The sequence below is a fragment of the Pseudomonas viciae genome, from assembly GCF_004786035.1.
GTDB classification, from domain to species: Bacteria; Pseudomonadota; Gammaproteobacteria; order Pseudomonadales; family Pseudomonadaceae; genus Aquipseudomonas; species Aquipseudomonas viciae.
Genome location: NZ_CP035088.1, coordinates 4,823,248 through 4,934,089 on the forward strand (window position 1 = coordinate 4,823,248; position 110,842 = coordinate 4,934,089).

The window sequence follows — 110,842 nt, forward strand, 5'->3', positions numbered from 1 at the left end:
AACGTGTCGTCGTAGTTGATATCGGGGTTGGCCGCCAGGAAAGCCGCCGGATCGGCGTAGGCCTGAGCCGCTTCGTCAGCGATTTTCGCAATGTCCGCATCGCCCAGGCAGCCGGAGCTGATTTTGCTGATGAGTTCGATGAGGGCGGCTTTCATGGGGTGGATCCTGTGGCGAATGGTTTTTTGAGGGCGGGCAGGATAGCGCATGCGGATTAGGATTGGAGAAGAACCTGCGAACGAGCGTTTTGTGGGAGCAAGGCTTGCCCGCGATGAAAACAACGCGGTCTCTCTGGAACCGAGGTGCCTGTATCGCGAGCAAGCTTTGCTCCCACAGCCTTTCAGCCCAACAACTTTTCCAACTGCGCCGTGGTATCCACCGCGCCCATGGTCTTGGCCGCATCCAGGGCCGAGACGCCGTTGGCATCCTTGGCTTTGGGGTCGGCGCCTTTACTGATCAGGTAGTCGACGATTTCCACCCGGTTGAACATCGCGGCCATCATCAGCGCGGTACGACCATCGAAGGAGGAACCTTCCACCTGCGCACCGCCCTCCACCAGCGCCGTGACCACTGCCAGGTCGCCCTTGAACGCCGCGCCGGCAATCGGGCTCTGGCCGTTGTCGTTGCGCACTTCCGGATCAGCCTTGTGCTCCAGCAGCACCCTCACCGTCTCCACATGCCCGTGGTACGCGGCCAGCATCAGCAAGGTGTCGCCCTTGTGATTACGCAAGTTCGGCGGCAGGCCCTTGCTCAGCAGGGCGGCCATCATCGCGGCGTCACCCTGGCGTGCGACGTTGAACACCTGCTCGGCAAACTCCGCTGCTTCTTCCGGGGTCATCTGGCGGCTTGTATCGGACATGGGAAACTCCACTCAAGTCTTTGCAAAGCCGCTAGTTTCCTGAGGGACTCGATAGCTGTCATCCCTTTTTTCTCTGCAGTGCTCATAGCCAGAATCAATAGCGGTATTGCCCGTCGTGGATCTGCATCGCCAGTTGCCGGTCTACCCGCACGTAAGTCAGGCTGCCGGGCAGCCAGGCGTAGACCGGCTCATCATCGGTGACGCAAGGGTCGAAGGCTTCGGCCCTGAGGCGGGTCTTCTGGTATTTGAACGTGCCGGTAGTGTCCATTTTCACCTTGATGCGCAGGAACAACGGCACCGCATAGGCCGGCAGTTTGCACTGCAGAAACTGCAACAGTTCACTGAAATCCAGCACCGCCAGGGATTCCGACGGGGTGATCGCCGCCATGCCGGCGCGGCCATTGGTGCCATTGATTTCCACGCCATAGGCCACCGCCTCGGCCACCTGAGGGTGTTGCAGCAAAACGTTTTCGACTTCCGTGGTAGAGACGTTCTCGCCTTTCCAGCGGTAGGTATCGCCGAGGCGATCAACGAACTGCCCATGACCAAAGCCAATGTTGCGCAGCAGGTCACCGGTGTTGAAATAGCGGTCACCGGGGACGAAGACGTCTCGATAGATGGTTTTTTCGGTCAAAGCCTGATCGGTGTAGCCGTCCAGCGGCGCCTTGTCGTCGATCCGCGCCAAGAGCAGGCCAGGTTCGCCCCGGGGCACTTTCTGCATGCGCCCCTGCAGGTTGCGTAACGGTGCCGCGCTGTCATGGTCGTACTGCACCAATTCCCAACCCATCAGGGAAAACCCGACGGTGTTGTCGAAATTCAGCACGTTGGTAAAACCGATATTGCCGTCGCTGGCCGCGTACAGCTCGCAGATGTGGTCGATGCCAAAGCGCGTCTTGAAGGCAGACCAAGCCCCTGGGCGCAGGCCATTGCCGATCATCTTCTTCACGTCATGGCGGAGGTCTTCGGTACTGGCCGGCTGGTCGATCAGATAACGGCACAACTCACCGACATAACCCAGCGTGGTCGCCCGGTAGCGGCGCACATCGCTCCAGAACTGACTGGCGCTAAACTTGCGCCGGATCGCAAATCCCGATGCGCCACAGATCGCCGCCCCCCAACACACGCACAGGCCCGTGGCGTGGTACAGCGGCAAGGTGCAATACACGACGTCATCGGGCTGCATGTCCAGGGCGATCAAGCCGAAGCTGGTGGAAGTACGCATCCAGCGCCCATGGCGAAAGACCCCGGCCTTGGGCAGCCCGGTGGTGCCCGAGGTGTAGAGGTACAAACACGGATCGTTGAAAAAGACTTGTTGGCTGCTGGCCGGGTTGTCACCTGGGTAGTCGTCGCTGCTACTGAACAGGTCGACGAAACCGGACGGGACATCGGCGTACGCCTGATCCGCCACCCACCAGGTTCGAGCGCTCGGCAATGCGGTCCGGCTACGTACGTCATTGAAGACCGCGACACGTTCGTCCCCGACCACCACGGCAACCGGCGCCACCAGCGCCAGGCTGTGCACCAGTGCATCGCCCGTCTGTGAGGTGTTGATCATGGCGCTGACCGCACCGACCTTCGCCACCGCCAGTACCGCGATCAACAACTGTGGCCGGTTCTCGACGAAAATCGCCACGCAGTCGCCCTTAGCAATGCCCTGCGCCAGTAAGTAATGGGCGATGCGATTGGCCTGCTCGTTGACCTGTGCATAACTCCACACCGTGTCGCCGCACAGCAACGCCGGGCCCTCTGGATTACGTTGCGTCGCCTGCTCGAAACACCAGCCCAGGCCGCAGGGCTGGGTCGGGTCCTGGACGTTGGCGAGCTTCATGCCTCTGACGATCCGGGGAACAGCTCTGGCAATGGTGGGCAGCTTGCGCAACATCATGCCCCAGGTGATCGCGTCGCTGGGTGTACGACTCATGGTGATCTTCCCCGTTCGACCTCGTGGGTCTGATTATCGGGTGGGAGGTGATTTTGGATCGAAAGTACGCCAGGGATTCCGGCGCTGTACATGCGGTTTTTGCAATGTTTTGTATCCGCTGCCCCAGACAGCTGGAGCGATGAGCCTGGGGAGGCGAATTGGTTCCATAAATTAACGCCGGACCACGCAAAATGCAGGATGCACGATGGGCATTCATGCAAGATGCACGAAAGCAAAAATGCAACGAATCATTAACTAACTGTTTTTAAAGGATTTTTTAGAAGCGCCAAGGCTGGCACAGACACTGCAACTACCCCTCCACGGTTTGCCATCAAAACCATGGAGCAGTCAAATATGAACATGATTCAAGAAAAGTTTTCGTCCCTGTTTTCCAACTACGAAGTGACGACGCAGGCTCGCCCGGATGGCGGCATTCTGCTGACATTGCGCAATAGCGAAGGCAAACAGTTGAAGCGCTCGATTTCCTACGCGCAGTTGCACGCCGGAGACCAATTGTCCTGGGTGATCAGTGCAATCCGTCGCGACCTGGCTGAGCAGGCCAGCGAATTGCCACAGATTACCCTGCTGCAAAGCCAGCATCGCTTCGCTCTGCCGACTTATCACAGCGCTTGATCCTTCTGTGGGAGCGGGCTTGCTCGCTCCCACAATCCATCACCTGACTTCGTGTGGTAGCTTGCGGACTTCAAAAGTCTGCCGGCTCGATCCGCGCAAAACTGTCCACCGTGACATGCCCCGCCAGCTCACCGCCCTCCCGGGCCAACCCGCAGGTCGCCATACCCGCATCGCGAGCCGCATCCAGTTCCTGGACGATGTCAGACAGAAACAGAATCTCCCCCGGCGCAACGCCCACCGCCGCGCTGATGCGCTGGTAGGACTGCACGTCCCGCTTGGGTCCCGACGTGGTGTCAAAATACCCGCTGAACAACGGCGACAGATCACCGGCCTCGGAACAACCGAAAATCAGCTTCTGCGCCTGGATCGAGCCCGAGGAATAAACAAACAGCTGGAAACCTTGCTGGTGCCAGCGCTGAAGTGCCTGCACGGCGTCCGGGTACACGTGACCTTTCAATTGCCCGGCGTGATACCCCTGCTCCCAGACCATGCCCTGCAACGCCTTGAGCGGCGTGGCTTTGCGGTCTTCGGCGATCCAGCCCAACAGAATTGCGATGATTCGCTCGACGTCAGCCTCCGGCTCAGCGCTGTCCTGACGCACGGCAGCCAGTTGTTCGGCCACGTCAGCGCGGTCGGCGTTCTGCCGGACGAAATCCGGCAAATGCCTGGCGGCATAGGGAAACAGCACGTCGAACACGAAACTCACCGCGCTGGTGGTGCCTTCGATGTCGGTAAGGATGGCTTTGATTGGCACGGGCTCAGTCCTCCAGGCGCGGGAAGCGGCTGGCGATGTCATCACCGGTAAACTTCGCGACCCAGCCTTCCGGGTTATTGAACAGGCGAATGGCCACAAAATGCGGATGCTCGCCCATGTCGAACCAGTGCGGCGTACCGGCAGGTACCGAGATCAGATCGTTCTTTTCGCAGAGCACGGCGTAGACATAATCGTCGATGTGCAGGGTAAACAAGCCACGACCTGCGACGAAAAATCGTACTTCGTCTTCACCATGGCGGTGCTCATCAAGGAACTTGGCCCGCAGCTCGGCTTTTTGCGGGTGATCGCTGTTGAGGCTGATGACATCGACGGTGACGTAGCCCCGCTCAGTCATCAAGCGGTCGATCTGGGCCTGGTAGGCGGCGATGACTTCGTCCTGGCTGGCGCCGGGCTGGATTTTTGTCGCAGCTTCCCAGCGGTCGAAACGCACGCCCTTTTCGGCCAAGGTCGAGGCGATGTCTTCGAAATGGGTCAGCACCTTGTTCGGGATGTCAGGGCTTGAGACGTGGTAGACGGACAGGCTGCTCATGGCTATGGCTCCAGCAAATTAACGGTTCAGGAGTGCGCGGGTCTTGAGTTCGCACTCGAACAGGAACTCGAACGCTTCGATCTGGCGCAGTGCATCGTTCATGTACGGCCCCCAGGTATACAGGCCGTGGCCGCGAATAAGGTAGCCGACACAATCGGGATGCGCCTCCAGCCAGGGCTGCACTTGGGCGGCCAGGCGCGCGATGTCCTGGTCATTGTCGAAAATCGGCACACGGACCCGGGATTCGTGGGTCGAAACGCCGCTGAAGGCTTTTTGCAATTCATAGTCTTCAAAGTCGATGAAGGCTGCGTTTGTCAGGCGTGACAACACCGTGGCATTCACCGAGTGGGTGTGCAGCACCGCCCCGATCTCCGGCCGCCAGCGATACAGCTGGGTGTGCAGCAGGGTTTCGGCGGACGGTTGCTTGCCCCGCTCCAGACTGTTGCCGTCCAGGTCAGTGGCCAGCACATCGTCGAGCCCCAGTTGCCCCTTGTGCTTGCCGGACACGGTCAGCAAGGCCTGGTCAGGGGCAAGTCGGGTCGAATAGTTGCTGCTGGTGGCCGGGGACCAGCCGCGGCCATACAAAAAACGCCCGGCGTCGATGATTTCCCGGGCGAGCTGTTCACGGGTAAGGCTCATGGCCTGTCCTCTTGCATACGTGTGGCAATGATAACGGCTGCAGCGAAGGCTGCGACGCTGGCGATGCTGAAAGTCCAAGTGGCGCCCAGGGCATTCCAGCTGTAGCCGGAATACAACGCACCCAACGCCCCGCCCGTGCCAGCCAGCGCCGCGTACAGCGCCTGGCCCTGGCCTTGCTGGCGTGGTCCGAAGCTACGTTGCACGAAATGAATGGCAGCCGCGTGAAAGCTGCCAAAGGTCGCCGCGTGCAACACCTGGGCAAACAGCAGCACCCAGAGAAACTCAGCCAGTGAACCCAGCAGCAGCCAGCGCAGCGCCGCCAGCAGGAAACTCGCCAGCAGGACCCGGCGCACGGAAAACCGTGCCAGGATCCGGCTCATCAACAGGAATATCAGCACTTCCGCCACCACCCCGACGGCCCAGAGCAGGCCGATCAACCCGCGGCTGTAGCCCAGGTGCTCAAGGTGCAGCGTCAGAAACGTATAATACGGCCCATGGCTGACCTGCATCAGGCCCACGCACGCGTAGAACGCCAGCACACCGGGGTTGCGCAGTTGCCGCAAAAAGCCGTCCCCCGCCACTCGCGGTCCCTGCACCGGCTGGGCGTTGGGCACCCAGAAACTGGCGAACACGATGCCGGCCATGATCAGCACCAAGGCTTGCGGATAAATGTCCAGGCTCAGCCATTCGAACAATCGCCCCAGCAGCACCACAGTGATGATGAAGCCAATGGAACCCCACAGGCGCACCTGGCTGTAGCGCGAGGCCTGCCCACTCAAGTGGGCCAGGGTGATGACTTCGAATTGCGGCAGCACCGCGTGCCAGAAGAACGCGTGCAGCGCCATGACCATCGCCAGCCAGGCATAGCTTTTATCGATGAAGATCAGCGAGAAGGTCAACAGCGTGCAGATCGCGCCAAAGCGCACGATCGCCAGGCGTCGGCCGGTGTAATCCCCCAGCCAGCCCCAGACGTTCGGCGCCACGCAGCGCATCAGCATGGGAATCGCCACCAGCTCGCCGATGCGCGCCGCGCTAAACCCCAGATGATCGAAATACAGCGCCAGGAACGGCGCCGTCGAACCGAGCAGCGCGAAATAGAACAGATAAAAACTGGAGAGCCGCCAGTACGGCAGTGCCGCCATGGTCGTCAGGCCACGGCGGTCGGCAGGTCAGCCATCAAAGCTGACCCAGCACCGGAGTGCCGACCTGCACATCGGCGTTCTGGCCGCGATGACGCAACAGATGATCCATCAACACGATCGCCATCATCGCCTCGGCGATTGGCGTGGCGCGGATACCAACACACGGATCGTGACGCCCCTTGGTGATGACCTCCACCGGGTTGCCATGGATGTCGATGGAGCGGCCCGGCGTGGTGATGCTGGACGTCGGCTTCAAGGCCAGGTGCGCCACGATCGGCTGGCCCGAGGAAATGCCACCGAGGATGCCGCCAGCATTGTTGCTGAGGAAACCTTGCGGGGTCAGTTCGTCGCGGTGTTCAGTACCGCGTTGGGCGACACAGGCGAAGCCGGCACCGATTTCCACACCCTTCACCGCATTGATGCTCATCAGCGCGTGGGCCAGTTCGGCGTCGAGGCGATCGAAGATCGGCTCGCCAAGGCCGGGCATCACGCCTTCGGCCACCACGGTGATCTTCGCGCCGACCGAATCCTGGTCCCGGCGCAGTTGGTCCATATAGGCCTCAAGCTCCGGCACCTTGTCCGCGTCGGGGCAGAAGAAAGCGTTCTGTTCCACCGAGTCCCAGGTCTTGAAGGGAATTTCGATAGGGCCCAGCTGGCTCATGTAGCCACGAATCACGATGCCCTGGCTGGCCAGGTATTTCTTGGCTATCGCTCCGGCCGCCACGCGCATGGCGGTTTCCCGGGCCGAACTGCGCCCGCCGCCACGGTAGTCGCGCTCGCCGTATTTGTGGTGGTAGGTGTAGTCGGCGTGGGCCGGGCGAAACAGATCCTTGATAGCCGAGTAGTCCTTGGACTTCTGGTCGGTGTTGCGGATCAGCAGGCCGATGGCGCAGCCGGTGGTGCGCCCTTCGAACACGCCGGAGAGAATTTCGACTTCATCGGCTTCCTGGCGCTGGGTGGTGTGGCGGCTGGTACCGGGCTTGCGGCGGTCCAGGTCACGCTGCAGATCGTCCAGGGAAATCTCCAGGCCCGGCGGGCAGCCGTCGACAATGGCGACCAACGCCGGACCATGGCTTTCGCCCGCGGTGGTGACAGTGAACAGCTTGCCGTAGGTATTGCCGGACATGCAGGGTGCTCCGTGAAATCGCTGAGAGACTCAACCTTGGATTCGTAATGGCCGCCAGTATACGCAGGCTCCCCAAGTAGTTCATCCTCGAACCTTATCGGTGCCCGCCAGTCCAACCGGCACCTTCGTAACTAATGGCGTGATGATGTTAAAGCTGCTTGCCTTGTGCCTTACCCTCTTTACCGGCCTGGCCCAGGCCACGGTTTTGCAACGTCCCATCAGCCTCGATACCGGCAGCGGTGAGCTTTTCGGCTCGCTGTTGCTGCCCAAATCCGACACGCCGGTGCCGGTTGTCCTGATCATTTCCGGTTCCGGTCCTACGGATCGCGACGGAAACAACCCCGAAGGTGGGCGCAACGACAGCCTCAAGCGCCTGGCCTGGGTGCTGGCCAAACACAACATCGCCAGCGTGCGCTATGACAAACGCGGCGTGGCCGCCAGCCTCGCGGCGACACCGGACGAACGCAACCTGAGCGTCGACGCCTATGTGGCCGATGCCGTGGCCTGGAGCCGCAAACTCGCCGCCGACCCACGGCTGGGTCCATTGATTATCCTGGGTCACAGCGAAGGCGCACTGATCGCCAGCCTCGCCGCGCCCCAGGCCAACGCGGCGGCGGTGATTTCGCTGTCCGGCAGCGCCCGGCCGATCGACCAGGTGCTGCGTCAACAATTAAGCAACCGCCTGCCACCGCCGCTGATGTTGCGCAGCAACGAACTGCTCGACAGCCTAAAGACCGGTCGGCTCGACGACAACGTACCGGCACAGCTGCAGGTCATTTTCCGCCCCAGCGTACAGCCCTACCTGATCTCGTTGTTCCGCCAGGACCCGGCCCGCGCCTTTGCGGCATTGAAGATGCCGGCCTTGATCATCCAGGGCAGCAACGATATCCAGGTCAGCGTCGATGACGCCAGACAATTGAAAGCCGCCAAGCCCGACGCTGAATTGGCGCTGATCGAGGGTATGAATCACGTGATGCGTATCGTGCCCAACGACATGAAACGGCAACTGGCCTCCTACAAGGATCCCAACCTGCCCCTGGCGGCCGAGCTTGGTGCGCGAATTCTGCGTTTTATTGACTCGTTAGCCGCCCGTTGAGCGGTTTTAGTGGCAACTGGCCCTCCAGTCCTGGAAAAAACGGCCGATAGCCCGGTGTCGGGCAGCGCTATGGCTGCCGACCAGCCGGCCTGGACAGGATTTTTGCCGTTATGACTGAAACTGAAACTTCCCCCAACACCGCTGCCGAAGCCCCCGCCTCGTCTGCGGTGGAACTGCCTTGGGCCGACGTGCATACCGAACATCACAAGATGCTCCGGCTGGCGCCGCTCAAGACTGACCGCGCCACCGGTGCGCGGCCGTTGCGGTTTGTCGAGTTCAGCTATGCCGAGCGCCACAGCAAGGAACGCAGCCTGCTGCGCATGAGCATCCAGTTGCCGAACCAGCGCGTGCGCAAGGAACAGAATCACCTGGACGTCTGGGCCGACCACGTCGAGAAACGCCTGTTTTTTTCTCCGGACAATCTGCAAGTCGAGCCGTCCAACCGTGGCATCGGCCGTTTCCTGGCGGCCCAGGGCATTACCTGGGCCAAGAAACGCTGGTCGGCCTACCAGGTGCACGGCACCGACCTGGATAACAAGGACGCCCTGAACGAAGACACTCGCCTGCGCCGCGATCGCTTTCTCAAGGCCCAGGGTTTCGAGGTGGTCTACGCCGACGCCCAGCACCTCAAGGGCAGCGTCAAGCCAACCCACGTTGGCGATCTGCTCGGGGACTGGAATACCGAGAAGCTGCAGTTCGTGGAAATCCTTGAAGCGGCGCAGATGCTGCAACAGGCCGAGCAGAACCTGGCGGAACAGGAAGTCAAACTCAAGCAGCAGGAAGAGAAGGTCACCAAGTTCAAGCGCGAAGACGCCGGCCTGCGCTTCACCATCACCTGCCTGGTGGCCTTTGCCATGTTCCAGGCGGGGTTGCTGATCTGGATTGCGACGCGGCATTGATTGCTGCTGCAAGTTGCCTGACACACACTTGTGGCGAGGGGATTTATCCCCTCGCCACAAGGACAGTTCCGTCAGGTCACTCGGCTCAAACCCGCGAAGCAAACAACCCCTGATGCTGGCGGCACTGCTCGGCACTGAGCATGAACACCCCATGCCCGCCGCGTTCGAAGTCCAGCCAGGCGAAATCGACTTCCGGGTACAACGCCTCGACGTGAACCTGGCTGTTGCCCACCTCGACAATCAACAACCCCTTCTCGGTCAGATGATCGGCCGCTTCGGCGAGCATCCGGCGAACCAGGTTCAAGCCGTCATCGCCGCAAGCCAGGCCCAGCTCCGGCTCGTGTTGGTATTCCTGCGGCATGTCGGCGAAATCTTCCGCATCGACATAAGGCGGGTTCGACACGATCAGGTCGAAACGTTGTCCCGGCAACCCCTCGAAGCCGTCGCCCTGGACGGTGAATACGCGCTCATCGACGCCGTGGCGCTCGATGTTCTGGTTGGCCACTTCCAGCGCTTCGAACGACAGGTCGGCCAGCACCACTTCGGCCTCGGGAAACTCAAACGCACAGGCGATACCGATGCAGCCGGAACCGGTGCAGAGGTCGAGAATCCGCGCAGGTTCCTGGCCCAACCACGGCTCGAAACGCTTTTCGATCAACTCACCAATGGGCGAACGCGGAATGAGCACACGCTCGTCGACGATGAACGACATCCCGCAGAACCACGCCTCACCTAACAGATACGCCGCCGGGATACGTTCTGCGATACGCCGGCGCAGCAAACGCTGCACATGGACCAGCTCTTCGTCTTCAAGACGGCAGTCCAAATAGCTATCGGCAATTTCCCACGGCAGGTGCAACGCGCCCAACACCAGTTGCCGGGCTTCGTCCCAGGCATTGTCGGTGCCATGACCAAAAAACAGATCCTCCCCATGGAAACGGCTGACGGCCCAACGGATATGGTCGCGCAGGGTACGAAGGCGGGAAGTGATCACGGCGGCAAACTCCAGAAAAATCGACGGGAGAGTCTACCAGCCAAACACGCCCCCACCAAAACGCACCCCAAAGACGAAAGAAAAGCTCCGGAACAAACGTAGGATTTATCCGTTTTTTGCCCTACCCATTGAACAAGAGGAGCATCTTGACAAGGCTGTAGGCCAGCAACGGCGGCCCTTGCGATGGAAGCGATTCACAGAACCGCTCAGCCAGAGGACAATGTCGCAAAAGCCCCACTCGAAGGAGCCCCAGAATGTCCGTTCCAAAAACGATGTTTCAACTCAGTGGCCGTGGTTATGCGGCGGCCAATCTGAGTCAAGCGACCTTGATCATCATCGATGCCCAGAAAGAATACCTCGCCGGTCCCCTGGCCCTGAGTGGCATGGATGCAGCAGTCGCGAACATCAAGCAATTGCTCGGCGCGGCCCGTGCAGCCGGTCGGCCGATCGTGCATGTGCGCCACCTGGGCACCCATGGCGGGCTGTTCGATCCACAGGGCGAACGCGGGGAGTTCATTGCAGGCCTTGAGCCCTTGGGTGACGAAACCGTGATCGAAAAACTGCTGCCCAGCGCGTTCCACGGCACCGAGTTGAAAAAACGCCTGGAAGACCTCGGCCCCCTGGACCTGATCGTCTGTGGGTTCATGAGCCACTCCAGCGTCAGCACCACCGTGCGCGCCGCCAAGAACCTGGGCTTTCGCTGCACCCTGGTGGAAGACGCCTGCGCCACCCGGGATCTGCCGCACAAGGGCGGCGTACTCAGTGCCGAACATGTGCACCAGACCGAAATGGCAATCATGGCGGACAACTTCGCCACCCTGGCCCTGACCCGCGACTTCACCTGATCGCGTCTCGATGAGCGGCCCGTTCCGCCGCTCATCCGCAAAAGCCTCTCATTTGCCATACTGTCAGGAACAACCCGAACATCTTCCGGTCGAAGGGCCGATACCCATTGAGGAAGGTCGGAATGAAGTTATCCGATGGTTTTGACGCACGTCGCTTGCGGCCCAAAGGTCCAAGCAACTGGCGCTTGCGTTTCGGCGCGGCGCTCGCGGCGCTCCTGGCAACGTTCGGTGTTCTGCTGGCCATGGCCGGTGCCGCCAGCCTGCTGGGCCGCCCGCCGGCATTGGGCGAGTTGAACGCCACCCCACTCGGCTCGGCGATTATTCTGGCAGTAGGGCTTCTCGTATTGTGGCTGGGTGTCTGGCTCTGGCGCCGCTGCCGCCGTCGCGCCCGCCAATCCCTGGAGCTGGCCATGGCTCCACATCTGATGAAAAAGCACGACTGACCCCCTATCCGACGTTTTGTCGCGCCCGATCTCCCCGGAGTTGGGTAAACTGGCCGGCCTTCGCGGAGGCTGACATGCAAGACGACGACTTTTCCCTGTTCAAAAGTGCGATCCAGGGCGTAAAACCGATCAAGCACGATCGCGCCGAGACCGGCAAACCCAAGGCCGATCGCGCACAGATCGCCAAGCTGCGCCAGGCCGCCACCGTGCGCACCGACGCCACCACCGTGGATGGCCTGTCCGATCAGTTCGTGATCGACGTAGGCCCTGAAGACGAGTTGATGTGGGCGCGCGACGGCGTCCAGGAAAGCCAGATGCGCAAGCTGAAGGTTGGCCAGATCCCCTTCGAAGGCAGCCTCGACCTGCACGGCATGACCGTCGAAAAGGCCCGGGAAACCCTCTGGGCCTTCCTGGCCGAAGCCACCAAATTCGAAATCCGCTGCGTGCGCGTCACCCACGGCAAAGCCGTGCGCCTGGATGGCAAGCGGCCGATGATCAAGAGCCACGTCAACACCTGGCTGCGCCAGCACCCGCAAGTGCTGGGCTTCACCTCCTGCCAGGCGAAACACGGTGGAGCCGGCGCGGTGTACGTGATGCTCAAGCGCACCATGATGGAAGGTCGCGACGAGTAGCGCCCGATTGCCGAGCTTGCAGCGCCGTGTCCGCCACCGTACCCTTGCCCTTTGCGTAAAATCCCACAGGTAGTTTCATGTCTCTGGAACAGAATTACACCGCTATGTAGGGCGGGTTCAGCTTGGTGTTCAGAGGTAATGAAATCGGGGGGTTTGTGCTTAGCGCTACCTGATTTCTCTCGCCACAACGCAACCATTGGTACGGAAATTGGTACGAGAACTCATGCATCCCAGAGCCCCGCGTCGGTAGAAACGACACGGGGCTTTTCTTAGCTGGAGCCCCCCTTTTTGCTCGCTCAGTGTTGGCTTTCGGCCAGAAGCGGACATTCATAGATCGGAGCGCGTGTACACACCCGACCATAGACACGCTATCCACAGATTATGTAGCCTCAGGGAAGGTCTTGTCCCTTCTGCTCAATTGCTAGTTGGCTTTTTTCAAGCGTTTAGTTCAAGGGAATCAAGGGGTTACGAATATAGGGAAGGTTTTGCGACAGATGTGGCGCAACTACTCAATAAATGTCGCCTACCTGTAGCTATGTGCACCTAGCTAGATTAAGTCACTTCAATGTTATTATCGGCACTAATTAAAGGTAATGCTAATAGTGAAAGAAACCCTTGGCAGGTTATATTTATGGCAAATAGCCCTCAATAAAATCATTGATCTTCTGGCACTCAGGCAACGAGTTGATCGCTTCTGCAACACTGGAAGGCCTCTGCATATCACCGAATTATATGATGATGAGCGCAGAAGATTGAAAACTGGCCTGCACCTTGATGGGGAGGCACTGGACAGCTTCGAAAAAGAACATGGCTCTTTATTTCCTGATGTTCATGACATCCATCTTATTCACGAGCTAATAACTGAAGAAATAATAATTAAATTCTGCACTATATTTAACGATGCCTATGGGAAAGCAGGGGTTATTGCCACCAATAAGAAAGCGTTTCGGGAGCCGATTCTCGACGAGATAATTTCAGAGGCTTTTTCCGGTGATATTAAAATAAAAGTTAATAAATTTATAGAAACCGCCAAATCATACCGAAACAAGCACGGCGCTCACTTTGACCAAGAAAGCTTTACAATGACGCATGGCGATAAAAATCCCGATGAAGATGGGGTTATTTATAGCGTAGGCTGGAGTAGCGCTTTATTGACTTTTAATTGGGAGTTTGTAAGTGACATCATCCCCGCTTTAAATAAATCCTTAAATAATTATATTAAAAAACTACAAAAAGAAGCCGGCATAATTTAGAAAGTGGCTTTGGCACATAATAATTGGTTCAAATCGGTTGCTCCGCTCACTGGGACGGGCTAAATCCCGTCCCCTGCCCCTTACCTAATCGTTAGAGTGACCAAATCCATGGACACGGAAATAATTTTAGACTGTTCCGACCAAAACACAGCATGGTCAACTGTCTGTAAAATATTGAACACAGATAAATCGACTCTTGCCTTACTGCTCAAGCCACTCGATCCTTATCAGGATCACACATATAAACCGGAAGAATACATTTACAAGGAAGTTTACAATGCGCTTGGAAGCTCTAGATCAGAGATTAAGGCGATGTGGTTTCATGGTACTAGAACTAATGACATAGCCTCTTTCCACACAAGAGGAATTCTCCCTAAGAGCGCAATAAAGAAAGATATAGAACATGCTCTAATTTCTCTATCTTCTGGAATAGAAAGGAAAGGAAATAATCGATTCAGCATGTCAATCCAGGCAAAACAAACCCCTGCTGATGAAGGGCCCTTTGCTGTCCTTTTTAAAGAGGTAGCGATTCATGCTCCAGGAGCCAATCATAGCTACTTAGACACTCCAGAAATGATTGAAGATATCGCAGGAACCTTACTTGGTGAAAATTATGACAAGCTTGTCATGCGATACAGGTCAATAACAAAGCCATATGTGATAACTTTCGTAGGAGAGGCCGGCCAACATGAGTTGTCGCTGGCGCTTTGGTATCTTCATTCAATTGTCGATGGTGATCCACCCGTAGATGCTGCGGAAAGGGCTAATACTTGTTTCAATTCTAATGGCATAACGATAGACCCCATGAGGATTATTAGGTATGAACTAATAGATAATGTATAACAATTGGTGAAAATCGCTAACTTCGTTCGCTGGGACTGGCTAAAGCCCGCCCCTTAGCTTAATCGTTAGGTGCTTATGCACATTTTTCTCGGACTGGTTTCCGCTGCACTCCAATCCAGCCAAGGATGCGGGCATTAGAGTCTGCTATTGGCCGAAAGCAGCCTTTACCACCAATGATGGATTGGACGGGTTAACCGCCGGACCTGCTGCTCCGCTTGCTTATGAACGTTTTCCTTGTCCATCCCGTAGCAAATACTTAGCAATCGCGGCTTGGCCTCCTCCAATCGGTGCGGCGCTTCAAGTCAACCTGTCTCGCCGTACCTCCACCTCCCCGCTCCATGCTGGCAGCAACAATCACAATCGCAGCGAGTGCTATCCTTTAACCCTTGGGCAACCGAGTCGATCCCCTTAGCTAGCTGCTAGCGAGAGGGGGAAAATTGAGTGGATAAAATCAGCTAAAGCATGTCACGACCACTGCTCAACGATGTGCTCACCGTACCGAAAATAGCGCCTTTTTTGGGCATGCTCGTCCGTACGCCCTAATCCTTTCACTACATCGAGGTTTTTTGCTTTGATACCAATTCCTGAGGCGACGGATATTCCCGAGGCGACCATACACAAGGCTTTAACAAAGCTCTCCTGGAAACTACTTAAGAAAGAAATTGATAAGCTCTCCTTGCACAAACGTCCATTAGAATTGCTCCAAGTAGTCATGCGGTCCGACTCGCTAATAAACAAACGAAAAAATTTAGACAAATCAAAAAAACGTGACGTATTACTTAACGAACTAATTAATTACATAGAAATCAAAACCAAAGGTAAACACCTCGAAGCCTTCAAGAAAAAACTAGGTTTTTTTACCATCGCAGATGAATGCTTCAGCGAAATTTTAGAATTTGAAGGGAAGCTTTCGGCATTAAAGGATCTCACGCCTGCAACTAGAATCTGGGCCACACTAAATTGGTTCATCGGCGACGCAAACACCTTACAAAAAAAAATTGCAGATGAATTTCTTGGACCTGAGCCTGTTTTATTTAACACTCTCTCCGTACCTGGAGAGTCCGGCGAGCCAATCGATCCTTCTTCCTATCATGCTCAGCAAGTCGGAGCACTTGGCTCCGCGATTTTAATGGAGGCTTACCGTAACAACTGGTTCGATCCGGATGGGACTGTTGTAATCCCTGACAAAGTCGAAACTTCGGAAGAGGAGATTTTCAAGTCTGGCTCTATATTTTACAACGCAAATATTTGGGCGCTTATCGATGATTTACAAGAGCAAGTCCGCTTCCTTGGGCGTGATTTTTTTATTCATTCAAAAGACAAATACACTAACCCGCCGGGAGACTTTAAATTTGGAATTGAGTTTGGAGAGAACACTGACGCCGAAATTTTCGACCACGTCGCGGGAGTGAGAAACAACACAAGAGAATCATCAAATTTTTTTTCATTCAAAAGAGATAAACAACTAAACTCATTCCTCGATGCGACGGCAGCCATTACCGGCTCACACTCTGTCAAGGAACACTATCTCGCATCCTCGTCTCTTTCAGTACTCTTGAATTACAACATACTAGAAGATGAAACCATTTACGAAGGATTAACTCTCACTGAATGGATCGAAGGATTTTGCGGTTTACGAGAATACTGCTCGAAACTACATTCCTCCTCCGCAGCAGCAGATGAAAAACCTCTCGGCTCTGAGCTGATCAGTTTCACTCGGGAGTCAATCTTAGAACACCTCATGTCTCGTGGTGCATCACAAGAAAGCGCGGCGAATTTTATCGACAACATAACTTTTCACCGAAAAGCTAGAGACCTATTCGACAGCCCACTGATAAAAACCTCAAGCGGCTACGCTGTCGTTTCAGATATACTTTTAGACAGCGTAGCCAGTAGAGTTATAGCTTCAAATATATTAAGTCGAAAAGGCGAATTCAAATTAAAAGGCGGGGGACTAGAAAGCACACTTAAAGACATCTTCAACACAAATGGCATTGACGCGGTAAGTTACAAAAGAAAATTCCCTGAACCCGAAGGAGAATTTGAATATGACACGCTAGCACTATGGGATAACAAATTATTTGTCATGGAGTGTAAGAACAGGTGGCTTTGCGAAGGGCGGCCTGTTGCGATCTATAATTACCTTAAGCAAACTCGCAGTGATATAGCTCAAGTTAATAGGCTAATCACTGGCATAAAATCTCACCCAGAGATGGTAAGCGCCGCGTTTGGTCGCAACGTATCTTACGACGAAATAATTCCCTGCGTGGTTGGAGGCCTCCCTCACGCAATGCTAGACAGTATTTCCGGTATATACTTTACAGATATTTCTATTATATCTAGATTCTTTTCCAAACGTTATTTTGATGTCGAATTCGGAGATGAAAACGACGGCGACTCGATACTGCTCTATGATCAGTGGAACGCAGATAAGCCTTCGGTTTCAGAATTTCTAAAAGCTATCTCCCGCCCTGTCCAAATTATTCTTGCACTGGGGGGTACGGACTTCAAAATTGTAGAAACTGCCGTGGGGTCTTCTATTCACTTAAAATCCAAGCTGATATCAAGCAAACACCTCGATCTCTCAGCCTACAAAGAACTGGTAAGTCAATTGTAGTTTTTGGGGCGGGCATCAACGCCCATCTCCTTAGTAGCATCCGCTGTCCGCTGCGGGTCAAAATTGTGCTTTTGATCGGCGGCTTACGGCCACGTCAGTCCTTTCTGCTACCCTTGATGGTGCTTATGAATGGCACGCAAAACCGATATGCGCCGTAGTTGATACCTAGCTAGGGACAAGCGTTATGTCCATCTTAAATTCGAGCGGATTGTGGCTCATTCTGAATAGCTTGATTTTCTTTTCGATAGCTATCGCAGTTATTTCCTCTTCAATTTTCGGACAACATTTTGACCCGAGATAAAGTGCTTTAGGACTAGGCATTGAAAGGCTTTCTTCACCATTCCCAGGCACTATCAAACGCCATTCTTTTTCATATTTCCAATCAATCGCCTTGTGAAGAGCAGGCAAAAGCGGTATTAAACTGGAGCTGACCCGAGAAAAATATCTACTAAGATCGAACAACTTGTCACGATAGAAAACTGGCCAAAGCTGCAACGCAATCGAACTCTTCTCGTTCGGCCCATACTCTATGGCAAACCCTTTATGCTCATTGGCATAGTGAGTCCACATTAGCATTGACTCAATCGACTCGCTAAAGCAGCAGATTCTCATCGACTTCCTTATTGGAGCAAAGATCATATGATCAAGGATTTTTCTTTCCAGCTCATTTCCCCTTATTGCTACGCTGAAAAGCGAATCGTAAGGATCATTAAACGATTCGGGCAATGTCATCCGAACTTGATTGTTCCGAAGATTACTTACGTCCCAGCAATTGCCACTCTCGTCATACCTTCCCAGACGATATTTGAATATCGATTTAGGCATAACACTCTGCTTTAGAAGCTGTGCCGCCTTGATATCAGCCGCCATAAAATCATCTACTGTAGCAATTAGCTCCACAAGCTCGTCATAAATCTTTTCCGCATCCATGGCTTTATCCGTACGCAGGCTCAGAGGTGAATGCAAGTGTAGTTGACTTATTTGCATTAAAATTATTTACAGGCGACCACCCACAATTGATCTAGCTTCGTAGTGAAACTTCGACTCATCATGCCTCGTCGCATCCCCCAATCTGGACTGACTGGTACGCTCGCTGATCGAAGCGTCCCGCTGCCCCATCGCCCGTTGACCTGGTCCAACACCGCCATCAGTTTCGTGGCGTCGATAGGCTGAGAGGTGGCAAACAGGTCCTCGGTGTACTCCCCTTGCTGACAAAGGTTCATCAACAGCACCTCAGCCTTGCTGTATTTGAAGCCCGGCCGGAATACCCGGTCGAGCGCGTCAACCGCAGCCTTGGTGAGCAACCGGACATCGTCGGTGGGGTACGGCAGGTCAATCAACACGCCGTCGGCGTACTTCGCCTCCTCGGGGTTAAACATACCGGTGCGGATGCTGACGCGGACCTTCTTGCACAGCGACTTCTGAGCCCTGAGCTTTTCCGAGGCGCGCATCATGTAGGTGGCCACCGCTTCCTTGATTGGTGCCAGCTCCGTGAGGCGCTTACCGAACATCCGGCTACAGCAGATCTCCTGCTTCGGCGGGTTCGGCTCGTCCAGCTCCAGGCATGGCGTGCCGCCCAGCTCGCGGGCGGTCTTCTCGATCACCACGCTGAACTTCTTGCGCAGTGTCCATGGGTCAGCCTTCGCCAGGTCCATCGCTGTCTTGATGCCCATGGCGTCTAGGTGCAGTTTCATCTTGCGACCGACGCCCCAGACCTCGGCCACGTCCGTATTGCGCAGCACCCAGTCACGCTTGAACGGGTCGCAGATATCAACCACGCCGCCCGTTTGCACCTGGAGTCGCTTGGCCGTGTGATTCGCCAGCTTCGCCAGGGTTTTCGTGTGAGCGATCCCTACCCCAACCGGGATGCCGGTGCAGCGCAGCACCTGGCTGCGGATCTTCCGGCCGAGGGCATCCCGGCCGTCAATGCCGGTCAGATCCGCGAAGGCTTCATCGATGCTATAGACTTCGACGGCCGGCACCATCGATTCAATTAGAGTCATCACGCGCTCGCTCATGTCTCCATAGAGCGCGTAATTAGACGAGAACGGGACGATGCCGTGCTTCTGCAGCTTGTGCTTGATTTGGAAATACGGCTCGCCCATTTTCACGTAGGGCTTGGCGTCGTAGCTTCGAGCGATCACACAGCCATCGTTGTTGCTTAGCACCACAATGGGCACACGGGCAAGATCCGGGCGGAACACTCTTTCGCAACTGGCGTAGAAGCTATTGCAATCGACCAGGGCGAAAACCGACTGGACTTTAGACATGGCTGCGCACGCTGCAGGTGATGACGCCCCAGATGACCAGTTCGTCGCCCTCGAGCACGTACCTCGGTGGGTACTTGGGGTTCTCCGATAGGAGAATCACCTCCTTCCCACGAATGCAGAGGCGCTTGCACACGGGTTCGTTGTTCAGCAGCGCCACGACGATGTGACCGTGCGCAGGTTCCATCGCACGGTCGACGACGGCTAGGTCCCCTTCAAAGATCCCAGCGCCTTGCATGCTCTCACCGGCGATGGAAACCAGGTAGACATGCGGGGCGCGAATGTTCAGAACCTCATCCAATGAGATGTGCGCTTCGATGTGGTCCGCCGCCGGGGACGGAAACCCGGCGGGCACTCGAAACGAACACAGGGGCAGCTTCAAGCCACCCTCGGCAATAGGGCCTAGAATTGAATAGCTCATGACGCATGATCCAAAATACTGTACGAACATACAGTTAACTTTGTACAAGGTTCGCGGTCAATTTTGTATAGGAAAAATCTGACAGGCGGGACAGCTCATGTGCGGGAGATTCGTGCAGTACGAGGGGATGGCAGTGTTTATGGAGGAGCTAGGCCCTCAGCTGCCATTGTTCGGCGGATACGACGCAGAGCCGATCAGCCGGTACAACGTGGCTCCGACGACCCGCGTGCAGATCCTGCACAGCACAGAGGCAGGCGTTCATATCACGCCAGTGAGGTGGGGATGGGCGCCCTTTTGGGCGAAGGGGAAACGTCCGGTTCCGATTAATGCCAGAATAGAGACCGTTACGACGGGAAAGTTTTTCAAACAGCTTTGGCCGGCCGGGCGCGCACTGGTGCCCAGCGAGGGCTGGTATGAGTGGGTTAAAGACCCAAATGATCCAAAGAAAAAACAACCCTATTTCATCCGGCTGAAGGATCAGAAACCGATGTTTTTCGGGGCGCTCGCACAGGCCCGTCCAGGTCTGGACGAGCAAGACGGTGACGGTTTCGTAATCATTACCGCGTCATGCGACCAGGGCATGGTAGATATCCATGATCGCCGGCCGTTGGTGTTATCACCTGAGCAAGCGCGGGAGTGGCTTGACCCGGATCTCAGCCCAGGGCAAGCAGAGGAAATTGCCAGAGACCGTTCCCGACCGGAAGCCGATTTCGAATGGTATGCCGTGGGCAAAGAGGTGGGGAATGTCAGAAACCAGGGAGCACAGTTGTTGCTCCCCTGGTATCCGGAAGAAAACTAAGCCTGACTGCGTTGATCCAGAAGGCGGGCCGCCTCTGGGAATCCCACCCAGCGGCCATTCTGGTCCAACCCCCGCCCAGCCAGCACCACGCCGGCCCAGTGATTCAGATCCACCTCCCCGCGTGCCACCGCCGCCAGCAGCTCGGAGGGGAAGATGTTCAAGTATTTATCAGCGGTTTCGGTTTCCATGGTCTTGCTCCTTCGTTTGCGTGACCACAGTAACGCTCCAGCGTAATCACATAGCAAGCGGATCAGATCGAGCGCGACAACCATTAGAACAGCCCTCCCAACGCCGCCGGCTCCCAGTTCATGATCACCAGTTCACCGCTGACCTCTGCCTTGCCCTGACGCTGGTTCGTGTTGCTGTAGCGAATGTCCAACGTCTCGAAGTGAAAACCCTGGAAAACACGCCGGATGTCCGGGTGATCGTTGAGGCTGACCATAACCTTGCCCTTGCAGCGGCGCATGAAGTCAGCCATCCGCTCGTAATTCTCAAACGGGAAATCCACGCCATATCCAGCGGTCTGCCAGTACGGCGGGTCCATGTAGTGGAACGTATGAGCGCGGTCGTAGCGCTCAGCACAATCAAGCCAGGGGAGGTTTTCGACGTAGGTGCCGGACAGTCGCTGCCATGCGGCCGAGAGGTTTTCCTCGATCCGGAGCAGGTTGATGGCCGGGCCAGTGGTCGCGGTGCCGAACGTCTGCCCGGTGACCTTGCCGGCGAAGGCATGGTGCTGCAGGTAGAAGAACCGGGCGGCGCGCTGGATGTCTGTGAGGGTTTCAGGACGGGTCATTTTCTGCCACTCGAACACCTGGCGGGAGCTGAGCGCCCATTTGAACTGGCGCACGAATTCTTCCAGGTGGTTCTGCACGACGCGATAGAGCGTCACCAGATCGCCGTTGATATCGTTCAGGACTTCAACGGGAGCGGCCTGGGGTCGCATGAAGTAAAGCGCGGCACCGCCGGCAAAGACTTCGACATAGCATTCGTGAGGCGGAAAAAGCGGAATGAGGCGGTCGGCTAGGCGGCGCTTGCCGCCCATCCAAGGGATGATGGGTGAACTCATTGAAAGCAAGACCTTTACTGTATGGATAAACAGGTGCTAGGCTCGCCGCGCTTTGTGCACGGAGCAGGAGCCTTGGCTGGACTTGCAGGGACATCTGCAGGGACGGCGACCGGATCGGATGTTGGCGCATCCGGCCCGGTCGCTCCTTTTCACTTCGGTGTTGAAACTTCTTTGGCGTAGGCCTGGCAGGCCGCCAGGGCTATTAGCCCCCGGTCGCCGGCATCGGTGATGCCGATAATTCGTTGAGCATGCGCCGGGTCAAGTCGGGCGCGAGTGGCTCCATGAACCACGCCGCCGGCGCTGGTGGTGGCTGGCACTGCACCGCAGCAGGTGGTATCGGTGGCGTCGAGTAAGACTGACAGCCGGACGTCAGCAGTAGCGAGGCGATCACGCAGGCGATCTTGATCACGTTGGGCATCGGTTAGGGCTCGATAGTGGGTTTGGTCATTGGCGGCCAGCTGCTGTTCCAGGGCCAGGCGCTTGTCCCGCTCGGTACGCTGCAGCGCGGCCGAGGCCAGGGTCATTTGGTTGAGGGTTTCGGTGTGGAGCCGGGCTTGTTTTTCCAGCTGCTGACCGTATCGCCAGCCTTGGACCGTCCAGGCGATGGCCGCCGAAGCGGCGACCAAAGCGCCCAGTAGAAGCCCGGCGACCAGCACGCGGTATTGCAGCGGGATCAGGTCGACGAGACGCATAGCACCGCCCTCGCCCGCTCCCACAGCTGCAGGCGATCCTGCAGACCATTGAGCCCGCCGTTGATTTTCCGGGTGATCATTTCGAACTCATCACGATCAGCCAGCACGTTCAGCTCCCTGACCCACCAGAACCATGCAGCCGACTCGGCCGCCCATTGGGGCAGCTCCAGCAGTTCGGGCGTGCGCAACAGACGCTCGTCGCCGAACAGCGCCAAGCTGCAGCGCAGGTAGTTGTTGCGCCCCGTCACCTGGATCAAGCCGCGACCGCGATAGCGCTGGCCATCTCCGTCGGGCTCGGGGGTATTGCCGAGTTTCGAAGCCAGCGAACCGGTGTCGTATTTGCTGAGGTATTGATCGCCGCCCAGCTCCCGCACGTACTGCAGTTGGCCGGACTCATGCCCAACCTGGGCCAGGAATGCCGCCTGCCGCTTGGGCGTATTGATCTGTCGGTGTGCCATGGCGGCGTTCAGGGCCGATACAAAAACACCCGCTTGGCGGCGGGCGTTGGGCATGATGCGCTGTAGTTGCTGCTCAGTGAGTGGCATGGGGGCTCCAAAAAAAGCCCGCTCGATGGCGGGTTGCGGTGGTGTTTGAGGGTGGTGCTTGACGCGTCTAAAGCTGGACGACCTTGACCGGCTTGGCTTCCTTCTTCTTTTTCTTACCTTTGGCATTGGCCTTGCCCTTCTTGCCGCCGTTGCACTCGACGGTGGTGGTCCAGCCACTGGAGGTGAACAGTTGCTCCACCGCCTCAGCCAGGTATTCACCATCAAGCCCGGGCTTGATTCCCTGGACGATGATGGACCGTTCGGCAAATACATCGGTACGCCCGGCCATTTCCAGGCGAACCCCGGCACTGCTGCGATTGAACGCGGCCAGGCGCGCCTTGGCGGCCTGCTCGGCGGCTGACTTGTTGGGGTAGATATGCCGGTCGGTATGGACCGCTGGCAGGCCGTTCGGCAGGTCGTCGTTGTCCAGCTCGACCACCTTCAGGGCTCCGGATTTTTTGTCCTGGTGCTTGGTGCGTACCGCCTTTTGCGTATTGCGGTCGCCGAGACGGAACTGATAGCGGCTCAGATCCGCACGCCTCAACACCACAGGACTCAGGTTCTTGCCACTGGCGGTCTGGCCGCCTTGCCGTGGCATGACCAACAGCTTGCCGTCGGCCAGCTTGGCCGTGCAGTCATACTGTTTGGCAAGGCGCGTGATGAAGTTGTAATCCGACTCGTTGAGTTGGTCGACTCGAGGCACCTTGGTTTGCACCGGACACACCGGTTGCCAACCATTGCGGGCTGCCACGTCGCGGACAATTTGCTGCAGGGGCACGTTTTCCCAGGACCCGCTGCGCACGGTCTTGCCGCTGCCGCGCATGTCACTGGCTTTACCCCGAATGATCAGTGTATCCGGAGGCCCGGACACCTGGATTTCATCCACGGTGTACCGACCCAGGCGGGTAAGGGCCTTGTCGGTGTAGCCCAGGTAGACCTCAATACTTGCGCCCCGCGTGGGTAACGCGACCGCTTGATCTCGGTCATCAATGCGCAGCTCGAAGTCGTCCGACTCCATGCCGGGCTTGTCCGAGACACGCAGCTCTAACAGGCGATCATTGATCAGCGTGGTGATGTCCTTGCCGTCCGCAACGATGCGAAAGGTCGGCTTCATGGTGATACTCCAGAAACAAGAAACCCCGCACAGGGGCGGGGTTTATGAGGTGTAACGGTGTTGTTTAATCCCACAGCTGGATATCCTCCAGCGTCTGCGCCGGCAGATCCGGCAGCACGATGATCACCCCAGCGCGAAACGGTTGAGGCTCATCGGCCAGGCCTTGATTGGCGGCAAGCACGGCCTCCACCGTGCCATTCAAATGGCCGTAGTAGTGATGACAGACGGTGTCCAACAGATCCCCGTCAGACGTTCTGCAGGTCGTCGCCATAGCTCACAAACTCCAGTGAAAAGGATTGCTTACGCGGAATGCCCCCCGCGAGCAGGTTGCTTTGATCTTCCTCGATGTTGAGCAGGCACCAGGTGCCGAGCACTTCGCCGTAGCCGGTGGTCAGGTTCACCGGCTGCAGACGTCGCCCGATGGTGCGCAGGGTGTCCAGCTGTTTGAGCCCACCTTTGAAGCCCGGAAAAATCGCACCCTTTAGGCTGATCTTGTCCTCTCCTTGGCCGACCGCCTGCTGGGCGATGCTGCGTGTCAGCCGTTCCTGGCCTGCCCAACGAAACGACGTCTGCCGACGTAGTTCCTCGAAAGCCGCCGTATCCAGGTTGAAGTAGTACGGCTGCGCGTTCGGCTCCAGGGGCTGCATGATCAGCAGGTGCGGGAACGGCTTCACCGCCTCGGCCGCAGGTGTCAGCTGTGGCGCAAATGACCCCGTGGGCATGATGTTGCTCAGTGATGGGTTCACCTGGCCGGCAATGCGATTAATCGCGGCCCCCGCCTTGCCTGCCTGTTCCTTGAGCGAACCCAGCCGCTCTTGGACTTGGCCGGCGGCGGTGACGGCTTGGTTGTACTTCGCCGCCACCTGGCCCACGGTGGACTGCGCCGCGTTGATTGCCCGCATGGTCCGTTGCACCTTGGCGCCGATGGCAGGCCCAATGAAGGGCACCCCCTCCAGCTCCGAGGCGGCGCCCGTCATGTCGCTGATTGCACCATTGAGCGGGCCCAGCATGCCATCGAGACTGGTACGGCCAGCCTCCCCCGCTGCAAGCAGTGATTTGAACACCGATTGCAGTTGCTCCATGTAGGCCATGGCACCTCCTTATACGTGAGGGGAATCGAACAACTGACTCGACGCTTGGCGGGCGGCCACGTCCCGGGAGAAGGACTCCATTAACTGGCGCAGATGCGGCTCCAGATCCCGAGCCAACTGCGCCGGATCTTTTACATCGCCTTGCACGGTGATGGACACTTGCGGCGAAAAGCTGAAAGCCTGCTCAACCTTGGGTGGCACCGACGGAGTTGGCTCAGCTGGTTTGGCAACTTCGGGAGGCTTGGCCTCCTCGGTCTTACCATCACTGCCGAACCAGGACTTACCCAAGAAGCCGCCGATACTTTCGCCACCCAGGCCACCCAAAGCGGCACCAATTAAGCCCCCGATTGCAGTACCGATGACCGGCACCACCGAACCAATAGCGGCACCTGCTGCGCCGCCGGCCAGTGCGCCCGCCAAACCACCAGCGGCACCGCCATAACCCTCGGCTTTTTCGTCTTGGGTCGTGGCGTTGAGCGCGGTATCCAAGACCCCCACCCCTGCATCAAGTACGTTACCGCCGGGGATACGTTTGGTGGCTCGGGTGACGCCCCTGATCGACTGAACCGCACGGCCGAGCGAGCCACCGGACGCTGCCTCCGCCGCAGCAGCCATAGGCGCAGCAGCCAACAGCCCCACCTTTGGCATGACAGACATAGCGGCAGGGGGTGACACGGCCGGAGGACTGGGCACCCGGGCGGTTAATCGCCGACGCGGGGTGGTCCCAATACCGGTACGCCGACCTCGTCGGCCACGCTGACGCCTGCCGGAACCACCGCCAGGATCTGCACCTGGACCAGAACCAGCCCGGCCTATTGCATCAGCGTTGACGACAAACACACGTTGCGGCTCATTGCTGCTCCCTGCTGCAGGATCGTTGCCGGCCCCCATCAACTTACCGAGGACTCCCAGCCCCTTATCCACCGTCTTGATACCGGTTTTAGGAGCCTTGGCGACGGCGTCACCCAGGGCGCCCGCGCCTCGTTCCATCGCCCGGCCGCGACTGATGTTGTACAGACCCTTGCCGATCTTGACCGCGCTGGCGGCGGTCTTGAGTGCCAGCAGGCCGGCGGTGATGCCAGCGATCCCAAGCACCACCGGTTGCGAGCCATCCGAAAGCTTGGTCAGCCCACGCACAATTGAAGTCAGGCCCTGGGCGACCGCGTCGGTCGCCGGGCGGATGGCGTCCCCCACGCTGCGCATGCCATCGCTAACCGCCTGGCCCAGCTCGTCCCACATCTGTTTCGACGTTTCGCGCCGCTCGGCCAGGTTCTTATCGAGGATCCCGCCAGAGGACTGCGAATCCTTTTTCAACTGCTCGTACAGCGACTTGTTTTGCGAGTAGGCCGTGAGCGCCGCCTTGACCTGCATGTCTGCGAACAAGTCACCGGTACGCAGGGATTTCTCCAGCGCATCGAGCGCCGCCTTGGCCTTCTCCGGATCCGTCTCCTTGCTGATCTTGGCCTGGGCCTCGGCCATCTTCGCGGCTTTCGCCGGGTCGGTGGCCTGGATGTATTTCATCGCCAGGGCGAAGCTGGATTCCAGGGTCGACATGCCCTTCTGAATGCCAGTGTTCAGGGAGCCTTGATAGTCGATACCGGCGTCCTTGTACGCCTTGACCACGTCGCCCGAACCGATTTTCTCCATCCAGTTTTTCAGGTTGTTGGCCGCTTCGTCCGAGCCGCCGGCCGTTTTCATCTGGACTTGAAGCATCGCGCCCAGGGAGCTGACCGCTTCCATGCCGGTGCTACCGTTTTTCTCCATGCTCGCCAACAGTTGAGGGAACCACCGGGCCATGTCGCTGGCCTCGAAGCTCCCCGCCTGTCCCTGATAGGCGATGGCCTCCAGGGCCTGCTGCATCACCTTCGGGTCGTTGATCTTGGCGTTCTGCTGCAGCGCCATGATCATGCTGGCCGTGTCGACGCCGGATGCGCCCTGGCCGATGGCAAACTTCGCGGCCGTCGGTGCGTAGGCCATGGCCTGCTTAAGGTCCATACCTGCACCGACCAGCTGATTCACCAGGTCCGCTACGTCGTTACGGGCCATACCCGTATCACGGGAGGTCTGGATCACCGTCTGGCTAAGCTGTGTTTCTTGCGGCTTGTTGACCACATCCGCCTTGATCGCGATGTCACGGATGATCGCCTGATAATCCGCGCTGACCTTGGTCGGAATCGCCGCCAGGCCTGTGGCTACAACACCCTGACCAATGCTCGACGTGAGTCCTTTCTTGCCGGCATCAAGCTGCTGGTGTCCCTTGAGCTGCAGATCGGCGGCTTTGGCTGCGCGGCCGAGGCGCTGGTACTCCTGCCCGAGCCTGCCTACTTCCACGCCCTGCTTGCGCAGGGCATCAAGGTTGCCGTTGAGTTTGCGCAACAGGCCATCGGCCGAAGCAGCGCCGCTATCGTGCGCCCGCTTCCATTCATCGCGCAGGCGGATGGTTTCGCCAATGGTGCTCTTGAGCACCTTGGCCTTGTTGCCTTTGTCCTCCAGCTTTTTGATGTGGCCTTCGACCGTGCGGAAGGCAGACGCCATCGTCGAACTGACGGCGCCGCCAATCACCAGCGATAACGCCAGTTTGCTAGCCATCGTCTACCCCTTGTTTCAGTCTGAGAGCCACCAGACCATGTCGGAGAACGGCATGGCGAGAATTTCAGCGGCGGAAAAATTCAGCTCGGTGGCTAGACGCTTAGCCAGTTGCTTCTGCACCTTGGGGTTGAAGTTCATCTTCTCGCACCAGGCGAAAATAGCCGGCCTGTATGCGGTTGAAGTCCTTCAGCGTCAAGCCATCCAGATCCTTGGTACCGACTTCGGCCAGGGAGGCGAACAAGTTCAGATCTTGTTGTTCCTCATCATTGGGCGCTGTTTGGCGGGCAATGCGAAGGTCACGCACGGTCGGTGTCCGGAGGCTCAGCGTATCGACACGCACGCCGTTGGCTTCAGATGGCACAGTCAGTTTCACGGTGACGCGGTCAGCGGCCAGGGTCATCCAGCTTGGGATTGCAGTGCTGCTCATAGAAGTGTGTCCTTAAAAGAGGAACCGCCGCCCCGGGCGACTCGCCAGGCGGGGTATCAAGGGGGATTAGAGGCCCAATGCGGAACGCTGAGCGGCCAGTTGATCAACACCATTGATGACGCGGCGCATGCCGATGGGGTCGATCTCGTAGACGGTTCGGCCGTCCACTTCGAGCTTGTAGTACGTCAGCCCGATGGAGTGCTTGATCTCGGCCTTGTCGCCCGGTTTCCAGTCGCCCATGTCGACCTCTTTCAAGGTTCCGCGCAGGGTGACGATGACCGGCGTAACTTTGCCTTTGAGCCCTTTGTAGGCCCCCCGGAACGTACCGTTAAACGCCGTGCCGTCGGCCAAGCCGAAGAACTTCAACGACTCACGGCGCACCCCCGTGGTGGTGAAGTTCGCCTCCTGTTTTTCCATGCCCATGTCCAGCTCGACCGGTGCGTCCATGCCACCGCCGCGATGCTCTTCCATCTTGAGCGTGAGCTTGGGGAGCGTCAGGCTCGGCACATCGCCCTGGAAGCTGACGCCGTCAGCGAACAGGTTCAGGTTCGCCAGGGTTTCGGGAATCATTGACATAAAGGTCGCTCCTTAAGCGGCGGTGTCGAGGACTTCGGTCAGCCATTGGTTGGTGACCTCTACGCGGAAGTTGGGGTTTTCTGCCGGCGGAACGTCGGTGAAGCGGATGTTCCAATACACCTTGCCCTGCTCGAGCTGGCTGGCCGTGTTCAGCTCCGGATCGGCGAACACCTCGAAGTTGATGATCGCGCCTTGGGCTTTGAGGTCGCGCATGAACGCTTGCAGGCCTTCGGTCACGTCCTTGATGTACGTCGCGGTGATGGAGCGGTCGACAGCCCATTTGTGGCCGTAGAGGATCGCGTCCATGACGATGTCCATCGTCCGTACGCGAGTGACAAATGCCCACTTCGGATCGCTCGACAGCGTGCGGTTGCCCCACAGACGGAAGCCGTCATCACGGATGATCGTGGTGATGTTCGCGTTGTTGAGCAGGTTGGCCCGGCAGGTTTCGTCACCGTCCAGAAACTCGATAGGCCGCGTGGTACCAGTGATGCCGACAAACTCCTTGTTCGAAGGCGAAGCCCAGAAGCCATATTCGCTATCGGTCCAGGCGAACAAACCAGCCACCCAGGCCGAGCCCGGCGCGTCGACCGTGGCGTCCGCCGTGGTGTCCCAATACTGCACGCCTGGATCAACCAGAAACGCCCGCTTGGCGCCGAAGTTCTCGGCGTAGGCCATCACCGCTTCATCGGTGGTGTTCGGGCCATCGAGGATGGCGAGCCCTCGCAACTTGTCGGCCACTGCCACCAGGGCGGTACCGACAGCCTGTGTCGCGCTGTGCTTGGGAGTCACCAACAGCCGCGGCTGCGCGTTGAACCGGCTCTTGCCGTCCAGCAGCGCCTGCAGGCCGGTACGCTTGCCGTCAGCCAGAACGCCGCCGATGATTGCCGAGGTCTGTGCAGCCGGATCGGCCAACTGGGCCACACCACAGGCGACAATCACCGCCTTGGCCCGGGTGTAAATGGCCTTGCAGGCTTTGGTAATCGCCGAGTCGGCACCAAAGGCAGCCACCGCGTCACGCTCATTGGTGATCACCACCAGGTCATTCGGCTGCGCGCTGTAGGCCGGCGCCGGTACAAAGGTGTCAACCAGTCCAATGATCGAGGACGAAGGCAACGCAATGACACGAGCGCCGGTGTCGACGTTCGTGGTGGTAACGCCGTGAAAGAAGCTCATAGGTTCTCCAGATACGAAAAGGCCCCGCAATGCAGGGCCTAGCTTGTGATGAGGCGGAAAAGAAAACGCCCCGTCGATGCGGGGCGTTTATTCGGATTGATGAGGCAGCCAGGCGGGGATTGGAGGCCGATGATCAGCCAATGGAAATTCGCCGGCCTCCGGCCAGTTACGCAAGGCCCGTCGGTGGGTTTGAAGTTCCGCGTATTGCTCAGCAGTCAATGTTGTTACGACGCCCTCCTCCAGCTCGTCGCGATGGCGTGTAATAACCCCATCAGTAAGTGAAAGCTGGTTATCGCGCCAGGCCCGCTCGATGCCAGCTAGTTCCTCTACGGTCGGCGGCGGTGGATCCTGCAGCTCCGGTCGGCCATCAGCACCCTTTCCAATGATCTTGACCACCTGGCGCGGCTCAAATAGTGCTGCGTGCTCATCATCAGATATTTCAACGCCTCCGTTATCAGACAATTCGAAGGCAAATCGACCATCTTCTTCAATCCATTTAGCGAACATAGATACCCTCAATAGCCGATGGCTAGCCAGTTGTAACCACCAACGGTTACTGCTGGGGCGTTGTTAGTCACGTTAGTTATGAATCCCGTAAAACCTGTACGGGTCGGAATTCCAGACTGACAAACTGCTGGATTCGGTGCCGTACTGGCCCCAGCATATATAGCGCCCACATACATACAGGCATTAGGGAATGCGACGGGGAACGTTACCGGCACGGTTCCTGTTGCGGTGTCCGTTGATGCGTGTCCAATTTTGAATGTCCAACCGCTCGGTAATACCTGATTGGCGGTGCTTCCAAAGATTGCGGCGAATACATTTGAGAACTTCAACAGAGCAGTACCACCAACTAATCGCCACTCGCCGGTCAGTCTGGTCAATATCGCAAAATCACCCTGCCCCAGAACAATCGTTATCGCGCTGCTGCTCGCATTTGTAATCTGCTCGCCATTTGAAGCCTGAAGCGTGACAGCCCCAGCTCCACCACTTAGCACCATGATCATGGCACCGGGCCCCACTGGCCCGGTGGGTGGCAAGATAACGTTGATTGCCGTAGAAGATGACGCACTAACGATGCCGCCAACGCTCGAATTCCCCAGCACCGTACTTGCGCTGACCGAGGTGAAGCCCGACCACTCGACCCCCATTCGCTTCACAAACTCAGTAGTCGCGAACGACTTGTCACTTGCGAACTGAGCAGGGCTAGTCCAATTGGGGCCAGACAAAACAGCGGCATACTTGAGGGCCACAGACCCACCACGCAAACGCCAGGTGTTCGACACCTTAACGAACTCGGCACTATCTCCAACACTCAAGACGACAGTTATCACCCCTGCGACCGGGGACGCCAACACGTCAAGGCCTGCTGCCAGAACAGTGACAGCACCGACCCCAGAGGCGACCACCTCGACCGTCGCCCCATCCGGCACTCCGGCAGTGGGCGGCAACGTGATGTTGATCGGAGTAGTAGATGCGCCGACCACCATTCCTCCCACACTGGAGACTCCCAGTGCGGTACTGGCCGTAAGCGGGGCAAAGCCCGAATATTCGACGCCCATTCGCTTGGCAAATGCCGTGGTCTGCACTCGCGTACTGCTGTCGAACTGAGGTGGCGTGTTTGCTGTTGGGTTTATCAGTGCCGGCGAGTTGATGGGCGCAAACCCTTGGGTGATGTTCTGAAAGGTCAAGGCCGTAGTGCCCAGGACAATCGCCCCATCCGTCACCAACTGCCAGCGAGTGTCGGCCAGCGTAGCGCCTTGTTCGACGGACAGAATCATCGCCGAGGTGACTTCAGCATTGCTGTCAGCATCTGGTGCCCGCTGCCAAGCCGCTACGCCGACAATGTAGATGCCGTTATCCTTGGAGACCGTTTGATTCTTCACCAACACCCGGTCGCCTGCGAGCAGGCTGATGCCGTCAACTGTCTGGAGTCCAGTCAACGCGATGTTGGCCGTAGTCGCTACGCGCACTGACTGCTTGTTGTCGAGCTTGTACAGTTCTTCCTGGATTCGCCGCTCGACAAACTCCCGCGTTGCCAACACAACCGACGGATCGATTTTGAGTGTGATGTTGCCCGTGCTGCTGACGATGATGTTCATCCGCACGATCTGAGTCCGACCCGAGCCCTGCGACATGATCGGCTTAAAGCTCGGTGGGCAGTTCGCGACCGCCACCAGATCCCGGTCAGCGTCGTACAAGGCAATTTCACGTATCCAACGTCCGCCCTCATCGGCGGGAATTACTTGCTCCGCGACAATTACCGCCGGGTTGACAGGGTCAATAAAAAGTTGATTCAACGGCCGACGGCGCCATTCATTGATAAGAGACGTTTGCGCCGCGCTTGGAATCGGGTCGGTGTCGTTGGCGTCTCCCACTCCCATCTCAGTAAGTTTCCAGGGAACGCCAAGGGCATTGGCGTTTGCCAGTTTCGCCGCCCCCACGTTCGTGAGAATCGCGAAAAATTGCGAGGTCTGATCAATCATTAGTAAACGTCCAAGATGTCTATGGTGTGTTCGCGCCCTACCACGCCGAAGGAACCGGTGACTTCAATGTCACGCATGGTCGGCGGGTACACGTCGATTTCGTCGCCCTCATAAAGGGCGACACCAATGTTTAGGTTTCCTCGGGTTTCGAGGGTGATCGCTAGTCCGGTCATGTGGCGACTGACCGGCCGGGCGTCGTCGATCAACCACGTCAGCTCCTGATAGGTCTCTTCGCTGATGCCTTCATCGGAAACGCCGATCTTCAAGGCAAACGTTCCTGGCACACCCTTGGGCTCGGTCTGAAACCACTCAACTACCTCGATCAGATAGCCGAACGGCTCTACCACCCGGCGCAAGGCGCCGATGGTGCCCTTATGGGCATGGACGTAGAACGAAGAGCGGATCACCGAGCGCTTGACCTCTTCCGGCCACGCCTCGTCCCAGCGATCCACGGACCAGGCCCAAGCCAGTTGGTAAAGCAAGTGCGTCGGGCAGGTGTCCGGGTTGTATAGGGTTCTGAGCGGTATCTCCGTTGTTTCGTCGATAGCCGCCTCAATGGCCCGCTCAAGCTGGGTGCTGTTGAGGGGAAGCAGACTTTTCATTTGCCACCCCGCTTTATGGTGAACCCCGTGCACCACGCTGCCTGGGCCTTGGTTGGACGGATGTCCACCCATCCAGGGATCTCGACTCGGGCCACGCCGCTGACGTGGATCTGTGCATCAATCGCCGAACGGGCCACCTCAACGCCTAAGCGGCGCCGTGGGTTGATCCAGGCCTGCAATCGCGCATTACACTCGGCCAGCGCTGCCTCGTTTTCCGGGCCATTACCGGCCATGTACACCACGGCGTCGATTCGATAGGGCAGGATCTGGGCGCCCTGCACCGTCAGCCGATCAGCAACAGGACGCCGATCTTCATCGTTGAGGTAAGCGTCCACCTCGGCCAACAGCTCGGGGCTGGCCGTACCATCTCCTTCCAGGGAAAGCACCGTCACGACCACCTCGGCCGGCGCCGGGCTTTCGGCCGTGGCGTCTGCCACCAGGCCCGAGGCGTTACGGGCATGCAGGATGTAGCTGTTCCGTGGCCCAGCAGTGGTCAGCCCTTCGTACCTCAGCTGGATACGCTCGCGCAGTGCGTCGTAACTTTCCAGCACCGCCGCCACTGGCGGCACGGCGGTCAAGTCCTCGGCCTGAATGACCAGCCGTTCAAGGTTCACGTTGGCGGCCAACTGCACCAGGTCAGCACCAGTGGCATGAGCCAGAAACAGTGCCTTGGCCGCGTCGTTGACCCTCGCCAGATTCTGCATACGTCGATAGGCGCCCAGCTCCAGCAGCTTGGTCACCGGGTCGCTTTCAAGGAAAGCGGTCCAGTTGTCGCCCATGTACTCGCGGAACGTTGTCAGCTCGCCCTGATACAGCTCTTCAAAATCTAGACTCTCCAGCACCTGTGGCGCCGGCAACGCCGAAAGGTCGTTAGTGCTCATGCGTTCACCTCCAGCACCACGCCATCGCCAATATATGAGCCCGTCAGTTGCAAGGTGATTTGTCCCTCCACCACCGCAATGACCCGGACACGCTCAAGCTTCAAACGAGGCTCCCAGCGCCCGAGGGCACGAGCCACCTCGGCCTGTACTGCGCTTTTCCAGCCCTCGTTAACTGGCAGGTCGACATAGCGACGCAGTTGGCTGCCGTACTCTGGGCGCATGCGGCGGCTGCCGACAGGCGTGCTCAGAATGTCCTCGATGGACTGCCGCAAATGCGCCTGCCCGGACAGCGGCTGCCCCGTGCGACGGTCCACTCCGATCATGGAATTACTCCGTCAGCAGTTGCATATCCGGGTGTGCCTTGAGAAAGGCGTATTGATCATCGCCGCAGGCCGTGACCTGGCCGGCGATGACCGGCAAGGTGCTGCCGTCGGGCATGATCAGGGTGCGTGAGGTAAAGCGCGTGTCGCGAAACACGCGTGCCGGTCCGATGGGCGCTGGCGACTCGGTTTGGACGGGCTCAGGCAACGCCGCGTCGGCAGTTGTACGCCCGGTCTCTGTTCGCTTTTTGCTCATATAGGTTGCTCCAGAAATGCGAAAGCCCGCACGTGGCGGGCTGTGGATAAATGTCGGAGTCAGTGTTTGTGGTTCGGCGTGTTGCCACTCGTATCGATGATTTTTCCGCCGCCGTTGATATCACCCGTGACCTGTAATGGGCCGTTGATCAGCACATTGCCGGTCAGGGTGATATCGCCTGCCATGGCGTTGATCTCGCTGTCCGTTACGATCACTTCGGTTCCGCCGACTTTGATGGTCACGGTACCGCTTGGCACGGCAATGGTGTAAGTGCTGGCCTGCCAGTCGTAGACCAGCGAGCCACCATCATCGAAACGCCACACCTCGACGTGCTCACGATTGTCCGGCGGCGCTCCGGCACTGCCATACAGTCCGGGAATAAACGTGCCCTGCGCCACCTCGCCGCTGGCACTTACCAGCGTTCCCTGCTCGCCCATGCTGGGCGCTCGCCAATGGCGGGCTTTGCCGGCCGCGATACTGTGCCAACGCACCCAGGCACTGACCCAGTCCCCATCCGACACCCGGCATACAGGCGGCGAAGCGGTCAGGTCCAGCGCGACCACATAACAATCCTTGACCAGGCCGGCCAGCATGCGGTCATGCTGCGCACTGGGATAGCTCATGCCATATTCTCCGGTGGCTGGTAGTTACCTTCGCTACCAGGTCCGGTGTTAGGGCTGAAACCCCAGAGCAAGGTACCCGGGGGCTGACTCGGCCACGGCCACTCTTCTTTGCCTAAGTAAATGCCCTGGGTCCACTCGACGACCCACACCGCATAGCTGTCGAGCTCCGGCCGGGTCCAGTCCTGTGATGCCTGGATGAACTCTGCAGGCTCGACCGCCAATCCCCACGTCTGCATGCGCAGCAAAATAATCAGCTGAGCCGCGATGAATGCCGCTACCTGCTGACAGCGTTCGTGATCGCTGCCGACAATGATGCGTGCTTCGAATCGCGCCTCGACACCGACTTCGCCAGTGCCGGGGTCCCGACCGGGCTCCAGTTCGACCAGTTCGAGCACCACAGCGGGAATGGGTACGTGCTGCAACATGTCAGGCATGGTGCAGATGTATGCCAAGCCGGGGATAGCCTGGGCGATCTGTTCTTCGATGGCTGAGTAAAGATGGTCGAGAGGAATGATGGGATCAGACATGGGCTGATTTCCTCAAGTATTTTTGCAGCTCGAAATTCATCTCCTGCTCCAGGATCTCAAGCAGTCGCTGATGCGCACGACGCGACCATTCCTCAAAGTGAGGCCGCACGTCTTCGAGCGATATCTTGGCCTTGGCCAGTGGATAGCGGCTACCATTCTCGGCAATCCAGCCCGAACTTGGCCCACCGCCGCCTGACACATCACTGTCGGGATAGTCGCTTGCTCTGAAGTGTTTACTGGCGGTACGAATCCATATGTCAGGCGCGCCGCCATAAACGGTCTTATGGAACGCCCCCTGATACTTGCGACCCGCGACAGAGACGCCAGAGCGGCCCTGTCGTACCCGGCCTGCGCGACTGGCCTCAATGGGATTGACGCCAAACCACAACTTAGCTTGCTCGTTGGAGTTGACTGGGTAAGCCTTTAGTCGCTGACGCACAGCGGCGATGGCGATTCGAGCTTGCCGGCCTACCGCTCGTGCCATGTGAGTGCGCAACCAACGCAGCGTCTTATTCAGGGCTCGCCGTTGAGCTGCACGGGCGGCTTGTGGAACAAGAGCGGCAAAGTCGGAGAACGCATCCTTATCGGCTTGAGCCAGTTGCACCGTGAACAGACCGGAGCTGGCCGAGGATTTGACATGACTGCCGACGCTCATCGCACCTCCCGAAGAATCAAGTTGACCCAACCGGTGCCATCCGGCTCACGTTTGACGATGACATAACGCCCGCCGCCGTCTTCTGGCATCAGCTGGACAGTGATTAGCTGGCCATCCGAAATGAGGTGGGCATCAACAATACGGACGGCGAACACTGGCTCGCGTATACCGGTGTTGATCCTTCCCACCTTTGGTTGCAACCAGGGCGCCGAGAAGAATCCCGGCACCGGTAAGTCACGACCGTCGACCAGAGCCTCGTCGCCCAGGACATCCAGCAACTGCGTATCCATCGCTGCAACCTGGTCACGGAAAGCCATCAGCTGTCTCCGTCATCCGAGGTAGAGGATCCAGAATCCAGCTTGCCGCGCTTGGCAATGACGCCTTCTTCGAGCAACAGATCCCGTATCTCAGTGCTGGGCGGAACGTACACTTCGCCTTTTCGCACCAGCTTGGCACCGTCCTGCACACAGCCTTCGATCACTACGTACTCAACTTTGGCAGCCATATCACACCACCTTTGCAAAGACGAAAGCGTTAGGCTCCAGCATCCCGGCCAGGGCAGCGCTTTGCAGCTTCAACCACCGGGCGCTCGGATCCTGGGTGACCCAGCTTTTGGGGAAACGGGCCGCTTCGACCAGGCCACTTTCAATGGCTTCGATGTCCTTGATCGCGCCATACAGCATCGCGTTTCGAGTCGAGGTCGAACCCAGCATCAAGCCGCCGCTTGGCACCATCTGCTGTTCGTCACCGTCATCGTCCAGGTACCACTCGTCGTAGACGTACAGGTCGATGCCGGGGTCGTTCAGATAGCCAAGATAGGTCACGCCATCTGGCAGCTCTTCAGGCTTGATCACGCCCATGTCCACCCGGCGAGAGTTGAGCTGCTTCAACACTGTCTCGTTGCGCTGGAAAGCATCCTGGGCTTCGCCACTGAGCACAGCGACGTTGCCGGTACGCCCGGAGTCCTTGGCAATCTGGCGCTTCCACTGGCGCAAATTGGCAATGGGGTCCGAGTCCGCCGTGTTCCAACGCCCGGCCCCCAGCACGATTTTGTGGCTGTCCTCCATCAGAAAATCGATGGTGTCATCGACGCCATCGCCCAGCACCCGAACGCGCCCAGTGCTCAGCGCCTGAGCGCACATCCACTCTTCACGACGAGTGATCTCGTCGTCCAGGTCGATCAGGTCGCGCCCCAACTGCTCGCCCGCTCGCTCCAGGGGAGTCCGCGAGGAGAATGGGTTATCGCCGGCAGCACGCTTGAGGATTTGTTCTGCCCGCGTCTCCCGCTTGGGCTGGATGTAGGGCGGCTTGTACGTTTCGGAACTGAAGCCGTTACGCAGCGAGACACTGCCGGGCAACGACGGGTTTACGAAAGGCGCCATCTTGCGCTGGCCCTTGATGATGTCGATGGTCACAGTCTCGGTGCCGAAGGTAACGGGGTTACCGGCGTTGAAGAAAGTGTTCATTAAGAAGCGACGAGGCGTATTCATCTGCTCAACGGCTTCGAGCATAGTGAGGGTGTCAAAAATATCAGTCATCAGGTGCTCCGGTCAGCGGATGAAAATGCAGAAAGGTCGAAGGGCGGCTTTGGCCGCAGCCAAGGTCAGGCCCTCACCGAGGTGGAGCTGGGTGCCCAGCACTTGGCCTGTCAAACGAATGGGCGCGCTCTTGGCCCCGCCCGTGGTGTCTACGTCCTCGTCGAGGACGGCCGAAGGTACCTGAGAGCCGTCTTCAGCAGCGGTTTTGCACAGCACGAACTCTTTCGAACTGGTTACCTGCCCCAGGACAGATCCCCGCAGGAGCGTCTGGCCAGCGGCGATCAAACCGGTGTCCATTGCAATGGGAAAGTCACCGGCAGAAAGGTGGCTCGGCTGGTAGGTTTTACGTTCCGGGTTGCTCATGAATGTCTCCTGTCAGCGGCGCGAAGCGCCCGCAACGATTGCACTGACGGCTGCCTGGCGTTCGCCCTGCTTGCCATCACCGCTTGGGGTTGTAGCCGTCACGCCCTGCGCATCGCTCTTGATCGCAGACAGAGAGATCCCGCGATCCTGAGCCGCCTTGAACAATTGCAAGGCAGTAGCCTCGACCGTGGTGCCAGCATCGATAGCCGCTTCGATTTCCTTCTCGAAGCCTTTGCTGGCCAGGGCGTTAATGCCCTTGATGCGATCACGTTCTGCAGCGGCGCCTTCGGCTCGAATGGCGCCGAGGTCGGGCTGCTGGGCCTGGGCGATTTCGATGGAGTTCGGATCAGTGCCGGCGGCCAGCGCAGTACGCAGCTCCGCCGTGGTATGTACGGTGGTCATGGTGGTTTTCCTTGGGACAGTGATGGCCGGTTTGGCCAGTTCGGTGATGAGGGATTCAAGCGAGCCCAACCGATGGGCCAGACCCGACTCAACAGCGGCGGCTCCGACGCGTAATCCGCCGAAGTCACCCATTGCGGGGACCTTGGCGGCGTCGGTGCTCAGGTTTCGCGCCACCTTGCCGACGAAGACTTCACCGAGGGCATTCACGGTTTCACCGATCTTGGCGCGCCCTTCTTCGGTTGCGAGATCGGGCCGCTTGTTCGGGGCGTTGCTGCTAACGATCTGATAGCGTTTGCGACCGTTGGCAGCGTCACTTTCAACGACAGCCTCAACGACAACGCCGATGCTCCCGGCCAAACTGGCTTCGTCGATGACGATCTCGTGCGCTGCCGAGGCGATCCAGTACGCAGCGCTCGCCCCGATGCCACCGATGTACGCGACGATCCGCTTGCGCTCTCGACCAGCGAATATCATCTCGGCCAGTTCATTGATGCCGGAGGCGACACCGCCAGGGCTGTCGATGTTGAGCACAATCGAACGGACTTTGGGATCGTCCAGCGCTCGCTGGATGTCCGTGCCCAGGACCTGAGTGCTGGTAGCACCGCTGATTTCAGTGAACATATTTGCGTAGCGAAAGATCGGCCCAGTTACGGGGATCACTGCAACGCCGTTTCGCATTGTTACTTTTCGGGTATCTTCCAACCGCTCGCCGCGCCGGGTCGCCAGGGCCATCGGATCGCCCATACGGTCGGCGATGGTCAGCAAGTTGTCCAAGGCGTCAGGCAGCATTAGCCAAGGCTGCGACGCAGCCAGCTCAAGTGCTCGAGGCATATTTAGTCCTCTTCGGATTTGGGGTCGGGCGGGTTCTCCAGCCCACCCTTGGGCAGGGCCTGCAGGTTTTTAGCGCGGCGTTGCTCAACCTCCCGTACGCGCTGACGGAATACCTGCTGCCAGGGCTCGCCGGTCATTGCCGCTGTTTCGAGGGTCTCGTTGCTCACGCCGATTTCAATGCGCTTACCGGCCGCGTTGGCTTCCTTCAGCTCATCAATCGCCCCACGGGCCGGGCCGATCCAAATGGCCTGACAGTAGGCCTTGCGCTTGGCTGGGTCGCCGTAGCCCGGTAGGTCGATCAGGCCCCTAGCCACAGCCTCGTCGATGATCAGCTCACGACTTGGCTGGCAGAAATCACAGGCGAGCCACCAACGACGCAGACTGTAAAAACGCCAAGCCTGCAGCATGGCGGCGCGGGCAGCGCTGTAGCTGCTGCTGTAATGGAGTAAGAGCTCTTCAAGTGGCAGCTCCAGGGCAGCGCCGATCTCTTTCACCACGGCGGTGAAGAAGGGATCGAATTGGGCGTTAGGTCGGCCAGGGTTGGCCACGACTGGTTCTTCACCGACGCCGAGGTCAATCACGGCCCCCTCGCCAAGGGCCAGCTCGCCATCGGTGGTGTCATCGCCTTCAGGACGCTCGTCCGCCAGCGCCGTCATCGGCAAGTTGCCGGTTGGGAAATCAGAGCTCTTTTTGATGAACACCGTGAACATTGCGGAGATCACAGCGGCCATAAGCTCCGCGCTGCTGTAGCGCTCCAGCTTTTGCAGTGGCTCCAGCACAGGCGCCAGATAGGGAGCTCCGCGCTTCTGGCCTGGACGTTCCTTGTCCGCCAGAACGTGCAACACCCGCCGTCGGCCCGTCTCCGCACCGAACGCGGTAAGTCGCTCCCAGCTCAGTGGCTTGCCGGCCAGATGCTCGCCGGGGTAGCCGGTGCAGACGTGATAGGCCACGGGCGCGCCCAGCGAATCGAACTCAACGCCGTCAACCAGGTCGACCCGGTCCATACCGCCGTTCGGATTGCCGACCCGATCCGACTCGATCAACTGCAGTCGCGTGCTGAAGACACAGCCCGGGCGTTCCTGATCCGGGCTGGCAACCAACACATCGCCAGCGACCAGCGACGACACCAAGACCAGGGCTTGCAACTGGTAATGATTGAGGGTCGCTTCGGCATCACACTCCCTCGGATCATCGGCATACAACGACCAGAGCCGGTCCAACCGGCCGTTCAGTTCGTCTGCCTGCTCTTCGGTAAGGCCCAGGGCCTCATGGTCCACCTGGGCGCGGCATACCAGCCCAGTGCCCACGACGTTGGTGCGCAACCGGTTGATGGCTGCGCGGGCTATCAGGTGGTTACGCATGGCGTCCCTGGACCTGGCCACCAGCATTCGCCGCTCGCCCTGATTGAAATCTCGTCGCGGGCTACCGAGGCCAGGAATCCAGCTGGCCATGCTGCGCAGCATGCGCGAAGCGCCCCGCCAGCGAGTTTCGACACCGCCGCCACCGCCCTGAGCCACAATCTGCTGGCCGTCCACCGAAGCCCTGGCCACCCTGATGGCCTCGCGCATCAGTAGATCTGCCGGGCCTTCACGCTTACTGAATGGCCACATGATCAGATCCCCAGGTACGAGACGCGATTGCGGCCTCGCCCACGTAGCGCCGCCTGTTCGTTGGCGACTTCCTGGGCATACTGTTTCTCCAGCAGGCGCAAGCTGTTGAGCTCTGCCAGCTGTACCTCACGATCAGCCCGGCGCAGGCGCTGACCTTTTTTCAGGACGTCAGAAATTGCCGCTCTAACTTCAGCTAGGCGCTGTTGTGCGTCAGTCATGGTTGATTTCCTTAGTAGCCCGCTCGACTGCGGGTGCCCCGCCCACGAGCGACTACTCGGCGCGGTACCGGTGCGACCGGTTGTTCGGTGTTGAACAGCGTCGGCTGCATCAGTTGCTGTTCCAACTGGTCCCACTCGTGGTCACGTAGCAGATGCGTTTTCAGGCTACGTGCGGCGTGCAAGGCATACACCTCACAGTCCAGGGCTTCGTTGCAACGCCCGGCTTTTTTCTGCCAGACCATCTTGCTGGGGTTACGCGCATGCGGCGCTAACACTTCATTGGTGAGCTGTTCGTAGTAATCCGAACGGATCTCGCTGTACCAGTGCATGCGCCCCGGCCCGACACCCTTCAAGCGAAGACGGCCATCGATCAGCGTCTTGGCCTTGTGCGTGCCGACGATGTGCACCCGCAGGCCATATTTCGCCGCTTTGGTGTTGTCCTGCGAGGTGTCCACAGACTGCGGTGGCTTGGTGAAGATTTCCTTATCGCGGCTGTCAATCGACGCGCCCTTGATCGCCATGATATTGAAGCGCTGCCGATCACGGACATAGCTGTAAACGGCATCGCTGGTATTACCGTCCGAGCTGTCGATGCTGACCGCCGACACAGCGAGGTGCGCGCCGCCCTCGGTGGGGATTGGCTGAGCGATAACCCTATCCAGCTCCTGCCATACGCTGTCGTGGGGGTCAATTGGGTTGCCGTGTAACTCGCCCCAATAGAGCCGCCAGGACTCTTCGCCGCGACCCCATCCGGTGATGACCAACGCCAGACGATCACCTTGCACGTCCACACCCACGGTGACCAACAACACGCCCCTAGGCGCTGTTAGTTCGGCGTATGGCTCGGCCCGTTTCTCCAGCTCATCAGTTTTCGGGGCGTCGCTCTGATACTCGTAGCTTTCGCCCTTGGAGCTGTTCACAAAGGCAATCATCGGACCGATGTTGCCTTGAGCCGCAGCATGTTCGGCCTGGAGCTTTTTCTCCATCAGCGCTTGGAAGCGCGACCCCCAAAAGGTGGCATACAGCTCGTTGAGGATGTAACCGGCGATACCGCGAAATTCAGCCGTGGCCTGCCAGCGCCCGTGCTTAAGGTTCGCGTTCTTCTGGTTGTCGTCCCAAATCGCGCCGCAATGTGGGCACGAATAGAACGCCTTCTCAGGCCGCTTTTTGCCGTAGACCTCGTGGTGATACTCGGGGTCTTCATCGCAGTGAAGGTTGTCGAAGCTCAGCGCATGTTCCTGGCCACATTCGTGGCACGTCACCAAACCGATGCGCTTGTCTGAAAGTTCCAGCTCCGCATCAATGGCCGACAAGCCTTTGATCGTTGGGGTGCCGCCGATGATGATCTTGGAACGGCGAAAGGTTTTCAGACGCTCCTTGGCCAGCTTGATGCTATCGCCCTGCCCGCGCAGGTTGAGGTTGCAGTCGTCTGGCTCCTCGATGGCTACACGCGGTACCGGCGTAGATTTCACACTGGCCGGGCTGTTGGAACCCACCATCTTGAGAAAACCGCCGGGGAAACGCTTAAAGTCCTGACGCTGTTGCAGCTTGCGACTGCGTAGATCGACCTTCTTGCGAAGCCGTGGCGTCGCCTCGATCATCGGTTCGAGCTTCTCACCCACATACTGCTTGGCGGCTTCGGCCTTGGGAAACAGCACCAGAATCGGCGACGGATCGATGTCGATCCACTTGCCCAGGGCGTTACCGAGAACGCCCGACGTCCAGGCTACCTGAGCCGATTTGCGGCCGACGATCTCGGTGACCGTCGGATCGTCCAGCGCCTCCAGAGGGCCGCCGGGCCAGGTCAGGTGAGGCGTGACGTTGAAGCGATATTTGCCGGGGCGGGCTGACTCTTCTGGCGCCAGCCAACGGTATTTTTCCGCCCATTCGATAATGCTCATGCGCGGCGGCGGTGCCCACTTCCGGCAGGCGCCGCGCAGCGCGTTAATCGCCGTCTTTTTCAAGGCCCTCCGGATCGTCCGGTTCGTCAGAATCTCCATCTGACTGGGCATCATCCTTGTCATAGTTTGACAGCCTCCTCAGGATGGTTTCGATGGGGTCGGCGATCAGGCGCTCGTCAACTTCAACGCCGTAGCGCGCTGACAGTTGTTCCGCCAACTCATCCGGAAATGAATTGAGCAGCTCGACTTTGGCTGCCGTGATCATTGCCTCGAAGCGTCCGATCAGATCCGCCGCGATTACGACCTCGCCCAAATCCTTGGCCAGCGCCAGCTCTTCACGATTGGCTCTGACCCGGTCGAGCCGGTCACGGGAGGATTCTTTTTTGCCGTTGAGGGCGGCCTGTTGCATCAACCACTGGATCACCGCCTCGGTGTCGTATTGGTTTTCGTTACCCCGGCCCAGGCCGAACTCGATTACCGGCATGCCGTCGTTCTGCCAACGGGTCAGCGTGCGTTCATCACGGCCGACGATCTCGCTCAAATCGGCTTTGCTGACTGTTCTTCCCATCGCTAACCCCTTGAAAAGACGGACATCCCTGCAAAAAACTCAGCTGCAGGGAATCCGCGAGTTCGGTAACCCGTGTAGGGGGCGGGCCAAGGGGAGGACCCAGAAAATCCCCCTCCCCCTACCCCTGCCCCGCGTTGCTTGATGCCTCGGTGACACCCAATCGTTTCGCTACCCAGCGTTCGTACAGGCCAATCGCAACGTCGGCGCCGGCCATCGCCGTCAAACATCCCAAGGCGCCCGCCGTCCATATCGACATGCCGGCGGCGATCATCAACATCATCGCCGTCACCCCGCAGGCGATACAGGCACCGGATCGAAGGGCGAGGCGCCGCAGCAATGCCCAGCCCCGCGCCCCGTCCTTGTCGGCCCGCCACATCTCCCCCGATACGCCGCCAACCAAGGCCAGGAGAATCACTAACCAGATCGGCATCTCTGCCAGTGCTTGCTGTTCGTTCGTCATTGTCCCGCCCCTTAAACGCAAAAACCCGGCGCAAGGGCCGGGTTTGGTGTGTAGTGCCTGCCGCTTTATGCGGTCGCACCTATCGAAGATGAGTACTTTTTACAGGTCGATTCCGGTGGCAGCAAGCCGGTTTTAATGCCACCCCATCAATAAGGGGTCAACGCAAGGTCAATGTGTGGGTAATGCACGGGTAATGCGCGGCGGGGCATAGTTATGGCGGCTTCCAGCGCCTTTGGCGCTGTCCTTCCTGTCCCACTATCCATTGTCGAAGTAGGACAGCTACAGGCGCCTAGAATCGGGGCCTGCCCCACTGTCCTACCTTATTTCCTCTTCTCTCCCGTAAAGAGAAAAAGCTAAGAGCACGCGTGCGCGCCATGGGCGCGTATGCGCTCCCGCTACGCTCACACATGGGCGGGACATGCGGGAAGGTTGGACAGTAGGACAGCTCAACAACAGCGCGGCCCGCGCTCGTCCAACTGCATCAAACAACAGTGGGACAAGGCGAGCCGGTTGGACAGCCACAGACGCAGAAAGGATCAAGCAGCGATCCCCATCAACAGCCCATATATGCACAGGTGCGCGTCGTGCAGGCGCTGGTAGTAGGTGTCGCGCCCGCAGCCGCAGTGGGCATACTTCAAGCGCATGTCGGAGTCCTGGTTGCAGTAATGCTCCCGCACGATCTGTTCATGCACCGTATCGAGATGCTTGGTCACGATCAGCTCAATATCCAGCGAACCCTCCAAGGGTGCCCGGAACGCACGTCGACCTCGAATCAATTGCCCATTGCTCTCCATCATCATGGCAACCATGTTCCCTCCGGCAAGCCCGCCGGCACTTAGGTCGCTGTGCAACTCTTCGGCCCATTTGCGCAGCAGTGCATCGATCTCCTTAATCATCGAAACAAGGCTCCTCGACCGGCCGCACTTTCAGGTTCGATGCACTGCCCCAATCTTGTGGTTTCTTGTAACCCCAGGGCCGCACGCCACTCTTAGGCAATGCTGATAGCCGGACCTTGCGCCAACCCAACCGGTGCATGATCGCTCCAACGCGCATCTGTTCAGGTTTGCCCCAATGTCCGTAGTCCAGCTTCAAAGCGCCCAATAGAATGTCGGTGCCGGTCGCCGTCTCTCCAACCTGATAATCCTCGAGCCAAGTCAGGATGGGGCCTTCCCACTCGTCCACCACAAAGCGCTCTTCCTGGGCCTCAGCGAACAATGGCGCCTCCTCCCGGTTGACCCACCAGATATCGCCGGACTGATAGCAAAACATCGCCTCGGCCCACAGCTGGTCGCGGATCTCGCGCAGTTGCTCCAGGTCGACCTTGGTACATGCCACCGGCCAATAACGCCGGTTGCCCGTGGCATCCTTCAGGTACTCGTCCTGGTTCGTCGTACCCACGAAAACACACTGGCGTGGCACGTCCATCGTTCTGCGGCCATAGCTCTCGCGGTAGGTATCCGTCGAAGCCGAGAAGAACTGCTTCGCCTTGGTGGACTCGGCCTTGTTGAAACTGTCCAGCTCACCCAGCTCAACGATCCACTTGCCGCGAATCGCCTGGAACCCGTCCTTGTCGCCCAAGGCGAAGGGGGTATCCATAAACCAGGCACCTCCCAGCACCGACATGGCCGTGGACTTACCGGCACCCTGCGCGCCTTCGAGGATCATCACCGAGTCAGCCTTGCAGCCCGGCTGCATCACCCGGCCGACCGCCGAGACCATCCAGCGCTTACCCACCTTGGAACTGTAATCCGTCGGGGCCACGCCCATGATGTCTGTCAACCAGGTGTCGAGCCGGGGTACCCGATCCCACTCCAGGCCACTGAGGTAATCACGAACAGGGTGAAAGGCATGGTCATGTGCAACAACACTTACAGCCTCGATAACGCTGCTCGCCTTGACCCGCAGGTTGTACTGTTGCGCGAGCCACTTCATGACCAGCATGTCATCAATGTCAGCCCAATCGCCGACACCGCCGCCATACGGGGCAGCACGCAGCTTGACGATCTTTGAGCTGAACGCACTGAAGCCAATCACACCGGCCCAGCGTTCGTCGTTGCCCAGGATCAGCTCTACGTTTTGCATGTGCGCGATCAACATGCCGTTTTCCGTGCGAGCCAACTGGTCTTTCCAGCCACCCGCTGCAGGTGGCTTGACCACCGCCAGAACCTGGCGGCGCACCGCCTCCAATCCTTCAGCACAGTGCAGGTCGTTGAAGTCAGTCCACTTGTCCTCTCGCTCCCCAGAAAAGATAGGGCCGACTACCTGACCACCTACAACCGTTGCCGCGTTGTTGGCTTTCTCTTCACCTGGGTTCCAGGGCTCGCCATTTGGGCGCTTGGTTTTCCAGTCATCATCCCGGCAGATGATTAGTGGACGCCCCGGGAACCGCTCGCGCATTGCCTTGGAGACCGTCATGAGGTTGCCCGCATCAAAGGCAATGGCTACCGTCAACGAGGTCGCCATGTGCAGGCTTGCACCGGTGGCGTAGCCCTCACACACCAACACTGGCTCGCCCGGTTCAGGGTGCGGACCAATGAGGTGGAAGGCGCCCTCCTTCGCCATCCCATAGGGCCAGTAAGACTTGTCGCGGCCAGTGTCTTCTTGCTTCTCGGGGAATATCACTTGCAGTCCGACGATCTGGTCCCGAGCGTTTTGCATGGGCACCAAAACCGCGCCGGAGCGCGGGGCATAACGAACGCCGAGGCCTACGATCTGCTTTCGATCCAGATAGGCGCTACGGCCCTTCTCGGGCATCCGCTTGAATAAACCAGCAGCACGGTTAGCCGCTCGACTGGCAGCGTTGGCAGCCTTCTCGGCGGCCTTGCGCTTGGCCTCCTCCTGACGAGCGCGCATGACTTCACGCTCTTCAGGTGTCATCCGGCCGGGTTTCACCTTGATCTTGTGCGTTTCCCCTGTACGCCAGTCGCCGAACGCACCGAAGATCAAGGTTTCGCCCTTCTCGGTGTGGTGCTCGTGCAGAACGTACCAGCCGTTTTTCTCTTTGCCCTTATCCAGAGCGGTCTTGCATCGAGTCAGCTTGCCGTAAATCAGCGGCTGCGCGGGCTCCAGACCGAAGTCCGCAAATTGATTCAGCACGTCATCGAGCATGACGAGCCTCCCGCATCTCATCGATGGACTGACAGTTCACACACTGCGTGCAGCCCTGCTGTGCCAGTCGCCGTGCCTCGGGGATCGGATCGTCACAGCTTTCACAGAACAACAACGAATGCCCAGGCAACGCCGGCTTGAACGCACTGCGCGCAGCAAGCGCCTGATCGATGCGCTCCTGCACCAAGTCATTGGCAAAATCAGCAATATCAGCCACGGCCGTCACCCCGCGTTGTCTGGTTGACGTACGTGGCGCGGTTGAACAAGCCCAGCAGCCCCTGGATACCTCGAAACACCTGCAGGCGGATCGCGGCCAGCTCGTGATCGCTGACCACCCCATCGCCAATGCTCTTGGCCCAGGTGTCGGCCAGATCGGCCACCTGCCGAAAATACTCGGCAAGACCGATGGTCAGGGTTTCGGGCATGTCAGTGGTGTACACCTCAGACAGCTCATGCCAGATCGTATCGCCGACCAAGGCATGCACCGCATCCAGAATGCGCCTGTCCTTTGTCAGCTCGAGGATCTCGCCAAACTCTTGAATGTTTACCGAGTGGCTGGGATGCGTGGGGGACAGTTTGTGCTGCAGCGTGGTGGGGTTTCGGCCGGTGGTGGCGGCGATTGCAGCGGCGCCGCCTGGGTAGTCCCGTGCGGCATGGTAAAGCGCCAGATCGAGCGGCAGGACTTCCCGCTGTGCTCGTTCAACGCAACTCAGAGCGATTCGGCTCATGGCATTAATCCTTAAAAGTTGCCAGTGCCGCGCGACATGCAGTGGTGATACATTTGCCGCGTGGCTTGAAAGGGCCCAAACGCCGGCTAGATCTTAGGGATCGATACCGGCACCGTGCCGGGGCGAACAATCCGTTGTTCACCCCTGGCGCAACAGCTGCCCAATCTGTGGTGGAAAAGGCAGCAACACCAAGGCTTCCGAGCCTTGGGAAAGCGCGATAAAGAGAGGTGGTTTGCATGTGGTGTGCCCGCCTATCTTTATCGCGACCCGACAGCGCTGTGGTGGTGCGTGCCGGGAGGAACTGGGCGACCTTTGGGTCGCCTTTTTTCTAAGCTGCGCGGGCCAGGACAGGCTCCGGAGGAAACACATCATCGAGCGTGCAGGTAGCCCCGAGTCGATTCAGTGCAGCCGTTATGGCGCGACAATCACTCAACCCAGGCATCCGATTACCTGACTCGTAGTTACTCAATCGAGCCTGCGTCCAACCCAGCACCTGCCCCAGATCTCTTTGCTTTATTTGTGCCTCTTTCCTGAGGCGAGCGATGTTATTCATGGAATTGACTCCTCTAGTCAGCGCAGAGAATAAACACATTACGTGATTTATTCAACACGATAAGTGAGAAAATTATATTTCATTACGTGATAAAAAATCCCCATGGATACTTTAGGCTCACGCATCAAGCGACTTAGGAAACAGAAACGCATCAGCCAGAAGGCCTTAGCGGAGGTCTGCGGCTGGTCGTCTCAATCCCGAATAGGTAACTATGAGAGCGATCTCAGGGAGCCAAACCTGATGGACCTTGCCCTTTTAGCCCCTGCATTGGGGGTGACGGTGGCAGAACTCATTAGCGGCACGAACTCAACACAGTCGGCTTTAGCAGGACATGAAGATGCGTCGATAGCTGTATCGAACTCTTCAGATGGGGCGGCAAGGCTGATAGGCCCCGCCAAAACAGGAGTCGTGCCAGTGGTAGGCACAGCGAAACTAGGGATGGACGGCTATTTTGAAGCCTTGGACTTCCCGGTAGGCCACGGTGATGGCTACCTGCACATTTTCAGCGATGACCCAAATGCTTATGGCTTGAGGGTCATCGGCGACAGCATGCATCCGCGAATCAAAAGCGGAGAATACGTCCTGATAGAACCGAATAAGGCCTATGTTACCGGTGATGAAGTCATGGTTCAGACTTATGACGGCCGCTCGATGATCAAGGAGTTCATCTATCTACGAGAAGGCGTGTATCGGTTCGATAGCGTCAATCAGGACCATAGTCCATTGCACCTGGACCAGCACGAAGTGATGAAGGTCCATCTGGTTGGCGGCATCCTTAAATCATCACGGTTCACGCATGAGCCTCAAAAATAATCACAGTTCGTGTTGACTTAATCAACACAACGCGTGATATTTGCCTCACTCTTCCACCACAGAGCGAGGCAAAATCATGCACACCACAGCATCCCTGCACGTCCATCCGGCCGTTGCCGACCTATCCCGCATCTTCGAAGTAAGGCGCCTGGCCCGCATTTACGGCTGCACCTTCATCCCTTCTAAACCTAAGCAACACGCCCGTACCGAACCGACTTCCTTCGATCCAAACGACGGAGGCCGGGCGGCATGAGCAAATTCCTGATCGACAATCGCACACTGACATTGCTCAGCGCCCAGGTGAACCTGAGCGGAACTTTCAATCACACCCTTCGGCGACTGTATCGACGCGATGTGTTGGCGTTTCGGCTAAAAGTTGAACGCAACAAGACCGACAGCACCTTCACCGTTGAGCTGGGCTCAGAGCGCCACACGCTGACCGTGCCCAACACCAAAAAAACTCACCTGAAGCTCGCCGACTTCATTGAGGAGGTCATCAACGGCCCTTCTGATCTGACGGGCGAACCTCAGCCGAACCGACATGCTGAACGCGAGTACGGCGCTTTCAGTAGCCAGCAGCGGGAACAGGTTTACAGACTAGTTTCCACAGGTGGGTTTATCGACCTGGACCTGGGCTTTGAACTGCCGATCCGACTCGCCGTGCACAGGACTCGTACACGCTCGGGCATCACCGTAGTCATGAGCATCGGCGTCAAAAGCCCGCGTACCAAGTGCTTCACCGTGTACGGCACCGACGCCGAGATGTACGAGCAGGTTTGCGAATCCATCAACCACCTGGCTGCGCTGGCGACACCCGCCGCGCACGCAGCTTAGGAGGTTTGACATGGAGCGCAATCTCGAAAAGACCGCCAAACACTTCGGCCTGACCCGCCCCGCCCTAATCAAGCTCATGCGTGAGAAAGGCCTGCTCACCGACCGCAACCTGCCGGCGTTCCCCGTTCGTGACCGTGAATACCTGCGGGTCAAGGACAGTAATTGGTACCACGACACGCTGGGCATGCAGTACAGCCAATCGACCCGCGTCCGGCAGGCCGGCATCCCCTGGCTAGCAGAGCAACTGGGCCTCGACCTTCCTGCCATCCCGGCAGAAAGCCGTGACGTGGCCTAGGGAATACGCCCGCCAGATCATCGCCCTACGCACTCGAGAGGAGCGCAACGCCGCGCTTCTTGAGGTGCCGGAGCATCTGCGCGAGCTAACCAAACGCCACTGCCTGAATGCCTGGAACCACCCGGCCCGACACAAACACATGGAGAGCCAAAAACCTCATGAGTAACCAGCCTCAAAATCCGCTGCGCCTGATGCCGGCACCAGAGACGGCCACCATCGAGCTGCTGTATCGCACCTTCGGCGACGTGCTTATCCCCCTCGAAAAGCTGCGCGTGCAGTACTTCCGCAATATCAACGCTGAGCGATTTTCAGCGGAGATCAACAGCGGACGCATACAGCTTCCAGTTACGACCCTGGACGGTAGTCGTAAGGCCTTGAGGTACGCACACATCCGCCACGTCGCTGCACTCATCGACATCCAGGCGTACAAGGCCGACGAAGTCCACGCGAAGACCCACGCCGACGCAACTGAAGAAACCCAACCGTAAAGGCTGCCACCACCAGCCACCCAAAACCACCTGGAGCACACCACATGACTGCAATTCAAATCTGCGCATTGATCGGCCTGATCCTAGGCTACGGTCTCATCTACTGGACCGGCTATCGAGGCGGCCTTCTTGACGGCCGCGTTGAAGGTCACATGGCAGGTATCGTAGAGGGCACCAACGACGAACGCGCCGCCAACGCCAAAACCATCCGCGAACTGGAGGCATCCCTCCAGTTCATCCGCGCCGATCACAAGCACCTCGCTGCCCACGCGAAACAGCTGGGTGAAAACAAAGCCTTCGGCCCTCAAGAGCGCCAAACGCTTATACAGATCGCCGAAAAACTCAGGCTAGCCTCTGACACTTTCCGCGCCATGAGTTCGAAAGCACAGGCACAGCAGGCGCTCGACCTGCGCGAAAAAGCACTGGGCATGGCCGCTTTGCTGGATCAGGTCAAAGTGGAGGACGCAGCATGAGCCGTCATTGCCCGATGCTACGCCTCTCACCTCAAGATGCCGGCGTGCTGCACCAGCAACACGCCAAAGCCACCGCCGAACTGCGCGAAATGACTCGATTCCGCAAAGAGTTCGAACGGCAACTGTCGCTGCTGATCGGCTACGACGCCCTGCGCAAGTTGCACAAGGACACCCAGAACGCCCTGCTCCTCGTCGACCTGGTAAAGGAGGCAGCATGAACTGGATCCTTACCCGAACCGGCAAACGCTTTGACCTGTTCGAGCCGGACGCCGACATGATCGACCCACGAGACATTGCGCACTCGCTCGCTCATTTGTGCCGCTTCAACGGCCACACCCGCGAGTTCTACAGCGTGGCCCAGCATAGTTGCTTGGTTGCGGATCTGGTGCCGGCCGAGCACAAGCTCGCCGCCTTGCTCCACGACGCCACCGAAGCCTACATCGGCGACATGGTGCGGCCGCTCAAACAGTGGATGCACGCCTACCAGGACGTCGAGACTTGGATCTGGGACCGCATTTGCACCCGCTTCAGCCTCGATCAGGACCTGCCGGTATCCGTCACCCAAGCCGACCTGATCGCCCTGGCCACCGAACGCCGCGACCTGATGCCACCCGACCCGGGCACCTGGGATTGCCTTGTCGGCATCGAACCCGCGCCCGAACGCATCCGGCCGTGGTCACCCACCGAAGCCCGGCTCACCTACCACCAGCGTCTGATGGACCAACTCGCCATTGAGCACCGGAGGAAAGCGGCATGAAGCACGAACAGAACAACACCCAAACCCAGTCCGCTTTGCTCCGCAGCGCCAGTTGGGTCGACGCGCCTGTAAACAACAGTCTCTGCTGCGCAGCAGCAGGCATTACTGCTTCTTTCCAAGCCTCCGCCGAGGCACTTATACCCCACGAAAGGCTGCGCCGGGCAGCAGCATCTGAAGCCACGCTGATAGCTCAGAACCGCCCGCCCGCGCAGCCTGCCTTGGGGTATACGCACTTCGACACCGCAGCGGATCCGCCACCGCTGCAGTACCAAGTGGACAAGATTCCCGAGGACAAAATGGCCGAGTTGGTCGGTACGACCCGCCGAGCATTGCAGGGCAAACGCGCCAGAGGGGTCATCCCTAAAGGGGTCTGGAACACCATCGACAATCGCATCTATTACAGCATCAGGAGATATGAGGCATGGCTCGAAAGCCAATGGGATTGCCCACCGGAGTTGAATTTGTCGGCCAGTCCGTCAGGATTCGCTTCACCTGGAACGGGCAACGCCGTTGCGAAACCCTCCCCTATCCCCAGACACCGAAAGGCATTAAAGCGGCATCCGATCTACGCGCTAACGTAACCAGCCTGATCAAGCATGGCGTTCTCGACGACCAACGCTATGCCGAGCTGTTTCCCAACTCCACTTATGCCACCTACTCGGCTACTCCCCGCTTCGGGGAGTATGCCCAAGAGTGGTTAAACAGTCGGGAGGTCGTAGCAGGCACACGCAAGAACTACCGGGCATCCCTCAATCTGTACTGGATGCCTCACCTAGCCCTGCTACCCGTCGACGGCATTACCTCGGTGCTGCTGCGCAAAATCGTAGCCAGCACTGAATGGAAATCGCCGGGCGTTAAGCGCTCGGCAATCCAGCGACTGACTACGGTGTTCAGCACCGCCGTCAAAGATGGCCTGATCAATCGCAATCCAGTCGAGTCCATTGAGCTTCCCGTGAAAACGAAAAAGCCCATCGACCCCTTCACGATGGCAGAAGCCAACGCCATCATCGAGCACCTCTATAAAACGCTGACTCATTCGATGCGGGTCTACGCTGCTTACTTCGAGTTCGCCTTCTATACCGGAATGCGCCCTAGCGAAATAGCGGCCCTGCGCTGGGACGAGGTAGACAAGCAGAAACGCTTAGCCACCGTGTGTCGGATCGTCGCGGACTATAAGATCGAGGAGCGCACCAAAACCCGCAATGAACGGCAAGTGATGCTCAATAGCCGGGCCATGCACGCCATTGAGGTCGCCGAGCAAATCGCCGAACAACGTGCGAAACAGAGCCGTAGAAAGCACGCGAAGTCTCCCTATGTGTTCCCACCCACGAAGAATTTTGAGTTCATCCAGCAGTCCAGCGTCACCGACAAGCATTTTCAGGCGGCTCTGACCGAATTAGAGATTCGCGCCCGTCGGCAATACAACTGCCGACACACATACGCCACCATGTGCCTCATGGCGGGGATGAATCCCGCATTTATTGCCACTCAGTTGGGTCACAGTGTTCAGATGTTACTTACAACCTATGCACGATGGATAAACTCCAATACCGACTGGAGTGAGCTTAGTAAATTGGAGAACAATATTAATAGCTTTAATGCTCAGCAATAGAATCAGCTAATTTAACCCTTAAAGGCCTCAACCGCTTCACACCAAGGTCCGCTTGAAAGCGCTGGGACAGTAGCCGCTGGCTGCCTTGAATTTAGTTTGACTTTCTGGATCAAGAAGGCCGAGGCGGTTAAAACATCCCTTCGCACCTCAACATCACAATTATTATAAACATTCTCTAATATAACAGTGTAGGCATCTGATTCATCTGCTCTAAACGTATACGACGTGCTACAGCTACGGGGATGAAAGTTCGCTCCATCAAAGGTGCTACCGACGTATTTTATATAAATAGTCTGATACGGCTTTTTTTCCAATGACACCGTAATATTTCTTTGGGAAGAATTTACCACAATAGATTTAATGCCAAAGCAATCATAACTTTCTTCAAAATAGACAGCTGTAAGCTTATCCTGAGAGGAGCGATTTATTATGTCTAAGGTAATACTAGCTTGAGGTTTTTGTTCTGTTTTAACATTAACAGCACAACCACCCAAGCAAACAACAGTGCACAACGTAAGCGCAGCAATTTTTTTCAACATGGATTCCGTTCCTAAAGGGACTGGCATGGATGGCTATAGGCTATCAGCCTCCCCCCTCTCTGTCTCTATCGATACGAACAGACCGGATCGCGCAGACAGAGGAGCCTCATCACCCGATGAGATTGGATGAATAGCACCGGCCGGGAATACAACTGCCGACACACATACGCTACCATGTGCCTCATGGCGGGTATGAACCCTGCGTTTATTGCCACTCAGCTGGGTCTCAGCGTTCAGATGTTGCTCTCGACCTATGCCCGATGGATCAACTCCAGCACCGACTGGGGCGAACTCGGGAAGCTCGAAAACAGCTTGATTGGTACAAAATTGGTACAGACAGAACAAGTACCCTCCTGAAACCCTTATGGAATCAGCCTCTGTGACACTGGAACAGAACTACACCGCGATTCTCGGCCAACTCGGCGAGGACGTTTCCCGCGAGGGCCTGCTCGACACGCCCAAGCGCGCTGCCAAGGCCATGCAGTACCTCTGCCGCGGTTATGAACAGACCCTGGAAGAAGTCACCAACGGTGCCTTGTTCAGCTCCGACAACAGCGAAATGGTGCTGGTCAAGGACATCGAGTTGTACTCGCTGTGCGAACACCATCTGCTGCCATTCATCGGCAAGGCCCATGTGGCCTACATCCCGAGTGGCAAGGTGCTGGGGTTGTCGAAAGTCGCGCGCATCGTCGATATGTATGCACGTCGCCTGCAGATCCAGGAAAACCTCAGCCGCCAGATCGCCGACGCGGTCCAGCAGGTGACCGGCGCCCTGGGCGTGGCGGTGGTGATCGAGGCCAAGCACATGTGCATGATGATGCGCGGTGTGGAAAAGCAGAATTCCTCGATGATCACCTCGGTGATGCTCGGTGAGTTCCGGGAAAACGCCGCGACCCGCAGCGAATTCCTCAGCCTCATCAAGTAACCCGTCGCATGAAAAAACCGGCATTGATCGCCGGTTTTTTTTCGCCTGTGAAAAATCAGGTAAGCTGCGCGCCCTCTTCTTCCCTGCCGCGAGGCTTAATACCGTGATTGTCAAAGCGCTTCGAGTTGGCCTGGGCCAGCTGATTATCTTCATCGACTTCATCACCCGCCCCGGCAAGAAACAACGCCCGGCCGAGGCCCAGGCGCAGGTTGAACAAGACGCCCGCGGCCTGACGCTGTATCAGTTCCACGCCTGCCCGTTTTGCGTGAAAACCCGCCGCACCCTGCGCCGCCTCAACGTCCCAGTGGCCCTGCGCGATGCGAAAAACAATGAGCAGGATCGTCAGACGCTGCTGGAACACGGCGGCAAGATCAAAGTGCCGTGCCTGCGTATTGAAGAGGATGGCAAGACCACCTGGATGTATGAGTCCAAGGTGATCATTGATTATCTGGATAAGCGGTTTTCTGCGGTCTGATGGTTTTGTGGTGTGTTTTTTCGGCCCCATCGCGAGCAAGCTCGGCTCCCACAGTGGGCCTTGGTGAACGCTAGATTTGTATTCACCATCGTCCCCTGTGGGAGCCGAGCTTGCTCGCGATGGGGCCCGGACAGCCACCACAAAGCCCCTGATATCAAGCCGCTTTTACCGCCAACGCCTCCCGCACCACTCCCGCCAACCGCTTGAGCCCTTCATCCAGCCGCGCCGGATCAATGTGGCTGAAGTTCAGCCGCAAGTGCCCCGGATGCTTGTCCGGCTCCGGGAAGAACGGCTCCCCCGGCATGAACGCAACGTCAGCAGCCAACGCGGCGGCGAGCAAGGTGCGGGTGTCCAGCGGTTGCTTGAGGGTCAGCCAGAAAAACAGCCCGCCCTGGGGCACGTTCCAGTCGGCGATGTCGGAAAAATGCGTTTGCAGTGCGACCTGGAAGCGGTCACGACGATCCCGGTAGAAATCCCGCAACTCACTCAAGTGGTGGCGGTACTGCTCGGTGCCGATCCACTGCAGGGCCTGCCATTGGCCGATGCGATTGGTGTGCAGGTCCGCTGACTGCTTGAGCCGCAGCAGGTGCGGGAACAAATCCGGGCTGGCGATCAGGTAACCCACCCGTAGTCCCGGCAACAGAGTCTTCGACACAGTGCCGGTGTAGATCCAACTGGCCTTCTTCAGCCGACTGACAATTGGCGTGGCGCTGCCGCCGTCGAATGTCAGCTCGCGATAAGGTTCGTCCTCAACCAGGGTTACGCCGAACTCATCCAGCAGCGCCGCCACCGCATCGCGCTTGGCTTCGCTGTAACGCACCGCCGACGGGTTCTGGAAGGTGGGAATCAGGTAGATGAACGCCGGCCGATGCCGCTCCAGGCGGGCCCGCAACTGGTGCAGGTCCGGGCCGTCGGCCTCCAGCGGCACGGTGATGCAGTCGGCGCCAAACAGTTGAAAAATCTGCAACGCCGCCAGATAGGTGGGCGCTTCCAGCATCACTTCAGTGCCGACATCGATGTGCAGCTTGGCCGCCAGGTCGAGGGTTTGCTGGGAACCGCTGACCACCAGTACCTGACTAGCCTCGCAGGCCAGGCCCAACGAGCGCGCCTGCGCCGCCAAGGCTTCGCGCAGCGCAGGCTCACCTTCGCTCATGCCGTATTGGCCCATGGACACCGGCATGGCCTCCCACTCCACCTTCGGCAACATGGCTTCGGCCGGCAAGCCGCCGGCGAACGACATCACTTCCGGGCGCTGCGCCGCCGCGAGGATTTCTCGAATCAAAGAACTTTTGAGGCGCGAGACACGTTCGGAAAAAGCCATGGGATCACCTGTAGCGGGTCGCTGGAATAATGAGTCAAACTGGTTGACCGAAATTACTCCGACCCCTGTGGATACGTCAATATGCTTGACCTTAAAAACCCGACTTCCCAACAAATGGCCATGGAAGCGTTTTTCTTCGGTTACCAGGCGTTCACCGCCAAGGCCGATGAAATGCTCGAGCGTCGCGGCTTGAGCCGGGTGCACCAACGCATCGTTTTTTTCATCGCCCGCTACCCGTCTTTGAGCGTGAAGGAACTGCTGGCCCTGCTCGGCGTGAGCAAACAGGCGCTGAATATGCCGTTGCGCCAGTTGATGGAAATGCATCTGGTGAACAGCGTCGCGTCTGAGACAGACAAGCGTAAGCGGCTGTTGGAACTGACCGCCGAGGGCGAGCGGTTCGAGCAGGCGTTGCGGCGCGAGCAGGTGAAATTGCTGGAGCGGGTGTTTGCCGAGGCTGGGGAGGAGGCGGTGGATGGGTGGTTGGCGGTGAATCTGGCACTGGGCAAGGCCTAGGCTCAGATTGGCTTTGCCTGGACTGGCGCTATCGCGAGCTTGCTCGCGATAGCGCCCGCATGGGGGATATATCCCTATCGCCAGACATTTCGTCGACAGCTCATAAAACATTATTTGCTTTATTTGTATACAAAAGCATAATTCGCTTCGTGCGAGTTCCTGACCAACAGGTCAATAAACATCGCCAGCCTTACCTGCCTCAAAGCCTCGCACCCCGCTCAGGGCGTGCGGGGCTGGAAATAACAATAAAACTCTTGAGGAGTACTCGCTGTGGAAAGCCGCAAACCCGAAGCCCAGACGCTGGACCTTTCGCCGCCACTACGCAGTGGCTGGCTGGAACGCCTCTTCAAACTCAGCTTGCATGGCACCACGGTGAAGACCGAGCTGATCGCCGGCCTGACCACCTTCATCACCATGGCCTACATCATTTTCGTCAACCCCAACATCATGGCCGACGCCGGTATCGATCACGGCGCCGCGTTCGTCGCCACCTGCATCGCCGCCGCCCTGGGTTGCCTGTTGATGGGCTTGTACGCCAACTGGCCGGTCGGCCTGGCGCCGGGCATGGGCCTGAATGCCTTCTTCACCTACACCGTGGTTGGCACCATGGGCTACAACTGGGAAACCGCGTTGGGCGCGGTGTTTGTTTCCGGCGTGCTGTTCATGGTCCTGACCTTGTCGCGGGTACGTGAGTGGCTGCTCAACAGCATTCCGGTGAGCCTGCGGTTCGCCATGGGCGCGGGGGTCGGATTGTTCCTCGGGCTGATCGGCCTGAAAACCGCCGGGATCATCGTCGACAGCCCCGCGACCCTGATCAAGCTCGGCTCGTTGCGCGAACCCGGTCCGCTGTTGGCCGCGGTGTGCTTTTTGATGATCGCCGTACTCAGCTACCACCGCGTGTTCGGCGCGATCCTGATCAGCATCATCGCCGTGACCCTGGCTGGTTGGGGCCTGGGGTTGGTGCAGTACAACGGCGTCATGTCGACGCCACCCAGCCTGGCACCGACCTGGATGGCAATGGACGTCGCCGGCGTGTTCAACGTCAGCATGATCAGCGTGGTGCTGGCCTTCCTGTTCGTGCACATGTTCGACACCGCCGGCACACTGATGGGCGTCGCCCAGCGAGCCGGGCTGGTGAAAGCCGATGGCAAGATCGAGAACCTGTCCCGCGCCTTGAAAGCCGACAGCGCCTCCAGCGTATTCGGCGCGATGGTCGGTGTGCCGCCAGTGACCAGCTACGTGGAAAGCGCGGCCGGTGTCGCGGCAGGTGGCCGGACGGGGCTTACCGCCGTGACGGTCGGTGTGCTATTTATTGCCGCGATGTTCTTCGCGCCGCTGGCCGGGATGATCCCGGCCTACGCCACCGCGGGGGCTTTGATCTACGTCGCCATGTTGATGATGGGCGGTATGGCTCACATCGAATGGGACGACGCGACCGACAGCATCCCAGCCATCGTCACGGCCATCATGATGCCCCTGACCTTTTCAGTGGCCGATGGCATTGCGCTGGGTTTCATCACCTATGTCGTACTCAAGGCCGGCACGGGGAAACACAAGGAAATTTCTGTCAGCCTGTGGGTGCTCTGCGCGATCTTCATCGCCAAGTTCATCTTCTTGTAGGCGCCACATGTTTATCAGCCTCACCCCCGTCGGGTGAGGCTTTCGTGCATCAGGAGCAAAGCAATGAATCTGGAAACCTGGCTGTTGTTCAGCGGCGCCGCCTTGGTGGTGATCCTCATCCCCGGCCCGTTGTCGTTGCTGATGATCGGCAACAGCCTGAACTACGGCCTGCGCCGTTCGTACCCGGCGTTCCTGGGTGGGGTGATCGCTTCGATCTGCCTGTTGAGCGCCTCGGCGTTGGGACTTGGCGCGTTGTTGATGGCGTCGGAACAACTGTTCAGCGCCCTGAAGATTGTCGGTGCGCTGTACCTGTTTTACCTGGCCTGGCAGAGCTGGCAGCAATCGCGTCAACCTGCCCAAGGCGCCGAAGTGCCCCAGACTGCCACCGTCCCGCGTTTTCGCGCGCTGTTTGGGCGGGCGTTCGTGCTGGGCGCCAGCAACCCGAAAGACATCCTGTTCTTTGCCGCTTTCCTGCCGCAGTTCCTGAGCGCCGAGCAAGCGTTCCTGCCACAACTGTTAATCATGATCGCCACCTGGACCGTGCTCGACCTGCTCTGCAAGCTGGCCTACGGCCTCAGCGCCCATGGCGCTGCGCGGTATTTGCGCACGGGCAAGGGACAGAGCTGGTTCAATCGGGTCAGCGCCGGATTGTTCAGTGGGGCGGGCGCGGCTTCGTTGTTGAGCCGCTGAAGCAAGATCAAAAGCTTCGCGATCCGACTTGCTCGCGAAGGCGCCCTCCCGGGCGCCACCTATCCATGGGCGAAAAAAAGCCCGCAGTGTGAGCGGGCGAAAAACCAAAGAAGCTTTATGCGCAGTGGCTTCCAGGATCAGGCAGTTGCTTGGGGGCTCAACTGCCTCGATAGGTTGAATAGGCGTAAGGCGAAAGCAGTAGGGGCACGTGGTAATGCTCCTGCTCGGCTGAAATACCGAAGCGCAGCACCACCACATCCAGGAACGCCGGCTCGGACAACTGGACGCCACGGGCGCGGTAATAGTCGCCGGCGTGGAATTGAATCTGGTAGACCCCGCTACGGTAGTCATCCCCTTGCAACAGCGGTGCATCGCAACGGCCGTCACTGTTGGTCAGCGCGCTGGCGACCAGCTGCAGTTGCGAGCCTTCTACACGGTACAACTCGACCTTGATCGAGCTGCCCGGGCAGCCATGTGCGGCATCCAAAACGTGAGTAGTCAAACGTCCCATTGCTTGTGCGCGCCTCGCTGCAGAACAGTCCGGCCCGACGCCTCCTGAATCAGTTGAAAGACAGACCGCACCGTTTCGGAGCACGAAACGCCACGGCGACGAGCGAATTAAGACACTTTAAAAGAAAATTGTACACAATAAAAAACACATATTTAGGTCACGAGCATTTGAACAATGCTTCATGACCAATCTGAAGCCAAACCAACAGATACGCTACCCTTCCACGGATTAATTGACCAACTGGGCAGGTTTCTTGCAGTGTAGACGAACCCAGGGCAGCGATGAAAAATGCAAAAAATCAGGCTTACAAACCACACATAAAGTTGTATACAATCAGCCCATCGTCGTGACGCCAGCCTGTGATCCATCGCCAGGGCGCCACCTACATGGTTCGAACAAGAAGGAAGACTGCAGTGAGCGCTGACTACCCACGCGACCTGATCGGTTACGGCAGTAACCCTCCCCACCCCCAGTGGCCGGGCAATGCCCGCATCGCCCTGTCCTTCGTGCTCAACTACGAGGAAGGCGGCGAGCGCAACATCCTGCATGGCGACAAGGAGTCCGAAGCGTTCCTCTCGGAGATGGTCGCGGCGCAACCGCTGCAAGGCGAGCGCAACATGAGCATGGAATCGCTGTACGAGTATGGCAGCCGCGCCGGCGTGTGGCGGGTCCTCAAGCTGTTCAAGGAATTCGATATTCCCCTGACCATCTTCGCCGTGGCCATGGCCGCCCAGCGCCATCCTGACCTCATCCGCGCCATGGTCGCCGCCGGTCACGAAATCTGCAGCCACGGCTATCGCTGGATCGACTATCAATACATGGATGAGGCCCAGGAACGCGAGCACATGCTCGAGGCGATCCGCATCCTCACCGAGATCACCGGCGAACGTCCGCTGGGTTGGTACACCGGCCGCACCGGCCCCAACACCCGTCGGCTGGTGATGGAAGAAGGTGGTTTCCTCTACGACAGCGACACCTACGACGACGACCTGCCCTACTGGGAACCGAACACCCCCACCGGCAAGCCGCACCTGGTGATCCCCTACACCCTCGACACCAATGACATGCGTTTCACCCAGGTGCAGGGTTTCAACAAGGGCGACGATTTTTTCCAATACCTCAAGGACGCCTTCGACGTGTTGTATGCCGAAGGCAGCGACGCGCCGAAGATGCTTTCCATCGGCCTGCATTGCCGCCTGATCGGTCGGCCTGCGCGCCTTGCCGCCCTCAAGCGTTTCCTCGAATACGCCAAGGGTCATGAGCACGTCTGGTTCAGCCGCCGGGTCGACATCGCCCGCCACTGGCAGCAGACCCATCCCTGCCCACAGGCGTTGAAATCAGGGGCTTCGAAATGACCGCGTTCCAGACCCTCAAGCCTTCCACCTTGAGCCGCGAAGCGTTCGTCAAAGCCTTCGCCGACATCTACGAACATTCGCCATGGGTGGCCGAAAAGGCTTTCGACCTGGGCCAGGACTCGTCCATCGACCAGATCGAAACCCTGCACCAGCGCATGAGCGACATCCTGTTGAGTGCCGATCACGCCAGCCAACTGGCCCTGATCAACGCTCACCCGGACCTGGCCGGCAAAGCCGCCGTCCAGGGCCAACTGACCGAAGCCAGCACCAACGAACAGGCCGGCGCCGGTATTCACCAATGCTCGAGCGACGAGTTTGCGCGCTTTACCGAGCTGAACGACGCCTACAAGGCCAAGTTCAAGTTTCCCTTCATCATGGCGGTAAAAGGCAGCAACCGGCATCAGATCCTGGCGGCGTTCGAAACGCGCATCCATCACTCGGTAGACACCGAATTCAAATGCGCGCTGGCAGAGATCAACAAGATTGCGTTGTTCCGATTACTGACCCTTTAGCGAGCAGCCCTGAGCCCCAGGCCCCTGCAAGCATCCCCAGCCAACTTATTAAAGGCAGACAAGAAGAATGAAAGCTTACGCCGTACCTTTCGAGAAGTTCGTCAACCTGGCCGACGCCCGCCTCGGCACCAAAATCATCTCGGTCACCGATGACTGGTTCGCCGACGCCAACCGTTTGTTCCAACCGACCCCGGCCGTCTGGAAGGAGGGCGTGTTCGATGACAACGGCAAGTGGATGGACGGTTGGGAATCGCGGCGCAAGCGCTTCGAAGGCTACGACAGCGCGGTGATCCGCCTGGGCGTGGCAGGTTCGATCAAAGGCGTGGACATCGACACCTCGTTCTTCACCGGTAACTACCCACCGTCGGCCTCCCTGGAAGCCTGTTTCCTGACTGAAGGCGAGCCGGACGAAAACACCCAGTGGACTGAAGTGCTGTCGGCGGTAGAGCTGCAAGGCAACAGCCACCACTACCATGAAATCAGTAACGACCAGGCCTTCAGCCACCTGCGCTTCAACATCTACCCAGATGGTGGTGTGGCCCGGCTGCGGGTCTACGGCATTCCGTACCGCGACTGGTCGGCCGTGGGCGACAACGAACAGATCGACCTGGTTGCGGCCCTCAACGGTGGCCGTGCCCTGGCTTGTTCCGACGAACATTTCGGCCGCATGAGCAACATCCTCAACCCTGGCCGTGGCGTGAACATGGGCGACGGCTGGGAAACCGCTCGGCGTCGTACCCCGGGCAATGACTGGGTCATCGTCGCCCTCGGCCATGCCGGCGTCGTTGAAAAAGTCGTCGTCGACACCCTGCACTTCAAGGGCAACTACCCGGACAGCTGCTCGATCCAAGGCGCATTCGTCAAGGGCGGCACCGACAGCCAGATCGAAACCCAGTCGCTGTTCTGGCGCGAACTGCTGCCGAGCCAGAAACTGGAAATGCACGCCGAACACACCTTCGCCGAACAGATCAAAGCCCTGGGGCCGATCACCCACATCCGCTTGAATGTGTTTCCGGATGGCGGGGTGAGTCGCCTGCGGGTACTCGGCAAGGTCTCGAAATAAGGTTGAACCCAATCGCGAGCAAGCTCGCTCCCACATTTGAAATGCATTCCCCTGTGGGAGCGAGCTTGCTCGCAATGGCGACACAACAAACAACACAGAATTCAAGGTAAGAAGACCCGCATGCGCACACTCAAGATCGAACCGTTGACCAAAGAAGCCTTCGCCCCATTCGGTGACGTGATCGAAACCGATGGCAGCGATCACTTCATGATCAACAACGGTTCGACCATGCGTTTCCATCGCCTGGCAACGGTGGAAACCGCCACGCCGGACGACAAGGCGATCATCAGCATCTTCCGCGCCGACGCGTTGGAGATGCCGCTGACCGTACGCATGCTGGAGCGCCACCCGCTGGGCAGCCAAGCCTTCATCCCGCTGCTCGGCAACCCCTTTCTGATCGTGGTCGCGCCACTTGGCGATGCACCTGTATCAGGCTTGGTCCGCGCCTTCGTCACCAACGGCAGGCAGGGCATTAATTACCATCGCGGCGTCTGGCACCACCCGGTGCTGACGATCGAAAAGCGGGATGACTTCCTGGTGGTTGATCGCAGTGGCACAGGCAATAACTGCGATGAGCATTTTTTCCAAGAGGATGAGTGTTTGATCCTCGCCCCCCACCAATAAGAGAAGCGTCCGATCACGCGAAAACAAGCGGGACGGGCGAGAGGTAAAGACTGTGGAAGCACATATGCTGGAATGGCTGAACCTGAGCGTGCGCTGGGTTCATATGATCACTGGCGTGGCCTGGATCGGCGCGTCGTTCTACTTCGTCTGGCTGGAAAACAACCTCAATCGCGTCAATCCAAAAAGTGGTCTGGCTGGTGACTTGTGGGCCATCCACGGTGGTGGCATCTACCACCTGGAAAAATACAAACTCGCGCCACCGTCCATGCCGGACAACCTGCACTGGTTCAAGTGGGAAGCGTATTTCACCTGGATGTCGGGTGTCGCGCTGCTGTGCGTGGTGTTCTATTGGAACCCGACCCTATACCTGCTGGCCCCCGGCAGCAGCCTCAGCGGCCCCGAAGGCGTGGCACTGGGCATCGGCTCGTTGTTCGTCGGTTGGTTCGTCTATTCCTTTCTCTGCGACTCGGCCCTGGGCAAGCGCCCCGCCCTGCTCGGTTTGATCCTGTTTGTGCTGTTGATCGCCGCGGCCTACGGGTTCAGCAAGGTGTTCAGCGGCCGCGGTGCCTACCTGCACGTGGGTGCTGTCATCGGCACGATCATGGTCGGCAACGTGTTCCGCATCATCATGCCGGCCCAACGTGCGCTGGTGGCGGCCATCGCCGAGAACCGCACGCCCGATCCGGCGCTGCCGGCCAAGGGTTTGCTGCGTTCGCGCCACAACAACTACTTCACCCTGCCGGTGCTGTTCATCATGATCAGCAACCACTTCCCGAGTACCTACGGCAGCCAATACAACTGGTTGATCCTGGCCGGTATCGCCGTGGCGGCGGTGTTGGTGCGGCATTACTTCAACACGCGCCATGACAGCAACCGGTTTGCCTGGACGCTGCCGGTCGGTGCTCTGGCGATGATCTGCCTGGCTTATGTCACAGGGCCCAAGCCCATGCCCACCGCACCGGAAGTAGCCAAGGCACCTGGCGTGATCGAGTACCAACCGTTGCCGGAAACGGCAGTGGGCGGCGGTGCAAAACCGGCAACAGCCACGGCCGCACCGGCATCGACACCCACCCAGGCCGCCAACGCCCAGGGCCCATCGTTCGAGAAGGTCCATAGCGTGATCCAGGAGCGCTGCTCGGTCTGCCATTCGGCCAAACCCACCAGCCCGTTGTTCAGCGCCGCGCCGGGCGGGGTGATGTTCGATACGCCGCAGCAGATCCAGCAACAGGCCGCGCGCATCCAGGCTCAGGCCGTGACCACCCAGATCATGCCCTTGGGCAACATCACCCAGATGACCCAACAGGAACGCGACCTGATCGGTGCCTGGATCAACCAGGGCGCGCGGACCAACTGAGCCGCGCCCCAAATTCGCCATGAATGCGCCGTTGCAGGGCACTTGAACCCGTCAGGGCAAGCCCGTACCCTGCGCGGCCGTTCACATCCGGGCACCGTAAAAAAACCATCGAATCCTGACCGAGGCGCCAGCTTATCCCGGCATCACGGGGGATATCGGGCGTCCCTGGAAAACACCTTTTTTCGACTGTTCCAAATAGCTGGACGAGCTTTTTTTCAGGCTTGGCTCAGCTCTTGCTATCAGCATCTGCCACGAGCAAAAAGCTGACCGAACGGATGTTTTTCTCCGTAGAAAAAAGCGCCACACCAAGAGCGCTGATCTGAAAAAAATGGCGGTACCACTTACCTTTGGGAGCAAACCGAATGAAACGTACATGCACCAGCCTGATACTCGCAGGCTCCTTATTGGTCGCAGGCCAGGCGATGGCCGATGACCTGTTCCAATGGCAGAACAACAGCCTGACCTACCTGTACGGCAAGGATTTCCAGGTCAACCCGCGCATCCAGCAGACCGTGACCTTCGAGCACGCCGACGCCTGGAAATACGGCGACAATTTCTTCTTCCTCGATCGGATCTTCTACAACGGCCAGGACGACAGCCAGTCCGGCCCGAACACCTACTACGGTGAGTTCAGCCCGCGCCTGTCGTTTGGCAAGATCTTCGACCAGAAGCTGGAACTGGGCCCGATCAAGGATGTGCTTCTGGCCATGACCTATGAGTTCGGCGAAGGCGACAACGAGTCCTACCTGATCGGTCCGGGCTTCGACCTGGCGATCCCCGGCTTCGATTACTTCCAGTTGAACTTCTACAACCGTCAGACCGAAGGCCCGCGCGCTGGCGACAACGTCTGGCAGATCACCCCGACCTGGGCCTACACCCTCCCGGTGGGTTCATCCGACATTCTGATCGACGGCTTCATCGACTGGGTCGTGGACAACGACACCAGTTCCAAGGGCACCTACCACGCCAACCTGCACATCAACCCGCAGGTCAAATATGACCTGGGCAAAGCGCTGAAGCTGGGCGCCAAGCAGTTGTATGTGGGTGTGGAGTATGACTACTGGAAGAACAAGTACGGGATCGAAGACAGCGACGGTTTCAAGACCAACCAGAGCAACACCAGCTTCTTGCTCAAGTATCACTTCTGATCTGACTCAGTCTCAGGTTAATCCCAGACTTGAAGCCCTGCACACATCCCTTGTGGGAGCGGGCTTGCTCGCGAAGGCGACTGCACATTCAACATCAGTGCAAGCTGACTCACCGCTTTCGCGAGCAAGCCCGCTCCCACAAGGGGCTCGGCTCGGGTTGGGCTCAACCCTGAGACAACCCCAAAAACCGGGTCAGTTCCTCGCGCTGCGCCAACGCATCCTGACGCCCCAACTCGATCAGTTCGCTGCAATACCCCGCCTCGAACAACAAATAACTCAGCACCCCAGCGCCGCTGGTCTTGGTCGCGCCCGGCCCTCGCAGAAACAGCCGTAGCGCGCGGGGCAGCTCCTGGCGATGGCGAGCGGCGATTTCGTCGATGGGCTGGCTTGGCGAAATCACCAGCACCTCCACCGGCGCCGCGCCCAGGGCATGGGCCGGTACATCATCGGGCAGCAGGTGACTGAAGCCGTTCAGGCGCTGAAGCAACTCGATGTCGCTTTCCAGGCTGTCAATGAACGTGCTGTTGAGCATATGGCCGCCAATCTGCGCCAGAGTCGGTTGCAGACCGGTGTAGCTGCGTTCCAAAGGATCTTGCCCGCCGGCAGCACGCGGGTTGCCACTGACACCGATGACCAGTACGCGATTGGCTCCCAGGTGCAAGGCCGGGCTGATGGGCGCCGATTGCCGCACGGCGCCGTCACCGAAGTACTGCGGGCCGATCTTGACCGGCGCGAACAACAAAGGAATCGCCGAACTGGCCAGCAGGTGCTCCACCGACAACTGCGTCGGCACCCCAATGCGACGGTGGCGCAGCCAGGCATCGATGGTGCCGCGCCCCTGGTAAAAGGTTACAGCCTGGCCAGACTCATAACCGAACGCCGTCACCGCCACCGCCCGCAGTTGCTGCTTAATAATGGCCAGCTCGATACCCGAGGCATGGAACTGTGCCTGGAGCAGTTCGCGCAACGGCGAACTGTCAATCAGCGCCACCGGCAACTTGGCCCCCAGGCCCAATAGGCTATGGCTGATGAAGCGCATTGCCTGGCCCACCACGCCCCGCCAATCGCTGCGCATCACCTGATGACTGCGCACCGCTTGCCAGAATGCCGTCAGCCGTTCGACGGCGGTCTTGAAGTCCATCGCCCCGCTCGCCAGGCTGACCGCGTTGATCGCCCCAGCCGAAGTGCCGACGATCACCGGGAACGGATTGCGCGCCCCATCGGGCAACAACTCGGCAATCGCCGCCAACACCCCCACTTGATACGCTGCCCGAGCCCCGCCGCCGGAAAGAATCAAACCTGTAACCGGTTCAGCTGGGGTCATCGCAACACTCCGTGCTCAAGGTGATACTCAAAAAAGCTCAACCGCGCTTGTCGTACAGCTTCGGCTCGCCCGGCGGACGGGTCTTGAAACGCCGGTGGGCCCAGAGGTATTGCTCAGGGCAATCGCGCACCGACTGCTCCACCCATTGATTGATGCGGATGCAATCGGCTTCCTCGGTCTCGCCCGGAAACGCTTCCAGCGGCGCCTGGATCACCAGGCGATAGCCGCTGCCATCGGCCAGGCGCTCCTGAACGAAGGGCACCACCAGCGCCTTGCCCAGGCGGGCGAACTTGCTGGTAGCCGTGACTGTCGCCGCCTGGATACCGAACAATGGCACAAACACGCTTTGCTTGGCGCCGTAATCCTGATCCGGCGCATACCAGATCGCCCGACCGGCGCGCAGCAACTTGAGCATGCCACGCACGTCGTCACGCTCCACCGCCAGGGAGTCGAGGTTATGCCGCTCGCGGCCCCGACGCTGAATGTAGTCAAACAGCGGGTTCTTGTGTTCGCGGTACATGCCATCGATGGTGTGCTGCTGGCCCAGCAACGCCGCGCCGATTTCCAGCGTGGTGAAATGCAGCGCCATCAGGATCACGCCCTTGCCTTCGCGCTGGGCCTGCTTGAGATGCTCCAACCCTTCGACATGGGCCAGCTTCGCCAGGCGCGAACGCGACCACCACCAACTCATGGCCATTTCGAAAAAGGCGATACCGGTGGAAGCAAAGTTTTCCTTGTGCAAGCGCTTGCGCTCGGCAACGGACTTTTCCGGAAAACACAGTTCCAGGTTGCGCCAGGCGATGCGCCGTCGGTCGCCTGCCACCCGGTACATCAGCGCACCGAGCGCACGACCGATCCGCAGCAGCACCGGATAAGGCAACTGAACGATCAGCCACAACAGCCCAAGGCCGCACCACAGCAGCCAGAAACGCGGATGAAAAAAAGCAGCTCGAAAACGCGGGCGATCCATTACAGCTTCCACAAAGACATGGGTCGCGCATTCTACATTGTTCGACCCGGGTTGCGGCTGGCGAACGATCTCGTTATAAGTCTCGGCACTTTTAGTGACAAGCCGTTGTACGCCGACCATGAGCCAAACCGAACCGCTAGACCAAGATCCCGTGTTCCAGCTGAAGGGCAGCATGCTCGCCATTACGGTGCTGGAGCTGGCCCGCAATGACCTGGAAAGCCTTGACCGGCAGTTGGCGGCCAAAGTCGCCCAGGCGCCGAACTTTTTCAGCAACGCCCCGCTGGTGCTGGCCCTGGACAAGCTACCGGCCAGCGAAGGCGCGGTGGATCTGCCGGGCCTGATGCGTGTTTGCCGCCAGCACGGCCTGCGCACCCTGGCGATCCGCGCCAGCCGCATCGAAGACATCGCTGCCGCCATCGCCGTGGACATTCCGGTGCTGCCGCCATCCGGCGCCCGTGAGCGGGTGCTGGAACTGAGCCCGGTGGAAGCGAAGAAAACCCCGGAAAAACCAGCGGAACCCACCATCAAGCCGACCCGAGTCATCACCTCGCCAGTACGCGGTGGGCAGCAGATTTATGCCCAGGGTGGCGATCTGGTGGTGGTGTCCTCGGTCAGCCCGGGCGCGGAACTTCTGGCCGATGGCAACATCCATGTATACGGCCCGATGCGCGGTCGCGCGCTGGCCGGCGTCAAGGGCGACACGAAGGCCAGGATTTTCTGTCAGCAATTGAGCGCTGAACTGGTCTCCATCGCCGGGCAGTACAAGGTCTCCGAAGATTTACGCCGTGACCCACTGTGGGGGGCCAGCGTCCAGGTCAGCCTGTCGGGCGACGTGTTGAACATCATTCGGCTTTAACGGATACTGCCGCATTTTCCAAGCATCTCTAAAACGTAGCGAAAACGGCTTAAACGACGTAGGAAAAAGGATCAGGCAGTGTTTACCGGAGGTAGACCCCGCCCAGCATCCGATTCCAGCCAAGCCTGTCCAATTGCAGCAGTTTTCCAGAGATGTTTTTCAGGGGCTGACAAAGTCCTTTTTCCTTAGGGGTGAAACACCTTGGCCAAGATTCTCGTGGTTACATCCGGCAAGGGTGGTGTGGGTAAGACCACCACCAGCGCCGCTATCGGTACCGGCCTCGCTCTGCGCGGCCACAAAACAGTCATCGTCGATTTCGACGTCGGCCTGCGTAACCTGGACCTGATCATGGGTTGTGAGCGTCGCGTGGTCTACGACTTCGTCAACGTGGTCAACGGTGAAGCCAACCTGCAGCAGGCCCTGATCAAGGACAAGCGCCTTGAGAACCTCTACGTGCTGGCCGCCAGCCAGACCCGTGACAAAGACGCGCTGACCCAGGAAGGCGTGGAAAAAGTCCTGATGCAGCTCAAGGAAGACTTCGAGTTCGTGGTCTGCGACTCCCCGGCCGGTATCGAAAAGGGTGCCCACCTGGCCATGTACTTCGCTGACGAAGCGATTGTCGTGACCAACCCGGAAGTGTCCTCGGTACGTGACTCCGACCGCATGCTGGGCCTGCTGGCGAGCAAATCCCGTCGCGCCGAGAAGGGCGAAGAGCCGATCAAGGAACACCTGCTGTTGACCCGCTATAACCCACAACGGGTCAGCGACGGTGAAATGCTCGGCGTCGAAGACGTCAAGGAAATCCTCGCCGTCACCCTGCTGGGTGTGATTCCCGAATCCCAAGCGGTACTCAAGGCCTCTAACTCCGGCGTGCCGGTGATTCTCGACGACCAGAGCGACGCCGGCCAGGCGTACAGCGATGCCGTCGATCGCCTGCTGGGCAAAACCGTAGAGCATCGTTTCCTCGATGTAACGAAGAAAGGTTTCTTCGAGCGCCTGTTTGGAGGTAGGTAATGAACCTTTTTGACTTCTTTCGTGCCAACAAAAAGCCCAGTACCGCCTCGGTCGCGAAAGAGCGTCTACAGATCATCGTGGCGCACGAACGCGGCCAACGCAGTACCCCTGACTACCTGCCAGCCTTGCAGAAGGAACTGGTGGAAGTGATCCGCAAGTACGTCAACATCGGTAGCGATGACGTGCATGTGGCACTGGAAAGCCAGGGCAGTTGCTCGATTCTGGAACTCAATATCACCCTGCCGGATCGCTGATAGATCCTGCGGGAGCCACGGCGGCTCGGGTCCCCACAGCCCTTTTTTGTGGGAGCGGGCTTGCTCGCGAAGACGGTGACACATCCAATATCAATGTGTCTGAGACACCGCTTTCGTGAGCAAGCCCGCTCCCACAAGGGCCGGGCCCGCGCCGCCGTTGGCGTTTGTTACGAGACTGCTTTAATGCCCCTGTCCAACATCCGCATCATCTATCAGGACGCCGCCGTCCTGGTGGTCGACAAGCCGACCCTGCTGCTGTCGGTGCCCGGCCGGGCCGACGACAACAAAGACTGCCTGATCACCCGCCTGCAGGAAAACGGCTACCCGGAAGCGCGGATCGTGCACCGACTGGACTGGGAAACCTCCGGCATCATTCTGTTGGCCCGCGACCCGGACACTCATCGCGAACTGTCTCGGCAGTTTCATGATCGAGAAACCGAAAAAGCCTACACCGCGTTGTGCTGGGGCCAGCCGGCGCTGGACAGCGGCAGCATCGACTTGCCGTTGCGCTACGACCCGCCGACCAAACCTCGCCATGTGGTGGACCATGAACATGGCAAACACGCCCTGACTTTCTGGCGGGTGCTGGAACGTTGCGGCGATTGGTGCCGGGTCGAACTGACGCCGATCACCGGGCGTTCACACCAATTGCGCGTGCACATGCTGTCCATCGGCCACCCGCTGCTGGGCGACGGGCTCTACGCCCACCCGCAAGCGCTCGCCGCCTGGCCACGGCTGTGCCTGCACGCCAGCATGCTCAGCTTCACCCATCCGCAAAGCGGCGAACGCCTGCGCTTCGAGTGCCCTGCACCGTTCTAAGAGACACCACTGACACTGTGGCGAGGGAGCAAGCTCCCTCGCCACAGGTTCAACAACTCAAGTTCCCCATATACATACCCTCTCCCCTCCCCATCGACCACCAATACGGTAAACTCCCGCCCATTGCTGTCTGGAGCTATTTATGCGCGCAGAGTTGAACCAGGGCCTGATCGACTTTCTCAAGGCCTCTCCCACCCCGTTCCATGCCACCGCCACCCTTGCCCAGCGTCTGGAAGCGGCGGGTTATCAGCGTCTTGACGAGCGCGAAACCTGGGCCACCGAGGCCAACGGTCGTTATTACGTCACGCGCAACGACTCCTCGATCATCGCCTTCAAACTGGGCCGCAATTCCCCGCTGCACGACGGCATCCGCCTGGTCGGCGCCCACACCGACAGCCCGTGCCTGCGGGTCAAGCCGCAGCCGGAACTGCAACGCCACGGGTTCTGGCAACTGGGCGTGGAGGTCTACGGCGGTGCGCTGCTGGCGCCGTGGTTTGACCGCGACCTGTCCCTGGCCGGGCGGGTGACCTTCCGCCGCGACGGCAAGGTCGAAAGCCAGCTGATCGATTTCAAGGCGCCGATCGCCACGATTCCAAACCTGGCCATCCACCTCAATCGCGAGGCCAACCAGGGCTGGGCGATTAACCCGCAGAATGAGCTTCCACCGATCCTTGCCCAGTTCGCCGGCGACGAGCGCGTCGACTTCCGTGCCGTGCTCACCGATCAACTGGCCCGCGAACACGGCTTGAACGCTGACGTGGTGCTCGATTACGAGCTGAGCTTCTACGATACCCAAAGCGCCGCGGTCATTGGTTTGCACGGCGATTTCATTGCCGGCGCGCGCCTGGACAACCTGCTGTCGTGCTACGCCGGCCTGCAAGCTTTACTGAACACCGACACCGACGAAACCTGCGTACTGGTGTGCAACGATCACGAGGAAGTTGGTTCTTGCTCGGCCTGTGGCGCCGATGGCCCGATGCTGGAACAGACCCTGCGGCGCTTATTGCCCGAAGGTGAAGAGTTCGTACGGACCATTCAGAAATCCCTGCTGGTTTCGGCAGACAACGCCCACGGCGTGCACCCCAACTACGCCGACAAACACGACGCCAACCATGGCCCCAAGCTCAATGCCGGGCCGGTGATCAAGGTCAACAGCAACCAGCGCTACGCCACCAACAGCGAAACCGCCGGGTTCTTCCGCCACCTGTGCATGGCCGAAGAAGTGCCGGTGCAGAGCTTCGTGGTGCGCAGCGACATGGGCTGTGGTTCGACCATCGGCCCGATCACCGCCAGTCAGTTGGGCGTGCGCACCGTGGACATCGGTTTGCCGACCTTCGCCATGCATTCGATCCGCGAGCTGTGCGGCAGCCATGACCTGGCGCATTTGGTGAAGGTGTTGAGCGCGTTTTATGCCAGTCGCGAGTTGCCATAGCAGCTAAAAACCCTGTGGCGAGGGAGCTTGCTCCCGCTGGGCTGCGCAGCAGCCCCAAAATCTGCAACTGAATGCACATTTGCCAGTGCTGCGCACTGGAGCGGGAGCAAGCTCCCTCGCCACAATGAGGCCCACCTCAAGATTCGAGGTGGCGATGACATACATCATCACACCCCAGCCAAACCCCAACTAGACTGCCCTTATCCTCCCCCGACAAGGCTGTCTCACATGATTTCCATGTCTGCATTCAACGCCATGCTGGTGCCCATCATCGCCGGCATGATCCTGCTGGCCATCGGCTTCAACTTCCGGGACAAGAACGTCGGGGTCTTTGCCATGTGGATCGGCATGTTGCTGATCCTCGCCACGGTGTTGTTCCGCATCCTGGCCAAGCTCAACGAGTCGACCTGATCTCGCCTCAGGCGCCAGGCGGTTGCTCCGGCACATCCACCCCGACATGAATCGCATCGTGGCGCCAGAATTCCAGGTCACAGTCGATCAACCGCTGGTGCTGGTCATAGTTGACCCGGGCGATCCGCAGCCCGGGGCTGCCCACCGAGACCTTCAGCGCCGCCGCTGCTTCGGGCTGTAAAGAGGTGGGCACGATTTCGAACTTCACCCGACCGTAATGCAAGTCGTAATGGCGGGCATACAGCTCGGTGATGGACTGGTTAAGGTCGAACTCAAGGATGTCCGGAAAGTACTGCGGGTTCAGGTAGTGCTCGACGTACAGCACCAGGCGCTCGTCGATACGCCGCACGCGACAGATCTGGATCACGCTGGACAGCGCCGGCAGCTGCAACCAGGCACACACCGCCGCCGAGGCCGGTTGCAGGCGCGCCGAAATCACTTGGGTAGAAGGCACCCGCCCCTGAGCGGCGACCATGGCGTGGAAATGGCTGCGCTGCATCAGGTTGTAGGCCAGGCGTGGCGGCGAGACAAACCAGCCCCGGCGCTCCTCCCGATAAATCTGCCCCTGGGCTTCAAGCTGCAACAAGGCTTCACGCACGGTGATGCGCGTGGTGCCGAACAACTCACTGAGCTTGCGCTCGGCCGGCAACTTGCTGCCGGGTGCCAGTAACCCATGGTCGAGCTGCTCTTGCAGGACTTGGCCAATGGTTGTCACCGCTTTGGTTGTCTCGATGCGCATCAACGTTACCTATCTGGACTAGACCAGCACTGTTTCAGGGCGAAATCGATGGCGCATCGATCCGCTTCCCGTTCCCGCAAGCCTAGGCACTGCACATGACTGGCAGATGACAGAACCGCCGAACGGTTGTTGCCCAAGCCTGCAAATTAACGGCCAAGTCCTTTCAGATCAGCTGTTTATGCATGGTCTACGCTTAATTCTCAGCCCCTGCGCCCGAGCTTGGCATTTCCTCACACCGCCAACACCGACATCAAAATGTCACAGGGCTTGCCTACATTGGCTCAGGTATTGCTGACCTAGACCAACACAACCGCAATCGCAGCGTTGAAAACGCCCATAGGAGCTTCGGATGAAACAGCTTTTCCTGGCATCACTGTTAGGCTCGACTATCGCCATGTGCACCGCCGCCATGGCTGCTGACACCGATCTGAAAACGTTGGAAGCCGCTGCGAAAGCGGAAGGCGCCGTCAACAGCGTCGGCATGCCCGATGACTGGGCAAACTGGAAAGGCACCTGGGACGACCTGGCCAAACTCTACGGTTTGAAACACATCGACACCGACATGAGCTCGGCCCAGGAAATCGCCAAGTTCGCCGCCGAGAAAGACAACGCCAGCGCCGACATCGGCGACGTCGGCGCGGCTTTCGGCCCGATCGCAGTCAAGCAGGGCGTGGTTCAACCCTACAAGCCAAGCACCTGGGAACAGGTTCCAGCCTGGGCCAAGGATAAGGACGGCAACTGGGCCCTGGCCTACACCGGCACCATCGCGTTCATCGTCAACAAGAAGCTGCTGCACGGCTCCGACGTACCGACCAAATGGGCCGACCTGAAAACCGGTAAATACAAAGTCTCCATTGGTGACGTCAGCACCGCGGCCCAGGCTGCCAACGGCGTGCTGGCAGCCGCGTTGGCCAACGGCGGCGATGAGAAAAACGTCCAACCAGCCCTGTTGATGTTTGCCGAGATCGCCAAGCAAGGGCGCCTGTCCATGGCCAACCCGACCATCGCCACCATGGAAAAGGGTGAAGTCGAAGTGGGTGTGGTCTGGGACTTCAACGGCCTGAGCTACAAGGCCAAGATGGCCAACCCGGATGACTACGTCGTGCTGATTCCGTCCGACGGCTCGGTGATCTCCGGCTACACCACCATCATCAACAAATACGCCAAGCACCCGAACGCCGCCAAACTGGCGCGTGAGTACATCTTCAGCGACGCCGGCCAGATCAACCTGGCCAAGGGCAACGCCCGTCCGATCCGCGCCGAGCACCTGACCCTGCCGGAAGAGGTCAAGGCCAAGCTGCTGCCGAACGAGCAGTACAAAGGCGTGACCCCGATCAAGGACGCGGATGCGTGGGAGAAGACCTCCAAGGCACTGCCGCAGAAGTGGCAGGAAGAAGTGATCATCAATATGCAGTAAGGCGTTAGCTCCCGCTCGGATATCCACTGAGGATCCCTTGTGGGAGCAAGCACTGTGGGAGCAAAGCTTGCTCGCGATAAACGATGACACGGTCTCACAGTTGCACCGTGTCGCCAGCATCGCGAACAAGCTTTGCTCCCACAGGCTCGCTCCCACATTGGCCGAGGTGAATCCGAGTTTCCTGGTATCTGTCCGGAGTCCCGCTACCCATGAAGCACAACGTCATCCTGGTGGTGCTCGACGGCCTCAATTATGAAGTCGCCCGGCATGCCATGGGGCATTTGCAGGCTTACGTCGGCGCAGGACGCGCGGCCCTCTACAAACTGGAATGTGAGTTGCCCGCCCTGTCCCGTCCGCTCTATGAATGCATCCTCACCGGCGTCGTGCCCCTCGACAGCGGGATCGTGCACAACAACGTCACGCGCCTGTCGAACCAGCGCAGCATTTTCCACTATGCCACCCAAGCCGGCTTGAGTACCGCCGCCGCTGCCTATCATTGGGTCAGCGAGCTGTACAACGTATCCCCATTCATCGCCGGCCGGGATCGGCATACCAACAACCCCGACCTGCCGATCCAGCACGGGCATTTCTACTGGAATGACCACTACCCCGATTCCCACTTGTTCGCCGACGCCGAACACCTGCGCCAGCGCTACCTGCCGAACTTTTTGCTGGTGCACCCGATGAACATCGACGATGCCGGCCACCAGCACGGCCTGGACACCCCGCAATACCGCAACAGCGCCCGCTCGGCCGACATCAACCTGGCGGTCTACCTGCAAGCCTGGCTCGACGCCGGCTATCAGGTGCTGGTGACGTCCGACCACGGCATGAACAACGACCGCTCCCACAACGGCCTGCTGGCCGAAGAACGGGAAGTACCGCTGTTTGTCCTCGGCGACGGCTTCAGCCTCGATCCGGCTGCCACGCCCCGGCAGACCGAACTGTGCGGCACCATTTGCCAGTTGCTCGGCGTTGACCACGACAAACCCTACTGCCAGGAGTTACTCAAGTGAACGCCATGACGCGCGGCAAATGGCTGGCAGCGTTGTGCCTGGTGCCCTTCGCGATTTTCTTCATCGTGTTCCAGATCGCCCCGCTGCTCTGGGTGCTGATCAACAGCCTGGAATCGGAAGAGTTCGGCTGGGGCCTGGCCAACTTCAGCAAGATCTTCAGCTCCAAGTTCTACCTGCAAGCGATCCAGCACAGCCTGGAAATAAGCTTCTGGTCCAGCGTGTTCGGTATCGTCATCGCCGTGCTCGGCAGCTACTCCCTACGCCGGGTCGATTCGCGGCTGCGCAACTTCGTCAACGCCTTCGCCAACATGACCAGCAACTTTGCCGGCGTGCCCCTGGCCTTCGCCTTCATCATCTTGCTGGGGTTCAACGGCAGCATCACGATCATGCTCAAGCAGGCGGGGATCATCGAGGATTTCAACCTGTACTCGAAAACCGGGTTGATCATCCTCTACACCTACTTCCAGATTCCCTTGGGTGTACTGCTGCTCTATCCGGCCTTCGACGCCCTGCGCGAAGACTGGCGTGAATCCGCCGCGCTGTTGGGGGCCAACGGCTGGCAGTTCTGGCGGCACATCGGCTTGCCGGTGCTGACCCCGGCGCTGCTGGGCACCTTCGTGATCCTGCTGGCCAACGCCCTGGGGGCCTATGCCACGGTCTATGCGCTGACCACCGGTAACTTCAACGTCCTGCCGATTCGCATCGCCGCCATGGTCTCCGGCGACATCTCCCTCGACCCGAACATGGCCAGCGCCCTGGCCGTGGTGCTGGTGGCGTTGATGACCGTGGTGACCATCGTCCATCAGTTGCTGCTCAAGAGGAGCTACCATGTCTCGCGCTGAATCGGGCTCCGTCGGGCTCTATCATCGAGTGGTGGTGTACCTGCTGTTCGCCATCCTCCTGCTGCCCCTGGCCGGCACGCTGGTCTACTCCATCGCCAGCAGTTGGTCGGCCACCGTGCTGCCCAGTGGTTTCACCTTCAAATGGTATGTGCAGTTGTGGAGCGATCCGCGCTTTCTCCACGCCTTCGGTCAATCGCTGATCGTCTGCGTCGGCGCGCTGGTGCTCTCGGTGGTGCTGATCCTGCCGCTGCTGTTCGTGGTGCATTACCACTTCCCCAGACTCGACGCGCTGATGAACATCCTCATCCTGCTGCCCTTCGCGGTGCCGCCGGTGGTGTCGTCGGTGGGGCTGCTGCAACTCTACGGGTCCGGGCCACTGGCGATGGTGGGCACGCCGTGGATCCTGATCGGCTGCTACTTCACCGTCGCCCTGCCGTTCATGTACCGGGCGATCACCAACAACCTGCAAGCCATCAACCTGCGCGACCTGATGGACGCCGCCCAACTGCTCGGCGCCAACACCTTCCAGGCCGCCGTGCTGGTGGTGCTGCCGAACCTGCGCAAGGGCTTGATGGTGGCGTTGCTACTGTCGTTCTCGTTCCTGTTCGGCGAATTCGTGTTTGCCAACATCCTCGTCGGCACCCGCTATGAAACCCTGCAGGTGTACCTCAACAACATGCGCAACAGCAGCGGCCACTTCACCAGTGCCCTGGTGATTTCCTACTTCTTCTTCGTACTGGTCCTGACCTGGGCGGCCAACATCTTGAACAAGGACAAAAGCCAATGAGCTACGTCAGCGTCCAACACCTGCAAAAAAGCTACGCCGGCACCCCGGTATTCAGCGACATCAACTGCGAGATCCGCAAGGGCGAATTCGTCACCCTCCTCGGCCCTTCCGGCTGCGGCAAGTCCACGCTGTTGCGCTGCATCGCCGGCCTGACCGCGGTGGATGCCGGTCAGATCCTGCTGGACGGCCAAGACATCGTCCCGCTAAGCCCGCAGAAGCGCGGGATCGGCATGGTGTTCCAGAGTTATGCGTTGTTCCCCAACATGACCGTGGAGCAGAACGTCGCCTTCGGCCTGCGCATGCAAAAAGTCGACGCCTCGGACAGCCACAAGCGGGTGCTGGAGATTTTGCGCCTGGTGGAGCTGCATGATTTTGCCACCCGCTATCCCCATCAACTCTCTGGCGGTCAATGCCAGCGTGTAGCCCTGGCCCGCTCACTGGTGACCCGCCCGCGCCTATTGCTGCTGGATGAACCGCTGTCGGCCCTGGATGCACGGATTCGCAAACACCTGCGCGAACAGATCCGTCAGATCCAGCGCGAGCTGGGCCTGACCACGATCTTCGTCACACACGATCAGGAAGAGGCCCTGACCATGTCTGACCGGATTTTCCTGATGAACCAGGGAAGAATCGTACAAAGCGGCGATGCCGAAACCCTTTACACTGCGCCAGTCGATGTCTTTGCCGCCGGCTTCATCGGCAACTACAACCTGCTGGACGCCGACAGCGCCAGCAAACTGCTGCAACGTCCGGTGAACGGCCGCATCGCCATTCGCCCAGAAGCCATCGAGCTGAGCCACGACGGCCAGGCCGAGGCGCTGATCCGCAGCCACAGCCTGCTGGGCAACGTGATCCGCTACCGGGTGGAAGCACGCGGCGTGGAGTTGGTGGTGGATGTGCTCAATCGCTCGGCGGCCGACCTGCATCCTGACGGCACACGCCTGTCACTTTCCATCGATCCTTCGGCGCTGTGTGAGGTAGCCTGATGGCTTTATTGATTTTGAAGCTGATTTTGAAAAGGGAAACGCACTGATGGCCCTGGCAATTTTTGATCTGGACGAAACCCTGATCCACGGCGACTGCGCCACCCTCTGGAGCGAGCAGATGGGGCGCCTGGGCTGGGTCGATCCCGAGTCATTCATGCAGCGCAACAACGCACTGATGGACGCCTACAGCCACGGCAAGCTGAGCATGGAAGAGTACATGGACTTCAGCCTGGAGCCGATGATCGGCCGCACACCAGAAGAAATCGAGCACCTGGTGGCGCCGTGGGTGGAAGACTTTATCGAACCGATCATCTTCAGCGACGCCACCAAGACCCTCGCCGAACACCGCAAGGCCGGCGACCGGATCCTGGTGATCTCGGCCTCAGGCACGCACCTGGTCAAGCCGATTGCCGAACGCCTGGGCATCGATGAAATCCTGGCGATCAATCTCGAAGTGACCCATGGGGTGTACAGCGGCAAGACCGAGGGTACCCTCACCTACCGCGAAGGCAAGATCGCGCGGCTGCTGGATTGGCTGGATGCCGAGGAAGAGAACCTGGAGGGCGCGAGTTTCTACTCCGACTCGCGCAACGACCTGCCGCTGTTGCTGCGGGTGGACTTCCCCCACGTGGTCAACCCGGATCCGGTGCTGAAGGCCCATGCCGAATCGGCCGGGTGGCCGATCCATACCTGGAAATAAGCCCTCCTCTGTGGGAGCGAGCTTGCTCGCGATAGCGGTGGATCGGCCGGCATTGATTTGGCTGACACACCGCAATCGCGAGCACGCTCAGCTCCCACAGGTTCAGCCCCTAGCCCAGCAGCAGCCACAGGCCCCAGCCGAGCAACAACACACCGCAGGTACGACTGAGCCAAAGTCCCTGCGGCAGGTTTTTCTCCAGCAGGATGAAGGCACCGATCACTGCCACCCAGAGCAGGTTCATCACGCCGACCACGAACAACAGGCCCATCAGGGCCCAGCAGCAGCCCAGGCAGTAAGCGCCATGGGCCAGGCCCATGCGCCAGCCGCCGAGCACGTCGGGGCGCCAGTAGCTGAGAAGAAAATGCAGCGGCCCGCGACAATGCTCAAGGCAGGCCGCCTTGCTTGGCAACCACTGATAGACGCCTGCGACCAGCAGCAGGCCGGCGCCCAACGCGGTACTGCTGACGCGCATCCCCGGACTGAGCACGGCGAGCTGCTCGAGCGCCCATTGCAGCACCGTGGCACCCAGGGCGAAGCCAGCCCAGACCAGGCCATAGGCGCTGCAGAACAGCAGCAGGGCCAGGTGCCGCTGCGGTGCCGGCATGCGCTTGCGCAACATCTGCTGGTAGATCAGCAGCATGGGCAGGGCGCTGGGCAGCATCATGCCGATCATCATCACCACCCACATGGCGAACATCAGCAGAGCATCGGCCAGGCTCCAGGGCATGACCATGCCGGCCATTGCCGCATCAGCCATGCCGCCCGGCGCACTCATGTCACGGGCCATATGCAGCAGCACCAGCCAGGCCAGGGCGGTCAGCGCAAGCAGGCAGAGCAGGAACAGCAACTGCTCGCCTGTCAGTCGCTTGCTCTGCGTCACCGCCTGAGGTTCTGCCATATTTACGGCTCTATGCCATGGCCGGTGAAATGCACGTGGGCGAGGTGGCTATGACTGTCCCGGGATTGTAGCTTGAGGGCTGAATGCGTCTGGTAGCTGCCGCTGGCAACTTCGGCCTCAAGGAACTCGAAGCCGTTGGGCAGGGACAGGCGGACTCGATGAGGTGAGCCGTCTATCGGGCTGCGAATTGGCTCGCCGCTGGCCTGCAGCACGCCTGGAATGTCCAGGTGCGCCAAGCGTTGATCGACATCGATGGACAGGGTGATGGGCACGAACAGCGGTTCGAACGCTTCACTCATGGTGCTACTGAACACCTGAAACACGTTGGCCCCGGGGTCGCTCTCCAGGCCAGAGAGAATGGTCAGCAGGGCCTGGCGTTGCGCCTCGTCGGCGCGTTCATCGATGAACACCTGACAACTGCCGTTGCCCTCATGGATGGCGCCCGGCCAAGCGAAGGTGGCGGCCCAGCACAAGCCTTCCAGCTTCACCTGATTGAAATACCCATGCTCCACCCGCATCGACGCCACCGCCTGGCAGTGGCCATGGGTCGGTGGTGCATTGAATTGACAGGGGCAGCCCCAATTGCAGTTGCAGGCAATGAATTCGACGCCCTGCATGCGCCATTCGGCGATGGCCATGATCAACCTCTTCACCTGGCGGGTGAAATGAAAGCTGCGGTTACCCCATCCCTCCATTAATTAACGCTAGCAGGACGCGCGCATCGGATACCGGCTGCCGACCAAAGGTCGGCCTGCCCGTGGTCGCCGGTCAAAGGTGAACATTGGGGGTGAATACCAGTTCTGTGAGCACCCGAAGATTCATGTGGGAACAAGGCTTGCCCGCGATGGCGGTCGGCCATTCAACATCATTGCAAGCTGACCCACCGCTTTCGCGAGCAAGCTTTGCTCCCACAGCTCCGGGAGTCAGCTCAGGCTCTCATCGATCACCAACACCAACTTCCCAGACACCTTATTGGTCGCCAGTTCCGCGAACGCCGCTTCGGCATCCTTGATCGCAAAGGTCCTGGCCAGTTGCGGGCTCAGCCGTTTGTCGGTAAACAGCGGCCACACCTGGTGCCCCAGCTCACTGAGCAGGTCGGCCTTGAACTGATCGTCACGACTGCGCAAGGTCGAGCCGAGCAATTGGATACGCTTGCCCAGCACCTGCGCCAGATCGAGTTCGGTCGAGCGTCCGCCCATCAGGCCAATCAACACCCAGCGCCCGTCAACTGACAAAAGTTTCACGTTGAGTTTGGCGTAATTGGCGCCCACCGGATCGAGGATCACGTCGAAGGGGCCGAAGTCGTCCAGGCTCTCCAGGCCATCGGTGCGCACCACGCCCCCCTGGGCCCCCAGCGCTTCGCAATAACTCAGACGATCAGCCGAACCGACGCTGACCCAGCACGGGTTGCCGAACGCCTTGCAGAGCTGGATCGCGGCCGAGCCGACGCCACTGGCCCCGGCGTGCAGCAGGACTTTTTCACCCGGTTTAAGCCCGGCAAGCTGAAACAAATTCAGCCACGCGGTGCTGTAAACCTCAGGCAGCGCAGCCGCTTGAGCCAATGACAAACCCTCGGGCACCGGCAGGACATGCCGGCCATCGACCACCACTTCTTCGGCCATCCCGCCGCCGGCGAGCAAGGCGCAAACACGGTCGCCCACCTGCCAGGACGAGCCCGCCCCGACTTCGCTGATCACTCCGGAACACTCCAGCCCCAGCACCTGGCTGGCACCGGGTGGCGGTGGATAAAGCCCGGCTTTTTGTAACAAATCGGCCCGATTCAGGCCGGCGGCCGCCACACGGATGCGAACTTGCCCGACATCACACGCTGGACTCGGCTCATCTGCCCATACCACTTGGCCTTCAACGCCTTGCAATGCTTTCACGGTGCCTCCATAGTGAGTCTCGACTGGGCCCGCTGCTGTAACGCCGGGCTTTCTTGCATTATGCGCCCGGGCCACATGGAACCGGCGACTTCAAAGACGGCCTAATATGCGTTATCAATTGTCCCTGCGTCGAATCAGCATGAAGCATCTGTTCCCCAGTACCGCCCTCGCGCTTGTCATTGGCCTCGGCTTGTTGCCGCTATCGAGCGATACGTTCGCCGCCAACAGCTGGGACAAGCTTCAGCCCGATCGTGACGAAGTGATTGCCAGCCTTAACGTCGTTGAGTTGCTCAAGCGCCATCACTACAGCAAACCGCCGCTCGATGACGCGCGTTCGCTCATCATCTATGACAGCTACCTGAAGCTGCTTGATCCTTCGCGCAGTTATTTCCTGGCCAGCGACATCAGCGAATTCGACAAGTGGAAAACCCAGTTCGACGACTTTCTCAAGAGCGGCGACCTGAACGCCGGGTTCACCATCTACAAGCGCTACCTGGACCGCGTAAAAGCGCGTCTGGATTTCGCCATTGCCGAATTGAACAAAGGCGTCGACAAGATCGACTTCAATGCCAAGGAAACCTTGCTGGTCGATCGCAAGGACGCCCCTTGGCTTAAAAGCACAGCCGACCTCGATGACCTGTGGCGCAAACGCGTCAAGGACGAAGTGCTGCGCATGAAGATCGCCGGCAAGGACTCCAAGCAGATCCAGGAAACCCTGACCAAACGTTACAAAAACCAATTGGCTCGCCTGGACCAGACCCGCGCCGAAGACATCTTCCAGGCGTACATCAACACCTTCGCCATGTCCTACGACCCGCACACCAACTATCTGTCGCCGGATAACGCGGAAAACTTCGACATCAACATGAGCCTGTCCCTGGAAGGCATCGGCGCGGTGCTACAGAGCGACAACGACCAAGTGAAGATCGTGCGCCTGGTACCGGCCGGGCCTGCCGACAAGACCAAGCAGGTCAGCCCGGCGGACAAGATCATCGGCGTCGCCCAAGGCAACAAGGAAATGGTCGACGTGGTCGGCTGGCGCCTGGACGAAGTGGTCAAGCTGATCCGTGGCCCGAAAGGTTCGGTGGTGCGCCTGGAAGTCATCCCGGCCAGCAATGCGCCGAACGACCAGACCAGCAAGATCGTGTCCATTACCCGTGAAGCGGTGAAACTGGAAGAACAGGCAGCGAAGAAATCCGTCCTCAACCTGAAACAGGATGGCAAGGATTACAAGCTGGGCGTCATCGAGATCCCGGCCTTCTACCTCGACTTCAAGGCGTTCCGCGCCGGCGATCCGGATTACAAGAGCACCACCCGCGACGTCAAGAAGCTGCTGACCGAGCTGCAGAAGGAAAAGGTCGACGGCGTCGTCATCGACTTGCGCAACAACGGCGGCGGTTCCCTGCAGGAAGCCACCGAGTTGACCAGCCTGTTCATCGACAAGGGCCCCACCGTGCTGGTGCGTAACGCCGATGGCCGCGTGGATGTACTGGAAGACGAAAACCCGGGCGCGTTCTACAAAGGCCCAATGGCCTTGCTGGTCAATCGCCTGTCGGCTTCGGCCTCGGAAATTTTCGCCGGCGCCATGCAGGACTACCACCGTGCCCTGATCATCGGCGGCCAGACCTTCGGCAAAGGCACCGTGCAGACCATCCAGCCGCTCAACCATGGCGAACTGAAGCTGACCCTGGCCAAGTTCTACCGGGTATCCGGCCAGAGCACCCAGCACCAGGGTGTACTGCCTGACATCGATTACCCGTCGATCATCGACACCAAGGAAATCGGTGAAAGCGCCCTGCCCGAAGCCATGCCGTGGGACACCATCCGACCGGCGATCAAACCGGCCATGGACCCGTTCAAACCGTTCCTGGCGCAGCTCAAGTCCGACCACGACGCCCGCTCGTCCCAAGACGCGGAGTTCGTGTTCATCCGCGACAAGCTGGCCCTGGCGCAGAAGCTGATGCTGGAGAAAACCGTCACCCTCAATGAAGCTGAGCGCCGCGCACAGCATGCCGACATTGAGGCCAAGCAACTGACCATGGAAAACCTGCGTCGCAAGGCCAAGGGCGAAGAGCCGCTCAAAGAGCTGAAGAAAGAAGACGAAGACCTGATCACCGAACCGGAAAAAACCAAACCGGAAGACGATGCCTACTTGAGCGAGACCGGGCGAATCCTGCTCGATTACCTGAAACTCAACACGGCCGTCGCCAAGCACTAAGATGATGGCCATTTAATGGTGATGCTCGTCGGAGCGTCATCAAACTGACATCATTCTGTCGTGAAATACAGGACTGGGCGCCCCCCTTGAACGGGTCGCGCCCAGTCCTTTTTTTATCGCCAGAGACTGCCATGACCACGACAGAACAGCTGAGTGCATTGAGTTCAATCCTGGCTCAAAGCGGCTTGCACAGCCTGTTCCAACCGATCATTTGTCTCTCTGAACGGCGCATCGTGGGCTACGAAGCCTTGACTCGCGGCCCCTCCAACAGCCCGTTGCATTCCCCCATCGCCCTGCTCTCCGTGGCCCGCCAGGCCGGACGCCTCAGTGAACTGGAACTGGCCTGCCGCCGCAGTGCCTGCCAACGCTTCAATGAGCAAAAACTGCCCGGCAAACTGTTTCTCAACGTCTCGCCCGAGTCCCTGCTGGAATCCTCGCACCAGACCGGGCGCACGCTGCAACTGCTGCAGGACTTCGGCATTGCGCCCAGTCAGGTCGTGATTGAACTGACCGAACAAACCCCGATCGATGACTTCCAACTCCTGCAGACCGCCCTGCATCACTACCGGGCCATGGGTTTCTCGATTGCCTTGGACGACCTGGGCGCCGGTTATTCGAGCCTTCGGCTCTGGTCTGAGTTGCGCCCCGATTATGTGAAGATCGACCGGCACTTCATCGACGGCATCCACCAGGACGCGCTCAAGCGCGAGTTCGTCGGCTCGATCCTGAAAATCGCCCGGGCTTCCCGGGCCCAGGTCATTGCAGAAGGTATCGAGCTGCCGGAAGAACTCGCGGTGCTGATAGAAATGGGCGTCGATCTGGTCCAAGGTTACCTACTCGCCCGGCCCCAGGAGCAACCCTCCAAGGACGCCAGGGCGCTGATGCCCCGGCAGGACAGCGGCGTGGTGGCATTGACCGATGAGGTCAGTGACCTCGGGGCTCTGCTCAACGAACAGCCGGCAGTGACTCACAACACGCCGACCGCCACTGTACTGGAGGCGTTTCGGCGCCAGGCCAACCTCAACTCCCTGGCGGTGCTGGACGATCAGGAACAACCCTGCGGCATCGTCCATCGCCATTCACTCTCGGACGCCCTGCTCAAGCCCTTCGCCACCGACCTGTTCGCCCGCAAGCCCATCAGCCGCCTGATGAGCGATGATTTCCTCGCGGTGGAGCTGAACCAGTCGCTGCAACAAGTCAGCCGCCTGATCACCAGCCGCGCCCGCCAACGCATCGAAGAAGACTTCATCATCACCCTCAATGGCGGCTACCTGGGTTTGGGCCGGGTCATCGACGTACTCAAGCTCATTACCGAACTGAAAATTCAACAGGCCCGCTACGCCAATCCACTGACCCTGCTGCCGGGCAACGTCCCGATCCAGCAATGCCTCACGCGTCTGCTCCAGCAACGCCAGGAATCGGTGATCTGCTACGTGGACATCGACAGTTTCAAACCCTTCAACGACATCTACGGCTACGGCCGCGGCGACGAAGTCCTGCTGTGTCTGGCCCAATGCCTGAACGAACGCATCGACCCCAGCCGCGACTTCGTCGGCCACATCGGCGGCGACGACTTCCTGCTGGTCCTCGGCCCGGAAGACTGGCGCAAGCGCCTGAACCAACTGCTCAGCGACTTCCAGAACCACTGCCGCCGCTTCTACCGCCCCGAACATCTGGAAGCCGGGTGCTTTACCGCGCTGAATCGCCAGGGGGTTCGGCAGGAATTTGCGTTGCTGTCACTGTCGATTGGGGTGGTGCATTTGCGGCCGGAGGCTTGCGAGGAGTTGGATGCCAGCCAGTTGGCTGAACTGGCTTCGCAGGCAAAGCATCATGCCAAGGAGATTTTGGGGGGGAGCGTGTATTTGGTGGATGGATTGGCTGGGCGAGAGCCTGTGGTGGAGTTGGGGTTGTCGGTGTGAGGATGGGTTACCCCGGCCCGAACGCCTGGCGCTCCCTCGCCACGAAAGCAGTTCGGTGGTGTGGTGAGTAAGCAGTAGAAACTCCCATTTTGCGGCAAAGTTTTTTCCGGGAGATGGGCGCCTATATGTAGTACCAAGTAGATCTGTCCTCGGCTTCAGCCTTGCGGAGGTCATCTGCCCATACTTTACTTGCTAATTTATATATATCTTCAAAAAAAATTCGCGGATTTTCCATTGTATCCCACCCATTGGGGAGCGATGAGCACTCTTGACAGTCATGCTCCAGTAGAGCCTGAAAATCATAAGCCTCATCCAAAAGCGCGCTTTCTAAACATTTATAAAGTAAAAACTTCTCCCGATAGGATCGCTTTCCTTTCAAGGAGTAATTCGTAATCAACAACTCTCTATCAGCCGCGTTATTTGGATCAAACTTTTCCAGCTCTTCGCCTAATGTTTCTTCCCTATCATATATATCAAAGCAACCTAGAAAATAAGAAGGCGTTGGTATATATGGAAGCTCCGTGCCTGGATCGATAAACATCTACACACCTATTTTATTGGGAACAGCGTAAATGGAATGCCTGTGTCCGGGTCGACTTTCATCTCAAATCGATCCATAGTTACAAGCGTTGGGTTTGATGGATTTTTTTTGTTCGGAATATAACCCTCACCGGCTCCAGGCAGATCCATTCTGACAATGTTATTATTTTTCTGATCTCGCCCCGTAAAAGCTGGGAGACCATTTTCCTTACGACTAATTGCAAGATTGTAAGCTTTAAGCTGCATTTCCCAACTGGAAAATCTTGAGCTTGGATTTCCTTTTTTATTCTTAGGTGTTTTGCCGGTAATGGGATCTGTACCATCGATTGCTCGCCGCCTCCACACTTGATCTGGAACCGCAGGGCTATGCTTACCAACCATATGCATGCCTTGTTCCCGATCTAAACGCCTGACTTCTTTTTCAGCTAACTCAGCAGCGGTTGGCTTAGGCAGCCGCGGCTCACCCTCACCCACCCCAACCTTAACCGCCGGCCCCTGTTCCCCACCCCCCGGCCTACACCCATCCTTCCCCGGACAATCCACCAACCCCAACGGATCCACCCACCCCGTCGGGTTCAGGGTGTATCGATACCCATTGAGCCCTCCCGCCAGTTTGCTCGGATCAGGCGTCAGATACCGGCCGGTCCGGGGATTGTAGTAGCGGTGCCGGTTGTAGTGCAGGCCGCTTTCCGGGTCGAAGTATTGGCCCTGGAAGCGCAAGGGTTGCTCAAGCTGTTCGCCGCCGCCGTGGACCAGTTCGGTGGTTTTGCCGTAGCCGTTGTAACGCGCTGACCAGACGATCTGGCCGCCGTAGTTGGTCAATTCCTGGGGCGTGCCCAGGTGGTCAAGGTGGTAGTGGAACGGGCAGGCGTTCAGGCCTTTGCCGTCGAGCATGGCCAGTGGGCGGAAGGTGCCGGGTTCGTAGAGGTAGCTGCGGTGGTGACGCCGGCTGCTTTCGGCAACGAGCTGGTCGCCCTGCCAGAAAAATTCCGTGGTCAAGCCATCCACGGTCTTGCTGATGCGTCGGCCAAAGGCGTCGTAGCGGTAGGACGCTTCCTGGCCGTCCGGCATGGTCACGCCGATCAGGCGGTGCTGGCTGTCGTAGCGGCACTCCAGGACCAGGCTGTGGGCCTTGCCGCGGCGTTCGCGGATCAGGTTGCCAAAGGCATCGTAGTCGTAGTGGCGGTCGCCCTCCATCAGCAGGCGGTTGCCCTTGCGGGTGACCGGGCCGGGCCGGTCGAGCATCAGCAGGTTGCCCGCCGGGTCGTGGACGTAGTGCTCCGGCGGTTCGGTGTGGGAAAAATCGACGCGGGTCAGGCGATCCTGCAGGTCGTACTGGTAGCTGCGCCGGTTTCGGTTGTCGGAAAGGGTCGTAAGGTTGCCTTTGGCGCTGTAGGCATAGTCGCGCCAGAACAGTTGTTGCTGGTTCTGCCACACGGTCTGCGCCTTAAGGCGGCCCTGTTCGTCGTAGTCGTACTGGCTGAGCAGCAGGCCCTGCTGACGCTGCCGTTCGCGACTGCCGTCAAACCGATGCTCGGTCAGGCGTGTGCCGTTCAGGTCGATCGCGGTCAGCGCACCACCCCGGGCGTGGTGGTAGTCGAGCGTGCTGTTGTCCGGCAAGCGCACGTGGTTGAGCCGCCCGCAGGCGTCGTAGCGATAGCGCAGGGTGCCCCAGCCCTGATGTTCGGTGATCAGCCGGTCATGGAGGTCGTATTCGAACGCCAGCGGATGATCGCTGCCGTCGTCAACATGGACCAGCCGGCCCAGCCCGTCGTAGCGGTACTCGATCGCCTGGCCGTCGGGCAGGGTCTTGACCTGCAGCCGGCCGGCCGCGTCACGCTGGTAAGCGGTGACGAGCTGGCTGCCCTCCTCGCCGAATTCGGTTTTCTCCAGCAGGTGGCCGTTGAGGTCGTAGGCGTAGGCGGTGCGTTGACCGTCGAAGTCGATCTGCTGTCGGATCAAACCGTTGGGCGTGTAGTCCAGCTGATATTTTTCGCCAGACTCGTTTTCGATCTCGGTCAGCAACAGCCGCGCCGAGTCGTAGCGATAGTTCAGCGCGGTGCCGTCGGGGTTGAGGCGGCGACTGACCAGGTGCAGGTCGTCGGCGTATTCGTAGCGGGTGATGCGCCCCTGTTCATCGCACTCGGCGGTGACCTTGCCGTAGGCGTTGTAGCTCCAGGCGCGGGTCGCACCGGTGGGCAAGGTCGTCTGGAGCAGTCGGCCAACGGCATCCCATTGGTAATGCGTGAGGGCGCCGTATTCGTCCTGGCGGGTCAGCAGACGCCCCAGGGCATCGTAGGAAAAACACCGATGACCGCCATCGGGCAGGGTTTCTTCTGTCAGCTGACCGAGCCTGTTCCAGACCCGCTGCTGAAAACTGCCGTCCGGGTGGCTGATCTCCACCACGCGACCCTGGCCGTCGTAGTGGTAATAGGTGACATTTCCATGCGGATCGATCTGCTGGGTAATGTCGCCCTGGGCGTTGCGCCGATAGGTCCACACGGCTTTGCCGCGAACACGGGCGTGCAGGAAACCGTTGCGGTATTCGTAGGAAGTAGGCTCCTCGCTAGGCGGAATCAACGTCACCAGCCGGCCGGCTTCGTCGTAGCGGTATTCGGTGACGGCGCCCAGCGGGTCCTGCTCGGCGATCAGCCGGCCTTGTTCGTCATAGGCCTTGAGGTGCTCACCGCCATCGGGCTCGACCTTGCGCACCAACCGTGCCCGATCGTCGTGGACATACACCTCGCGACTGCCGTCGAGGTGCTGGACCGTGACACTGCCGTCCTCGCCCCAGGTGTAGCGGCTGTCCATCTGCGCAAACGAGGCCCAATGCCGCACGCAGCGAGCCGCCTGGCCGGCCCCTTGCCATTCCCAGAAAAAACTCGCCCCACCGGCCAGTTGCCGCTGGAGGATGACGTGCTGGTCGTCGTAGTCGTAGCGTTCACTTTCACCGGCGGCGTTGGTCGCTTCGATCAGTCGCGAACGTCCGTCATAGCGGTAGGAGACCAGCGTCTGTTCGGTCCGCCAGGCTTCGTCCAGGGTGATGGCCGGGTGGAAGCTCTGGTAGTCGATGGCGACCAGATGGCGTTGTTCGTAACGCAGGCGCAGGGCGCGTCCGGCGCCGTTGTCCAGGCGGCAGACATCGCCGTGGATGTTGCGCTGGATGGTCAGGCGGTTGTCGTATCGGTCGCTGAGGGCGATCAGATGACCGTCGCGAAAGTGTAGGAAAGGGGTCTGTTCGCCGGCCTGGGCGATGATCAGTTCGTCCGGCTCGGCGCCCAGGTAAATGGCCGCGCGGGCCAGGCTGTTGTGGATCGCCGGACGCTGGGCGTTAGGCAGCGGAAATGTCGTACGGCGGTTTTCCTGGTCGATCCAGATGACCTGCTCGTCCTCGAACAACAAGCGATGGGCCAGGGCATGGCTCCAGCCGCGCCCGAGCCCTACGTCCAGGTCCACCGCGCTGGTGCGGTACAAACGGGTGAAGACAAACGGCAGCCGCCCATCGAGGGTGCCGTCCTCCAGGGTCAGCAGTTCTTCGCCGGTGACCATCGACACTGGGCAGCCGCTGGTTTGGGTCTGGGCCGCGGTATCGGTGCTATCGCCGTTAGGGTTTTTCGATGGATTGGAGGCGTCGTCGTGGGATTCGGTTTTTTTCAGCGTGGTGTTGCGCTGCGCGTCCCAGCGCAACTGCATGCGCCCCTTTTTCACCCCCGCCGCGATACCCCGCGCCGCCACGGTTTTGTAGCGGTCCACGTAGGTCATGAAGCCGTTGACCAGCGCGAAGATCGCGCTGATGAATCGCTGCGCGGCGTTGAGCAGACTGGCCCCGTGCCTGGCCAGGCGCATCGACAGGTAAGCAATCCCGGCTCCCGCTCCAGCGAAGGTCAGGACGACACCGATCAACAGATCGAGCAACAGCTGCACCATCACCGTCGACAAGACTTCGGCCGTTTCGCCAGCCATCTCACTGGGCGGCAACATCTCCAGCCAAAGGCTGGCGGTGCGCACCAGCAGGCACAACGCCGCTTCGTCGCTGGCCAGCAGTTGCAGATGGGCCATCACCCGTGGCGTGTCTTGCGCCAGCTTTATCAACTGGTCAGCGCTGTCACCCAACCGCTCAACAAACTGGCCAGGATCCTTGAGAATGTCCGAGAGCAGGCCGATGCTGTCCCATACCCCCTCGATTGCCGCCCAACTGCCCGCGAGCAGGCCGTTGCCCACCGCAGCTGCCGAGGTCGCCAAGGACTGCTGCGGCCACTGCGGCTTGAAGCCTTGCCACTCGCTGTGCAACCAGTCCGTCAGCTCGGAGCTCAGGCCATCGTAGGAAGAAAACAGGTCGTCAAGCTGCGCAGAGGACACCTCGCCCTGGACGCGAACCAGATAAAACCGGCCCGCTTCGCCATTGAACGTGCCCAGGCCTTGGGCATCCAGGGTGACCGGCGTGACCTCGCCGCTGTCCACTGCGACCACATCCACCACGATGTCGCCCAGCGGGATGTCGTACACCGACTCGAACTTGCTCTCGATGGCCATCACCCCGCCCTGGGGGCACTGGACAACGCTAGAGAGAAAGTCCTCGTCGCCGGTGCTGACGGCGGCGGTGCTGTCACCGAAGCGGATCAGCCGCTCCATGCCCAGCAACGAGGGCAGGTCGGCCGCATGACTGGCCCGGTCCGCCGCCCGGCTGTACCAGCGCTCGAGCTGCTCGCGGTAGACAGACAGCGTGTCTTTAAAACTGTCGAGTTCCTGCTCGATATGGCGCACCGGGTCCATCAGGACGCAGCTCGATCAAAGGCCGGCAGGAAAAAACGGTCGAACATGGGCAGACGTCTCGCAACGCTCAGGAAGCGCGAGACTTTGCCGGGGATGTCAGGGGAAATAAGTCAGGGGAAGGAGACGGCGTGTGTAGGGCGATTCGCTAAATGAGCCCAGTAGGAAAAACGCACAGTTGGCCGCAGAGGCCAAGACCGTCTTTTCCAAACGGCCTGTGGATAACACTACAGCGCAGGGTCCTCAAGCGTTTTGAGCTTGATCTCGGCCAGCGGATGCCCGGCCTTGGCCGCCAAGGTCCACCAACGAGCCGCTTCGACCGGGTCCGGCGCCTTGCTGGCAGTCCCGGCGAGGCTGATCACCCCAAGCTGATAGGCCGCCTTGCCATCACCGGCCAATGCCGCCAGCTGCAGCAGGCGAACGCCTTCTTCACGGGCGCCCAGCCCTTGGCCGCGAAACGTCAGGATATGCCCGTAGAAACTTTGCGCACCGACGTCGCCCAGGTTCGCCATGCGTGAGAACTGGCCCTCGAGCCAGGCCCAACCCCGCGGCTGGCGGACCCACCATGACCAATGAAACAAGCGTCGCGCCAACCAATAGCCGGCCCGGGCCTTGATACGCCAGAGCACTCAGGCCTCCGCCGATTCGGGGTATTCGTATTCGAACACCCGGACCACTTCCGAAGCGTGCCAGGAAGCGGCAGCGACGCCATCGGAAGGCCCGGAAAAACGACCCAGGCGTTCAACGCATTCGAAGAAGCCAGTGCGCGGCAAGCGACTGGCGCCCTGGCTGATGACCAACGAACTGCGCAGCGGCTGTTCAGCCCTGGCATCCAGGGCAGCCAAGTGTTCCAGGGCTGCGGTCAAGGTCTGCATGGCCGGGCTGGGCAGTTGCAAGCGCTCCAGCAAGGCGCGGTACGTCAACAAATGGCGCTGGCGGCGCGCCTGGTCCAACTCACCCAACAACCCATCCCAATGCTGCCGACTGATGCGTACGCTCACGATTCATCCCTCCAACCCGGCACCGTCAATTCCCAGGCCAGACTGCGCCGAATCGCGGCATCGGGCTGACGCTCGCCACTTTCGATCAAGGCCAGATAAGACGGACTGATACCTACCGTGCGGGCCAGCGCCTCGATGGCGATGCCCTTCCCTTCGCGCAAACTGCGTAATTGATCCAAACCAGGAAGAACCTGGTCGGGGGCCGCCGCGTGACGGACGGTGGCCTCGCGTGACGGTGCTTGAACAATGCCTGCTGCCTTCAACAACGACTGGTACTGATCCCACGGTAAAACCGCATATTCGGGCTCACCGTCGCGCGTGATTATTTGGATATCCATGTCTACCCCGTAGGACAACAACACTTAGCAAGTCAGCTTTTTTCTTTAGAAGTGTAATCCTAATAGCAGCTAAGGTCGCGGGGCTATGAATCTCTGTAGGGGAATGGCGCAGGATCAGTGTTTTTTCTCACCTTGAAGCTGGAGTTGTTCCGGGGTGTCGGGAAGTCTTTCGACCCGGGCAAGCACCTCGGGTGATTGCCGATAACGCCAGGCACGGAAGGCTTCGAGCTCACCGTCGAGGGTTTTCATGATCCACGCCAGTACGGCGATATCATCGAACATGCCAAACATCGGCAGGAAATCTGGAATCGCATCCAGGGGGCTGAGGAAATACATGAGCCCCGCCACGATCGACAGCAGTGACTTGGCACTGACCGCCCGGTATTCGCCCCGCCAGTAGGCCAGGCACAGCGCCTGTAGCAAGCGCAGATCCTCCTTGAGCGTGCCCAACCGACCGCCCTCCCGGGCACCTTTGCTCGCGACGGCAAACAGCAACGTTGGCAATCTACCGCGGGCCAGCAGGCGCCCTGCCAACGGCAGAAAACGCGCAAAATTCCACGGAGCCTTCATTTTTTCTCCCACTGAAATGTTATCCACACAAATTGTGGATAACCTTGTGAACAGAGCTGCATTTCCGCGCTGCAACCCCCGTTTTATAAGGGCCCGGCTCAGATCGGGCGTTTTTTACTCACATAAAAAAACCCAATATTTCATTGACTTGACTGGCCGACTGCGTCTAGCACAGCGCCTGTATTGCCTATGACTGTAGCCTGCATTGCGCGTTCGGTTTTTTTGCCATTTGCCGCCGCCCGGATGCAACAACGCCCCGCATAAGCGAGGCGTTGTCGATACAGCAGACGCGATTACTTGGCTGCGTCTTCTTTGGCCGGATCCTTGATCGCCAGCAGTTCCAGGTCGAACACCAGGACCGAGTTGGCCGGGATGGCAGGGCTCGGGCTCTGGGCGCCGTAGGCCAGCTCACTTGGGATGTACAGCTTGTACTTCTCGCCGACATGCATCAGTTGCAGGCCTTCGACCCAACCCGGGATGACGCCGCTGACTGGCAGATCGATCGGGCTGCCACGCTCGACGGAGCTGTCGAACACTTTGCCATCGGTCAGCTTGCCAGTGTAGTGAACAGTCACGACGTCGGTCGGCTTAGGCTGTGGGCCATCGGCTTTCTTGACCACTTCGTACTGCAGGCCGGAAGCGGTGGTGGTAACACCGGCTTTCTTGCCGTTTTCTTCGAGGAATTTCTTGCCGGCGGCTGCCGACTCTTCGCTCATCTTGGCCATGCGCTCTTCGGCACGTTTTTGCAGTGCGGCAAAGGCCTCGACCAGTTCTTCGTCTTTCAGCTTCTGTTCTTTCTTGCCGACGGCATCTTCGATGCCCTGGGCGACTGCTTTGGAGTCCAGGTCATCCATACCTTCCTGAGCCAGGCTCTTGCCCATGTTCAGGCCAATACCGTAGGAAGCTTTCTGCGCCGGGGTCTTCAGCTCTACGCTGGTCTGCGAGTCGCAACCCGCGAGTACCAGGCCAACCAGGGCCACCGCCGCCGCCAACCGATGCTGTTTCATGCTATTTCCTTGTTCATGCGCCTAAAGGGCAATCGAATAAAGCCGCGAGCTTATCAGGCGGCCACGACCAATGGCTACCGGCATGTGAGCAGCAAAGCGATGATAAGTTCACGCCCGCAAACGCTTTTTAATCCTGGACCGATGAAGCATCTGTCATCTATTACGTACAGGGACAAATTGCCGCTTCTCACTGCCCCGGGGGTAATGGCCACTTGCCGGCCACGCCACGCTGAGGCATAAGGACATATCAAAAAAACAAGGACGTTACCGTGCGCCTTCTCTCTCGCATCCTCTTGCTGCTCCTCGCACTGCTTGTTGCCGTCGTGGCCGTGGTGCTTTATTACGTCGCCAATCCTCGCCTGCCGGTCTATACACCGGCCCAGCAGGTGCATTACCTGGATCAATGGAGCGCCGCCGAGCGCCAGACGTATTACTTCACGCCCCAGGGCACCCAGGTCAAAGGCCTGCGCTACGACTGGTTCACCGCCCTCGAACTGCCGTTTTCGCAACAACGCTTCGCTTCGCCTGAGTATCTGGCGCGTTTTGGCTTCCTGGTCGACCCGGCGCAGAAAGCCACGTCGAGCAATCCCGGCAACTTGCCGGTAGGTTTCGCCCGGCACCAGAACCCGAACAGCGCCGAGCAATTCCTGGACATCACCTGCGCTGCCTGTCACACCGGCGAACTGCGCTTCAAGGGCCAGGCGATACGGATCGATGGCGGCTCGGCCCAACATGTACTGCCTTCCAGTGTTCCGACATTACGCGGTGGCAGTTTCGGACAGGCCCTGGTCGCCAGTCTGGCTTCTACCTACTACAACCCCTGGAAATTCGAACGCTTCGCCCGTCAGGTATTGGGCAAGGACTACGATGCCCGGCACGAAGAATTGCGTGACCAGTTCAAGACCTCCCTGTACACCTTCCTGCGGGTGGCCTGGAACGACACTCATCGCGGCCTCTACCCCACCGAAGAAGGCCCGGGCCGCACCGACGCCTTTGGCCGTATTGCCAACGCCAGCTTTGGCGATGCCATTTCGCCGGAAAACTACCGGGTCGCCAACGCACCGGTGGATTACCCGCAACTGTGGGACATATGGACCTTCGACTGGGTGCAATGGAACGGCTCGGCCCAGCAACCGATGGCCCGTAATGTCGGCGAAGCGCTCGGTGTAGGCGCCACGCTGAATTTCTTCGACGCCCAGGGCAAGCCATTGCAGGGCGATGCGCGCTACCCCTCCAGCGTGCGCGTGCGCGACCTGAACAAGATCGAGGAAACCCTGCAACTGCTCAAGCCGCCGGTGTGGCCGGAAGCGTTGCTTGGCGCGATAGACAAACCCCTGGCCGCCAAGGGCCGGACGCTGTTCGCCGAAAACTGCGCCGGCTGCCATGTGCCCAAAGTGGTCCAGGGTCCCGACAGACCGGTCCAGCAACTGCACATGCTGCCGGTAAAAGTGATTGGCACCGATCCGGGCACCGCCAATAACATTGCCGACCACCGCTTCGACCTGACCAGCCTGCAGTGGGATCCGGCCGAGCTGGCGAAGCTGGGTGTGCACCTGCACCCTACGCCAACGGCCCCCCTGGACCTGAGCCAGATCTCGGCAGCCAAAGGCCTGGCCTACGTGACGGCATTTGTCGAAGAACGGGCTTACCGTGATGCCGGCGTGACTGACGCCGAGCGCCCTGCCCTGAATGGCTTTGACCTGCCCATCGGCGTGCGTGAACTGCGCGCCTACAAGGCCCGGCCGCTGGCGGGTGTCTGGGCCACGCCACCGTTCCTGCACAACGGCTCGGTGCCGACCCTCTATCAACTGCTGTCCCCCCAGGCCGAGCGGGCGACCACCTTTTATAAAGGCAGCTTCGAATACGATCCGCGCCACCTGGGCTATCGCACCGAAGCCTTCACCAACGCCTTTCTCTTTGATACCGGGATAACCGGCAACCACAACAGTGGCCACGAATTCCGTGCCGGTGAGGGCAATGGTGTGATTGGTCGCCTGCTGCAACCGCAAGAACGCTGGGCGCTGCTGGAGTACCTCAAGGTGCTCGGCGGGCCGCTGGAGTCGCAACTGTAATGATGACCTTCTCAGGCAAAAGGAATTTCCCATGCTGATCACGCTCTGGCTGCGCCTCGGCGCCTTTTTGGGCAAGACGCTCCTGTGGCTGCTGGGCATCGGGCTGCTCGGCTGGGCACTGGCCACGGCCTGGTTCGCCTGGCAACACAGCGGGGCGGTCTCGGACAAAGAGCAGATTGCCCCCGGCGAAGCCGCCATGACCCAGGACATCATCCAGACCGCCATCCGCATCGTCGATCAGCACCGTGAAGGCACGCGCTACCTGCGCGACGCCCACGCCAAGGCCCATGGCTGCGTCATGGCCGAAGTCCAGGTGCCGGCCGATCTGCCGGCACCGTTGCGCCAGGGCGTCTTTGCCGAGCCGGGGAAGGTCTGGCAGGCGACGATTCGCCTGTCCAACGGCAACGCCTACCCGCAGTTCGACAGCCTGCGCGATGCGCGGGGGATGGCGATCAAGCTGGCAAACGTACCGGGTAAACAATTGCTGGGGGACCGACAGTCGCAAGGCGAACAGGATTTCGTGATGTTCAACCATCCGAACTTCTTCGTCAGTGATGTCGCCGAGTATCGTCAGAATGTGGCCGCCCAGGCCGATGGAAAAAAGGCGATGGCGTTCTTTCCGAGCCTGGATCCGCGCAGTTGGCAGATTCGCCATTTGTTCATTGCCCTGGCGACCCTCTCACCGGCCCCCGCCAGTCCGACCCAGACCACCTATTTTTCGGTGTCGCCCTACAAATTCGGAACGGCCAACGCCAAGTTTCGCGTAGCGCCGGATCCGGACAACTGCCCGGCCTATACCCTGCCGGCGCAAAACCAGGACCTGCCGAATTTTTTGCGTAGCGCGCTGAATCAGCAGTTATCCACAGACCGCGTACCGGCGTGTTTTGTCCTGCAGATCCAACGCCAGGATCCAAGCAAGTACATGCCGATCGAAGACACCAGTATTGAATGGCGAGAAAGTGATGCCCCGTTCGAAACGGTGGCGCGAATCAAGGTGCCGGCCCAGGATTTCGATACGCCCAAGCTGAACCTGGCCTGCGACAATCAGTCCTTCAACCCGTGGTTCGGCATTGAGGCCCATCGCCCCATCGGCGGTATCAACCGCTTGCGCAAAGCCGTGTATGAGGCGGTCAGCGATTACCGTCATAGCCGCAATGCCGAGCAGTAAATAACGGGGCGTAGGATTCAGTCTTTTTTTGGGGCTGCTGCGCAGCCCATCGGGGATAAATCCCCTCACCACAGTTGATGACCTTGCTTTAGCGAACAGCCTCAAGCTTTTGCCTCGTCACTTCAACCGTGCTTGGTGTTCACCAGTTCTGCGATCAGAAAATCCCTGAATGCAGAAACCGCCGCCGGCAAATTGCGTCCGGCCATGCTTTGCAGTTCGATGCGCCGTGCCTGCATACCTTCATCAAGGATTGGCAGGCACTGCAACTGCTTGTCCGCCACCTGTTTGTGCAAGGTCATCTCGCTGGCCAGGCTAATGACGCCTTCCTCACGGACGAAGCTGTAGAGCGCGGCCACGTAATTGGTGGTCAGTACCGGATCGAACAGTAACCCCTGTACACCGCAACAGATGTCGAACAGTTGCCGTATCGTGGTATCGGCCTTGGGCAACGCAATGGGCCAGGGTTGCAACTCGGCGAGGCTGACCGCTTCACGCCCGGCCAACGGATGGGAATTGGAGACCACCGCAAAAATCGCCCCGCTCAAGACATGTTCGACCTTGATTTCCTTCTGCGGCGACAGGCTGAAGGTCATCGCCAGATCGGCTTCGCCGGAACGCACTTTCTCAGTCGCCTGCGCAGGCGCGCACACCTCCAATGTGAAATGGATGCCCTGATACTCACGCCTGAATGCGCTGATGCTCCTGGGCATGTATTCCAGGGCAAAACCTTCCGAGCAGGCGACATGCACATGCCCCCGTTGCAAGCCATGCAGCTCGGTAATTTCCAGCACCACCTGCTCAGCCTCAAGTTGCGACTTGCGCGCATAAGCCGCCAGTCGCGTCCCGGCCTCGCTGAGCACCATGCCTCGGGCACGGCGCTCAAACAAGCTGGCGTCCAGAGCCAACTCAAGCTTGGAAATCTGTCGGCTCACCGCTGACGCCGCCACATTGAGCCGCACCGAAGCTTCGCTGACCGATCCGCACCGCGCTACTTCCAGGAAATAGCGCAATGCCGTGGACTGCACGCCATACAGCTGCATCGGAACCTCCGAGCATTGCCTTTTTGGCAAAGAAAGTATCGAAAGATTGTACTTGTGGCATTGATAGCCTTTCCCTACATTCGTGTCCAGACCAAAAAAAACTTCGCCTGAACTTCTCCTCCTCATTTACCGCATTTGCGATTCGCTGCCCTTTGATTCAACCACTCTCGCCAACGGAGACGACGGCATGGGCATCAAAGGTTTCGCCTGCAGTATCGCGCTGATGGGTCTGATCAGCAGCTTTGCGGCTCATGCCGACAAAGCCAACGACACCCTGGTTTACGCTTCCGACAGCGAACCTGAAAACATCAGCCCCTATCACAACGATCTCCGTGAAGGAGTGATTCTCGGCCGGCTGATCTGGGACAACCTGATCTACCGCGATCCCAACAGCGGCGAATACAAGCCCATGCTGGCCACCGGCTGGAAACAGGTCGACGACACCACCATCGACCTTGAGCTGCGCAAAGGCGTCAAATTTCACAACGGCGACCCCTTCACCGCCGACGACGTGGTGTTCACCCTCAACTACGTGGTGTCGGCCGAAGCGAAAGTCGTGACCGTGCAAAACGTCGACTGGATCAAGAGCGCCGAAAAAACCGGTGACTACAGCGTCCGCCTGTATTTGAAGAAGCCTTTCCCTCCCGCACTGGAATACCTGTCCAACGCCGTTCCGATGTTTCCCAAGCAGTATTTCGAGAAGGTCGGCCTGGCCGAATTCAGTCGCAAGCCAGTGGGCACCGGACCGTACAAAGCCGTGTCAGTGGTGGCCGGCGAAGGCGTAAGCATGGCGATCAACACGGACTACTTTGCGGACAGCCCACAAGGCAAGCCACATATCGCTCACCTCAAGTTTCGGGTAATCCCGGATGCAGAAACCCGCCTGGCCGAGTTGATGACCGGCGGTGTCGACTGGATCTGGCGCGTCACCTCGGATCAGGCAATCGACCTCAAAGGTATACCGAACCTCACCGTGACCAGCGCAGAAACCATGCGCATCGGTTTCCTGATTCTCGATGCGCGTGGCACCTCCACCGAAAACTCGCCAATGAAAAACCTCAAGGTGCGTCAAGCGATCAACCATGCGATCAACCGCGAGGCACTGGCGACGCAGTTGGTGGGTGGCCAAGCCAAGCCCTTACAGGTTGCGTGTTATCCACGCCAGTTCGGTTGCGATACCTCTGCGGCCACTGTCTACAACTTTGACCCGGCCAAAGCCCGCGCGCTGCTCGCCGAGGCCGGTTACCCAAATGGCTTCGAGACGGAAATATTCGCTTATCGCGACCGTGATTACGTCGAAGCCATCATCGGCAACCTGCGCGCGGTGGGCATCAACGCCAAGTTGCGCTACTTGAAGTACGCCGCCCTACGAGATCAGCAACGCGGCGGTAAGGTGCCCATGTCGTTCCAGGCCTGGGGCTCGTTCTCGATCCTCGACACCTCGGCGTCGGCCGGCACCTGGTTCAAGGGCAATCCGGACGACAACATCAAAGATCCACAAGTGCAGAACTGGTTGCAGACCGCCGATAACGCCCTCGATCCGCAAGTGCGCAAGGACAATTACCGCAAGGCATTGCAGCGCATCAGCGAACAGGCGTACTGGGCCCCGCTGTTCAACTACTCGATGAACTACGCCTACAGCTCCGAACTGGCATTCACGCCATATCCGGATGAGCTGCCGCGTTTCGTTCAGTCCAGTTGGAAGTAATCCGCCACCGGGCGAATTGAGCGAGCGCTGCCGTGGCGTGCGGCCCCCCACGGCCACGGCTTCACATCTGTCATCCATTGAATATGAGGAAACTTGCCATGCTTGGATTCCTTCTACGCCGTCTGGGCATCGCTTTTTGCGTCGCCATTACCGTGTCGGTGATCAGTTTCTCTTTGTTGCATCTGTCCGGCGATCTGGCCACGGCCATTGGCGGGCCAGAAGCCACCAGTGAACAGATCGAGCAGATCCGTGTGCAATACGGCTTGAACAAACCTTTACCCACCCAGTACATCAACTGGCTGGGCGGTTTGCTGCGGCTGGACCTGGGCAACTCGTTTTTCTTCCAGGAGTCGGTCTACAACCTCGTCGCCAGCCGTTTGCCGATTACCCTCGGGCTAGGTGCCATGGCCCTGGGCATCGCCTTGCTGGTGGCGATTCCCCTGGGTGTACTGGCCGCGGTCAAACGCGACACCTGGATAGACCGATTGGCCTTGAGCATTGCGGTACTGGGTCAGGCAATGCCCAGTTTCTGGTTTGCGCTGATGTTGATCGTGGTGTTTGCGGTGACGCTCAAGTGGCTGCCCGTCTCCGGCAACTCAAGCATGCTGCATTTCGTCATGCCGGCCATTGCCTTGGGGTACTACGCAACGCCGGCAATCATGCGCCTGACCCGTGCCGGCATGCTGGATGTGCTCAGTTGCGATTACATCCGCACCGCCCGCGCCAAAGGCCTGCGCCCTGCCCACGTGTTGTTCAAGCATGCATTGCGCAACGCATTGATTCCGGTCGTTGCGCTGGCAGCGGTGGAGTTCGGCTTCATGCTCGGCGGTTCGGTGGTGATCGAAACCGTGTTCTCCCTGCAAGGCATCGGACAACTCGCCTGGGACGCCATCGCCCGTGACGACTTCCCGGTGGTACAGGCGGTGGTCCTGCTGATTGCGGTGATCTACATCATCCTCACCTTGCTGGCCGATGTGCTCAACGCACTGCTCGACCCGCGCATTCGCGTGCGCTAGGAGCCCTTCATGAGTACCCCCACTACCCTGGCGATCAACGACTACCTGCCGCCACCGAGCAGCCTGAGCCGGGTGCTTGGCAAAAGCTTTCGCCACCGAGGCTTCGCCATCGGCGCTGCGTTGCTGCTGATCATTTTTGCTGGCGCGCTGTTCGCGCCATGGCTGGCGCCTTATGACCCCTATGCGCAAGACGTGATGTTGCGCATGAAGCCGCCGGTCTGGATGGCTAACGGCACTTGGGAATATGTCCTGGGCACCGACAAATTGGGCCGCGATTACCTGTCACGGTTGCTCTACGGCGCGCGGATTTCACTGTTTATCGGCATTGCGGCGGCGCTGATTTCCGGCGTCATCGGCACCGTCATGGGTCTGCTGGCCGGCTACTACGGCGGCAAGGTCGATGCGTTTATCAGCTACCTGATCACCACTCGGCTGGCGCTGCCGGTGGTCATGGTTGCCCTGGCCTCTGCCTCGTTGATGGGCGGCTCGCTGAAAGTGGTGATCATTCTGCTCGGCTGCCTGCTCTGGGACCGCTTCGCGGTGGTGGTTCGGGCCTCGGTGCAACAGATTCGCGATGCCGAATATATCGCCTCGGCACAAGCCCTGGGGTGTTCGACCTTGCGCATTCTGCTCAGTGAAATCCTGCCCAATCTGGTGGGTGCGCTGATCGTGGTCGCGACCCTGGAAATGGCCCACGCGATCCTGCTGGAGTCGGCGCTGTCGTTCCTTGGGGTGGGCGTACAACCGCCGACGCCGTCCTGGGGGCTGATGATCGCCGAGGGCAAACCCTACATGTTCTTTTCCCCATGGGTCATCGCCATCCCGGGCATCGCCCTGATGATTCTGGTGCTGGGCATCAACTTGGTCGGCGACGGCCTGCGTGATCTGATCCTGCCCGACGGCCGTAACTGATAGAAGGTACCGAACATGGCACTACTCCATGTAGAAAACCTGCGGGTGGACATTCCCATGGGTAACAATCCGACAGCGGATGACATGCTGCATGCGGTGCGCGGCCTGGATTTTCAGGTCGAGCGCGGCGAGATGCTGTGCATTGTCGGGGAGTCCGGCTGCGGCAAATCCCTGACCTCGCTGGCACTCATGGACCTGCTGCCGCGCAAGGCCAAGCGCACCGCCAGCCGACTGACGCTGGACGGCATCGACATGCTCGGCCAGAGCGAGCGAAGCATGTGCGACCTGCGCGGCAACCGCCTGGCGATGATCTTCCAGGAGCCCATGACCGCGCTGAATCCGGCCTACAGCATCGGCGATCAGCTCAGTGAAGTACTGACCCGGCACCGCAAGGTGTCGCGCAAGGATGCGCTGGCCCGCGCCGCGCAGATGCTGGAAAAAGTCGGCATCAGCAATGCTGGCGAGCGCCTGCGTCAGTACCCGCATCAACTCTCCGGGGGCTTGCGCCAACGAGTGATTATTGCCATGGCGTTGATGTGCGAGCCAGACCTGATCATCGCTGACGAGCCGACCACCGCACTGGACGTGACCATTCAGGCGCAAATCCTGCGCCTGATCCGCGATATTCAGAAAGAACTGGGTCTGGCGGTGATCTTTATCACCCACGACCTTGGGCTGGTGGCCCGCATCGCCGACCGGGTGGCCGTGATGTACGCCGGGGAAATCGTCGAAAGCGCTCCCGCCCGACAACTCTTCGAGAACCCGCGACATCCGTACACCCGTGGCCTGCTGGCCAGCATCCCGATTCCAGGGCGGACCAAACCGGGCGAAGCGCTGGGTTCGATTCCCGGTCTGGTGCCGAGCCTGGTGGGTGAACAACACGGGTGTGCGTTTCGCAATCGTTGCGCGCACACCGTCCAGGGGTGTGCCCGGGAGGTGCCCGAAGTGCACCAGGACGGACATATGGCGCGCTGCCTGCTGGCGGCTTCCGGCCCGAAACCGCTGCTGGTTAAAGAGAGTGCCCGCTCATGAAAAAAGACATCGCTCTGGAGCTGTGCGATATCCGTCGCGAGTTCCGTATCAGCAAGGGCTTTTTCAAACCCGCCGCCACGCTGAAGGCCGTTGATGGCGTGTCACTGCGCCTGATGCGCGGTGAAACCCTCGGTCTGGTGGGTGAGTCCGGTTGCGGCAAAAGCACCCTGGCCAAGATTCTGCTCGGCCTGCTACAGCCCACTCAAGGCGACGTGCTGGTCAATGGCAAACATCTGGCAGCGACAGATCGCAAGGAAATGTCCCGGCGGATCCAGCCGATTTTCCAGGATCCGTATTCATCGCTGAACCCACGCAAGACTCTGCGCGAAATCATCACCCTGCCGTTGATCGTCCACGACATCGGCACCACCAGCGAGCGACGCAAGAAAACCGAAGAAATGCTCGATGTAGTCGGCCTTCCCCGGCGCGTGATCGACAGCTACCCGAACCAGTTGTCCGGCGGCCAGCGCCAGCGCGTGGCGATTGCCAGGGCGCTGATCATGCGCCCTGATGTGTTGATCTGCGACGAGCCGACTTCGGCGCTGGACGTGTCGGTGCAGGCGCAAATCCTCAATCTGTTGCAAGACCTCAAGCGCGAGTTCGGCCTGACCTATCTGCTGATCAGCCACAACCTGGCGGTTATCGAACACCTCGCCGACCGGGTGGCCGTGATGTATCTGGGGCGTATTGTCGAAGAACGCACCCGCCAGTCGCTGTTCGCCGAACCCGGCCATCCGTATACCCGCGCCTTGCTGGATTCGGTACTCACCCCCGATCCCCGCTTGGGCATTCCAGACATCGGACTGCACGGCGCCTTCCCCAACCCGATGTCCCCGCCCTCCGGTTGCACCTTTCATCCGCGCTGCCCGAACTGCCTGGAGCGCTGCAAAACAGCCTATCCGGCCAACGATCCGATTATCGGCGGCAACGTCCGTTGCCACCTCCACGACAGTCCCACCCAAACACTGGAGCTTGTCCACTCATGAGTCGTTCCCAGGCCATCAGCAATACCCTCGAACAGTTCGACAACGGCGCTTTTTTCAACCTGCTCGAACGCAGTGTCGCCCTGCCCACCGAAAGCCAGGCGCAAGACAGCCAACCGGAGTTGTATCGCTACCTCAACGAGTTCATCACCCCGCATGTCGAGGCGCTGGGTTTCAGTGTAAAAATCTACGACAACCCGGTCGCGGAACGCGGCCCATTCATGATCGCCACGCGCATTGAACACCCGGGGCTGCCCACCGTGCTCAGCTATGGCCACGGCGATGTGGTACGCGGCTACGCGGCACAATGGCGCGAAGGCTTGTCGCCGTGGCAAGTCACCGTCGAAGGTGATCGCTGGTACGGGCGCGGCACCGCCGACAACAAAGGCCAGCACCTGATCAACCTCACCGCGCTGGAGCAGACCCTCAAGGCCCGCGAGGGCAAGCTCGGTTTCAACGTCAAACTGCTGCTGGAAATGGGCGAAGAAGAAGGTTCGCCGGGCCTCAATGCGTTCTGTGCCGCCCACAGCAAGGAGCTGGCGGCGGATATTTTCATCGCCTCGGACGGCCCGCGCCTGGCCGCCACACGGCCTACCATTTTTCTCGGTTCACGCGGGGTGTTCAACTTCGAGCTGGAGGTCAATCTGCGCGAAGGCGCGCATCACTCCGGCAATTGGGGCGGGCTGCTGGCCAATCCCGGCATCATCCTGGCCAATGCCATCGCCAGCATGATCGACGAACATGGCCGGGTAAAAGTCGAGGGCTTGCAGCCCAGCGCACTGCCGGATTCGGTACGGCAGGCGCTGGTCGATATCGAAGTCGGTGGCGGGCCGGGTGATCCACAAATCGACGCCAACTGGGGCCACCCGGACCTGTCGCTGAGCGAGAAAGTCTTTGGCTGGAACACCCTCGACGTCATTGCCTTCAAGACCGGCAATCCGGATGCGCCGGTGCATGCGATCCCCGGCAGGGCCAACGCTCACTGCCATATCCGCTTTGTGGTAAACAGCGATTACACGACCTTTATCCCCGCCGTGCGCGCTCACCTGGATGCCCATGGCTTCACCAATGTCGAGGTCAAACAAAGCCGCATCGATGTCATGCACGCCACCCGGCTGGACCCGCAAAGCCCATGGGTCAACTGGGCGCTCGACTCGCTGAGGCAGACCACCGGAAAGAAACCGGCGCTGCTGCCCAACCTCGGCGGCTCGTTGCCCAACGACGTGTTTGCCGACGTGCTCGGCCTGCCGACCTTGTGGGTGCCGCACTCGTACCCGGCCTGTTCACAACATGCGCCCAACGAGCACTTGCTGGCACCGGTGGTCAAAGAAAGTCTGCAGATCATGGCCGGGCTGTTCTGGGACCTGGGCAACGACGCGGCACGTCTGAGCGAGGAACATCGGGCACGGGAGCGTGCGCAATGAGCGATACCCACCAACAGGCGCTGGACTGGCTCGCCGACCAGCGCCCCGCCATGGAGTCGTTGTTGCAGCGTCTGGTCGATACCGATTCCAACAGCTATGACAAGGCGGGGGTCGATGCCGTGGGCGCATTGCTCGCAGCGGAACTGGAGGCCGACGGTATCGAGTTCAAGCGTATGCCGGTCGAAGGTTTTGGCGACGTACTGCTTGCCCAAGTGCCCGGCGAGGCTGGCAAACCGGTGCTGTTACTGGGCCATCGCGACACGGTATTCCCCAAGGGCACGACCACCACCCGTGGTTTCAGCCGCGATGCCAACCTCGCCTATGGCCCCGGCGTAGCCGACATGAAAGGTGGATTGGTGCTCAACTGCTTCGCCCTCAAGGCACTCAAGCGCGCCGGTCCTTTGCCCTGCCCGGTGCAGGTGCTCTATACCGGTGACGAAGAAATCGGCTCTGGCAGCGCCCGCAGCCATATCGAAAGCGCCGCCAAATCAGCCCGCGCCGTACTCAATACCGAACCGGGACGGGCCAGCGGCAATGTGGTCAGCGCCCGTAAAGGCGGGGCCACACTGGTCATCGAAGTCAGTGGCCGCGCTGCGCACTCCGGCGTCAACCATGCCGACGGGGCCAGCGCCATCGAGGCACTGGCCCGAAAGATCGTCAAACTGCATGCCCTGACCAATTACCCCGCGGGTATCACCACCAACATCGGGCTGATCGCCGGCGGCACCTCCAGCAACACTGTCGCGCCCACCGCCTCAGCCAAGCTGGATGTACGGTTTATTGAGTTGCAACACTGGGAACAGATATTCGCCGCCATCCAAGGCATCGTCGCAGAAGAGGAACTGCCTGGCACAAGCGCCATCCTCAAGGAAGCGACGACCTTTCTGCCGATGGAAGCACGGCACAGCGAACAACTGCTACACACCTATCAACAACAAGCATTGGCGCTAGGCTTCAGTGTCGAGGGCGAATTCACCGGCGGCTGCGCCGATTCCGGGTTCACCGCCAGCTTGGGCATTCCAACCCTGTGTGGCCTCGGGCCGGTGGGTGGCAAAGTCCACACCGATCGTGAATACCTGGAACTGGACACGCTGGTCCCACGCGCCCAGGCCTTGGTGGCGACCATTCTGGCCGTCGGCGAGAACCGCTGAGGCCATAAGCTTCTACACATCACCGGGAGTACGTTCATGCATGGGATTTCGCAATCCGCAGTCTGGATAAAAGCGCCGTTAACGGATGTGGGTGTCGTCATTATCACCAGTGCCGAGCTGCCCAAATACCTCATCGACACGTTGCAGGTAGCGATCAAAGACTGGGACCAGGTGGCCTATCTGGTCGTCAAGCAGTCGAATGAGTTCATGCTCGACTGGCTCAGAGCCGGGTCCGAGGCGTCGGAATCGAATCCATCCAGCCTGTGTCATGCCAGCCAATTGCTGCGCTCAGTGTCGAAAGGGTGCTACCTGCTTGATGTCGAAGTCAGCCCACTGCCTAGCCTGACTTGGCTGGGATCCGTCTGCGGCCACACATTGCGCTTCGTTAAACTGGGTAAGGTCGAGTTAACCGATGCCGCGATGGATAAGCAGGTGGATGAGATCTTGTCGGTGGCCAGGGTTCTGGCAAAAAGTGTCTTGCAAGAGCGCTATAGCGCCTGATGGGGCCAGGGCCGGCGCTGCTCTGCAAGTACGACATTGAACCTGTGGCAAGGGAGCGTGCTCCCGCGCCACAGCTCACTCATCGCCAGCGCCAACGCTTAACGGGCTGAACCGCAATCATCCGTTGCGGAACAGGAAGCTATAGGCGTTCAGCGCGGGAACCCCGCCCAAATGCGCATAAAGCACTTTCGAGCCTTCAGGGAACTCACCACGACGCACCATCTCAATCATCCCGTGCATGGATTTACCCTCATACACCGGGTCTGTCAGTACGCCTTCAAGGCTCGCGCAAAGTCGGATAGCTTCCAGCGTGCCGTCGTTGGGCAAGCCATATTCCGGGTAGGCGAAGCGCGTATCGAGAACCACGTCCTCTTCAGTGATCTCCCGACCCAGGTCCACCAGCTCAGCGGTGTGCCGGGCAATGCGCAGAATCTGTGCCCGGGTCTGCTCCGGCTTGGCCGAGGCGTCGATACCGATGACGTTCTTCGAGCGGCCGTCGGCAGCAAAACCGACCACCATGCCGGCCTGGGTACTACCGGTCACCGAACAGACCACGATGTAGTCAAACGTGAAGCCCAGTTCCTTTTCCTGCTGCCGTACCTCTTCGGCGAAACCCACGAACCCGAGGCCGCCATAGGGATGCTCGGAACACCCCGCCGGGATCGGGAAGGGCTTGCCGCCTCGCTCGACCACGTCGCTCATGGCCTTCTCCCAGCTGGGACGAATGCCGATGTCAAACCCGGCGGCGTCCAGACGTACCTCTGCGCCCATGATCCGGGACATCTCGATATTGCCTACCCGGTCATACACCGCATCGGAGTAGTTCACCCAGTTTTCCTGCACCAGTACGCACTTCATGCCCAGGTGAGCGGCGACGGCGGCTACCTGGCGGGTCTGGTTCGACTGGATTCCGCCGATGGAAACCAGCGTATCGCAGCCTTGCTCAAGCGCTTCGGGAATCAGGTATTCGAGCTTGCGGGTTTTGTTCCCGCCGAAAGCCAGGCCACTGTTGCAGTCTTCACGTTTGGCATACAGCTGCACCTTGCCGCCCAAATGTTCGCTGAGACGCTTCAAGGGGGTGATGGGAGAGGGACCAAAGGTCAGCGGATAACGTTCGAAACGATTCAGGTTCATGACTCTGCTCCTTGTGTATTGGATATCCAAGCACCGGACCGAAAGACAAAGACTGTATTCCAGGCCATTTCAGAGGGCTTCGATGAGTTCAATATTAAGAAGAATGTGAAAAATATGTGTTGCAAGTTTTCAACACTTAAAGAAATCTTATTTACGAAAACAACCATGCAACATACTTAAGTTGCGCAGGAATAGAGATGAGCACAATAAAAACTCACAAGAAGCCTGAAGAAACCGCTCCAGCGCCGCAGCCACTTGATCGAACCGACCGAGCGATTCTCAAGGCCCTGCAGCGCGATGCTTCCATCTCCAATGTGGCGCTTGCAGAGAAGGTGAAGCTGAGCGCGCCGGCTTGCCTCAGGCGCGTCGAACGGCTCAAGCAGGTCGGCCTCATCAAGGGCATCGTCGCACTACTGGATAATGACGCGCTGGACGCGGGGATGGTGGTGTTGATCGGCGTAGTGCTGGACCGCTCCACGCCGCAATCCTTTGCAGATTTCGAGGCGGCAGCACAGAAGGTATCCGGCTGTATGGAATGCCATGTGGTGACGGGAGAGTTCGACTATTTCATGTTGCTGCGAACCAAGGACAGCCACAGCTTCAACCGGCTGCATGCCGAACAGTTGCTTTACCTGCCCGGCGTTCGGCAGATCCGCTCGTTCATGGGGTTGCGCCAGGTCTTGTCGACGACCCACATCCCCATTTGACGCTCATATCCGCCGAGGGGCAGCACCTGCAATATCACGGCCTTGCCGTTTGCTGGGCTGCTGATGGATTGCGATGAAACGCCATAAACGAAAAAAGCGGCCAAAGGCCGCTTATTCGGTAGCTTCCAGGCGTTCAGTGGGCCTAAGTGGAAGCGAATATGGCGCAGCGGACGGGACTCGAACCCGCGACCCCCGGCGTGACAGGCCGGTATTCTAACCGACTGAACTACCGCTGCGCGTAACATTGAAAGTTTGGTGGGTGATGACGGGATCGAACCGCCGACATTCTGCTTGTAAGGCAGACGCTCTCCCAGCTGAGCTAATCACCCTGCACTTTCGATGCGGGGCGCATTCTCTCACAGTTTTTCGTAACGTGCTGATTTAATTACAAAATTCAGCGAAAAAATGTGAATGAGGCGCCTCGCAGGAACTGCAAACAGCAAAAAGCCCGCGTTAGCGGGCTTTCCGTTGGTCACCTGGCGTTCAGCGTTCCAGATAACCGAATATGGCGCAGCGGACGGGATCATAACTCATCCTCTAACCTATTGAAAGACTTTGGATTCCAAAGCCAAGCTTATGATTGGTGGACTCAATTGTGTGCTTCTAATGACCGGCTGGCAATCGCTGACTGCGTGGCCGGCACGCTATGCTTTAAGGCTCAGAAAGGATTCTTCGGGGTTCACCAATCCAAACGGATCAAAAGCTAGCTTTATCAACTACAT

General features: G+C 59.2%; 120 protein-coding genes, 2 tRNA genes and 1 pseudogene (1 of these 123 cut by a window edge). 56 read left to right on the top strand and 67 right to left on the bottom strand.

The window, feature by feature from the left end:
- The 3 genes from EPZ47_RS21100 to EPZ47_RS21115 form a co-directional block, all read right to left on the bottom strand.
- Positions 1-155: the 5' portion of a hypothetical protein gene (locus EPZ47_RS21100; protein ID WP_135846566.1), read on the bottom strand. 376 nt of this gene lie to the left of the window's left edge; the window shows 155 of its 531 coding nt (coding positions 1-155); it begins with the start codon at positions 153-155; the stop codon falls past the left edge of the window.
- 182 nt (positions 156-337) lie between these two features.
- Positions 338-856 (bottom strand): ankyrin repeat domain-containing protein, encoded by a 519-nt coding sequence (locus EPZ47_RS21110; RefSeq protein WP_135846568.1) that lies wholly within the window; start codon positions 854-856, stop codon positions 338-340.
- Positions 857-950: 94 nt separating this feature from the next.
- Positions 951-2,777: a long-chain-acyl-CoA synthetase gene (locus EPZ47_RS21115; RefSeq protein WP_135846569.1), complete on the bottom strand. Its 1,827-nt coding sequence runs from the start codon at positions 2,775-2,777 to the stop codon at positions 951-953.
- Positions 2,778-3,131: 354 nt separating this feature from the next.
- Here EPZ47_RS21115 and EPZ47_RS21120 point away from each other — a divergent pair, with 354 nt between their 5' ends.
- Entirely contained in the window at positions 3,132-3,410 is a 279-nt protein-coding gene (locus tag EPZ47_RS21120; protein ID WP_025214961.1) for a DUF3509 domain-containing protein, read from the top strand.
- 70 nt (positions 3,411-3,480) lie between these two features.
- On the opposite strand, the gene mtnC is transcribed toward EPZ47_RS21120, so the two are convergent.
- The 5 genes from mtnC to aroC are packed head-to-tail and all read right to left on the bottom strand — an operon-like array spanning position 3,481 to position 7,621.
- Entirely contained in the window at positions 3,481-4,164 is a 684-nt protein-coding gene (mtnC, locus tag EPZ47_RS21125) for an acireductone synthase (protein ID WP_135846570.1), read from the bottom strand.
- Positions 4,165-4,168: 4 nt separating this feature from the next.
- Positions 4,169-4,714: a 1,2-dihydroxy-3-keto-5-methylthiopentene dioxygenase gene (locus tag EPZ47_RS21130; protein WP_135846571.1), complete on the bottom strand. Its 546-nt coding sequence runs from the start codon at positions 4,712-4,714 to the stop codon at positions 4,169-4,171.
- Positions 4,715-4,732: 18 nt separating this feature from the next.
- A complete protein-coding gene (locus tag EPZ47_RS21135) occupies positions 4,733-5,353 on the bottom strand; it encodes a methylthioribulose 1-phosphate dehydratase (protein ID WP_135846572.1) in 621 nt (206 codons plus the stop codon).
- Complete coding sequence (locus EPZ47_RS21140; protein WP_135846573.1) at positions 5,350-6,495, bottom strand: MFS transporter; 1,146 nt, start codon at positions 6,493-6,495, stop codon at positions 5,350-5,352. The genes EPZ47_RS21135 and EPZ47_RS21140 overlap by 4 nt, the downstream gene beginning before the upstream one ends.
- A 34-nt stretch (positions 6,496-6,529) precedes the next feature.
- On the bottom strand, positions 6,530-7,621 hold the full coding sequence (gene aroC / locus EPZ47_RS21145) for a chorismate synthase (protein ID WP_135846574.1): 1,092 nt from the start codon (positions 7,619-7,621) through the stop codon (positions 6,530-6,532).
- A gap of 142 nt (positions 7,622-7,763) precedes the next feature.
- On the opposite strand from aroC, the gene EPZ47_RS21150 reads away from it, so the two are divergent.
- Together EPZ47_RS21150 and EPZ47_RS21155 are read left to right on the top strand one after the other, a co-directional pair.
- Positions 7,764-8,717, top strand: coding sequence for an alpha/beta hydrolase (locus EPZ47_RS21150; protein WP_135848047.1), 954 nt, complete (start codon positions 7,764-7,766; stop codon positions 8,715-8,717).
- A gap of 110 nt (positions 8,718-8,827) precedes the next feature.
- On the top strand, positions 8,828-9,616 hold the full coding sequence (locus EPZ47_RS21155; protein ID WP_135846575.1) for a hypothetical protein: 789 nt from the start codon (positions 8,828-8,830) through the stop codon (positions 9,614-9,616).
- A gap of 85 nt (positions 9,617-9,701) precedes the next feature.
- On the opposite strand, the gene prmB is transcribed toward EPZ47_RS21155, so the two are convergent.
- On the bottom strand, positions 9,702-10,610 hold the full coding sequence (prmB, locus tag EPZ47_RS21160) for a 50S ribosomal protein L3 N(5)-glutamine methyltransferase (RefSeq protein WP_025214968.1): 909 nt from the start codon (positions 10,608-10,610) through the stop codon (positions 9,702-9,704).
- Positions 10,611-10,864: 254 nt separating this feature from the next.
- Between prmB and EPZ47_RS21165 the strand changes: the two genes are divergently transcribed.
- From EPZ47_RS21165 to EPZ47_RS21190, 6 genes are all read left to right on the top strand, one after another.
- Entirely contained in the window at positions 10,865-11,455 is a 591-nt protein-coding gene (locus EPZ47_RS21165; protein WP_135846576.1) for a cysteine hydrolase family protein, read from the top strand.
- A gap of 122 nt (positions 11,456-11,577) precedes the next feature.
- Positions 11,578-11,898: a hypothetical protein gene (locus tag EPZ47_RS21170; protein ID WP_135846577.1), complete on the top strand. Its 321-nt coding sequence runs from the start codon at positions 11,578-11,580 to the stop codon at positions 11,896-11,898.
- 74 nt (positions 11,899-11,972) lie between these two features.
- The gene (locus EPZ47_RS21175; RefSeq protein WP_025214971.1) at positions 11,973-12,530 is read left to right on the top strand and encodes a Smr/MutS family protein; all 558 of its coding nucleotides are present in this window, start codon (positions 11,973-11,975) and stop codon (positions 12,528-12,530) included.
- Positions 12,531-13,132: 602 nt separating this feature from the next.
- Positions 13,133-13,783 carry a hypothetical protein gene (locus tag EPZ47_RS21180; RefSeq protein ID WP_202879079.1) on the top strand — a complete coding sequence of 217 codons (651 nt, stop codon included), beginning with the start codon at positions 13,133-13,135 and terminating at the stop codon, positions 13,781-13,783.
- Between the two features lie 108 nt (positions 13,784-13,891).
- On the top strand, positions 13,892-14,626 hold the full coding sequence (locus EPZ47_RS21185) for a hypothetical protein (RefSeq protein WP_135846579.1): 735 nt from the start codon (positions 13,892-13,894) through the stop codon (positions 14,624-14,626).
- Between the two features lie 571 nt (positions 14,627-15,197).
- Positions 15,198-17,243 carry a hypothetical protein gene (locus EPZ47_RS21190; protein WP_135846580.1) on the top strand — a complete coding sequence of 682 codons (2,046 nt, stop codon included), beginning with the start codon at positions 15,198-15,200 and terminating at the stop codon, positions 17,241-17,243.
- A 165-nt stretch (positions 17,244-17,408) separates the two neighbouring features.
- Here the strand turns inward: EPZ47_RS21190 and EPZ47_RS21195 are convergent, their stop codons facing one another.
- From EPZ47_RS21195 to EPZ47_RS21205, 3 genes are all read right to left on the bottom strand, one after another.
- Positions 17,409-18,173, bottom strand: coding sequence for a DUF2971 domain-containing protein (locus EPZ47_RS21195; RefSeq protein ID WP_158296374.1), 765 nt, complete (start codon positions 18,171-18,173; stop codon positions 17,409-17,411).
- A 62-nt stretch (positions 18,174-18,235) separates the two neighbouring features.
- A complete protein-coding gene (umuC, locus tag EPZ47_RS21200) occupies positions 18,236-19,513 on the bottom strand; it encodes a translesion error-prone DNA polymerase V subunit UmuC (protein ID WP_135846582.1) in 1,278 nt (425 codons plus the stop codon).
- On the bottom strand, positions 19,506-19,931 hold the full coding sequence (locus EPZ47_RS21205) for a LexA family protein (protein ID WP_135846583.1): 426 nt from the start codon (positions 19,929-19,931) through the stop codon (positions 19,506-19,508). Before EPZ47_RS21205 ends, umuC begins: the two co-directional genes overlap by 8 nt.
- A gap of 97 nt (positions 19,932-20,028) precedes the next feature.
- Between EPZ47_RS21205 and EPZ47_RS21210 the strand changes: the two genes are divergently transcribed.
- Entirely contained in the window at positions 20,029-20,730 is a 702-nt protein-coding gene (locus tag EPZ47_RS21210; RefSeq protein ID WP_135846584.1) for an SOS response-associated peptidase family protein, read from the top strand.
- Here EPZ47_RS21210 and EPZ47_RS21215 read toward each other — a convergent pair.
- From EPZ47_RS21215 to EPZ47_RS21385, 35 genes are all read right to left on the bottom strand, one after another.
- Complete coding sequence (locus EPZ47_RS21215; RefSeq protein WP_135846585.1) at positions 20,727-20,918, bottom strand: hypothetical protein; 192 nt, start codon at positions 20,916-20,918, stop codon at positions 20,727-20,729. The two genes, EPZ47_RS21210 and EPZ47_RS21215, sit on opposite strands and share 4 nt — an antisense overlap.
- Before the next feature lie 83 nt (positions 20,919-21,001).
- Positions 21,002-21,796 (bottom strand): DNA adenine methylase, encoded by a 795-nt coding sequence (locus EPZ47_RS21220; protein WP_135846586.1) that lies wholly within the window; start codon positions 21,794-21,796, stop codon positions 21,002-21,004.
- Positions 21,797-21,945: 149 nt separating this feature from the next.
- Positions 21,946-22,488 (bottom strand): lysis system i-spanin subunit Rz, encoded by a 543-nt coding sequence (locus EPZ47_RS21225; RefSeq protein ID WP_135846587.1) that lies wholly within the window; start codon positions 22,486-22,488, stop codon positions 21,946-21,948.
- Complete coding sequence (locus tag EPZ47_RS21230; RefSeq protein WP_135846588.1) at positions 22,470-23,033, bottom strand: glycoside hydrolase family 19 protein; 564 nt, start codon at positions 23,031-23,033, stop codon at positions 22,470-22,472. The genes EPZ47_RS21225 and EPZ47_RS21230 overlap by 19 nt, the downstream gene beginning before the upstream one ends.
- Positions 23,034-23,100: 67 nt before the next feature.
- Positions 23,101-24,147 carry a phage late control D family protein gene (locus EPZ47_RS21235; RefSeq protein ID WP_135846589.1) on the bottom strand — a complete coding sequence of 349 codons (1,047 nt, stop codon included), beginning with the start codon at positions 24,145-24,147 and terminating at the stop codon, positions 23,101-23,103.
- 64 nt (positions 24,148-24,211) lie between these two features.
- Positions 24,212-24,418, bottom strand: coding sequence for a tail protein X (locus tag EPZ47_RS21240; RefSeq protein ID WP_135846590.1), 207 nt, complete (start codon positions 24,416-24,418; stop codon positions 24,212-24,214).
- Positions 24,393-25,238 carry a phage tail protein gene (locus tag EPZ47_RS21245; RefSeq protein WP_178084274.1) on the bottom strand — a complete coding sequence of 282 codons (846 nt, stop codon included), beginning with the start codon at positions 25,236-25,238 and terminating at the stop codon, positions 24,393-24,395. Before EPZ47_RS21245 ends, EPZ47_RS21240 begins: the two co-directional genes overlap by 26 nt.
- A gap of 9 nt (positions 25,239-25,247) precedes the next feature.
- The gene (locus EPZ47_RS21250) at positions 25,248-27,827 is read right to left on the bottom strand and encodes a phage tail tape measure protein (protein WP_135846591.1); all 2,580 of its coding nucleotides are present in this window, start codon (positions 27,825-27,827) and stop codon (positions 25,248-25,250) included.
- A gap of 100 nt (positions 27,828-27,927) precedes the next feature.
- Positions 27,928-28,254 (bottom strand): phage tail assembly protein, encoded by a 327-nt coding sequence (locus EPZ47_RS21255; RefSeq protein ID WP_014339635.1) that lies wholly within the window; start codon positions 28,252-28,254, stop codon positions 27,928-27,930.
- 66 nt (positions 28,255-28,320) lie between these two features.
- Positions 28,321-28,830, bottom strand: a complete 510-nt coding sequence (locus tag EPZ47_RS21260) for a phage major tail tube protein (protein WP_135846592.1) — start codon at positions 28,828-28,830, stop codon at positions 28,321-28,323.
- 12 nt (positions 28,831-28,842) lie between these two features.
- On the bottom strand, positions 28,843-30,006 hold the full coding sequence (locus tag EPZ47_RS21265) for a phage tail sheath subtilisin-like domain-containing protein (RefSeq protein ID WP_135846593.1): 1,164 nt from the start codon (positions 30,004-30,006) through the stop codon (positions 28,843-28,845).
- 87 nt (positions 30,007-30,093) lie between these two features.
- Entirely contained in the window at positions 30,094-30,513 is a 420-nt protein-coding gene (locus tag EPZ47_RS21270) for a phage tail protein (RefSeq protein WP_135846594.1), read from the bottom strand.
- A gap of 8 nt (positions 30,514-30,521) precedes the next feature.
- Complete coding sequence (locus tag EPZ47_RS21275) at positions 30,522-32,492, bottom strand: phage tail protein (protein ID WP_135846595.1); 1,971 nt, start codon at positions 32,490-32,492, stop codon at positions 30,522-30,524.
- On the bottom strand, positions 32,492-33,094 hold the full coding sequence (locus tag EPZ47_RS21280) for a phage tail protein I (protein WP_135846596.1): 603 nt from the start codon (positions 33,092-33,094) through the stop codon (positions 32,492-32,494). Before EPZ47_RS21280 ends, EPZ47_RS21275 begins: the two co-directional genes overlap by 1 nt.
- Complete coding sequence (locus EPZ47_RS21285) at positions 33,091-33,975, bottom strand: baseplate assembly protein (RefSeq protein WP_135846597.1); 885 nt, start codon at positions 33,973-33,975, stop codon at positions 33,091-33,093. Before EPZ47_RS21285 ends, EPZ47_RS21280 begins: the two co-directional genes overlap by 4 nt.
- On the bottom strand, positions 33,972-34,298 hold the full coding sequence (locus EPZ47_RS21290) for a GPW/gp25 family protein (protein WP_135846598.1): 327 nt from the start codon (positions 34,296-34,298) through the stop codon (positions 33,972-33,974). Before EPZ47_RS21290 ends, EPZ47_RS21285 begins: the two co-directional genes overlap by 4 nt.
- Positions 34,299-34,302: 4 nt before the next feature.
- Complete coding sequence (locus tag EPZ47_RS21295; RefSeq protein WP_135846599.1) at positions 34,303-34,551, bottom strand: hypothetical protein; 249 nt, start codon at positions 34,549-34,551, stop codon at positions 34,303-34,305.
- 59 nt (positions 34,552-34,610) lie between these two features.
- Complete coding sequence (locus EPZ47_RS21300) at positions 34,611-35,174, bottom strand: phage baseplate assembly protein V (RefSeq protein ID WP_135846600.1); 564 nt, start codon at positions 35,172-35,174, stop codon at positions 34,611-34,613.
- Entirely contained in the window at positions 35,171-35,701 is a 531-nt protein-coding gene (locus EPZ47_RS21305) for a hypothetical protein (RefSeq protein ID WP_135846601.1), read from the bottom strand. The genes EPZ47_RS21300 and EPZ47_RS21305 overlap by 4 nt, the downstream gene beginning before the upstream one ends.
- The gene (locus EPZ47_RS21310; protein WP_135846602.1) at positions 35,694-36,356 is read right to left on the bottom strand and encodes a hypothetical protein; all 663 of its coding nucleotides are present in this window, start codon (positions 36,354-36,356) and stop codon (positions 35,694-35,696) included. Before EPZ47_RS21310 ends, EPZ47_RS21305 begins: the two co-directional genes overlap by 8 nt.
- Complete coding sequence (locus EPZ47_RS21315; RefSeq protein WP_079302228.1) at positions 36,353-36,673, bottom strand: head-tail joining protein; 321 nt, start codon at positions 36,671-36,673, stop codon at positions 36,353-36,355. The genes EPZ47_RS21310 and EPZ47_RS21315 overlap by 4 nt, the downstream gene beginning before the upstream one ends.
- Positions 36,673-36,861, bottom strand: coding sequence for a hypothetical protein (locus EPZ47_RS21320; RefSeq protein WP_079302229.1), 189 nt, complete (start codon positions 36,859-36,861; stop codon positions 36,673-36,675). Before EPZ47_RS21320 ends, EPZ47_RS21315 begins: the two co-directional genes overlap by 1 nt.
- 1 nt (position 36,862) lies before the next feature.
- On the bottom strand, positions 36,863-37,894 hold the full coding sequence (locus EPZ47_RS21325) for a major capsid protein (RefSeq protein WP_135846603.1): 1,032 nt from the start codon (positions 37,892-37,894) through the stop codon (positions 36,863-36,865).
- Between the two features lie 12 nt (positions 37,895-37,906).
- Positions 37,907-38,257, bottom strand: a complete 351-nt coding sequence (locus EPZ47_RS21330; RefSeq protein ID WP_135846604.1) for a head decoration protein — start codon at positions 38,255-38,257, stop codon at positions 37,907-37,909.
- 12 nt (positions 38,258-38,269) lie between these two features.
- Positions 38,270-39,490, bottom strand: a complete 1,221-nt coding sequence (locus EPZ47_RS21335; RefSeq protein WP_135846605.1) for a S49 family peptidase — start codon at positions 39,488-39,490, stop codon at positions 38,270-38,272.
- A gap of 2 nt (positions 39,491-39,492) precedes the next feature.
- Positions 39,493-41,100 (bottom strand): phage portal protein, encoded by a 1,608-nt coding sequence (locus tag EPZ47_RS21340; protein ID WP_135846606.1) that lies wholly within the window; start codon positions 41,098-41,100, stop codon positions 39,493-39,495.
- Between the two features lie 2 nt (positions 41,101-41,102).
- A complete protein-coding gene (locus tag EPZ47_RS21345) occupies positions 41,103-41,318 on the bottom strand; it encodes a hypothetical protein (protein WP_135846607.1) in 216 nt (71 codons plus the stop codon).
- A gap of 11 nt (positions 41,319-41,329) precedes the next feature.
- Complete coding sequence (locus EPZ47_RS21350) at positions 41,330-43,219, bottom strand: phage terminase large subunit family protein (protein ID WP_135846608.1); 1,890 nt, start codon at positions 43,217-43,219, stop codon at positions 41,330-41,332.
- A 43-nt stretch (positions 43,220-43,262) separates the two neighbouring features.
- A complete protein-coding gene (locus EPZ47_RS21355; protein ID WP_135846609.1) occupies positions 43,263-43,787 on the bottom strand; it encodes a terminase small subunit in 525 nt (174 codons plus the stop codon).
- A gap of 118 nt (positions 43,788-43,905) precedes the next feature.
- Positions 43,906-44,247: a phage holin family protein gene (locus EPZ47_RS21360; protein ID WP_135846610.1), complete on the bottom strand. Its 342-nt coding sequence runs from the start codon at positions 44,245-44,247 to the stop codon at positions 43,906-43,908.
- A gap of 536 nt (positions 44,248-44,783) precedes the next feature.
- Positions 44,784-45,143: a PA0613 family protein gene (locus EPZ47_RS21365; protein WP_135846611.1), complete on the bottom strand. Its 360-nt coding sequence runs from the start codon at positions 45,141-45,143 to the stop codon at positions 44,784-44,786.
- Positions 45,136-47,355, bottom strand: coding sequence for a VapE domain-containing protein (locus EPZ47_RS21370; RefSeq protein WP_135846612.1), 2,220 nt, complete (start codon positions 47,353-47,355; stop codon positions 45,136-45,138). The genes EPZ47_RS21365 and EPZ47_RS21370 overlap by 8 nt, the downstream gene beginning before the upstream one ends.
- Positions 47,345-47,572 carry a TraR/DksA family transcriptional regulator gene (locus EPZ47_RS21375; RefSeq protein ID WP_014339657.1) on the bottom strand — a complete coding sequence of 76 codons (228 nt, stop codon included), beginning with the start codon at positions 47,570-47,572 and terminating at the stop codon, positions 47,345-47,347. The genes EPZ47_RS21370 and EPZ47_RS21375 overlap by 11 nt, the downstream gene beginning before the upstream one ends.
- Positions 47,565-48,083: a phage regulatory CII family protein gene (locus EPZ47_RS21380; RefSeq protein WP_014339658.1), complete on the bottom strand. Its 519-nt coding sequence runs from the start codon at positions 48,081-48,083 to the stop codon at positions 47,565-47,567. The genes EPZ47_RS21375 and EPZ47_RS21380 overlap by 8 nt, the downstream gene beginning before the upstream one ends.
- Positions 48,084-48,411: 328 nt before the next feature.
- Positions 48,412-48,675 (bottom strand): helix-turn-helix transcriptional regulator, encoded by a 264-nt coding sequence (locus EPZ47_RS21385; RefSeq protein ID WP_411157103.1) that lies wholly within the window; start codon positions 48,673-48,675, stop codon positions 48,412-48,414.
- 63 nt (positions 48,676-48,738) lie between these two features.
- Between EPZ47_RS21385 and EPZ47_RS21390 the strand changes: the two genes are divergently transcribed.
- The 9 genes from EPZ47_RS21390 to EPZ47_RS21440 all read left to right on the top strand — a co-directional run bounded on the left by EPZ47_RS21390 (position 48,739) and on the right by EPZ47_RS21440 (position 53,908).
- Positions 48,739-49,449 carry an XRE family transcriptional regulator gene (locus EPZ47_RS21390; protein WP_135846615.1) on the top strand — a complete coding sequence of 237 codons (711 nt, stop codon included), beginning with the start codon at positions 48,739-48,741 and terminating at the stop codon, positions 49,447-49,449.
- A 249-nt stretch (positions 49,450-49,698) separates the two neighbouring features.
- Positions 49,699-50,283 (top strand): hypothetical protein, encoded by a 585-nt coding sequence (locus tag EPZ47_RS21395; protein WP_135846616.1) that lies wholly within the window; start codon positions 49,699-49,701, stop codon positions 50,281-50,283.
- Between the two features lie 10 nt (positions 50,284-50,293).
- Positions 50,294-50,578: a phage antirepressor KilAC domain-containing protein gene (locus EPZ47_RS21400; RefSeq protein ID WP_135846617.1), complete on the top strand. Its 285-nt coding sequence runs from the start codon at positions 50,294-50,296 to the stop codon at positions 50,576-50,578.
- A gap of 158 nt (positions 50,579-50,736) precedes the next feature.
- Positions 50,737-51,066, top strand: a complete 330-nt coding sequence (locus EPZ47_RS21410) for a pyocin activator PrtN family protein (protein WP_135846619.1) — start codon at positions 50,737-50,739, stop codon at positions 51,064-51,066.
- Positions 51,067-51,110: 44 nt separating this feature from the next.
- Complete coding sequence (locus tag EPZ47_RS21415) at positions 51,111-51,539, top strand: hypothetical protein (protein WP_135846620.1); 429 nt, start codon at positions 51,111-51,113, stop codon at positions 51,537-51,539.
- Complete coding sequence (locus tag EPZ47_RS21420) at positions 51,536-51,757, top strand: hypothetical protein (protein ID WP_135846621.1); 222 nt, start codon at positions 51,536-51,538, stop codon at positions 51,755-51,757. The genes EPZ47_RS21415 and EPZ47_RS21420 overlap by 4 nt, the downstream gene beginning before the upstream one ends.
- Positions 51,754-52,296, top strand: a complete 543-nt coding sequence (locus EPZ47_RS21425) for a phosphohydrolase (RefSeq protein WP_135846622.1) — start codon at positions 51,754-51,756, stop codon at positions 52,294-52,296. The genes EPZ47_RS21420 and EPZ47_RS21425 overlap by 4 nt, the downstream gene beginning before the upstream one ends.
- Positions 52,293-52,877: a hypothetical protein gene (locus EPZ47_RS30490; protein ID WP_238346668.1), complete on the top strand. Its 585-nt coding sequence runs from the start codon at positions 52,293-52,295 to the stop codon at positions 52,875-52,877. The genes EPZ47_RS21425 and EPZ47_RS30490 overlap by 4 nt, the downstream gene beginning before the upstream one ends.
- Positions 52,778-53,908 carry a site-specific integrase gene (locus EPZ47_RS21440; RefSeq protein WP_238346767.1) on the top strand — a complete coding sequence of 377 codons (1,131 nt, stop codon included), beginning with the start codon at positions 52,778-52,780 and terminating at the stop codon, positions 53,906-53,908. Before EPZ47_RS30490 ends, EPZ47_RS21440 begins: the two co-directional genes overlap by 100 nt.
- An 11-nt stretch (positions 53,909-53,919) precedes the next feature.
- Here EPZ47_RS21440 and EPZ47_RS21445 read toward each other — a convergent pair whose 3' ends face one another.
- Positions 53,920-54,447 carry a hypothetical protein gene (locus tag EPZ47_RS21445; protein WP_135846624.1) on the bottom strand — a complete coding sequence of 176 codons (528 nt, stop codon included), beginning with the start codon at positions 54,445-54,447 and terminating at the stop codon, positions 53,920-53,922.
- Between the two features lie 144 nt (positions 54,448-54,591).
- Between EPZ47_RS21445 and EPZ47_RS30495 the strand changes: the two are divergent.
- The 3 genes and pseudogenes from EPZ47_RS30495 to EPZ47_RS21460 all read left to right on the top strand — a co-directional run.
- Positions 54,592-54,804, top strand: a pseudogene (locus EPZ47_RS30495) (site-specific integrase); the annotation flags it as partial.
- A gap of 22 nt (positions 54,805-54,826) precedes the next feature.
- Complete coding sequence (gene folE / locus EPZ47_RS21455; protein WP_010456659.1) at positions 54,827-55,372, top strand: GTP cyclohydrolase I FolE; 546 nt, start codon at positions 54,827-54,829, stop codon at positions 55,370-55,372.
- A 103-nt stretch (positions 55,373-55,475) separates the two neighbouring features.
- Positions 55,476-55,847: a glutathione S-transferase N-terminal domain-containing protein gene (locus EPZ47_RS21460; RefSeq protein WP_135848049.1), complete on the top strand. Its 372-nt coding sequence runs from the start codon at positions 55,476-55,478 to the stop codon at positions 55,845-55,847.
- A gap of 154 nt (positions 55,848-56,001) precedes the next feature.
- Here the strand turns inward: EPZ47_RS21460 and EPZ47_RS21465 are convergent, their stop codons facing one another.
- The gene (locus tag EPZ47_RS21465) at positions 56,002-57,168 is read right to left on the bottom strand and encodes an aminotransferase-like domain-containing protein (RefSeq protein ID WP_135846625.1); all 1,167 of its coding nucleotides are present in this window, start codon (positions 57,166-57,168) and stop codon (positions 56,002-56,004) included.
- Positions 57,169-57,249: 81 nt separating this feature from the next.
- Here EPZ47_RS21465 and EPZ47_RS21470 point away from each other — a divergent pair, with 81 nt between their 5' ends.
- The 3 genes from EPZ47_RS21470 to EPZ47_RS21480 all read left to right on the top strand — a co-directional run bounded on the left by EPZ47_RS21470 (position 57,250) and on the right by EPZ47_RS21480 (position 59,991).
- Positions 57,250-57,681 (top strand): MarR family winged helix-turn-helix transcriptional regulator, encoded by a 432-nt coding sequence (locus tag EPZ47_RS21470; RefSeq protein ID WP_135846626.1) that lies wholly within the window; start codon positions 57,250-57,252, stop codon positions 57,679-57,681.
- Between the two features lie 270 nt (positions 57,682-57,951).
- Positions 57,952-59,301, top strand: a complete 1,350-nt coding sequence (locus tag EPZ47_RS21475; RefSeq protein ID WP_135846627.1) for an NCS2 family permease — start codon at positions 57,952-57,954, stop codon at positions 59,299-59,301.
- A 63-nt stretch (positions 59,302-59,364) separates the two neighbouring features.
- A complete protein-coding gene (locus EPZ47_RS21480) occupies positions 59,365-59,991 on the top strand; it encodes a LysE family translocator (RefSeq protein ID WP_135846628.1) in 627 nt (208 codons plus the stop codon).
- Positions 59,992-60,148: 157 nt separating this feature from the next.
- On the opposite strand, the gene uraH is transcribed toward EPZ47_RS21480, so the two are convergent.
- Positions 60,149-60,502, bottom strand: coding sequence for a hydroxyisourate hydrolase (uraH, locus tag EPZ47_RS21485; protein ID WP_135846629.1), 354 nt, complete (start codon positions 60,500-60,502; stop codon positions 60,149-60,151).
- Between the two features lie 413 nt (positions 60,503-60,915).
- Here uraH and puuE point away from each other — a divergent pair, with 413 nt between their 5' ends.
- The 6 genes from puuE (at position 60,916) to EPZ47_RS21520 (ending at position 66,558) form a co-directional block, all read left to right on the top strand.
- A complete protein-coding gene (gene puuE, locus EPZ47_RS21495; RefSeq protein ID WP_135846631.1) occupies positions 60,916-61,857 on the top strand; it encodes an allantoinase PuuE in 942 nt (313 codons plus the stop codon).
- The gene (gene uraD, locus EPZ47_RS21500; protein WP_135846632.1) at positions 61,854-62,369 is read left to right on the top strand and encodes a 2-oxo-4-hydroxy-4-carboxy-5-ureidoimidazoline decarboxylase; all 516 of its coding nucleotides are present in this window, start codon (positions 61,854-61,856) and stop codon (positions 62,367-62,369) included. Before puuE ends, uraD begins: the two co-directional genes overlap by 4 nt.
- A gap of 67 nt (positions 62,370-62,436) precedes the next feature.
- Positions 62,437-63,432 (top strand): allantoicase, encoded by a 996-nt coding sequence (alc, locus tag EPZ47_RS21505; RefSeq protein WP_135846633.1) that lies wholly within the window; start codon positions 62,437-62,439, stop codon positions 63,430-63,432.
- 120 nt (positions 63,433-63,552) lie between these two features.
- Positions 63,553-64,056, top strand: a complete 504-nt coding sequence (locus tag EPZ47_RS21510) for an ureidoglycolate lyase (protein ID WP_135846634.1) — start codon at positions 63,553-63,555, stop codon at positions 64,054-64,056.
- Positions 64,057-64,108: 52 nt separating this feature from the next.
- Positions 64,109-65,410, top strand: a complete 1,302-nt coding sequence (locus EPZ47_RS21515; protein WP_135846635.1) for a urate hydroxylase PuuD — start codon at positions 64,109-64,111, stop codon at positions 65,408-65,410.
- A gap of 362 nt (positions 65,411-65,772) precedes the next feature.
- Positions 65,773-66,558 carry an outer membrane protein OmpK gene (locus EPZ47_RS21520; protein WP_135846636.1) on the top strand — a complete coding sequence of 262 codons (786 nt, stop codon included), beginning with the start codon at positions 65,773-65,775 and terminating at the stop codon, positions 66,556-66,558.
- A 163-nt stretch (positions 66,559-66,721) separates the two neighbouring features.
- Here EPZ47_RS21520 and EPZ47_RS21525 read toward each other — a convergent pair whose 3' ends face one another.
- Complete coding sequence (locus EPZ47_RS21525; protein WP_135846637.1) at positions 66,722-67,882, bottom strand: patatin-like phospholipase family protein; 1,161 nt, start codon at positions 67,880-67,882, stop codon at positions 66,722-66,724.
- A gap of 37 nt (positions 67,883-67,919) precedes the next feature.
- Complete coding sequence (locus tag EPZ47_RS21530; RefSeq protein WP_135846638.1) at positions 67,920-68,852, bottom strand: lipid A biosynthesis lauroyl acyltransferase; 933 nt, start codon at positions 68,850-68,852, stop codon at positions 67,920-67,922.
- Between the two features lie 118 nt (positions 68,853-68,970).
- On the opposite strand from EPZ47_RS21530, the gene minC reads away from it, so the two are divergent.
- The 6 genes from minC (at position 68,971) to EPZ47_RS21565 (ending at position 73,638) form a co-directional block, all read left to right on the top strand.
- A complete protein-coding gene (minC, locus tag EPZ47_RS21535) occupies positions 68,971-69,708 on the top strand; it encodes a septum site-determining protein MinC (RefSeq protein ID WP_135846639.1) in 738 nt (245 codons plus the stop codon).
- Positions 69,709-69,909: 201 nt separating this feature from the next.
- Positions 69,910-70,722, top strand: coding sequence for a septum site-determining protein MinD (gene minD / locus EPZ47_RS21540; RefSeq protein WP_003179114.1), 813 nt, complete (start codon positions 69,910-69,912; stop codon positions 70,720-70,722).
- The gene (gene minE, locus EPZ47_RS21545; RefSeq protein ID WP_003179111.1) at positions 70,722-70,976 is read left to right on the top strand and encodes a cell division topological specificity factor MinE; all 255 of its coding nucleotides are present in this window, start codon (positions 70,722-70,724) and stop codon (positions 70,974-70,976) included. Before minD ends, minE begins: the two co-directional genes overlap by 1 nt.
- Before the next feature lie 183 nt (positions 70,977-71,159).
- Entirely contained in the window at positions 71,160-71,795 is a 636-nt protein-coding gene (locus EPZ47_RS21550) for an RluA family pseudouridine synthase (protein WP_135846640.1), read from the top strand.
- 142 nt (positions 71,796-71,937) lie between these two features.
- A complete protein-coding gene (locus EPZ47_RS21555) occupies positions 71,938-73,227 on the top strand; it encodes a M18 family aminopeptidase (protein ID WP_135846641.1) in 1,290 nt (429 codons plus the stop codon).
- Positions 73,228-73,455: 228 nt separating this feature from the next.
- Complete coding sequence (locus tag EPZ47_RS21565) at positions 73,456-73,638, top strand: hypothetical protein (protein ID WP_135846643.1); 183 nt, start codon at positions 73,456-73,458, stop codon at positions 73,636-73,638.
- 7 nt (positions 73,639-73,645) lie between these two features.
- On the opposite strand, the gene EPZ47_RS21570 is transcribed toward EPZ47_RS21565, so the two are convergent.
- Positions 73,646-74,377: a UTRA domain-containing protein gene (locus EPZ47_RS21570; RefSeq protein ID WP_135846644.1), complete on the bottom strand. Its 732-nt coding sequence runs from the start codon at positions 74,375-74,377 to the stop codon at positions 73,646-73,648.
- Positions 74,378-74,726: 349 nt separating this feature from the next.
- Here EPZ47_RS21570 and EPZ47_RS21575 point away from each other — a divergent pair, with 349 nt between their 5' ends.
- The 6 genes from EPZ47_RS21575 to EPZ47_RS21600 all read left to right on the top strand — a co-directional run bounded on the left by EPZ47_RS21575 (position 74,727) and on the right by EPZ47_RS21600 (position 80,125).
- Positions 74,727-75,794, top strand: coding sequence for an ABC transporter substrate-binding protein (locus EPZ47_RS21575; RefSeq protein ID WP_135846645.1), 1,068 nt, complete (start codon positions 74,727-74,729; stop codon positions 75,792-75,794).
- A 209-nt stretch (positions 75,795-76,003) separates the two neighbouring features.
- Positions 76,004-76,810 (top strand): alkaline phosphatase family protein, encoded by an 807-nt coding sequence (locus EPZ47_RS21580; protein ID WP_135846646.1) that lies wholly within the window; start codon positions 76,004-76,006, stop codon positions 76,808-76,810.
- A 5-nt stretch (positions 76,811-76,815) separates the two neighbouring features.
- A complete protein-coding gene (locus tag EPZ47_RS21585; RefSeq protein ID WP_178084325.1) occupies positions 76,816-77,652 on the top strand; it encodes an ABC transporter permease in 837 nt (278 codons plus the stop codon).
- Positions 77,639-78,439: an ABC transporter permease gene (locus EPZ47_RS21590; protein ID WP_135846648.1), complete on the top strand. Its 801-nt coding sequence runs from the start codon at positions 77,639-77,641 to the stop codon at positions 78,437-78,439. Before EPZ47_RS21585 ends, EPZ47_RS21590 begins: the two co-directional genes overlap by 14 nt.
- A complete protein-coding gene (locus EPZ47_RS21595) occupies positions 78,436-79,425 on the top strand; it encodes an ABC transporter ATP-binding protein (RefSeq protein ID WP_135846649.1) in 990 nt (329 codons plus the stop codon). Before EPZ47_RS21590 ends, EPZ47_RS21595 begins: the two co-directional genes overlap by 4 nt.
- Positions 79,426-79,471: 46 nt before the next feature.
- Positions 79,472-80,125, top strand: a complete 654-nt coding sequence (locus EPZ47_RS21600) for an HAD family hydrolase (protein ID WP_135846650.1) — start codon at positions 79,472-79,474, stop codon at positions 80,123-80,125.
- Between the two features lie 109 nt (positions 80,126-80,234).
- Here EPZ47_RS21600 and EPZ47_RS21605 read toward each other — a convergent pair whose 3' ends face one another.
- The 3 genes from EPZ47_RS21605 to EPZ47_RS21615 form a co-directional block, all read right to left on the bottom strand.
- On the bottom strand, positions 80,235-81,023 hold the full coding sequence (locus EPZ47_RS21605) for a DUF2182 domain-containing protein (protein ID WP_135846651.1): 789 nt from the start codon (positions 81,021-81,023) through the stop codon (positions 80,235-80,237).
- A 2-nt stretch (positions 81,024-81,025) separates the two neighbouring features.
- The gene (locus tag EPZ47_RS21610; protein ID WP_135846652.1) at positions 81,026-81,661 is read right to left on the bottom strand and encodes a DUF1326 domain-containing protein; all 636 of its coding nucleotides are present in this window, start codon (positions 81,659-81,661) and stop codon (positions 81,026-81,028) included.
- A gap of 285 nt (positions 81,662-81,946) precedes the next feature.
- Complete coding sequence (locus tag EPZ47_RS21615; RefSeq protein ID WP_135846653.1) at positions 81,947-82,909, bottom strand: zinc-binding dehydrogenase; 963 nt, start codon at positions 82,907-82,909, stop codon at positions 81,947-81,949.
- A 139-nt stretch (positions 82,910-83,048) separates the two neighbouring features.
- Here EPZ47_RS21615 and EPZ47_RS21620 point away from each other — a divergent pair, with 139 nt between their 5' ends.
- Positions 83,049-85,127: a carboxy terminal-processing peptidase gene (locus EPZ47_RS21620; RefSeq protein WP_178084326.1), complete on the top strand. Its 2,079-nt coding sequence runs from the start codon at positions 83,049-83,051 to the stop codon at positions 85,125-85,127.
- A gap of 131 nt (positions 85,128-85,258) precedes the next feature.
- A complete protein-coding gene (locus EPZ47_RS21625; RefSeq protein ID WP_135846655.1) occupies positions 85,259-87,046 on the top strand; it encodes a bifunctional diguanylate cyclase/phosphodiesterase in 1,788 nt (595 codons plus the stop codon).
- A 121-nt stretch (positions 87,047-87,167) separates the two neighbouring features.
- Here EPZ47_RS21625 and EPZ47_RS21630 read toward each other — a convergent pair whose 3' ends face one another.
- The 7 genes from EPZ47_RS21630 to EPZ47_RS21660 all read right to left on the bottom strand — a co-directional run bounded on the left by EPZ47_RS21630 (position 87,168) and on the right by EPZ47_RS21660 (position 95,272).
- Positions 87,168-87,587, bottom strand: a complete 420-nt coding sequence (locus EPZ47_RS21630; RefSeq protein ID WP_135846656.1) for a hypothetical protein — start codon at positions 87,585-87,587, stop codon at positions 87,168-87,170.
- Positions 87,588-87,595: 8 nt separating this feature from the next.
- Positions 87,596-92,359, bottom strand: coding sequence for an RHS repeat-associated core domain-containing protein (locus EPZ47_RS21635; RefSeq protein WP_135846657.1), 4,764 nt, complete (start codon positions 92,357-92,359; stop codon positions 87,596-87,598).
- A 224-nt stretch (positions 92,360-92,583) separates the two neighbouring features.
- Positions 92,584-92,985, bottom strand: a complete 402-nt coding sequence (locus EPZ47_RS21640) for an SEL1-like repeat protein (protein ID WP_135846658.1) — start codon at positions 92,983-92,985, stop codon at positions 92,584-92,586.
- A complete protein-coding gene (locus EPZ47_RS21645; protein WP_003179080.1) occupies positions 92,986-93,357 on the bottom strand; it encodes a hypothetical protein in 372 nt (123 codons plus the stop codon).
- Entirely contained in the window at positions 93,354-93,695 is a 342-nt protein-coding gene (locus tag EPZ47_RS21650; protein WP_135846659.1) for a helix-turn-helix domain-containing protein, read from the bottom strand. Before EPZ47_RS21650 ends, EPZ47_RS21645 begins: the two co-directional genes overlap by 4 nt.
- Before the next feature lie 114 nt (positions 93,696-93,809).
- Positions 93,810-94,265 (bottom strand): YkvA family protein, encoded by a 456-nt coding sequence (locus EPZ47_RS21655; protein WP_135846660.1) that lies wholly within the window; start codon positions 94,263-94,265, stop codon positions 93,810-93,812.
- A 293-nt stretch (positions 94,266-94,558) separates the two neighbouring features.
- Entirely contained in the window at positions 94,559-95,272 is a 714-nt protein-coding gene (locus tag EPZ47_RS21660; RefSeq protein ID WP_135846661.1) for a BamJ family beta-barrel-assembly machinery protein, read from the bottom strand.
- A gap of 269 nt (positions 95,273-95,541) precedes the next feature.
- On the opposite strand from EPZ47_RS21660, the gene EPZ47_RS21665 reads away from it, so the two are divergent.
- On the top strand, positions 95,542-97,344 hold the full coding sequence (locus EPZ47_RS21665; RefSeq protein WP_135846662.1) for a di-heme-cytochrome C peroxidase: 1,803 nt from the start codon (positions 95,542-95,544) through the stop codon (positions 97,342-97,344).
- Between the two features lie 31 nt (positions 97,345-97,375).
- A complete protein-coding gene (locus EPZ47_RS21670) occupies positions 97,376-98,512 on the top strand; it encodes a catalase family protein (RefSeq protein ID WP_135846663.1) in 1,137 nt (378 codons plus the stop codon).
- A 122-nt stretch (positions 98,513-98,634) separates the two neighbouring features.
- Here the strand turns inward: EPZ47_RS21670 and EPZ47_RS21675 are convergent, their stop codons facing one another.
- The gene (locus EPZ47_RS21675; protein ID WP_135846664.1) at positions 98,635-99,552 is read right to left on the bottom strand and encodes a LysR substrate-binding domain-containing protein; all 918 of its coding nucleotides are present in this window, start codon (positions 99,550-99,552) and stop codon (positions 98,635-98,637) included.
- 187 nt (positions 99,553-99,739) lie between these two features.
- On the opposite strand from EPZ47_RS21675, the gene EPZ47_RS21680 reads away from it, so the two are divergent.
- From EPZ47_RS21680 to EPZ47_RS21715, 8 genes are all read left to right on the top strand, one after another.
- On the top strand, positions 99,740-101,260 hold the full coding sequence (locus EPZ47_RS21680; RefSeq protein WP_135846665.1) for an ABC transporter substrate-binding protein: 1,521 nt from the start codon (positions 99,740-99,742) through the stop codon (positions 101,258-101,260).
- A gap of 98 nt (positions 101,261-101,358) precedes the next feature.
- Complete coding sequence (locus EPZ47_RS21685; RefSeq protein ID WP_135846666.1) at positions 101,359-102,276, top strand: ABC transporter permease; 918 nt, start codon at positions 101,359-101,361, stop codon at positions 102,274-102,276.
- A 9-nt stretch (positions 102,277-102,285) separates the two neighbouring features.
- Complete coding sequence (locus EPZ47_RS21690) at positions 102,286-103,188, top strand: ABC transporter permease (protein WP_135846667.1); 903 nt, start codon at positions 102,286-102,288, stop codon at positions 103,186-103,188.
- Positions 103,189-103,203: 15 nt separating this feature from the next.
- Entirely contained in the window at positions 103,204-104,220 is a 1,017-nt protein-coding gene (locus EPZ47_RS21695; protein ID WP_135846668.1) for an ABC transporter ATP-binding protein, read from the top strand.
- On the top strand, positions 104,217-105,206 hold the full coding sequence (locus EPZ47_RS21700) for an ABC transporter ATP-binding protein (RefSeq protein ID WP_135846669.1): 990 nt from the start codon (positions 104,217-104,219) through the stop codon (positions 105,204-105,206). The genes EPZ47_RS21695 and EPZ47_RS21700 overlap by 4 nt, the downstream gene beginning before the upstream one ends.
- Positions 105,203-106,627: a M20 family metallopeptidase gene (locus tag EPZ47_RS21705; protein WP_135846670.1), complete on the top strand. Its 1,425-nt coding sequence runs from the start codon at positions 105,203-105,205 to the stop codon at positions 106,625-106,627. Before EPZ47_RS21700 ends, EPZ47_RS21705 begins: the two co-directional genes overlap by 4 nt.
- Complete coding sequence (locus EPZ47_RS21710; protein WP_135846671.1) at positions 106,624-107,778, top strand: M20 family metallopeptidase; 1,155 nt, start codon at positions 106,624-106,626, stop codon at positions 107,776-107,778. Before EPZ47_RS21705 ends, EPZ47_RS21710 begins: the two co-directional genes overlap by 4 nt.
- A 36-nt stretch (positions 107,779-107,814) precedes the next feature.
- Complete coding sequence (locus EPZ47_RS21715; RefSeq protein WP_135846672.1) at positions 107,815-108,279, top strand: transketolase; 465 nt, start codon at positions 107,815-107,817, stop codon at positions 108,277-108,279.
- 117 nt (positions 108,280-108,396) lie between these two features.
- Here EPZ47_RS21715 and EPZ47_RS21720 read toward each other — a convergent pair whose 3' ends face one another.
- The gene (locus EPZ47_RS21720; protein WP_135846673.1) at positions 108,397-109,413 is read right to left on the bottom strand and encodes a 1-aminocyclopropane-1-carboxylate deaminase; all 1,017 of its coding nucleotides are present in this window, start codon (positions 109,411-109,413) and stop codon (positions 108,397-108,399) included.
- A gap of 197 nt (positions 109,414-109,610) precedes the next feature.
- Here EPZ47_RS21720 and EPZ47_RS21725 point away from each other — a divergent pair, with 197 nt between their 5' ends.
- Complete coding sequence (locus EPZ47_RS21725) at positions 109,611-110,120, top strand: Lrp/AsnC family transcriptional regulator (RefSeq protein WP_135846674.1); 510 nt, start codon at positions 109,611-109,613, stop codon at positions 110,118-110,120.
- Positions 110,121-110,279: 159 nt separating this feature from the next.
- Here the strand turns inward: EPZ47_RS21725 and EPZ47_RS21730 are convergent.
- Together EPZ47_RS21730 and EPZ47_RS21735 are read right to left on the bottom strand one after the other, a co-directional pair.
- Positions 110,280-110,356, bottom strand: a tRNA-Asp gene (locus EPZ47_RS21730).
- Between the two features lie 17 nt (positions 110,357-110,373).
- Positions 110,374-110,449, bottom strand: a tRNA-Val gene (locus tag EPZ47_RS21735).
- Between the last annotated feature and the right edge of the window lie 393 nt (positions 110,450-110,842).

What these genes read in the sequence shown, in the direction of transcription:
- EPZ47_RS21360 (WP_135846610.1), bottom strand. Translation starts at nt 44,247, where the DNA reads ATGACGAACGAACAGCAAGCACTGGCAGAGATGCCGATCTGGTTAGTG.
- EPZ47_RS21630 (WP_135846656.1), bottom strand. Translation starts at nt 87,587, where the DNA reads ATGTTTATCGATCCAGGCACGGAGCTTCCATATATACCAACGCCTTCT.
- EPZ47_RS21385 (WP_411157103.1), bottom strand. Translation starts at nt 48,675, where the DNA reads ATGTGTTTATTCTCTGCGCTGACTAGAGGAGTCAATTCCATGAATAAC.
- EPZ47_RS21395 (WP_135846616.1), top strand. Translation starts at nt 49,699, where the DNA reads ATGAGCAAATTCCTGATCGACAATCGCACACTGACATTGCTCAGCGCC.
- umuC (WP_135846582.1), bottom strand. Translation starts at nt 19,513, where the DNA reads ATGTCTAAAGTCCAGTCGGTTTTCGCCCTGGTCGATTGCAATAGCTTC.
- EPZ47_RS21135 (WP_135846572.1), bottom strand. Translation starts at nt 5,353, where the DNA reads ATGAGCCTTACCCGTGAACAGCTCGCCCGGGAAATCATCGACGCCGGG.
- aroC (WP_135846574.1), bottom strand. Translation starts at nt 7,621, where the DNA reads ATGTCCGGCAATACCTACGGCAAGCTGTTCACTGTCACCACCGCGGGC.
- EPZ47_RS21370 (WP_135846612.1), bottom strand. Translation starts at nt 47,355, where the DNA reads ATGCTCGATGACGTGCTGAATCAATTTGCGGACTTCGGTCTGGAGCCC.
- EPZ47_RS21380 (WP_014339658.1), bottom strand. Translation starts at nt 48,083, where the DNA reads ATGAGCCGAATCGCTCTGAGTTGCGTTGAACGAGCACAGCGGGAAGTC.
- EPZ47_RS21680 (WP_135846665.1), top strand. Translation starts at nt 99,740, where the DNA reads ATGGGCATCAAAGGTTTCGCCTGCAGTATCGCGCTGATGGGTCTGATC.
- EPZ47_RS21120 (WP_025214961.1), top strand. Translation starts at nt 3,132, where the DNA reads ATGAACATGATTCAAGAAAAGTTTTCGTCCCTGTTTTCCAACTACGAA.
- EPZ47_RS21325 (WP_135846603.1), bottom strand. Translation starts at nt 37,894, where the DNA reads ATGACTGATATTTTTGACACCCTCACTATGCTCGAAGCCGTTGAGCAG.
- EPZ47_RS21480 (WP_135846628.1), top strand. Translation starts at nt 59,365, where the DNA reads ATGAATCTGGAAACCTGGCTGTTGTTCAGCGGCGCCGCCTTGGTGGTG.
- EPZ47_RS21715 (WP_135846672.1), top strand. Translation starts at nt 107,815, where the DNA reads ATGCATGGGATTTCGCAATCCGCAGTCTGGATAAAAGCGCCGTTAACG.
- minC (WP_135846639.1), top strand. Translation starts at nt 68,971, where the DNA reads ATGAGCCAAACCGAACCGCTAGACCAAGATCCCGTGTTCCAGCTGAAG.
- EPZ47_RS21710 (WP_135846671.1), top strand. Translation starts at nt 106,624, where the DNA reads ATGAGCGATACCCACCAACAGGCGCTGGACTGGCTCGCCGACCAGCGC.
- EPZ47_RS21220 (WP_135846586.1), bottom strand. Translation starts at nt 21,796, where the DNA reads ATGAGTTCACCCATCATCCCTTGGATGGGCGGCAAGCGCCGCCTAGCC.
- EPZ47_RS21345 (WP_135846607.1), bottom strand. Translation starts at nt 41,318, where the DNA reads ATGACTGACGCACAACAGCGCCTAGCTGAAGTTAGAGCGGCAATTTCT.
- EPZ47_RS21520 (WP_135846636.1), top strand. Translation starts at nt 65,773, where the DNA reads ATGAAACGTACATGCACCAGCCTGATACTCGCAGGCTCCTTATTGGTC.
- EPZ47_RS21625 (WP_135846655.1), top strand. Translation starts at nt 85,259, where the DNA reads ATGACCACGACAGAACAGCTGAGTGCATTGAGTTCAATCCTGGCTCAA.
- EPZ47_RS21425 (WP_135846622.1), top strand. Translation starts at nt 51,754, where the DNA reads ATGAACTGGATCCTTACCCGAACCGGCAAACGCTTTGACCTGTTCGAG.
- EPZ47_RS21330 (WP_135846604.1), bottom strand. Translation starts at nt 38,257, where the DNA reads ATGAGCAACCCGGAACGTAAAACCTACCAGCCGAGCCACCTTTCTGCC.
- EPZ47_RS21510 (WP_135846634.1), top strand. Translation starts at nt 63,553, where the DNA reads ATGCGCACACTCAAGATCGAACCGTTGACCAAAGAAGCCTTCGCCCCA.
- EPZ47_RS21310 (WP_135846602.1), bottom strand. Translation starts at nt 36,356, where the DNA reads ATGAGCGTCGGCAGTCATGTCAAATCCTCGGCCAGCTCCGGTCTGTTC.
- EPZ47_RS21340 (WP_135846606.1), bottom strand. Translation starts at nt 41,100, where the DNA reads ATGTGGCCATTCAGTAAGCGTGAAGGCCCGGCAGATCTACTGATGCGC.
- EPZ47_RS21110 (WP_135846568.1), bottom strand. Translation starts at nt 856, where the DNA reads ATGTCCGATACAAGCCGCCAGATGACCCCGGAAGAAGCAGCGGAGTTT.
- EPZ47_RS21290 (WP_135846598.1), bottom strand. Translation starts at nt 34,298, where the DNA reads ATGATCGGAGTGGACCGTCGCACGGGGCAGCCGCTGTCCGGGCAGGCG.
- EPZ47_RS21445 (WP_135846624.1), bottom strand. Translation starts at nt 54,447, where the DNA reads ATGTTGAAAAAAATTGCTGCGCTTACGTTGTGCACTGTTGTTTGCTTG.
- EPZ47_RS21230 (WP_135846588.1), bottom strand. Translation starts at nt 23,033, where the DNA reads ATGCCACTCACTGAGCAGCAACTACAGCGCATCATGCCCAACGCCCGC.
- EPZ47_RS21705 (WP_135846670.1), top strand. Translation starts at nt 105,203, where the DNA reads ATGAGTCGTTCCCAGGCCATCAGCAATACCCTCGAACAGTTCGACAAC.
- EPZ47_RS21315 (WP_079302228.1), bottom strand. Translation starts at nt 36,673, where the DNA reads ATGGCTTTCCGTGACCAGGTTGCAGCGATGGATACGCAGTTGCTGGAT.
- EPZ47_RS21270 (WP_135846594.1), bottom strand. Translation starts at nt 30,513, where the DNA reads ATGTTCGCTAAATGGATTGAAGAAGATGGTCGATTTGCCTTCGAATTG.
- EPZ47_RS21115 (WP_135846569.1), bottom strand. Translation starts at nt 2,777, where the DNA reads ATGAGTCGTACACCCAGCGACGCGATCACCTGGGGCATGATGTTGCGC.
- EPZ47_RS21660 (WP_135846661.1), bottom strand. Translation starts at nt 95,272, where the DNA reads ATGAAACAGCATCGGTTGGCGGCGGCGGTGGCCCTGGTTGGCCTGGTA.
- EPZ47_RS21260 (WP_135846592.1), bottom strand. Translation starts at nt 28,830, where the DNA reads ATGTCAATGATTCCCGAAACCCTGGCGAACCTGAACCTGTTCGCTGAC.
- EPZ47_RS30490 (WP_238346668.1), top strand. Translation starts at nt 52,293, where the DNA reads ATGAAGCACGAACAGAACAACACCCAAACCCAGTCCGCTTTGCTCCGC.
- EPZ47_RS21355 (WP_135846609.1), bottom strand. Translation starts at nt 43,787, where the DNA reads ATGGGAAGAACAGTCAGCAAAGCCGATTTGAGCGAGATCGTCGGCCGT.
- EPZ47_RS21295 (WP_135846599.1), bottom strand. Translation starts at nt 34,551, where the DNA reads ATGAGCAAAAAGCGAACAGAGACCGGGCGTACAACTGCCGACGCGGCG.
- EPZ47_RS21555 (WP_135846641.1), top strand. Translation starts at nt 71,938, where the DNA reads ATGCGCGCAGAGTTGAACCAGGGCCTGATCGACTTTCTCAAGGCCTCT.
- EPZ47_RS21655 (WP_135846660.1), bottom strand. Translation starts at nt 94,265, where the DNA reads ATGAAGGCTCCGTGGAATTTTGCGCGTTTTCTGCCGTTGGCAGGGCGC.
- EPZ47_RS21635 (WP_135846657.1), bottom strand. Translation starts at nt 92,359, where the DNA reads ATGGACCCGGTGCGCCATATCGAGCAGGAACTCGACAGTTTTAAAGAC.
- EPZ47_RS21410 (WP_135846619.1), top strand. Translation starts at nt 50,737, where the DNA reads ATGAGTAACCAGCCTCAAAATCCGCTGCGCCTGATGCCGGCACCAGAG.
- EPZ47_RS21140 (WP_135846573.1), bottom strand. Translation starts at nt 6,495, where the DNA reads ATGGCGGCACTGCCGTACTGGCGGCTCTCCAGTTTTTATCTGTTCTAT.
- EPZ47_RS21215 (WP_135846585.1), bottom strand. Translation starts at nt 20,918, where the DNA reads ATGGAAACCGAAACCGCTGATAAATACTTGAACATCTTCCCCTCCGAG.
- EPZ47_RS21720 (WP_135846673.1), bottom strand. Translation starts at nt 109,413, where the DNA reads ATGAACCTGAATCGTTTCGAACGTTATCCGCTGACCTTTGGTCCCTCT.
- EPZ47_RS21465 (WP_135846625.1), bottom strand. Translation starts at nt 57,168, where the DNA reads ATGGCTTTTTCCGAACGTGTCTCGCGCCTCAAAAGTTCTTTGATTCGA.
- EPZ47_RS21150 (WP_135848047.1), top strand. Translation starts at nt 7,764, where the DNA reads ATGATGTTAAAGCTGCTTGCCTTGTGCCTTACCCTCTTTACCGGCCTG.
- EPZ47_RS21530 (WP_135846638.1), bottom strand. Translation starts at nt 68,852, where the DNA reads ATGGATCGCCCGCGTTTTCGAGCTGCTTTTTTTCATCCGCGTTTCTGG.
- EPZ47_RS21165 (WP_135846576.1), top strand. Translation starts at nt 10,865, where the DNA reads ATGTCCGTTCCAAAAACGATGTTTCAACTCAGTGGCCGTGGTTATGCG.
- EPZ47_RS21585 (WP_178084325.1), top strand. Translation starts at nt 76,816, where the DNA reads ATGACGCGCGGCAAATGGCTGGCAGCGTTGTGCCTGGTGCCCTTCGCG.
- EPZ47_RS21415 (WP_135846620.1), top strand. Translation starts at nt 51,111, where the DNA reads ATGACTGCAATTCAAATCTGCGCATTGATCGGCCTGATCCTAGGCTAC.
- alc (WP_135846633.1), top strand. Translation starts at nt 62,437, where the DNA reads ATGAAAGCTTACGCCGTACCTTTCGAGAAGTTCGTCAACCTGGCCGAC.
- EPZ47_RS21265 (WP_135846593.1), bottom strand. Translation starts at nt 30,006, where the DNA reads ATGAGCTTCTTTCACGGCGTTACCACCACGAACGTCGACACCGGCGCT.
- EPZ47_RS21600 (WP_135846650.1), top strand. Translation starts at nt 79,472, where the DNA reads ATGGCCCTGGCAATTTTTGATCTGGACGAAACCCTGATCCACGGCGAC.
- EPZ47_RS21605 (WP_135846651.1), bottom strand. Translation starts at nt 81,023, where the DNA reads ATGGCAGAACCTCAGGCGGTGACGCAGAGCAAGCGACTGACAGGCGAG.
- EPZ47_RS21245 (WP_178084274.1), bottom strand. Translation starts at nt 25,238, where the DNA reads ATGGCCTACATGGAGCAACTGCAATCGGTGTTCAAATCACTGCTTGCA.
- EPZ47_RS21365 (WP_135846611.1), bottom strand. Translation starts at nt 45,143, where the DNA reads ATGATTAAGGAGATCGATGCACTGCTGCGCAAATGGGCCGAAGAGTTG.
- EPZ47_RS21575 (WP_135846645.1), top strand. Translation starts at nt 74,727, where the DNA reads ATGAAACAGCTTTTCCTGGCATCACTGTTAGGCTCGACTATCGCCATG.
- EPZ47_RS21130 (WP_135846571.1), bottom strand. Translation starts at nt 4,714, where the DNA reads ATGAGCAGCCTGTCCGTCTACCACGTCTCAAGCCCTGACATCCCGAAC.
- uraH (WP_135846629.1), bottom strand. Translation starts at nt 60,502, where the DNA reads ATGGGACGTTTGACTACTCACGTTTTGGATGCCGCACATGGCTGCCCG.
- EPZ47_RS21285 (WP_135846597.1), bottom strand. Translation starts at nt 33,975, where the DNA reads ATGAGCACTAACGACCTTTCGGCGTTGCCGGCGCCACAGGTGCTGGAG.
- EPZ47_RS21225 (WP_135846587.1), bottom strand. Translation starts at nt 22,488, where the DNA reads ATGCGTCTCGTCGACCTGATCCCGCTGCAATACCGCGTGCTGGTCGCC.
- EPZ47_RS21170 (WP_135846577.1), top strand. Translation starts at nt 11,578, where the DNA reads ATGAAGTTATCCGATGGTTTTGACGCACGTCGCTTGCGGCCCAAAGGT.
- EPZ47_RS21670 (WP_135846663.1), top strand. Translation starts at nt 97,376, where the DNA reads ATGCTGATCACGCTCTGGCTGCGCCTCGGCGCCTTTTTGGGCAAGACG.
- EPZ47_RS21250 (WP_135846591.1), bottom strand. Translation starts at nt 27,827, where the DNA reads ATGGCTAGCAAACTGGCGTTATCGCTGGTGATTGGCGGCGCCGTCAGT.
- EPZ47_RS21675 (WP_135846664.1), bottom strand. Translation starts at nt 99,552, where the DNA reads ATGCAGCTGTATGGCGTGCAGTCCACGGCATTGCGCTATTTCCTGGAA.
- EPZ47_RS21205 (WP_135846583.1), bottom strand. Translation starts at nt 19,931, where the DNA reads ATGAGCTATTCAATTCTAGGCCCTATTGCCGAGGGTGGCTTGAAGCTG.
- EPZ47_RS21525 (WP_135846637.1), bottom strand. Translation starts at nt 67,882, where the DNA reads ATGACCCCAGCTGAACCGGTTACAGGTTTGATTCTTTCCGGCGGCGGG.
- EPZ47_RS21185 (WP_135846579.1), top strand. Translation starts at nt 13,892, where the DNA reads ATGGACACGGAAATAATTTTAGACTGTTCCGACCAAAACACAGCATGG.
- EPZ47_RS21650 (WP_135846659.1), bottom strand. Translation starts at nt 93,695, where the DNA reads ATGGATATCCAAATAATCACGCGCGACGGTGAGCCCGAATATGCGGTT.
- EPZ47_RS21470 (WP_135846626.1), top strand. Translation starts at nt 57,250, where the DNA reads ATGCTTGACCTTAAAAACCCGACTTCCCAACAAATGGCCATGGAAGCG.
- EPZ47_RS21175 (WP_025214971.1), top strand. Translation starts at nt 11,973, where the DNA reads ATGCAAGACGACGACTTTTCCCTGTTCAAAAGTGCGATCCAGGGCGTA.
- EPZ47_RS21685 (WP_135846666.1), top strand. Translation starts at nt 101,359, where the DNA reads ATGCTTGGATTCCTTCTACGCCGTCTGGGCATCGCTTTTTGCGTCGCC.
- EPZ47_RS21400 (WP_135846617.1), top strand. Translation starts at nt 50,294, where the DNA reads ATGGAGCGCAATCTCGAAAAGACCGCCAAACACTTCGGCCTGACCCGC.
- EPZ47_RS21550 (WP_135846640.1), top strand. Translation starts at nt 71,160, where the DNA reads ATGCCCCTGTCCAACATCCGCATCATCTATCAGGACGCCGCCGTCCTG.
- uraD (WP_135846632.1), top strand. Translation starts at nt 61,854, where the DNA reads ATGACCGCGTTCCAGACCCTCAAGCCTTCCACCTTGAGCCGCGAAGCG.
- EPZ47_RS21610 (WP_135846652.1), bottom strand. Translation starts at nt 81,661, where the DNA reads ATGGCCATCGCCGAATGGCGCATGCAGGGCGTCGAATTCATTGCCTGC.
- EPZ47_RS21565 (WP_135846643.1), top strand. Translation starts at nt 73,456, where the DNA reads ATGATTTCCATGTCTGCATTCAACGCCATGCTGGTGCCCATCATCGCC.
- EPZ47_RS21595 (WP_135846649.1), top strand. Translation starts at nt 78,436, where the DNA reads ATGAGCTACGTCAGCGTCCAACACCTGCAAAAAAGCTACGCCGGCACC.
- EPZ47_RS21300 (WP_135846600.1), bottom strand. Translation starts at nt 35,174, where the DNA reads ATGAGCTATCCCAGTGCGCAGCATGACCGCATGCTGGCCGGCCTGGTC.
- EPZ47_RS21695 (WP_135846668.1), top strand. Translation starts at nt 103,204, where the DNA reads ATGGCACTACTCCATGTAGAAAACCTGCGGGTGGACATTCCCATGGGT.
- EPZ47_RS21725 (WP_135846674.1), top strand. Translation starts at nt 109,611, where the DNA reads ATGAGCACAATAAAAACTCACAAGAAGCCTGAAGAAACCGCTCCAGCG.
- EPZ47_RS21210 (WP_135846584.1), top strand. Translation starts at nt 20,029, where the DNA reads ATGTGCGGGAGATTCGTGCAGTACGAGGGGATGGCAGTGTTTATGGAG.
- EPZ47_RS21235 (WP_135846589.1), bottom strand. Translation starts at nt 24,147, where the DNA reads ATGAAGCCGACCTTTCGCATCGTTGCGGACGGCAAGGACATCACCACG.
- EPZ47_RS21570 (WP_135846644.1), bottom strand. Translation starts at nt 74,377, where the DNA reads ATGCGCATCGAGACAACCAAAGCGGTGACAACCATTGGCCAAGTCCTG.
- EPZ47_RS21335 (WP_135846605.1), bottom strand. Translation starts at nt 39,490, where the DNA reads ATGCCTCGAGCACTTGAGCTGGCTGCGTCGCAGCCTTGGCTAATGCTG.
- EPZ47_RS21350 (WP_135846608.1), bottom strand. Translation starts at nt 43,219, where the DNA reads ATGAGCATTATCGAATGGGCGGAAAAATACCGTTGGCTGGCGCCAGAA.
- minE (WP_003179111.1), top strand. Translation starts at nt 70,722, where the DNA reads ATGAACCTTTTTGACTTCTTTCGTGCCAACAAAAAGCCCAGTACCGCC.
- EPZ47_RS21580 (WP_135846646.1), top strand. Translation starts at nt 76,004, where the DNA reads ATGAAGCACAACGTCATCCTGGTGGTGCTCGACGGCCTCAATTATGAA.
- EPZ47_RS21255 (WP_014339635.1), bottom strand. Translation starts at nt 28,254, where the DNA reads ATGAGCAGCACTGCAATCCCAAGCTGGATGACCCTGGCCGCTGACCGC.
- EPZ47_RS21275 (WP_135846595.1), bottom strand. Translation starts at nt 32,492, where the DNA reads ATGATTGATCAGACCTCGCAATTTTTCGCGATTCTCACGAACGTGGGG.
- EPZ47_RS21195 (WP_158296374.1), bottom strand. Translation starts at nt 18,173, where the DNA reads ATGGATGCGGAAAAGATTTATGACGAGCTTGTGGAGCTAATTGCTACA.
- EPZ47_RS21620 (WP_178084326.1), top strand. Translation starts at nt 83,049, where the DNA reads ATGAAGCATCTGTTCCCCAGTACCGCCCTCGCGCTTGTCATTGGCCTC.
- EPZ47_RS21320 (WP_079302229.1), bottom strand. Translation starts at nt 36,861, where the DNA reads ATGGCTGCCAAAGTTGAGTACGTAGTGATCGAAGGCTGTGTGCAGGAC.
- EPZ47_RS21690 (WP_135846667.1), top strand. Translation starts at nt 102,286, where the DNA reads ATGAGTACCCCCACTACCCTGGCGATCAACGACTACCTGCCGCCACCG.
- EPZ47_RS21155 (WP_135846575.1), top strand. Translation starts at nt 8,828, where the DNA reads ATGACTGAAACTGAAACTTCCCCCAACACCGCTGCCGAAGCCCCCGCC.
- EPZ47_RS21280 (WP_135846596.1), bottom strand. Translation starts at nt 33,094, where the DNA reads ATGAAAAGTCTGCTTCCCCTCAACAGCACCCAGCTTGAGCGGGCCATT.
- EPZ47_RS21390 (WP_135846615.1), top strand. Translation starts at nt 48,739, where the DNA reads ATGGATACTTTAGGCTCACGCATCAAGCGACTTAGGAAACAGAAACGC.
- EPZ47_RS21420 (WP_135846621.1), top strand. Translation starts at nt 51,536, where the DNA reads ATGAGCCGTCATTGCCCGATGCTACGCCTCTCACCTCAAGATGCCGGC.
- EPZ47_RS21305 (WP_135846601.1), bottom strand. Translation starts at nt 35,701, where the DNA reads ATGTCTGATCCCATCATTCCTCTCGACCATCTTTACTCAGCCATCGAA.
- EPZ47_RS21700 (WP_135846669.1), top strand. Translation starts at nt 104,217, where the DNA reads ATGAAAAAAGACATCGCTCTGGAGCTGTGCGATATCCGTCGCGAGTTC.
- EPZ47_RS21240 (WP_135846590.1), bottom strand. Translation starts at nt 24,418, where the DNA reads ATGGCGACGACCTGCAGAACGTCTGACGGGGATCTGTTGGACACCGTC.
- EPZ47_RS21590 (WP_135846648.1), top strand. Translation starts at nt 77,639, where the DNA reads ATGTCTCGCGCTGAATCGGGCTCCGTCGGGCTCTATCATCGAGTGGTG.